This is a genomic window from Pseudoduganella sp. LjRoot289 (assembly GCF_964252925.1).
GTDB lineage: Bacteria > Pseudomonadota > Gammaproteobacteria > Burkholderiales > Burkholderiaceae_D > Rugamonas.
Genome location: NZ_CAXUPN020000001.1, coordinates 4320516 through 4435858 on the forward strand (window position 1 = coordinate 4320516; position 115343 = coordinate 4435858).

At 65.7% G+C, this 115343-nt stretch carries 92 protein-coding genes and 2 pseudogenes (2 of these 94 cut by a window edge); 39 read left to right on the top strand and 55 right to left on the bottom strand.

The annotated features are described in order from the left end of the window. On the bottom strand, positions 1-975 hold the 5' portion of the coding sequence (locus ACSQ8Y_RS18435; RefSeq protein WP_436267885.1) for a methyl-accepting chemotaxis protein. 741 nt of this gene lie to the left of the window's left edge; only the first 975 of its 1716 coding nucleotides appear in the window; the start codon lies at positions 973-975; its stop codon lies beyond the left edge, outside the window. Positions 976-1230: 255 nt separating this feature from the next. Here ACSQ8Y_RS18435 and ACSQ8Y_RS18440 point away from each other — a divergent pair, with 255 nt between their 5' ends. Beyond that, a complete protein-coding gene (locus ACSQ8Y_RS18440; RefSeq protein ID WP_436267886.1) occupies positions 1231-3147 on the top strand; it encodes a PAS domain S-box protein in 1917 nt (638 codons plus the stop codon). 16 nt (positions 3148-3163) lie between these two features. Here ACSQ8Y_RS18440 and ACSQ8Y_RS18445 read toward each other — a convergent pair whose 3' ends face one another. From ACSQ8Y_RS18445 to ACSQ8Y_RS18480, 8 genes are all read right to left on the bottom strand, one after another. Further along, positions 3164-4762, bottom strand: coding sequence for a putative bifunctional diguanylate cyclase/phosphodiesterase (locus ACSQ8Y_RS18445; protein ID WP_436267887.1), 1599 nt, complete (start codon positions 4760-4762; stop codon positions 3164-3166). Positions 4763-5044: 282 nt separating this feature from the next. Next, positions 5045-7660, bottom strand: a complete 2616-nt coding sequence (locus ACSQ8Y_RS18450; RefSeq protein WP_436267888.1) for a TonB-dependent receptor — start codon at positions 7658-7660, stop codon at positions 5045-5047. Further along, the gene (locus ACSQ8Y_RS18455) at positions 7657-9255 is read right to left on the bottom strand and encodes a response regulator (RefSeq protein ID WP_436267889.1); all 1599 of its coding nucleotides are present in this window, start codon (positions 9253-9255) and stop codon (positions 7657-7659) included. Before ACSQ8Y_RS18455 ends, ACSQ8Y_RS18450 begins: the two co-directional genes overlap by 4 nt. Further along, positions 9239-12475 (bottom strand): ATP-binding protein, encoded by a 3237-nt coding sequence (locus tag ACSQ8Y_RS18460; protein WP_436267890.1) that lies wholly within the window; start codon positions 12473-12475, stop codon positions 9239-9241. The genes ACSQ8Y_RS18455 and ACSQ8Y_RS18460 overlap by 17 nt, the downstream gene beginning before the upstream one ends. A gap of 185 nt (positions 12476-12660) precedes the next feature. Continuing rightward, a complete protein-coding gene (locus ACSQ8Y_RS18465) occupies positions 12661-13827 on the bottom strand; it encodes an ATP-binding response regulator (RefSeq protein ID WP_436267891.1) in 1167 nt (388 codons plus the stop codon). 146 nt (positions 13828-13973) lie between these two features. After that, positions 13974-14606 (bottom strand): response regulator transcription factor, encoded by a 633-nt coding sequence (locus ACSQ8Y_RS18470; RefSeq protein WP_436267892.1) that lies wholly within the window; start codon positions 14604-14606, stop codon positions 13974-13976. Positions 14607-14729: 123 nt separating this feature from the next. Continuing rightward, the gene (locus tag ACSQ8Y_RS18475) at positions 14730-14945 is read right to left on the bottom strand and encodes a hypothetical protein (RefSeq protein ID WP_436267893.1); all 216 of its coding nucleotides are present in this window, start codon (positions 14943-14945) and stop codon (positions 14730-14732) included. Positions 14946-15056: 111 nt separating this feature from the next. Beyond that, the gene (locus ACSQ8Y_RS18480; RefSeq protein WP_436267894.1) at positions 15057-17447 is read right to left on the bottom strand and encodes a DNA polymerase II; all 2391 of its coding nucleotides are present in this window, start codon (positions 17445-17447) and stop codon (positions 15057-15059) included. 145 nt (positions 17448-17592) lie between these two features. Between ACSQ8Y_RS18480 and ACSQ8Y_RS18485 the strand changes: the two genes are divergently transcribed. Next, on the top strand, positions 17593-19623 hold the full coding sequence (locus ACSQ8Y_RS18485) for a DUF4214 domain-containing protein (RefSeq protein ID WP_436267895.1): 2031 nt from the start codon (positions 17593-17595) through the stop codon (positions 19621-19623). Between the two features lie 17 nt (positions 19624-19640). Here the strand turns inward: ACSQ8Y_RS18485 and ACSQ8Y_RS18490 are convergent, their stop codons facing one another. From ACSQ8Y_RS18490 to ACSQ8Y_RS18500, 3 genes are read right to left on the bottom strand one after another with little or no spacing between them, the layout of a single operon-like run. Beyond that, complete coding sequence (locus tag ACSQ8Y_RS18490) at positions 19641-20831, bottom strand: ATP-binding protein (protein WP_436267896.1); 1191 nt, start codon at positions 20829-20831, stop codon at positions 19641-19643. Between the two features lies 1 nt (position 20832). Further along, positions 20833-23361, bottom strand: coding sequence for an ATP-binding protein (locus tag ACSQ8Y_RS18495; RefSeq protein ID WP_436267897.1), 2529 nt, complete (start codon positions 23359-23361; stop codon positions 20833-20835). Positions 23362-23370: 9 nt separating this feature from the next. Continuing rightward, positions 23371-24390: an ABC transporter substrate-binding protein gene (locus ACSQ8Y_RS18500; RefSeq protein ID WP_436267898.1), complete on the bottom strand. Its 1020-nt coding sequence runs from the start codon at positions 24388-24390 to the stop codon at positions 23371-23373. A 368-nt stretch (positions 24391-24758) separates the two neighbouring features. Here ACSQ8Y_RS18500 and ACSQ8Y_RS18505 point away from each other — a divergent pair, with 368 nt between their 5' ends. The 8 genes and pseudogenes from ACSQ8Y_RS18505 to ACSQ8Y_RS18540 all read left to right on the top strand — a co-directional run bounded on the left by ACSQ8Y_RS18505 (position 24759) and on the right by ACSQ8Y_RS18540 (position 34353). Beyond that, entirely contained in the window at positions 24759-27161 is a 2403-nt protein-coding gene (locus tag ACSQ8Y_RS18505; RefSeq protein WP_436267899.1) for a prolyl oligopeptidase family serine peptidase, read from the top strand. 372 nt (positions 27162-27533) lie between these two features. Then, a complete protein-coding gene (locus ACSQ8Y_RS18510; RefSeq protein ID WP_436267900.1) occupies positions 27534-29252 on the top strand; it encodes a methyl-accepting chemotaxis protein in 1719 nt (572 codons plus the stop codon). Between the two features lie 109 nt (positions 29253-29361). Then, a complete protein-coding gene (locus tag ACSQ8Y_RS18515; RefSeq protein WP_436267901.1) occupies positions 29362-30117 on the top strand; it encodes a carbonic anhydrase in 756 nt (251 codons plus the stop codon). 117 nt (positions 30118-30234) lie between these two features. After that, positions 30235-30534, top strand: a pseudogene (locus ACSQ8Y_RS18520) (alpha/beta hydrolase family protein); the annotation flags it as partial. A gap of 141 nt (positions 30535-30675) precedes the next feature. Then, complete coding sequence (locus tag ACSQ8Y_RS18525; protein ID WP_436267902.1) at positions 30676-31380, top strand: haloacid dehalogenase type II; 705 nt, start codon at positions 30676-30678, stop codon at positions 31378-31380. After that, positions 31341-32468, top strand: a complete 1128-nt coding sequence (locus ACSQ8Y_RS18530) for a phosphotransferase (RefSeq protein ID WP_436267903.1) — start codon at positions 31341-31343, stop codon at positions 32466-32468. The genes ACSQ8Y_RS18525 and ACSQ8Y_RS18530 overlap by 40 nt, the downstream gene beginning before the upstream one ends. Further along, positions 32452-33804, top strand: a complete 1353-nt coding sequence (locus ACSQ8Y_RS18535) for an aspartate aminotransferase family protein (RefSeq protein ID WP_436267904.1) — start codon at positions 32452-32454, stop codon at positions 33802-33804. Before ACSQ8Y_RS18530 ends, ACSQ8Y_RS18535 begins: the two co-directional genes overlap by 17 nt. Positions 33805-33846: 42 nt before the next feature. Beyond that, entirely contained in the window at positions 33847-34353 is a 507-nt protein-coding gene (locus tag ACSQ8Y_RS18540; protein ID WP_436267905.1) for an Lrp/AsnC family transcriptional regulator, read from the top strand. A 79-nt stretch (positions 34354-34432) separates the two neighbouring features. On the opposite strand, the gene ACSQ8Y_RS18545 is transcribed toward ACSQ8Y_RS18540, so the two are convergent. The 3 genes from ACSQ8Y_RS18545 to ACSQ8Y_RS18555 are packed head-to-tail and all read right to left on the bottom strand — an operon-like array spanning position 34433 to position 37347. Further along, on the bottom strand, positions 34433-34879 hold the full coding sequence (locus ACSQ8Y_RS18545; RefSeq protein ID WP_436267906.1) for a thioesterase family protein: 447 nt from the start codon (positions 34877-34879) through the stop codon (positions 34433-34435). A gap of 13 nt (positions 34880-34892) precedes the next feature. Further along, positions 34893-36119 carry a M20/M25/M40 family metallo-hydrolase gene (locus tag ACSQ8Y_RS18550; protein ID WP_436267907.1) on the bottom strand — a complete coding sequence of 409 codons (1227 nt, stop codon included), beginning with the start codon at positions 36117-36119 and terminating at the stop codon, positions 34893-34895. Between the two features lie 10 nt (positions 36120-36129). Further along, a complete protein-coding gene (locus ACSQ8Y_RS18555) occupies positions 36130-37347 on the bottom strand; it encodes a urate hydroxylase PuuD (RefSeq protein ID WP_436267908.1) in 1218 nt (405 codons plus the stop codon). A gap of 112 nt (positions 37348-37459) precedes the next feature. On the opposite strand from ACSQ8Y_RS18555, the gene ACSQ8Y_RS18560 reads away from it, so the two are divergent. Together ACSQ8Y_RS18560 and ACSQ8Y_RS18565 are read left to right on the top strand one after the other, a co-directional pair. After that, complete coding sequence (locus ACSQ8Y_RS18560; RefSeq protein ID WP_436267909.1) at positions 37460-38395, top strand: LysR substrate-binding domain-containing protein; 936 nt, start codon at positions 37460-37462, stop codon at positions 38393-38395. A gap of 77 nt (positions 38396-38472) precedes the next feature. Then, on the top strand, positions 38473-40230 hold the full coding sequence (locus tag ACSQ8Y_RS18565) for an allantoate amidohydrolase (RefSeq protein WP_436267910.1): 1758 nt from the start codon (positions 38473-38475) through the stop codon (positions 40228-40230). 36 nt (positions 40231-40266) lie between these two features. Here ACSQ8Y_RS18565 and ACSQ8Y_RS18570 read toward each other — a convergent pair whose 3' ends face one another. From ACSQ8Y_RS18570 to ACSQ8Y_RS18610, 9 genes are all read right to left on the bottom strand, one after another. After that, positions 40267-40692, bottom strand: a complete 426-nt coding sequence (locus ACSQ8Y_RS18570; RefSeq protein WP_436267911.1) for a DUF2442 domain-containing protein — start codon at positions 40690-40692, stop codon at positions 40267-40269. Next, positions 40679-40927 (bottom strand): DUF4160 domain-containing protein, encoded by a 249-nt coding sequence (locus tag ACSQ8Y_RS18575; protein ID WP_436267912.1) that lies wholly within the window; start codon positions 40925-40927, stop codon positions 40679-40681. The genes ACSQ8Y_RS18570 and ACSQ8Y_RS18575 overlap by 14 nt, the downstream gene beginning before the upstream one ends. Before the next feature lie 165 nt (positions 40928-41092). Continuing rightward, on the bottom strand, positions 41093-41854 hold the full coding sequence (locus tag ACSQ8Y_RS18580) for an ABC transporter ATP-binding protein (protein WP_436267913.1): 762 nt from the start codon (positions 41852-41854) through the stop codon (positions 41093-41095). 11 nt (positions 41855-41865) lie between these two features. Further along, complete coding sequence (locus tag ACSQ8Y_RS18585) at positions 41866-42738, bottom strand: ABC transporter ATP-binding protein (protein WP_436267914.1); 873 nt, start codon at positions 42736-42738, stop codon at positions 41866-41868. Between the two features lie 6 nt (positions 42739-42744). Beyond that, positions 42745-43797, bottom strand: a complete 1053-nt coding sequence (locus ACSQ8Y_RS18590) for an ABC transporter permease (RefSeq protein WP_436267915.1) — start codon at positions 43795-43797, stop codon at positions 42745-42747. Beyond that, positions 43797-44819, bottom strand: a complete 1023-nt coding sequence (locus ACSQ8Y_RS18595) for an ABC transporter permease (protein WP_436267916.1) — start codon at positions 44817-44819, stop codon at positions 43797-43799. The genes ACSQ8Y_RS18590 and ACSQ8Y_RS18595 overlap by 1 nt, the downstream gene beginning before the upstream one ends. 31 nt (positions 44820-44850) lie before the next feature. After that, positions 44851-46503 (bottom strand): ABC transporter substrate-binding protein, encoded by a 1653-nt coding sequence (locus ACSQ8Y_RS18600; RefSeq protein WP_436267917.1) that lies wholly within the window; start codon positions 46501-46503, stop codon positions 44851-44853. A 78-nt stretch (positions 46504-46581) separates the two neighbouring features. Then, positions 46582-47736: a mandelate racemase family protein gene (locus tag ACSQ8Y_RS18605; protein WP_436267918.1), complete on the bottom strand. Its 1155-nt coding sequence runs from the start codon at positions 47734-47736 to the stop codon at positions 46582-46584. Between the two features lie 116 nt (positions 47737-47852). Continuing rightward, positions 47853-50549, bottom strand: a complete 2697-nt coding sequence (locus ACSQ8Y_RS18610) for a TonB-dependent receptor domain-containing protein (protein WP_436267919.1) — start codon at positions 50547-50549, stop codon at positions 47853-47855. 195 nt (positions 50550-50744) lie between these two features. Between ACSQ8Y_RS18610 and ACSQ8Y_RS18615 the strand changes: the two genes are divergently transcribed. Further along, positions 50745-51491 (top strand): FadR/GntR family transcriptional regulator, encoded by a 747-nt coding sequence (locus tag ACSQ8Y_RS18615; protein WP_436267920.1) that lies wholly within the window; start codon positions 50745-50747, stop codon positions 51489-51491. Between the two features lie 111 nt (positions 51492-51602). Here ACSQ8Y_RS18615 and ACSQ8Y_RS18620 read toward each other — a convergent pair whose 3' ends face one another. Then, positions 51603-52310 carry a histidine phosphatase family protein gene (locus ACSQ8Y_RS18620; protein WP_436267921.1) on the bottom strand — a complete coding sequence of 236 codons (708 nt, stop codon included), beginning with the start codon at positions 52308-52310 and terminating at the stop codon, positions 51603-51605. 95 nt (positions 52311-52405) lie between these two features. Between ACSQ8Y_RS18620 and ACSQ8Y_RS18625 the strand changes: the two genes are divergently transcribed. Then, positions 52406-53314 (top strand): LysR family transcriptional regulator, encoded by a 909-nt coding sequence (locus ACSQ8Y_RS18625; RefSeq protein ID WP_436267922.1) that lies wholly within the window; start codon positions 52406-52408, stop codon positions 53312-53314. A 31-nt stretch (positions 53315-53345) separates the two neighbouring features. Here the strand turns inward: ACSQ8Y_RS18625 and ACSQ8Y_RS18630 are convergent, their stop codons facing one another. Next, positions 53346-54089: a sulfite exporter TauE/SafE family protein gene (locus ACSQ8Y_RS18630; protein ID WP_436267923.1), complete on the bottom strand. Its 744-nt coding sequence runs from the start codon at positions 54087-54089 to the stop codon at positions 53346-53348. A 97-nt stretch (positions 54090-54186) separates the two neighbouring features. Between ACSQ8Y_RS18630 and ACSQ8Y_RS18635 the strand changes: the two genes are divergently transcribed. After that, on the top strand, positions 54187-55092 hold the full coding sequence (locus tag ACSQ8Y_RS18635; protein WP_436267924.1) for a LysR substrate-binding domain-containing protein: 906 nt from the start codon (positions 54187-54189) through the stop codon (positions 55090-55092). Position 55093: 1 nt separating this feature from the next. Here ACSQ8Y_RS18635 and ACSQ8Y_RS18640 read toward each other — a convergent pair whose 3' ends face one another. From ACSQ8Y_RS18640 to ACSQ8Y_RS18695, 12 genes are all read right to left on the bottom strand, one after another. Next, positions 55094-55846, bottom strand: a complete 753-nt coding sequence (locus ACSQ8Y_RS18640; protein WP_436267925.1) for a PqiC family protein — start codon at positions 55844-55846, stop codon at positions 55094-55096. After that, positions 55843-57444, bottom strand: coding sequence for an intermembrane transport protein PqiB (locus ACSQ8Y_RS18645; protein WP_436267926.1), 1602 nt, complete (start codon positions 57442-57444; stop codon positions 55843-55845). Before ACSQ8Y_RS18645 ends, ACSQ8Y_RS18640 begins: the two co-directional genes overlap by 4 nt. Beyond that, positions 57437-58708 carry a paraquat-inducible protein A gene (locus tag ACSQ8Y_RS18650; protein WP_436267927.1) on the bottom strand — a complete coding sequence of 424 codons (1272 nt, stop codon included), beginning with the start codon at positions 58706-58708 and terminating at the stop codon, positions 57437-57439. Before ACSQ8Y_RS18650 ends, ACSQ8Y_RS18645 begins: the two co-directional genes overlap by 8 nt. 61 nt (positions 58709-58769) lie before the next feature. After that, complete coding sequence (locus ACSQ8Y_RS18655; RefSeq protein ID WP_436267928.1) at positions 58770-60476, bottom strand: putative bifunctional diguanylate cyclase/phosphodiesterase; 1707 nt, start codon at positions 60474-60476, stop codon at positions 58770-58772. Further along, positions 60473-61723: a Zn-dependent hydrolase gene (locus ACSQ8Y_RS18660; protein WP_436267929.1), complete on the bottom strand. Its 1251-nt coding sequence runs from the start codon at positions 61721-61723 to the stop codon at positions 60473-60475. Before ACSQ8Y_RS18660 ends, ACSQ8Y_RS18655 begins: the two co-directional genes overlap by 4 nt. 116 nt (positions 61724-61839) lie before the next feature. After that, complete coding sequence (gene hydA / locus ACSQ8Y_RS18665) at positions 61840-63234, bottom strand: dihydropyrimidinase (RefSeq protein WP_436267930.1); 1395 nt, start codon at positions 63232-63234, stop codon at positions 61840-61842. 32 nt (positions 63235-63266) lie between these two features. Continuing rightward, complete coding sequence (locus ACSQ8Y_RS18670) at positions 63267-64751, bottom strand: NCS1 family nucleobase:cation symporter-1 (protein WP_436267931.1); 1485 nt, start codon at positions 64749-64751, stop codon at positions 63267-63269. Between the two features lie 127 nt (positions 64752-64878). Beyond that, on the bottom strand, positions 64879-66159 hold the full coding sequence (preA, locus tag ACSQ8Y_RS18675) for an NAD-dependent dihydropyrimidine dehydrogenase subunit PreA (RefSeq protein WP_436267932.1): 1281 nt from the start codon (positions 66157-66159) through the stop codon (positions 64879-64881). Continuing rightward, on the bottom strand, positions 66159-67526 hold the full coding sequence (locus ACSQ8Y_RS18680) for an NAD(P)-dependent oxidoreductase (RefSeq protein ID WP_436267933.1): 1368 nt from the start codon (positions 67524-67526) through the stop codon (positions 66159-66161). The genes preA and ACSQ8Y_RS18680 overlap by 1 nt, the downstream gene beginning before the upstream one ends. A 123-nt stretch (positions 67527-67649) precedes the next feature. Beyond that, on the bottom strand, positions 67650-69152 hold the full coding sequence (locus ACSQ8Y_RS18685; RefSeq protein ID WP_436267934.1) for a CoA-acylating methylmalonate-semialdehyde dehydrogenase: 1503 nt from the start codon (positions 69150-69152) through the stop codon (positions 67650-67652). A 28-nt stretch (positions 69153-69180) separates the two neighbouring features. Beyond that, positions 69181-70296, bottom strand: a complete 1116-nt coding sequence (gene ald / locus ACSQ8Y_RS18690) for an alanine dehydrogenase (protein WP_436267935.1) — start codon at positions 70294-70296, stop codon at positions 69181-69183. 18 nt (positions 70297-70314) lie between these two features. Next, positions 70315-71631 carry an aspartate aminotransferase family protein gene (locus tag ACSQ8Y_RS18695; RefSeq protein ID WP_436267936.1) on the bottom strand — a complete coding sequence of 439 codons (1317 nt, stop codon included), beginning with the start codon at positions 71629-71631 and terminating at the stop codon, positions 70315-70317. A gap of 175 nt (positions 71632-71806) precedes the next feature. On the opposite strand from ACSQ8Y_RS18695, the gene ACSQ8Y_RS18700 reads away from it, so the two are divergent. The 5 genes from ACSQ8Y_RS18700 to ACSQ8Y_RS18720 all read left to right on the top strand — a co-directional run bounded on the left by ACSQ8Y_RS18700 (position 71807) and on the right by ACSQ8Y_RS18720 (position 77113). Further along, positions 71807-73276: a PLP-dependent aminotransferase family protein gene (locus ACSQ8Y_RS18700; RefSeq protein ID WP_436267937.1), complete on the top strand. Its 1470-nt coding sequence runs from the start codon at positions 71807-71809 to the stop codon at positions 73274-73276. Positions 73277-73298: 22 nt separating this feature from the next. Then, the gene (locus ACSQ8Y_RS18705; RefSeq protein WP_436267938.1) at positions 73299-73973 is read left to right on the top strand and encodes a TetR/AcrR family transcriptional regulator; all 675 of its coding nucleotides are present in this window, start codon (positions 73299-73301) and stop codon (positions 73971-73973) included. Positions 73974-73993: 20 nt separating this feature from the next. Next, the gene (locus tag ACSQ8Y_RS18710; RefSeq protein WP_436267939.1) at positions 73994-74572 is read left to right on the top strand and encodes a GNAT family N-acetyltransferase; all 579 of its coding nucleotides are present in this window, start codon (positions 73994-73996) and stop codon (positions 74570-74572) included. A gap of 255 nt (positions 74573-74827) precedes the next feature. Next, positions 74828-76111, top strand: a complete 1284-nt coding sequence (locus tag ACSQ8Y_RS18715; RefSeq protein ID WP_436267940.1) for a dicarboxylate/amino acid:cation symporter — start codon at positions 74828-74830, stop codon at positions 76109-76111. Between the two features lie 120 nt (positions 76112-76231). Continuing rightward, complete coding sequence (locus tag ACSQ8Y_RS18720; RefSeq protein ID WP_436267941.1) at positions 76232-77113, top strand: amino acid ABC transporter substrate-binding protein; 882 nt, start codon at positions 76232-76234, stop codon at positions 77111-77113. Between the two features lie 101 nt (positions 77114-77214). Here ACSQ8Y_RS18720 and ACSQ8Y_RS18725 read toward each other — a convergent pair whose 3' ends face one another. From ACSQ8Y_RS18725 to ACSQ8Y_RS18735, 3 genes are all read right to left on the bottom strand, one after another. Beyond that, positions 77215-78207 carry a porin gene (locus ACSQ8Y_RS18725; protein ID WP_436267942.1) on the bottom strand — a complete coding sequence of 331 codons (993 nt, stop codon included), beginning with the start codon at positions 78205-78207 and terminating at the stop codon, positions 77215-77217. A 68-nt stretch (positions 78208-78275) separates the two neighbouring features. Further along, positions 78276-79691, bottom strand: a complete 1416-nt coding sequence (locus ACSQ8Y_RS18730; RefSeq protein ID WP_436267943.1) for an aspartate ammonia-lyase — start codon at positions 79689-79691, stop codon at positions 78276-78278. 118 nt (positions 79692-79809) lie between these two features. Next, positions 79810-80700 (bottom strand): LysR substrate-binding domain-containing protein, encoded by an 891-nt coding sequence (locus ACSQ8Y_RS18735; protein WP_436267944.1) that lies wholly within the window; start codon positions 80698-80700, stop codon positions 79810-79812. A 147-nt stretch (positions 80701-80847) separates the two neighbouring features. Here ACSQ8Y_RS18735 and ACSQ8Y_RS18740 point away from each other — a divergent pair, with 147 nt between their 5' ends. The 4 genes from ACSQ8Y_RS18740 to ACSQ8Y_RS18755 all read left to right on the top strand — a co-directional run bounded on the left by ACSQ8Y_RS18740 (position 80848) and on the right by ACSQ8Y_RS18755 (position 84393). Beyond that, positions 80848-82305, top strand: a complete 1458-nt coding sequence (locus tag ACSQ8Y_RS18740; protein WP_436267945.1) for an aspartate/glutamate racemase family protein — start codon at positions 80848-80850, stop codon at positions 82303-82305. A gap of 126 nt (positions 82306-82431) precedes the next feature. Further along, positions 82432-82707, top strand: a complete 276-nt coding sequence (locus tag ACSQ8Y_RS18745) for a hypothetical protein (protein WP_436267946.1) — start codon at positions 82432-82434, stop codon at positions 82705-82707. Position 82708: 1 nt separating this feature from the next. Next, positions 82709-83635 (top strand): sensor histidine kinase, encoded by a 927-nt coding sequence (locus tag ACSQ8Y_RS18750; protein WP_436267947.1) that lies wholly within the window; start codon positions 82709-82711, stop codon positions 83633-83635. Then, positions 83635-84393 carry a LytR/AlgR family response regulator transcription factor gene (locus ACSQ8Y_RS18755; protein WP_436267948.1) on the top strand — a complete coding sequence of 253 codons (759 nt, stop codon included), beginning with the start codon at positions 83635-83637 and terminating at the stop codon, positions 84391-84393. Before ACSQ8Y_RS18750 ends, ACSQ8Y_RS18755 begins: the two co-directional genes overlap by 1 nt. Positions 84394-84438: 45 nt before the next feature. Here ACSQ8Y_RS18755 and ACSQ8Y_RS18760 read toward each other — a convergent pair whose 3' ends face one another. Both ACSQ8Y_RS18760 and ACSQ8Y_RS18765 read right to left on the bottom strand, forming a co-directional pair. Beyond that, entirely contained in the window at positions 84439-85446 is a 1008-nt protein-coding gene (locus ACSQ8Y_RS18760; protein ID WP_436267949.1) for a DUF6396 domain-containing protein, read from the bottom strand. A 14-nt stretch (positions 85447-85460) separates the two neighbouring features. Beyond that, positions 85461-87413, bottom strand: coding sequence for a phospholipase D-like domain-containing protein (locus ACSQ8Y_RS18765; RefSeq protein ID WP_436267950.1), 1953 nt, complete (start codon positions 87411-87413; stop codon positions 85461-85463). 347 nt (positions 87414-87760) lie between these two features. On the opposite strand from ACSQ8Y_RS18765, the gene ACSQ8Y_RS18770 reads away from it, so the two are divergent. Beyond that, a complete protein-coding gene (locus ACSQ8Y_RS18770) occupies positions 87761-88192 on the top strand; it encodes a VOC family protein (RefSeq protein WP_436267951.1) in 432 nt (143 codons plus the stop codon). Continuing rightward, the gene (locus ACSQ8Y_RS18775) at positions 88189-88581 is read left to right on the top strand and encodes a YybH family protein (protein ID WP_436267952.1); all 393 of its coding nucleotides are present in this window, start codon (positions 88189-88191) and stop codon (positions 88579-88581) included. The genes ACSQ8Y_RS18770 and ACSQ8Y_RS18775 overlap by 4 nt, the downstream gene beginning before the upstream one ends. Before the next feature lie 76 nt (positions 88582-88657). Here the strand turns inward: ACSQ8Y_RS18775 and ACSQ8Y_RS18780 are convergent, their stop codons facing one another. From ACSQ8Y_RS18780 to xapA, 7 genes are all read right to left on the bottom strand, one after another. Continuing rightward, positions 88658-89872 carry a nucleoside deaminase gene (locus ACSQ8Y_RS18780; protein ID WP_436267953.1) on the bottom strand — a complete coding sequence of 405 codons (1215 nt, stop codon included), beginning with the start codon at positions 89870-89872 and terminating at the stop codon, positions 88658-88660. Between the two features lie 5 nt (positions 89873-89877). Further along, complete coding sequence (locus tag ACSQ8Y_RS18785; RefSeq protein WP_436267954.1) at positions 89878-90285, bottom strand: cytidine deaminase; 408 nt, start codon at positions 90283-90285, stop codon at positions 89878-89880. A gap of 119 nt (positions 90286-90404) precedes the next feature. Continuing rightward, positions 90405-91727, bottom strand: coding sequence for a thymidine phosphorylase (gene deoA, locus ACSQ8Y_RS18790; protein ID WP_436267955.1), 1323 nt, complete (start codon positions 91725-91727; stop codon positions 90405-90407). 152 nt (positions 91728-91879) lie between these two features. Beyond that, positions 91880-94273: an aldehyde dehydrogenase family protein gene (locus tag ACSQ8Y_RS18795; protein ID WP_436267956.1), complete on the bottom strand. Its 2394-nt coding sequence runs from the start codon at positions 94271-94273 to the stop codon at positions 91880-91882. Between the two features lie 25 nt (positions 94274-94298). Further along, positions 94299-95261, bottom strand: a complete 963-nt coding sequence (gene deoC / locus ACSQ8Y_RS18800; protein WP_436267957.1) for a deoxyribose-phosphate aldolase — start codon at positions 95259-95261, stop codon at positions 94299-94301. Continuing rightward, positions 95258-96451, bottom strand: coding sequence for a phosphopentomutase (locus ACSQ8Y_RS18805; protein ID WP_436267958.1), 1194 nt, complete (start codon positions 96449-96451; stop codon positions 95258-95260). The genes deoC and ACSQ8Y_RS18805 overlap by 4 nt, the downstream gene beginning before the upstream one ends. Before the next feature lie 86 nt (positions 96452-96537). Beyond that, positions 96538-97377: a xanthosine phosphorylase gene (xapA, locus tag ACSQ8Y_RS18810; RefSeq protein ID WP_436267959.1), complete on the bottom strand. Its 840-nt coding sequence runs from the start codon at positions 97375-97377 to the stop codon at positions 96538-96540. A gap of 286 nt (positions 97378-97663) precedes the next feature. Between xapA and ACSQ8Y_RS18815 the strand changes: the two genes are divergently transcribed. The 3 genes from ACSQ8Y_RS18815 to ACSQ8Y_RS18825 all read left to right on the top strand — a co-directional run bounded on the left by ACSQ8Y_RS18815 (position 97664) and on the right by ACSQ8Y_RS18825 (position 100730). Further along, positions 97664-98800 (top strand): carbohydrate kinase, encoded by a 1137-nt coding sequence (locus tag ACSQ8Y_RS18815; protein ID WP_436267960.1) that lies wholly within the window; start codon positions 97664-97666, stop codon positions 98798-98800. Between the two features lie 26 nt (positions 98801-98826). Further along, positions 98827-99747, top strand: a complete 921-nt coding sequence (locus ACSQ8Y_RS18820; RefSeq protein WP_436267961.1) for a pseudouridine-5'-phosphate glycosidase — start codon at positions 98827-98829, stop codon at positions 99745-99747. An 83-nt stretch (positions 99748-99830) separates the two neighbouring features. Next, the gene (locus tag ACSQ8Y_RS18825; protein ID WP_436267962.1) at positions 99831-100730 is read left to right on the top strand and encodes a LysR family transcriptional regulator; all 900 of its coding nucleotides are present in this window, start codon (positions 99831-99833) and stop codon (positions 100728-100730) included. 78 nt (positions 100731-100808) lie between these two features. On the opposite strand, the gene pcp is transcribed toward ACSQ8Y_RS18825, so the two are convergent. The 4 genes and pseudogenes from pcp to ACSQ8Y_RS18845 form a co-directional block, all read right to left on the bottom strand. After that, positions 100809-101477 carry a pyroglutamyl-peptidase I gene (gene pcp, locus ACSQ8Y_RS18830; RefSeq protein ID WP_436267963.1) on the bottom strand — a complete coding sequence of 223 codons (669 nt, stop codon included), beginning with the start codon at positions 101475-101477 and terminating at the stop codon, positions 100809-100811. Between the two features lie 9 nt (positions 101478-101486). Then, the gene (locus ACSQ8Y_RS18835) at positions 101487-102443 is read right to left on the bottom strand and encodes a DUF979 domain-containing protein (RefSeq protein ID WP_436267964.1); all 957 of its coding nucleotides are present in this window, start codon (positions 102441-102443) and stop codon (positions 101487-101489) included. 164 nt (positions 102444-102607) lie between these two features. Continuing rightward, positions 102608-103318: pseudogene (locus ACSQ8Y_RS18840) on the bottom strand (DUF969 domain-containing protein); the annotation flags it as partial. A 79-nt stretch (positions 103319-103397) separates the two neighbouring features. After that, the gene (locus ACSQ8Y_RS18845) at positions 103398-105671 is read right to left on the bottom strand and encodes a TonB-dependent receptor (protein WP_436269858.1); all 2274 of its coding nucleotides are present in this window, start codon (positions 105669-105671) and stop codon (positions 103398-103400) included. Positions 105672-106210: 539 nt separating this feature from the next. Here ACSQ8Y_RS18845 and ACSQ8Y_RS18850 point away from each other — a divergent pair. The 7 genes from ACSQ8Y_RS18850 (at position 106211) to ACSQ8Y_RS18880 (ending at position 112885) form a co-directional block, all read left to right on the top strand. Next, entirely contained in the window at positions 106211-107206 is a 996-nt protein-coding gene (locus ACSQ8Y_RS18850) for a BMP family lipoprotein (RefSeq protein WP_436267965.1), read from the top strand. Positions 107207-107291: 85 nt separating this feature from the next. Continuing rightward, positions 107292-108821 (top strand): ABC transporter ATP-binding protein, encoded by a 1530-nt coding sequence (locus ACSQ8Y_RS18855; RefSeq protein WP_436267966.1) that lies wholly within the window; start codon positions 107292-107294, stop codon positions 108819-108821. Then, positions 108818-109897, top strand: coding sequence for an ABC transporter permease (locus tag ACSQ8Y_RS18860; RefSeq protein ID WP_436267967.1), 1080 nt, complete (start codon positions 108818-108820; stop codon positions 109895-109897). The genes ACSQ8Y_RS18855 and ACSQ8Y_RS18860 overlap by 4 nt, the downstream gene beginning before the upstream one ends. Before the next feature lie 4 nt (positions 109898-109901). Continuing rightward, complete coding sequence (locus tag ACSQ8Y_RS18865; protein WP_436267968.1) at positions 109902-110873, top strand: ABC transporter permease; 972 nt, start codon at positions 109902-109904, stop codon at positions 110871-110873. Between the two features lie 6 nt (positions 110874-110879). Further along, positions 110880-111446: a DUF1569 domain-containing protein gene (locus ACSQ8Y_RS18870; RefSeq protein WP_436267969.1), complete on the top strand. Its 567-nt coding sequence runs from the start codon at positions 110880-110882 to the stop codon at positions 111444-111446. Between the two features lie 196 nt (positions 111447-111642). After that, entirely contained in the window at positions 111643-112368 is a 726-nt protein-coding gene (locus tag ACSQ8Y_RS18875; protein WP_436267970.1) for a glycine-rich domain-containing protein, read from the top strand. 109 nt (positions 112369-112477) lie between these two features. Beyond that, positions 112478-112885 (top strand): VOC family protein, encoded by a 408-nt coding sequence (locus ACSQ8Y_RS18880; protein WP_436267971.1) that lies wholly within the window; start codon positions 112478-112480, stop codon positions 112883-112885. A gap of 67 nt (positions 112886-112952) precedes the next feature. Here ACSQ8Y_RS18880 and ACSQ8Y_RS18885 read toward each other — a convergent pair whose 3' ends face one another. Then, the gene (locus tag ACSQ8Y_RS18885; RefSeq protein ID WP_436267972.1) at positions 112953-113546 is read right to left on the bottom strand and encodes an NUDIX domain-containing protein; all 594 of its coding nucleotides are present in this window, start codon (positions 113544-113546) and stop codon (positions 112953-112955) included. A gap of 79 nt (positions 113547-113625) precedes the next feature. On the opposite strand from ACSQ8Y_RS18885, the gene ACSQ8Y_RS18890 reads away from it, so the two are divergent. The 3 genes in view from ACSQ8Y_RS18890 to ACSQ8Y_RS18900 are tightly spaced (at most 50 nt apart) and all read left to right on the top strand, a layout consistent with a single transcriptional unit that may run on beyond the window. Next, entirely contained in the window at positions 113626-114384 is a 759-nt protein-coding gene (locus ACSQ8Y_RS18890) for a DeoR/GlpR family DNA-binding transcription regulator (RefSeq protein ID WP_436267973.1), read from the top strand. A gap of 50 nt (positions 114385-114434) precedes the next feature. Then, positions 114435-115247: an isocitrate lyase/PEP mutase family protein gene (locus ACSQ8Y_RS18895; protein WP_436267974.1), complete on the top strand. Its 813-nt coding sequence runs from the start codon at positions 114435-114437 to the stop codon at positions 115245-115247. 27 nt (positions 115248-115274) lie between these two features. Continuing rightward, on the top strand, positions 115275-115343 hold the start of the coding sequence (locus ACSQ8Y_RS18900) for an isocitrate lyase/PEP mutase family protein (RefSeq protein WP_436267975.1). It continues 738 nt past the right edge of the window; the window shows 69 of its 807 coding nt (coding positions 1-69); its start codon is at positions 115275-115277; its stop codon lies off the right edge, out of view.

The window sequence follows — 115343 nt, forward strand, 5'->3', positions numbered from 1 at the left end:
ATTCTGCTTGACGGTGCTGGTGAGCTGCTCCATCGCCGACGCGGTTTCTTCCAGCGAACCGGCTTGCTGTTCGGTGCGCGACGACAGGTCCAGATTGCCGCTCGCGATCTGGTCCGAGGCGGTGGCGATCATGTGGGAACTGAGGTCGATCTTGCCGACTATCCCGGCCAGGCCGTCGCGCATGGTCTGCATCGCATACAGCAGGCTGGAGCGATCGTTGCGCCGGGTCCGGATGTCAATGCCCAGCTCGCCCGCGGCGATGCGCTCGACGATGGCGCGGGCGTAGGCCGGCTCGCCGCCAAGCTCGTTGACCACGCTGCGCGTGATCAGCACCGCCGCACCGGCGCTGCACAACAGCGCCAGCGCGCCGAAGAACAGCATCAGCGTGCGCGCACTGTGGTAGTCCAACTCCGCCTCGGCCGTCGCCTGCTCGTTCTGCTTCGCCTCGAGCTCGCTCAGCCGGCCCAGCTGCTCCCACCATTTCTTTTGCGTGGGCCGGAATTCAAACCGCAACAGCTGGTACGCCTCCTCCCGGCTGCCCGCCAGCGCCAGTTCCGCGCCCCTGGCAATGAACGGGGCCGCCGCTGCGGCGGTTTTCCCTATCTCGTCGAGCAGCGCTTTTTCTTCCGGCGAGGCGTTGGCGGTTGGCGAGTTCAGCATGCGGCGCAGCACCGCCTCCGCCGCCGCGTATTTTTCCGTCTGCACCTTGATCCGCTTGATTTCGATCTGCGATTCGACCGGGTTCTCGCCCAGTAGTATCAGATTGCGCAGCGCCAGCGCACGTTCGGTAATGGTGAGGTACATGACCGAGGCCTGGGCCGCCTGTACGTTGTTCACCTTGGTGATCTCATCCATACGGCTCTTGAGTTCGCTCATGCGGCTCAGGCCCAACAGGGTGACCACGGCCAGCAACAGCGACACCAGCGCGAAGCCTATGCCCAAGCGGGTGGCAACTTTTAAATTCGATATGCTCATTTATTTGTCTTTGATTGGGTGGCCGATGGCAGCTCAGCCACTGTGTCCATGGCAGTCTTTCAATACCGCAGAGTGCGATAACTTTCTTTATGGTAATAATTATTTATAAAACTGTAAATCGGAAATGCCCTAGGCCAGCCTAGGGAAATCCCTACACCGCGCGCACGGCGGCAGTGGCGCGCGTCCTGGCAGCCCCTGCGCGTAGAATCGTGTGAAGCAGAGTTATCTCAATTCAGCACCAGCCCAGGCACGCATATGAGCAATCCGGATAAACAGCAGCGCAAGATAATACAGGCGGAACGGATACAGCTGTTCATCGCCAGCGTCACCGATTACGCGATCTATATGTTGTCGCCGGACGGCATCGTGAACAGCTGGAACGCCGGCGCCGAACGCTTCAAGGGTTACACGGCTGACGAGATCATCGGCAAGCACTTCGGCCGCTTCTACACCATCCAGGACCGCGCGGCCGAGCGGCCCGGACGCGCCCTGGCCCGCGCGGCCGAGCACGGCCGCTTCGAAGACGAGGGCTGGCGCGTGCGCAAGGACGGCACCACGTTCTGGGCCAGCGTGGTGATCGACGCGATCCGCGACCACGACGGCGTCCTGCTGGGCTTTACGAAAATCACCCGCGACATTACCGAGAAGCGCCGCACCGAGGAAGCCCTGCACGCCAGCGAGGAACGCTTCCGCCTGCTGGTGCAGGGCGTCACGGACTATGCGATCTACATGCTCTCGCCCGAGGGCCGCGTCACCAACTGGAACGAGGGCGCTCGGCGGATCAAGGGCTACACCGCGGACGAGGTGGTCGGCACGCACTTCTCGCGCTTCTATGCCGAGGAGGACCAGCGCGCCGGCCTGCCCATGCAAGCCCTGGCGACCGTGCGCCGCGAGGGCCGCTTCGAAAAGGAAGGCTGGCGCGTGCGCAAGGACGGCAGCAAGTTCTGGGCGCACGTGGTGATCGATCCTATCTTCGACGCCGGCGGTGCGCTGGTCGGCTACGCCAAGGTGACGCGCGACGTGACGGAGCGGCGCAACGCGGCCGAGGTGCTAGAACGCACCAAGGCGGCGCTGTTCCAGTCGCAGAAGCTGGAAGCCATCGGCAAATTGACGGGCGGCATCGCGCACGATTTCAACAACTTGCTGAACGTCATCATCAACGGCATCGATTTGCTGCGCCTGACGCCGGATCACGGCGCGCGGCTGAAGGTCGTCGACAGCATGGAGCGCGCGGCCCAGCGCGGCGCCTCGCTCACGCAGCAGTTGCTGACCTTCGCCCGCCAGCAACCCGTCAAGACGGAAAAGCTCGACCTCAACCTGGTGATCGGCTCCTTCGAGGCGGTGCTGCGGCGGGCGGTTCCCGGTTCCGTCCAGCTGCATCTGCAGTTGGCGCCGCAGCTGCCGGAGGCGGAGATGGACCTGGCGCAGTTCGAATCGGCCCTGCTCAACCTGGTGGTCAATGCGCGCGACGCGGTCGGATCGGGCGGCGCCATCGACATCACGACCGCCGCCGTCGACTTGCGCGCGGGCGACGTGGGCGGCCTGGGCGCCGGCCGCTACGTGCGCGTCGGCGTCAAGGACGACGGCGCGGGCATGCCGCCGGACGTGATGGAGCGCGCGCTCGAACCCTTCTTCACCACCAAGGAGGTCGGCAAGGGCACCGGCCTGGGACTCAGCCAGGTCTACGGCATGGTGCAGCAGGCCGGCGGCGACCTGAGCATGGCGTCGGCGCCGGGCGCCGGCACCGACATCGCGCTGTACTTCCCGGCTATCGCTGGCGCCGCCGACGACGCCAGCGCCGCTGCGCCGGCCAGGCAGAAAATCCTGGTGGTCGACGACCAGCCGGAAGTGCTGGCAATCGCCATCAATCTGTTCCAGGGCCTGGGCTACGACGTGCTGGCGGCGAACAACGCCGGCGAAGCGCTGAACGCCATAGGCCGCCATCCGGACATCGGCGTCCTGTTCACCGACGTCGTGATGCCGGGCATGAACGGCATCGAACTGGCGAAGGAGGCCAAACGCCGCCTGCCGGAGCTGAAGGTGCTGCTGGCCTCCGGCTACGGCGCCACGCCGCTGCTGAGCCGTGAAAGCGGCGCCGACGCGCTGCCCTTGCTGAACAAGCCGTACCGGCTGCACGACCTGCTCAGGCACTTGAAGGCGATATACGGCTAGGCAGGGATCGGCCGGCTCACGCAGGGCTGTCAGCCAGCATGGCGTCGAACTCGCTCAAGGGCATCGGCTTGCCGAAAAAATAACCCTGCGCCAGACGGCAGCCGTGCGCTTGCAGATAGGCCGCCTGCTCCGCCGTCTCGACCCCTTCGGCCACCGATTCCAGGCCCAGCGCGACGGCGATCGACAGCATCGCCTTCACCAGCTCGCATTTGCCGCGCTGCTCCGGGATGCCGCTGACGAAAGAGCGGTCCAGCTTGATCTGTTCGACCGGAAAACGGTTCAGATAGCTCAGCGCCGAATAGCCGGTGCCGAAGTCGTCGAGGGAAATCGACAAGCCCATCGCGTGCAGCGCGCCCAGCATGGCAATCACCTCCACGCTGTCTTCCAGCAGCAGGCTTTCCGTGATTTCCAGTTCCAGCCACTCCGGCCGGCAGCCGCTGTCGGCCAGGATGGCGCGCACGCTGCCCACCAGATCGTTGCGCAGGAACTGGCGCGCCGACAGGTTGACCGACAGCTTGACCGCCTGCGCACGGGCGCCGTTCCAACGGGCCGCCGTCGCGCAGGCGCTGCGCAGCACCCACTCGCCTATGCTCACCATCAATTCGGACTCTTCGGCAACGGGAATGAAGCGGTCCGGCGCCACCATGCCGTGCCCGGGGCGGTTCCAGCGCAGCAAGGCTTCGGCGCCGGTCACGCGGCCGCTGCGCAAATCGACCTGCGGCTGGTAATGCAGCACCAGTTCGCCGCGCTTGCCCGCGGCGCGCAAGGCCGACGCGATTTCGACGCGTTCCAGCGAGCGCCTGGACAACTCCTGGCTGTAGTGCTGGTAATTGTTGCGCCCCATTTTTTTGGCGTGGTACATGGCCGAATCGGCATACCGGTACAGCGCATCGACGTCGGCGCTGTCGTCCGGATAGACCGCAATGCCGATGCTGCCGGTCACGAACAGCTCACGCCCGTCGATGACGAACGGTTCGGCCAATTGCGACAGGAGCTTGCCGGCGACGAGGCCCAGGTCGCCGCGCTGGCGCACTTCGGGCAACAAGATGGCGAATTCGTCGCCCCCCAGGCGCGCCACCGTGTCGCGCTCCCACACGCAGGCGAGCATGCGGCGCGCCGCCTCGCACAGCAGCTGGTCGCCCACGGCGTGGCCCCGCGTGTCGTTGACATCCTTGAAGCGGTCGAGATCGAGGAACATCAGGCCGAACTGGCGCCCGTGGGCGCCGGCGTCGGCGATGGCCAGGGCGATGCGCTCGGACAGGCGCAGGCGGTTCGGCAGCCCGGTCAAGCTGTCGAAGAAAGCCTGCTGGTGCACCTGCCTGCGGTATTGATCGATTTCGGCAACGTCGCCGCCCCGCGCCCATGCATGCGGGGCGGCTCCGGCGTGGCCGGATTCCGGATCCGGGCGCGGCGTCCTGCCCGGCGAGCCGTGCGCCACGTCGGTGGCAGCCACGCGCAACTGCGCCAGCTCGCGCTGGCAGACGCCGATTTCATCGCGCAAGCGCTGATTGGCCTCCAGTAAGCCGGCGGTGCGCTCCGCCACCAGCCGCTCCAGCTCGCCCGCCCGCGCCTCCGCCGCCGGACAATGCGATACCCCTTCCGTCATCAGCAGCATATCCATTCCTCATGCAGGGCCTGTAGCCCTGCGCCCGAAGAACCGGTACGGAAATTTTCAATCTTCATGGATAGCTTTCTCACATTGCTGCCTTCTACTGCGCCGGGCCGTAACCGCAGTCCGGCCGAGCCCGCCGGAGGGCGAAAAATATCCATATAGTAATTATTCTTAGGGCATCCGCAAATCGGGATCGCCTGAAGCGCTGCTAGGGAAATTCCTACCAACGCGGCGGGCGGCGCGCCGCACCGCGCCGGCAGCGCCCCGCCCCTGCCGGCGCCATGCTCAAAGACGGAACTGCGCCGTCACGCTCAGTTGGCGGTCGTTGGTCCACAAGCTCTGCGGCCGCGTGGCGCTGCTGAAGTTGGCGCGCCGCACGGTGCGCAGCAAATTGCCGCCTTCGATCGACAACGTCAGCCCGGAACTGAGCTTGTAGCCGACAGAAGCGTCCAGCCAGCCATAGCCGTCGGTGTAGACCGGCAGCACGCCCAGGCCGATGGTGCTGTTGATGCTGCTGAGGAATTTGTCGCGCCAGTTGTAGGCCAGCCTGGCCGACCACGGACCGCGCTCGTACATGCCGACCAGATTGGCGCTGTGGCGCGACAGGTTGGGCAGCGGCGTGTCGGCGCCCAGCAGGCTGCTGGGCGTGGCGCTGTCGACGAAGGTGTAGTTGGCCTGCGCGCCGAGCCCGCCCAGCCAGCCGGGCAGGAAATCGTACATTTGCTGGTAGCCCAGTTCCGCCCCCTTGATGACGGCGCGCGTGCTGTTGTACGGCCGGGTGACCTGGTAGACCGCGCCGTCATGGCTTTCCGGCTGGCTGGCGGCGCCGATAAAGCCGTCCACCCGCTTGTGGAACACGGTGAGCGTGGCCGAGGCGGCCGGCCCGAGATAGCGTTCCAGCGCGAAGTCGACATTGTTGGCGCGTATCGCTTGCAGTGCGGGATTGCCGGCGGTGCCGGTGTTGGCGCTCGGCGTATTGCTGTTGGGCACCAGCGTGAGCGACGGCGACAGCTGGTCGAAATTGGGCCGGGTCACCGACTTCGCGGCGGCGCCGCGCAGAATCAAGTCCGGCGCCAGCCGGTAGCGCAGGTTCAGGCTGGGCAGGTAGTCGTGGTAGGCATGGTCGACGCCGATCGGCGCGATGGCGCCGCTCGACGGCAACGATTGCATGCCCTGCACCGCTTCGCGCGTGCGCACCAGGCGCACGCCCGCGTTGCCTTCCAGCGGCAGCGTGCCGCCGTTGAAGCGGGCCTGGACGTAGGCCGCGTCGGTCTGTTCGCGGATGCGCCACACGCCCAGCGCGCCGCCGGCCGCCGGCAGCGGCGCGGTCAGCCCCGCCAGGCGGCGCAAGGCGGCCGCGTCGCGGGCCTGGGCCAGGTCGCCGACCAGGTAGTTGCTGGGCCCCTGCCCGCCGTCCGGGAAGAAGCTGGAAAACGGATACGCGGCCGCCAGCGACGGCGCCGCCGCCAGCGCCAGGCCGGCCGGCACCGGCGTGTCGCCGAATACCAGGCCGGGCGCGTTGCCGGCGTCGCGCCGGCCCAGGCGCACGCCGGCCGACAGGCTTTCCAGCCAGCCGTCCAGACCGTAGCTGGCGTCGAACTGCAGCGCGTTCAGCTTGCCGTCGTAGGGACGCGTGCGATAGGCGATGCCGGCGACCTGCAACTGGCCGGGATCGAGCAGTTCATTGCCCGGCAGCGTGACCGACGGTTGCGCTCCCGTCAGGTCGGTGCGCAGCGTGGCCGTCCTGCCGGTCAGCGTGGGGCCGGCGAAATACAGCGCATTGTGGCCGGCGCTGTGGCTGAGATCGGCCTTCAGGCGCAGCGCGCCGCTTTGCCAGCTGCCGCCCACGGCCAGCGCGCGGTTGCGGTCCACCGTGTCGCGCGCAAAACTGAGGATGCTGGCCGGCGCCCCAAGCCAGCTGACACGGCTGACGTCGCTACTACCGTCGAACAGCGACACGCTGCCGGGCACGAAGGCCGGCGCGATGCCCAGGGTGATCTGATAGGTGTCTTGCCGCGTGAAAAATTGCTCGTAGCGGCCCTCGGCATACAGCTCCGCGCCGGGCGCGGGGCGCCACTGCAGCATGGCGGAGGCGGCGTCGCGCTCGCGCCGGCCGGTGCTGGCCGACTCGCCCGTGTTGCTGGGGACCGCCACCTGGCGGCCCGGCACCAGGTCGCCGCGCAGCACCGGCGCGCCGAAGCTGTTCTGGTCTTCGCGCCAGGCGCGCCGCTGGTGCACCAGGTTGAGCAGCGCGCCGAATTCGCCGCCGGCGCCGCGCCAGCGCTCGCTGGCCAGCACGGACCATTGCGGCTGCGTGTGGCCGGCCAGCGCGCCGTGCACCAGGCGCGCGGTGCCGGCCAGCTGACGGCCGGCGAAATCGAAGGGACGGCGGGTGCGCAAGTCGATGGTGCCGCCCAGGCCGCCCTCGATCTGCTCGGCCGAGGCGCTCTTGTAGACGTCGATGCCGGCCACCATCTCGGCCGGCACGTCGGCGAAATCGAGGTTGCGGCCGGTGCCGGCGGTAAACACTTCGCGGCCGTTGAGCGTCGTCTCCGTCTGCGTCAGGCCGCGGATGGCGACGTTGGCGCCCTCGCCCCGGTCGCGCGCGATCTGCACTCCGGTCACCCGTTGCAGGGCGTCGGTCACGCTGAAGTCGGGCAGTGCCTGGATGGCGTCGGCCACCACCGAGTCCACGATGGCGAGCTGATCGCGCTTGATCTGCTGCGCCGTCATCAGGCTGGCGCGCTTGCCTTCGACCACCACCGGCGGCGCCGTGGCCGGGCCCGGGGCAGCTTCCTGCGCGGTGGCGGCGGTGGCGGTGGCACACGCCAACGCCGCCCAGCCGAGGCAATAGCGCTGGTAAGGTCGTTTATAGGATTGCATGTTGCGAACTGATTTCATAAGGTCTCTTCTTTGGTTCGTGTTTGTGATGCCGGCGGCAATGGCAGGTGCACGCTGATGCGGGTGCTGCCGCCCGGCCGGCTGCTGACGGTCACCTGCCCGCCCAGGTTCAGCACGCGCTCGCGGATGCCGAGCAGGCCGAAGGTATGCGGCCGCACCCGCGCCGGGTCGAAGCCGCCGCCGTCGTCGTCCACCGCCAGCTCGCACTGCTCGCCGCTGCAGCGCAGCGTGACGGCGGTCTCGCTGGCGTCGGCATGGCGGGCGATATTGGTCAGCGATTCCTGCACGATGCGGAACACGGTGATGGCTTGCTTCTCGTCCAGTTGCCCGTCCTCCAGCGCCAGCGTCAGGCTGCAGTCGATGCCGCTGTGCTTGCGGAACTCGTCGACCAGCCACTCCAGCGCCGAGCCTATGCCCAGGTCCAGCGCGGCCGGCCGCAGCGTGGTGGCGACGTTGCGCACCACGCCGATGGCCCGGTCGACCAGCTCGGTCATGCCGCGCACCTGCTCGTTCAGGCCGGGCACGTCGGCGCCGAAGCGCACCCGCAACAGCGCCGTCTGCATGCGCAGCGCGGTCAGCGACTGGCCCAGCTCGTCGTGCAGCTCGCGCGCGATGTGCTTGCGTTCGTCCTCGCGCGCGCATTCCTGGTGCGCCCCCAGTTCGCGCAACTGGGCGTGGGACGCGGCCAATTGCCGTTCCGCCTGCTTTTGGACCGTGACGTCGCGGCCTATGGCCAGCACGCCGATGATGTCGCCGCCGGCGCCGCGCTCGGCGCTCATGCGGATCGCCACATCCCGCAGGCGGTTGCCCGTGGCCGGGAAGGACAGGCCGACCTCGGTCTGCTCGCCGCTGTCTATCACCGATTGCAAGATGGCCTCGAAGCGCGCCAGCGGCAGGTCGGCGCGCCACTCCTGCGGCCGGATGCGCCCCAGCGCCTGGCCCGGGCGCAAACGCATGGCCCGCTCGTACGCGGGATTGGCGTAGGTGCGGCGCAGCGCCCAGTCGTAGCGCACGATGGGATCGGGCAGGTTTTCGCTGAGGGAGCGGAACTTGGCCTCGCTGTCGCGCAGTTCGGCCGTGCGCGCCGCCACCTGCTGCTCGAGGTTGTCGCGGTATTGCCGCAGCGCTTGTTCGGCCGCGCAACGCTCCCGGTTTTCAGCCAGCAGCAAGGCGTTCTGGCCGGCCAGCCTGGCCTGCATCGCGGCCAGGCGCAAATGGGTCGTCACCCGCGCCAGCACTTCCTCGGCCTGCAGCGGCTTGGTCACGTAGTCGACCGCGCCGGCGCGGAAGCCGGCCACCTTGTCGACCGTGCCGCTGAGCGCGGTCATGAAGATGACCGGCACGGCGGCGGCCGGCGCGGGGCCGGCCTTCAGGCGCCGGCACACCTCGAAACCGTCGATGCCGGGCAACATCACATCGAGCAGGATCAGGTCGGGCGGCGCGAAAGCGACCCGCCGCAGCGCCTCGTCGCCGCTCTGCGCCACCGCCAGGTTCAGGCCCTGCCGTTCCAGCATGGCGACCGCCACCGCCAGGTTGGCCGGGGTGTCGTCGACGATCAGGATGGTGCGGTCGCGCAGCTCAGGCGACATGGTCATGGTTCACTCCTTCTTGCAGGCCCAGGTGGCGCTCGACCAGCTGGAGCAAGGCCTGCGATTGATAACGTTTGGCCAGCTGCCGCAGCTGCGCGGCGAAGGGCCGGTAGCGGCGGTCCAGCTGGCCCAGATAATCGGCCCGTTCCACGATCTTGCGCATATTGCCCACTTGGACCAGGTGGTGCAGGATCGCCATTTCGGCCGGCGGCGGCAGCACCAGCGGCGCGCCGTCCCCGTCATCGCCGTCCGGCGCGCTGCGCGGCGCCGGCTGCCGCTGCCACTCCAGCTCCAGCCAGTGGCCCAGCCGGGCCAGCAGGGCGTCCAGGTCGAGCGGCTTGGGCAAGCTGTCGTCAAAGCCGGCGTCGAACTGCCGCTGGCGGTCGTCGGCGCCGGCGCTGGCCGACACGGCGATCACCGGCACGTCGTGCATGGCGCTGTCGCGGCGCAGCCGGCGCACCGCCTCCAGGCCGTCCATGCCAGGCATGACGACGTCCATCAGGATCAGGTCGGGCCGCTGCCGCGCGGCCAGCTCCAGCACCGCCTGGCCGTGCGCCGCCTGCGCCACCTCGAAGCCCAGCGGCTCGAGCATGTCGGCCAGCAGGCGGCGGTTCTCCGGCAGGTCGTCGGCGACCAGCAAGCGCCGCCGCCGGCCGAGATAGCCGACGATCATCTGCGGTTCGGCGCTGTCCGGCGCCGGCGCCGCCAGCACCGGCAGCGTCAGCTCGAACCAGAAGCGGCAGCCCTGCCCGGGCTGGCTTTCGACTGCGATCTCGCCGCCCAGCAGGCGCACGAACTGGCGGCTGATCGCCAGTCCCAGGCCGGTGCCGCCGTGGCGCCGCCGCGTCTCGCCGGCCTGCTCGAACGGCAGGAAGATGCGCTCCAGCTGGCCGGCCTCGATGCCGACCCCGGTGTCGGCCACCTCGAAGCGCAGGCGGCCGCCGTCCAGCGCCTGCACCCGCAGGCTGACGCCGCCCCGGTCGGTGAACTTGACGGCGTTGGCCAGCAGGTTGAGCAGGGCCTGGCGCAGGCGCTGCTCGTCGGTCAGCACCAGGGCCGGCACGTCGGCCCCGATGTCGCAATCGAAGGCCAGTCCCTTTTGCTCGGCCCGCACCCGCAGCATGTCGGCCAAGGTCTGCAGGCACAGGCGCAGCGGCACCGCGCCCAGTTGCGCTTCCAGCTTGTTGGCCTCGATCTTGGCCGAATCGAGCAGGTCGTTGATCAGGGTCAGCAAGTGGTCGCCGCTGTCGTGGATCACGGCCACGCCGGCGCGCTGGCGCTCGCTCAGGCCGGGGTCGCGCCGCAGCAGCTGGGCATAGCCGAGGATGCCGTTGAGCGGGGTGCGCAGCTCGTGGCTCATTTGCGCCAGGAATTCGCTGCGCAGGCTGGCCAGCCGCTGCGCTTCCTGCAGCGCCGCTTCGCGCGCGGCCTCGGCCTGCTTGCGCTCGCTGACGTCGCGCGCGTAGCCCACCGTGCCCAGCACGCTGCCGTCCTCGTCGAGCACCGGCGCCTTGAAGGTCTCGACCCAGACCAGGCCGCGCTCGGTGGCCCGCTGCGCCTCCACCGTGCGCGCCTCGCGCGTGGCCATCACTTCCTGGTCCTCCAGCCGGACATGCGCGGCCGTATCCGGCGCGATGTCCTCGTCGGTCAGCCCCACCATCGAGTCGATGTCGCGCGACCAGACCGACGCGACGGCGCGGTTGACCGCCAGGTAGCGGCTGTCGGTGTCCTTGAACCAGACCCACCACGGCAGCGTGTCGATCAAGACCCGCAGGTAGCGGGTTTGCTGGCGCAGCGCGGCGGTGCGCTGCTGCACCTTGACCTCCAGTTCGGTGTTCAACTGCCCCACCAGGCGGTGCGAACGGCGCAGCCGGGCCATGAAGACGGCGATGCAAAGCAGCAGGGCCAGGCTGCCGCCCAGCACGGTCCACATCCAGCCCTGCTGCAGGGCGCGCCGCTCCAGTTCGGCTTGCTGGCTGGCGTTGCTGAGGGTCAACTTTTCAATATGGCGCTGCTTGCTCTCCGACTCGTAGCGCTCGGTCAGCTCGATCACGCGCGCGCTGGTCTTGTCGCGCGTCGCCTTGGCGCCCAGTTCGGCCGCCTCCAGCGAATACGCGTAGGCCAGCTGGTGGTTGCCGCGCCGCGCCGCCAGCGCCGCCAGCTGGCGCGCGCTGTTGCTGACATAGCCTTCCAGGCCGACTTCCTTGGCCAGCCGGTAGGACGCTTCGACATCGCTCCAGGCCGCAGCCAGATTGCCCAGTTGGGCATGCTCGGCGCCGCGCGCCGTCAGCGACCACCACAGGCCGATGCGGTTCGCATAGCGCTGGTAGGTGACCGCCACCTGGTCGAACAGGCGCAGCGCTTCGGCATGCCGGCCCTGCTTGGACAGATTGGTCGCCAGGCCATGCAGGCAACTGTTCAGGTAATACGGCCCGCCCACCTCGCGGAACAGTTGCACCGCCTGCCGTATCAGCGTTTCGCCGCCGTGCAGGTCGCCTGCGGCCGCCTGCTGGGCCGCCAGGCCGGACAGGGCCAGGGCCAGCAGTATTTTCGAGCCGTCGGCGCGCGCGGCGTCGGCCATGGCAGTGTAGTGGCGCATCGCCTCGGCACGGTTGTCGCTTTGGGCAAAGGAAATCGCCATGCACTGGTGGCCGAAGGCCAGCGCACGCGGCAGGGCGCTGACGCGGGCGATCTCCATCGCCTGCACGCAGATCGCCACCGAGTCCTCGAGCTTGCCCAGCCGGCTGTATGTCATGGCGGCGCGCAGCATGGCCTCGGACAGCAGCACCGGCCTGGGCACGCCGTCGAGGATTTTGACCGCGTGGCTGGTGGCGCTGACCAGGCGGTCGATGCGGCCCTGGCTCACCGTGCTCAAGGCCAGCACCATGTCGGCCTCGGCCTGGCCGATGCGGTCGCCTTGCTGGCGCGCCTGCTCCAGCGCGCGCTCGGCCAGCGCGCCGGCGGTGTCGCTGTGCGCCAGTATCAGTTCGGCGCGGGCCAGCAGGTTCAGCGCGCTGGTGAGCTCGGCGCCGGTGGCGCCGGCCGGCGCCGCCTGCAGCCGCTGCGCCTGCTCAAGGGCGGATACGGCGTCGCGCTCGACCAGGGCCGACACGCGCGGCAGCTCGGCGCGCCATTGCGGCAGCGACAGCGCCTGGGCACCGGCGGCCGGCGCCAGCCAATAGCAACAGGCGGCCAGCAGCCAGACGCCGCCGCGCGCCCCCGCCATCCCCCCCGGCAACCGCCTGTCCCCCATGCCCAGCCCCGCATTCACTCACGATGGCGCCCGATCCCCACGGACACGCCGACGCACTCGGATAACTGGTTAGTTTGCCATAAGGCATGTTTTTTTACCATCAGGTAATCTTGATAAGGCGGTAGGGAAATCCCTACAGCGCTGCGCGGCGCGTGCGCTCACGCCGGCGGCAGCGGCAGCGTGGCGGCGATGCGGGTGCTGCCGCCAGGCCGGCTGTCGACCGTGACCAGGCCGCCCAGGCTCAGCGCGCGCTCGCGCATGCCGAGCAGGCCGAACGAGTGCGGCGGCACCCGGGCCGGGTCGAAGCCGCAGCCGTTGTCGTCCACCTGCACCGCGCACTGCTGCGGGCCGCAGCGCAGCGTGACGGCGCTCTCGCTGGCGCCGGCATGGCGCGCGATATTGGTCAGCGATTCCTGCACGATGCGGAACACGGCGATGGCATGCTCTTCGTTCAGCTGTTCCCCCTCAAGCATCAGCGTCAGGCTGCAGTCTATGCCGCTGTGCTTGCGGAACTCGTCGACCAGCCATTCCAGCGCCGAGCCTATGCCCAGGTCCAGCACGGTCGGCCGCAGCGTGGTGGCGACGCTGCGCACCACGCCGATGGCGCGGTCGACCAGTTCGGTCAAGCCGCGCACCTGCTCGTTCAAGCCGGGCACGTCGGCGCCGAAGCGCACCCGCAGCAGCGCAGCCTTCATGCGCAGCGCGGTCAGCGATTGCCCCAGTTCGTCGTGCAATTCGCGCGCGATGCGCCTGCGTTCGGCCTCCCGCGCGCATTCCCGGTGCGCCCCCAGTTCGCGCAATTCGGCCGTGCGCGCCGCCACCTGCAACTCCAGACTGTCGCGGTACTGCAGCAGCGCCTGCTCGGCTGCGCAACGTTCCCGGTTTTCGGCCAACAGCAAGGCATACTGGCTGGCCAGCCTGGCCTGCATCGCGGCCAGCCGCAAATGCGTGGCCACCCGCGCCAGCACCTCTTCGAACTGCAGCGGCTTGGTCACGTAGTCGACCGCCCCGGCGGAGAAGCCGGCCACCTTGTCGGCCAGGCCGCTGAGCGCGGTCATGAAGATGACCGGCACGGCCGCGGCCGGCGCGGGGCCGGCCTTCAGGCGGCGGCACACCTCGAAGCCGTCGATGCCGGGCAACATCACGTCCAGCAGGATCAGGTCGGGCGGCGCGCAGGCGACCCGCAGCAAGGCCTCGTCGCCGCTGTGCGCGACCGACAGCAGCAGGCCCTGCTGCTCCAGCATCGCCAGCGCCAGCGCCAGGTTGGCCGGATTGTCGTCGACGATCAGGATGCTGCGGCCGCGCAGCTCAGGCGACATGCTCATGGTTCACTCCAGCTTGCAAGCCCGGGCGGCGGCCCGGTTGCAAGCAGTATGCCGTGGCGTGCAACTGATTCCTATCAGGCATTCTTGATATGCTTGTAGGCCCATCCCATCACGCGGCACAGGAAATCCTTACACCACCCTTACATTCAGTTGCCCAGTGCATGATCGATCCCATAGCGCACCATGTCCGCATTGCTCTGGAAACCCATCTTTTGCATCAGCCGCGCCTTGTGGGTGCTGACGGTCTTGTTGCTGATCGCCAGCTCGTCGGCGATCTGGTTGACGGTCTTGCCGCCGACAAAGAGCCGGAAAATGCCCAGTTCGCGGTTCGACAGCTGCTCATGGGGCGGCGCGCCCTGCCCCGCGTCGTTGTCGAACACCAGCAGTTCGGCCAGGCCGGGGTCCAGGTAGCGCCCCCCCGAGGCCACCTTGCGCACTGCCAGCAACAGCGTCTCGGGATCGCCGTCCTTGCTCATATAGCCGTTGGCGCCCGCCTTCAATGCGCGCCGCACCACCAGCGCCTCGTTGTGCATACTCAACACCAGGATGGGCAGCGCAGGCGCGTGCGCCCGCAGGCGGGCGATCAGCTCGACGCCGCTGGCGCCGGGCATGGACAAGTCGAGCAGCACCAGGTCGCACGGCGTGGCGCGCAAGCTCTCCATCACCTGCCCGCCATTGGTGGCCTGGGCCACCACCGTCACGTCACCGGCCAGCGCAAACAACTGCAGCAGGCCGGCGCGCACGATGGCATGGTCATCGGCAATCAAAATTCGTATCATGATAGAGGCGGCCTTCCGGAAAGAATCCAATCAACAGTAGCGATCATGCTACCAGACAACTGGTCTGACCTCTGAGGCTGTGCCATTACTGCAACAGAAGGCTGGCGCCCGATGCCGGGCTTGCTACGCCGCGGCCGCCGGGCCGGCATTGCCGGAAGGGGGCGTGAGCGCAAACCTGTCCAGCATGGTGTCGATGGTATCCTCGGCCTGCTTCCGGCCTTCCTGGTCTATCTGGAACTGCAGGTCACGCAAGGTTTGCGACGTCCCAACCAGCGCATCGCGCAGGGCGATCAGCTTCGCCACCAGGTCCTGCCCCTCGGGCATTTCAACAGCATTCATCACATTTCCTCGATATCGGTCAACCAGGGGCAACGCTATCACGTCGAAAAAATTCAAGGAATCAGCACATCCCGATCTTGTCATAAGGAAATCCTTATCCAGGGCCGCGATTCAGAACAGATTGCCCTGCGACGTGGTCAGGCCGGCGAAGCTGTCGTGCAGCGGCAGCAGGATGGCGTCGGCGATCGGTTGCAGCTGCTTGCTCACGTAATGCTGGTAGTCGATGCTGGACTTGACAACCTCCAGCGGTTCCGGCCCGCCGGTGGTCATCACATAGCTGATCCAGCCGCCGTTCTGGTAGCGCAGCGGCCGCTGCAGGGACTGGTTGTAGGCGTCGGCCAGGCGCGCGGCGCGCACTTGCGGCGGCACGTTGACCTGGTACTCGTCCAGCCGGTGCCGCAGCCGCTTGCGGTACACCAGCAAGTCGTCGTACTCGCCCGAGACGGTTTTGCGCGCGTAGTCGCGCACATAGTCCTGGTAGGGCTCGTTACGGAAGATGCGGTTGAACAGGCCTTTCTGGAACTGGTGGGCCAGCGGCGTCCAGTCGCTGCGCGCCACCTCCAGGCCGCGGTAGATCACTTCCTCCTCGCCTTGCGCATTCGCGCTCAGGCCCGCGTAGCGCTTCTTGCTGCCCAGCTCGGAGCCGCGTATGGTGGGCATGAAAAATTTGCGGAAGTGCGTGTCGAACTCGATTTCGAGCTGGCTCTCGAGTCCCAGCTCGCGCTGCAGCGTGTCCTTCCACCACAGGTTGATCTTGTCGGCCAGGCCCTGCCCGATGGCCAGCGCCTCGCCGTTGCCGTACTCCTTCTTGAGCCAGATGAAGATAGAGTCCGTGTCGCCGTAGATGACGTCGTAGCCCTCCCGCTCCACCAGCTCGCGCGTGAGCTTCATCATCTCGTGCCCGCGCAAGGTCACCGAGGACACCAGCTTGGGATTGAAGAAGCGGCAGTCGGGCGAGCCGAGCACGCCGCAGAAGGAATTCATCAGCAGCTTGAGCGCCTGCGACAGCGCCTCGTTCTTGTGCCGCTTGGCCTCGTCCCGCCCCTGCCACAGCGTGTCGACGATGGCCGGCAGGCAGTGCTTGTCGCGCGAGAAGACGGCGCCCCGGAAGCCGGGCACGCCCCGCCCCGGCCCGCCCGCCGCGCCTTCTATCATGCCCACCGGGTCGACCAGGAAGGTGCGGATGATGGACGGGTACAAGCTCTTGTAGTCGAGCACCACCACCGAATCGTACAGGCCGGGCTTGGAGTCCATCACGAAGCCGCCCGGCGACGGGCCGACCTCGATGTCGCCCACGCTGGGCGCGACATAGCCTTCGCGGTGCATGCGCGGCAGGTAATGGTGGCTGAAGGCGGCGATGGAGCCGCCGAAGTGGTCGGCCTGCAGCCCGGTCACGTGCGCGCGCTCGAGGATGAAGGCCATCAGCCGCGCCTTGTCGAAGATGCGGGTGACCAGCTCGCAGTCCTTCAGGTTGTAGTGCGCCAGCGCCGGCTTGTCGTGCCGGAAGCGGCGCTCGATCTCCGCCATCTTGTCGTAGGCGTCGCCGATGTCCTTGCCTTCGCCCAGCATGGCCTGGGACACGTTTTCCAGGCTGAAGGAGGGAAAGCTCCACGACGCCGCGCGCAGCGCTTCGATGCCGTCGATGGCGATGCGCCCGGCCAGCGCGGCGAACACGTATTCCTGCTTGGCGTGGTGCTTGCGCCAGTCGATCTGCCTGCCCTCGCGTCCCAGCAGCAGCGGCACCTTGTGCTTGTCGGCGTTTTTCTGCAGCACGCGCAGGTCGAACTGCACCAGGCTCCAGCCTATGATCGCGTCCGGGTCGTGCAGCTGGAACCAGGCGTTGAGCTTTTCGATCAGCTGGCGCGGCGTGGCGCAGTATTCCAGCGCGAAGTCCGGCGCGCAGTCCGCATCCGTCCGGCCCTGTCCGGGGGCGTCGCCCAGCATGTAGACCTGGCGCTGGCCGCAGCCCTCCAGCGCGATCGAATACAGATCCTCGTAGGCGCTGGTCTCGATGTCGAGCGACACCATCTTCAGCACGGGCCGGTAGTCCGGCGCGGGCCTGAGCTTGCAGTCGGTGACGGTGTGGCCGCTCTGCTGGCCGCCCTCGATCTGCACCGAGGCGGTGATGAAGCGCTCCATCAGGTAGCGCTCCGGCGGCCGGATATCGGCTTCGTACAGTTTGATGCCGCGCTCGCGCAAGGTGCGCTCGAGCGCCGTGAGCTGCTTGTAATGGCTGCAGTAGATGCCCACCACCGGTTGCTGTTCGAACGTTTTCAGCGGCAGCTCGCGCACGTCGGCTTGCTGGCCGCCGCCGGCCAGGGCCAGTTGCGCTTCGATGGCCGCGCGCTGGCCGGCCTCGGCAAAGGCGACCGAGGCCTGCCCGTTCAGGCGTATCTTCCGCGGGCCGCCGTCGGTGGCCAGCCAGAATTCGATTTCGGTGCCATGCCGCGTGTCGCGCCAGTGGCGGGTCAGGATGAAACCTTGCTGGGATGTCGGAGCCACGGTGCGGTATCAAAGCGTTCAGTGGCCGAATTATACTGTATATAAATACAGCCTGAAAACGCTGGAACCATCCGCCCAGTGGCGACAATCTTGAGGGTGCTAAAATTGCAGCCCGGCCAGACGGCCTGCCTGCTCCGCGCCATCGATGACTACACCGAATACCGACGACTTCAGCGGCGACACCGCCACCAATGGCAGCCTCGATCCGGGAGGAGAAGTGATCGGCACGCTGGAAACGGCAGGCGATGCGGATTGGCAGGCCATCAACGTACAGGCCGGCAAGCGCTACCTGTACACGCTGGACGGCGTGCCGAACATGGAAAAGCTGCTCATGCAGCTATACAACGCCGACGGCCGCCTGCTGTACTCCGCCAGCCCCAGCGGCGCAAACACCAACATGCTAGTGCTGCCGCTGAGCGACCTCGATGCCGGCCGCTACTATGTCGGCGTGGAGAGCTACACGGGCGTGGCCGGCGGCTACACCGGCAGCTACCGCCTGCGTGCCGCGGAGGCCGCGCCGGACGACTATGGCTACGGCGCTGATGCCGGCCTGCTGTCCGACGGGCAGACCGTGCCTGGCGCCCTGGAATATCCGGGCGATTCGGACAGTTTCACCGCCACACTGAGCGGCGGCATGACCTATCTGCTTGAGTTGCTGGACGGCGGCGACCCTGCCAGCTTCGTGAACCAGTGGCCCCTGTACTCCATGCTCGGGGCCTCCAGTTTGAGCGGCGACGACCCGGAAGGCACAGTCACCGGCTGGCCCGGCTCCAAGCTGGTGCTGCGCCCCGGCGCGAGCTCCGAGTACCAGTTCACCGTATCCGCCAATGGCAGTTACGCCATCGGCGGCTATGCCGTGCGCCTGACCGGCTACGCCAGTGACGACCATGGCGACCGCCTGGCCGCCGCCACCTTGCTGCAACTGGGCGCCAAACAGGAAGCGTCCTTCGAGCTGTACGGCGACCAGGACTGGTACGCCATTGTGTTGGCGGCCGGCCAGTCCTATGACATCGGCTTCCAGACCGGCGCCGGCGGCCACACCGCGGGCGGATCGACGGCGGTATGGCTATACGGCCCTGCGGGACAACAACTGCTTTACAACGGCTGGGGCGACGATACGCACCTTTCCTACAAACCTTCCGCCGACGGCACCTACTACATCAAGGCGGACAGCTTCAGCAACACCACCGGCAGCTATGCGCTCACGGTGAGCAAAGTGGTGGACCGCACCGCTCCGGCGCTGCAGCAATTCAGCATGGACAGGGAACTGGGACTCGCCACTGTCGATGCCGTGTTCACCGCGCGCTACAGCGAGGACATCGCGCGGGGCTTCGGCGCCATCAACCTGCGCGACGCCGGCGGTGCCCTGGTCGCGCGTTACGACAGCACCAGCACGAATGTGCTCATAGCCGGCGACACGCTCACCGTTATGCCCCAGCAAGCGCTGAAGTACGGCACGGCCTATATCCTCGAACTGGCCACCGGCACGGTCAAGGACAGCAGCGGCAACCTGTCCGCCTCGCGCTTCGAGAAGTTCACGACCATGGCCGGCAACCGCGTCGTCGCCGGCACCGATGGCAACGACAAATTCGCCGGCCAGAACCACAGCGACACCTTCAACGGCGGCGCCGGCATCGACACGGTCAGCTACCCCGGCGCGCTGGGCGACTACCGCATCGCGCGCGCGGGCGCCGGCTTCAGCGTGGAAAGCGTGGCCCATCCGATGACCGATGATCTGCTGAACGGCGTCGAGCGCCTGCAGTTCGGCGACACCGCCGTGGCGCTGGACGTGGATGGAACGGGCATGGGCGGCGCAGTCTACCGCCTGTACCAGGCAGCATTCGACCGTACGCCGGACGCCGCGGGCCTGGGCTTCTGGCTGGCCATGATGGAGCGCGGCCTGCCGCTGAAGGCAGTGGCCGCCGAATTCCTCGCCAGCGGCGAATTCACGAAGCTGTACGCCGGCGCCGGCACGGACTCCGCTTTCATCGACGTGCTGTACGCGAACGTGCTGCACCGCGCGCCCGACGCGGGCGGCCGTGCCTACTGGCTGCAGGCTATGCAGCACGGCGAAGACCGCGACGCGCTGCTCCTGTCCTTCAGCGAGAGTCCGGAAAATGTGGCCGCCGCAGCAACCGTCATCGGCTCCGGCTTCAGCTACACGCCCTACCACTAGGAGCCGGGACCGGTGCGCTAAGCCAGGAAGACCGGTAGCGCTACCCAGAAGGTGCTGCCCATGCCGGGCGTGCTGACCACGCCCAGTTCTCCGCCCATCTTTTCCACCAGGTGGCGCGTCATCACCAGGCCCAGGCCGGTGCCTTCCTGCGTGCCGCCCTCCTGGCCCAGGCGGTTGAAGGGCTGGAACATGGCCTCCAGCTGCTTCTCGTCCAGCCCGGCCCCGGTGTCCTGCACCGACAGGCGCAGGCGCTCGCCGCCGGCCGCCTCCGCGCAGTGCACGCTGACCGTGCCGTATTCGCGGTTGTACTTGATGGCGTTGGAGAGCAGGTTGATCAGCACCTGCTTGAGCCGCACGCGGTCTGCCATCACGCTGACGCCGTCGGCCACCGACACCCGCAATTCCACGCCGCGCATGCGCGCCAGCGGATCGACCAGGGTGCGGCACTCCTGCAGCACTTGCGACAGCCCCACCTGCTCGGTCTCCAGGGTCAGCGCGCCGGACTCCACCTTGGCCAGGTCGAGGATGTCGTTGATCAGGCGCAGCAGGTGGCGCGACGCCTGCAGGATGTTGCCGGCGAACTGCTTCTTCTGCGCCGGCGTGGAGGGCAGCTGCTCGGAGGCCAGGATCTGCGCGAAGCCGAGGATGGCGTTGAGCGGCGTGCGCAGCTCATGGCTCATATTGGACAGGAAGGCCGACTTGGCCTGGTTGGCGCGGTCGGCCTGCAGGCGCGCCACTTGCAATTCCTCGTTGATGCGCACCAGCTGCACCGCGTGCTCGCGCAGCCGCAGCTCCAGGCTGGCGTTCATGATGCGCAGGTTGCGCGTCTCCAGCGCGCGCGCGATGATGGGCAGGATCACCGAGACCCGGAACGGCTTGAGGATGTAGTCCAGTGCACCCACCTGCATGGCTTGCACCGCCGAACCGATGGTGCCCTCGCCCGTCATGATGATGCAGGCCAGGTCGGGGTCGATGGCGCGCGCCGCCTGCACCAGCGCGATACCGTCGAGGCCGGGCATCATCAGGTCCGCCAGCAGCACCTGGAACGGCGCCTCGGCGCCGCCGTCCCCGGCCTGGCCGTTCAGGACGGCCAGCGCCGCCTCGCCCGAACTGCAGCCCACGGTCTGGTAGCCGCGCTGGCCCAAGGTGTCGCACAGGGCGCGCATCTGCGCCGCCTCGTCGTCCACGATCAGGATGCGCATCACCATGTCAGACCTCCGTGGTGCAGCAGGCGGCCATCGCTTCGCGCAGCTCGCGCAGCTTGGGCGGCTTGCCCAGCACACGGTCCACGTGCACCGGCAAGTCGCCCTCGGTGACGATGCGCTGGCCCCAGCCTGTCAGCAGGATCACCGGCGTGGACGGCGACATCTCCTTGATGGACTGCGCCACCTTGCGCCCGTCCACATAGGGCATGCCCAGGTCGGTGATCACCAGCGCGTAGGGCTCGCCGCGCGCCTGCGCGGCGCGGAAGGAATCGATGCCGGCCTGCCCGCCGTCGGCCGCCGTCACCAGGTGGCCGTCGCGCTCCAGGATGTCGCGCATCGACTTGAGCACCAGCGGATCGTCGTCCACCGCCAGCACGCGCACGCGCTGCGGCAGCGCCGGCGCGCTCTGGGCCGGCGCGGGCCCGGCCGGCTCGGTCGGCAGCGCGAAGCTGAGGCGCACCGTGCTGCCCTCGCCGGGCGCGGTCAGGATGTCGATCTGCGCGCTGTGCCGCTCCACCATGCCATACACCATGGCCAGTCCCAGGCCGGTGCCGCGCTCGCCCTTGGTGGTGAAGAACGGTTCCAGGCAGCGCCGCCGCGTGTCCTCGTCCATGCCCACGCCGCTGTCGCCCACTTCGATGCACACCCTGCGCGCGCCCTGCAAGCCCTGCTCGCCCTGCTCCATCAGCCGCGTGCGCAAGGTCAGCACGCCGCCCTCGGGCATGGCGTCGACCGCGTTGAACACCAGGTTGGTCAGCGCCTCGCGCAGTTCGCCCTCGACGCCCATGATGGCCGGCAAGCCGGGCAGCGCCTCCATTGCCAGCCGTATCGTGATGCCGCGCTGCTGCGGCATGTCGTTCCAGCGCGCGCGAGTCAGGTCGGCCACCTGCTGCAGCAGCTGGTTGGCGTCCAGCGGCGCCAGCGTCAGCTGCGGCTCGCGCACGCGGTAGAACTCGCGCATGCGCGCCACCGTGGCGGCCACGTCGTCGATGGCGCGCTTGATCACCTCCAGGCAGGAGCGCGCGTGTTCGCTCAGGCCGGCCTCGGTCTCGAGCAGAGATTCGGTATACAGCACCACCGGCGAGATGGCGTTGTTGATGTCGTGCGCGATGCCGCTGGCCATCTGCCCCAGCGCGCGCAGGCGCTCCTGCTGCAGCGACGCCTGCTGCGTCTGGCGCATCTCGTCGTAGGCGCGCTGCAGCGCGGCGTACAGCTCGCTCTGGTTGGCGGCCAGCGCCACGTGCTCGCTGAGCTGGCGCAGGAATTCGCATTCGCCGCTGGAAAAACTGTGCGCCTGGCGCCGCGCGGCCACCAGCACGCCGAACACATGGCTCTCCACCAGCAGCGGCGCCAGCACCATGGAGCGCAGGCCGCCCTGCGCCAGCCGGCGCGGGAAGGGGAAGTTGACCTCGGCGATGTCGGCCTCGTAGACCAGCTCGCCGCGCACGCAGCGCGCCAGGCCGTTGGCATCCACGGCGATGTGGGTGCGCTCGATGATGGGCAGCTCCATCGCCAGCGCCGAGCCTTGCAGGCCGACGCAGCTCACCAGCAGCTGCTCGCCGGCGTGGTCGTACAGGCAGATGCAGCCGAAGTCGATCGGCATCTGGTCCTCCAGGCTGCGGATCACCACTTGGAAGATGCTGCGCAAGTCCTGCCGCTCGCCGATCGAGCGCGTGATCTGGTGCAGCAGGTTGAGGCGCTGCAGCTGCGCCGTGGTGCGCGCCTCGGCCAGCTGGCGCACTTCCATTTCGGCCTGCAGCGCGGTGTTCAGCCCCGCCAGGTCGTCGCGCGAGACGGTGGTCTGTTTCAGCTTGTCGGTCATGCCGTCGAAGGCGCGCGCCAGCTCGCCGATCTCGTCGCGCGTGTGCACGCCGAGCTTGAAATCGAGATCGCCGCCGCCCACTTTCAACGTGCCTTCGCGCAGCCGCGCCAGCGGCCGCGCCACGCTGCGGTAGCCCACCAGCGTGGTGCCCGCCACGGCCAGCAGGGCCAGGCCGCCGAACACCGCCACCGCCAGGCTCTCGCGCCGCTGCGCGGCCAGCAACTCGCTGCGGCTCAGCTCCGACAGGCGCAGCACGTCCGAAATCATGCTCTGCATCTTGTTGGCGATCTGGCCCGACAGGCGCGATTCGAACTCGTCGGCCACGGCGCGCTGCGGCGTGTCGGGCGGCGGCTTGCGCGGCTGGGATGCCAGGGTGGTAAACAAGCGGTCCAGACTGGTGTGCGTGCGCCGCAGGCCGGCCAGCAGCTGCGCCTCCTCCTGGTCCTGGAACTCGTCGGCCTGTACGATCAGGTGTTCCAGCGAATCGCTGCGCAGCTGCCACTGGGCCTCGGCGCGCTCCTCGTGGCGCAGCACGTATTCCAGGGTCAGGTAGCGCAGCGCTGTGACCGCGTGCAGCATCTCGCCGGCCGCCTCGTTCTTGCTCAGTTCGCGCTGCACGCGCTGCGCCGTGCCCAGCAACACCACCACGATCATGGCGACGATGGCGGCCGAGAACAATCCCATCAGCTGGAAGCGGGTGGCGAGTTTCACTGGGCCTCCTTAATGGATCACCGTGACGGCGGCCGGCGCCACCGCCTCCAGCGGCCGGTAGTCGATCGCCGGCAGGAAGTTGGGCACCGCCGCCCCGCTGGCCAGCTGGTTGCTGATGGCCCAGCGCGACTCGTCCTCCAGCGCCAGCAGCAAGGCCTGGTCCAGGCTGACGCGGAAGCGGTAGGTCGGCCACAGTTCGCGCCACTTGTCGCCGCTGGTCTTCAGCGCCGCGCCCGTCATTTCCTGCGCCGCCTTGGGTTGCTCGGTGCAGTAGCGCGCGCCGGCTATCAGCGCGCGCAGCAGCTTCTTGATGGTATCGGGGTGGCTCAGCACATACTCCTTGGTGCCGGCCAGGCTGTAGGGGATCTCGTACAGGTCCTCGGCGTCGAACTTGGTGCCGTTACCGTCCAGCTGCGTCATCATCGTGTCCATATAGGGCTCCCAGTTCGACACGGCGTCCACCTCGCCGCGCATCAGCGCGGCGGGCATGTCCTCCGGTTTCAGGTTGACCATGGTGACTGCGCTGGACGCCAGGTGCTGGCGGTTGAGGAAGGCATTCAGCACGAAATGGTTGGAGGTGCCCAGCGTGACGCCGACGCGCTTGCCCGCCAGGCTGGCCGGCGCTGTCACGCCGCGGTCCTTGCGGCCGACGATGCCGTGGTCGCGCTCGGCGCGGAAGAAGGTGGCCACGACCGACACCGGCACCTTGTCCATCACCGCGAACATGATGGGGATGTCGGCCACGGTGCCCAGATGGGCGCGGCCCTGCAGCGCAGCCTCCAGCGACGCCTTGCCGCTGGTGTGCGGCTGCACCTGGGCCGCCAGCCCCTCGCGCTCGAAATAGCCCAGGTCGCGCGCGGCCAGGATGGGGCACATCGCGACATAACTGGTGTTGGTGGCCAGGATGATGGGTTCCAGCGCGGCTCCGCCTGCCCCGCCTCCGGTCCGGCCATTCCAGACGAAGGCCGCTGCCAGGGCGACGAGCACGACCAGGACTGTCGCTGTGCGCTGCACCGTCTTGTTCATCATGGTGTGTCTCCCTGGGACGAAGCTATCGCGACCAGCTTACACAATAGCTGCGCGGACGCAACAAATTTCGCATTACCCTTTAGATAAGCCCTCCCCCGGCTAGCATGGCGATAGCGTCGCCCTTGCCGTGTAACAGTTGTCGACGCGCAAATAGGTGCGGTGGCATGCGCCTAGAATGATGCAACGGACGGGAAATGTTAATTGTCGCGTTGGCGCGGCGGCGGCAAGCCGCCCGGGGCGGCCAGCTGACACTTGGCTGATATATAGCTGATACTTGGCCGATCCTTAGCTGATACAAGCTTATACATTTGGCCCGTAATGCATGCGCTAGAATGCCCGCTCGACTTTGTCCCTACCCCCACAAAACGATGCGAACACTAGCTTATTCCGCGCTCTGCGCGGCGCTGTGCGCGGCGCCGGCGATCCCGGCAGCGGCACAAACCCCGATCACGCTGGACCAGGCCATGTCCAACCCGGACTGGCTCGGTACCCCGGTGGAAACCGCCTGGTGGAGCTGGGACGGCAAGCAGGTATATTACAAGCAGAAACGCGCCGGCTCGCCGCTGCGCGACACCTTCCAGGCCGGCGCCGGTGCCGGCATCCCTGCACGCAAGGTGGCCGACGCCGAACTGGCCAGCTTGGACAGCGCCAGCGTGCAATACAACCGCGAGCGCACCCGCGCGCTGATGGTGCGCAGCGGCGACCTGTTCGAGCGTGACCTGAAGAGCGGCGCCCTGACCCAGATCAGCAAAGGCGCCACGCCGGGACCGCTGGACGCGCGCTACTCGGCCGACGGCCGCGCCGTGCTTTACCGCGTGGGCCACGACTGGTACAGCTGGAACCGCGCCGAGCGCCTGGCCTCGCCGGTGGCGCTGCCGCGCACCGCGAAGGATCCGGCCGCCGCGCCGGACGCGAGCGCGTCGGAAACCGCCCTGCGCGACATGCAGCTGCGCCTGATCGCCACCCTGAAGCGCCAGAAGGACGACAAGGACACGCTGCGCGAGCGCGCCGATGCCGAACGCCTGGCCGACGCCACGCGCGCCCCGCTGCCGGTCTACCTGGGCGACAAGGTGACCATCGACGCCAGCGCGCTGTCGCCGGACGGCCGCTACCTGGTGCTGGCCACCTCGCCCAAGGGCGACAAGGGCCGCGTCGGCAAGATGCCGCGCTACGTGACCGAATCCGGCTACGAGGAAACGGACGACGAGCGCACCCGCGTCGGACGCGACCTGCCGAAAGGCCAGACCCTCAAGCTGGTCGACCTGAAAACGCGCACCGTGCAGGACATTCCGCTCGATGCGCTGCCCGGCATCGCCACCGATCCGCTGGCGGCCATGCGCGAGGAGCGGAAACTGGCCGCGCTGAAAGGCAACCGCGCCGTGCGCCTGGACGACGACGAATCCGGCGGCGGCATCGCCTGGACCGGCAACGGCGCCCAAGTGGCCGTGATGCTGCGCGCCGTCGACAACAAGGACCGCTGGATCGCCGCCATCGACCTGGCCTCGGCCATCCCTGCCCTGAAACCGCTGCACCGCATCAGCGACAGCGCCTGGGTCAACGGCAGCTACAACGAATTCGGCTGGCTGCCGGACCACGCCACGCTGTGGTTCCTGTCCGAGGAAAGCGGCTACGCGCACCTGTACACGCTGGGCGCGGACGGCAAGCAGCGCGCCCTCACGCAGGGCAACTGGGAAGCGACGCGCGTGCACTGGTCGGCCGACGGCGCCACCGCCTTCGTGCTGTGCAACCGCAAGACGCCGGGCGCCTACGAGGTGTGCGCCGTCAACGCCAGGGACGCCTCGGTGCGCGAAGCGACGGCGCTCGACGGCGGCGTCGAGCAGTACAGCGTGTCCCCGGACGAGCGCAAGCTGCTGGTGCACTACTCGTCGGCCTATGTGCCGGCGCAGATCGCCACCGTGGCAGTCGCCGGCGGCGCCACCGCCAGGCTGACCGACACCCGCACGCCGGACTACAAGGCGCGCAGCTGGATCCAGCCGGAACTGGTGGCCGTGCCGTCGGCCCATGGCGGCGGCCCGATCTGGTCCAAACTGTACCGCCCGGCCAATCTGGAGCCGGGCAGGAAATACCCGGTGGTGATGTTCGTGCACGGCGCCGGCTACCTGCAAAACGCCACCAGGCGCTTCCCTGTCTACTTCCGCGAGCAGATGTTCCACAACCTGCTGGTACAACAGGGCTACATCGTGCTGGACATGGACTACCGCGCCTCCAAGGGCTATGGCCGCGACTGGCGCACGGCAATCTACCGCCAGATGGGCCACCCTGAGCTCGACGACTACATCGACGGCGTGAACTGGATGGTGGCCAACCACCAGGGCGATGCTGGCAAGGTCGGCATCTACGGCGGCAGCTACGGCGGCTTCATGACCTTCATGGCGCTGCTGCGCGCGCCGGACATGTTCAAGGCCGGCGCGGCGCTGCGTCCCGTCACCGACTGGACCACCTACAACCACGAATACACCGCCAACATCCTGAACACGCCGGAGCTGGACCCGGAAGCGTACAGGAAGTCATCGCCGATCGAATACGCCGACAAGCTGCGGGGCCATTTGCTGATCGCGCACGGCATGGTGGACGATAACGTCTTCTACCAGGACTCGGTGCGCATGGCGCAGCGCCTGATAGAGCTGAAAAAGGACAACTGGGAACTGGCCAGCTACCCGCTGGAGCGGCACGCCTACCTGCAGCCGGAAAGCTGGTACGACCAGTACCGCCGCATCTACCAGCTGTTTGAGCGTTCTCTGAAAAGATAGACGCAAGCCAGCCGAAGCCGGAGCATCCCGGCTTTTTTCATATGCACCATCAGGGCATTCAAAAAATCCCTCCCGGTTGGCCCACGCCGCCCAGCACAATCTTGACCGCCCGCCGTCAGCCTGACCTCGCAAATACAGCCTGTACGGGCCACCGATTTTTCACGCCTGCTTCCGCCAACATTGCCCATTGGAAATGTATATTCCTTCCGCATATCGGGATTCCCCTAGGGAAATTTCAGGATCGGTTGATATCTTTTTGAAAGCCATTGGTCTAAGCTGCATTTAAGCGCCTGGTCCGTTTCCAGCATGCGGTGGCGAAGTGCCTGCCCCCGCTGATGGCGTTTGACTATAAGAAAATTCAAGGGGATGAAAATGCAAATTGCAAATTTGAAGATTGGCACGCGCCTGGCGCTTGGCTTTGGACTGGTGTTGGCGCTCCTCGCCGGCGAGGTAACGCTGGGCATCAGCGGCATGGTCCGTGCCAACGAGCAGTTGCATCATATTGTCGACGTCAACGTCTACAAGATTAGTCTGCTGGAAGACATGTCGAAGTCGGTGCACATCGTGGCCCGCGTGATCCGCAGCATCGCCCTGCTGTCGGATGATGCCGCAGCCAACGCGGAACACAAGAAAATCGATGCTGCCCGAGAAAAATACAATGCGGCGTACGCGGCCCTGGAAAAGATGCCGCTGGACGATGCCGGCAAGGCCGCCATCGCCAGCATCAGGGAGCACCAGGTCGCGGCGCGCGCGCTCAACGACAAATTCGGCGAACTGTCCAAGACCGACAAGCAGGCATCCGTCGCGTTTCTGCTGAAGGAAGCCGGACCGGCGACAAGCAAGTGGCAGGACGACATGGAGGCATACATTGAAATCCAAAAAACGAAAAACACCAAAGAGGAAGAGATCGTCGAGCAAACCTACAAAGACGCGCGCACGCTCATGCTGGCACTGAGCGGTGTGGCGATCCTGTTCGGCGTCCTCACCGCCGTGCTGGTCACGCGTTCGATCACCCGTCCGATCAGCGCGGCGGTCCGAGTCGCGCAGACAGTCGCTTCGGGCGACCTGTCGAGCCAGATCGAGGTCAATTCGACCGACGAAGCCGGGCAACTTTTGCAGGCATTGAAGGACATGAACGACAAGCTGAACAGTATTGTTGGCCAGGTACGCACCGGGACCGATACGATCGCCACCGCGTCGAGCCAGATCGCCAGCGGCAATCTCGACTTGTCGTCACGCACCGAACAGCAGGCCAGTTCGCTGGAAGAAACCGCCTCGTCGATGGAGGAGTTGACCGCGACAGTGAAACAGAATGCGGACAATGCGCGCCAGGCGAATCAATTGGCGAAATCGGCATCCGAAGTCGCGGTCACGGGCGGCGTGGTGGTGTCGCAGGTGGTTGAAACGATGGGGGAAATCAACTTATCGTCGAACAAGATTGTCGACATCATCGGTGTGATTGACGGCATCGCCTTCCAGACCAATATCCTGGCGCTGAATGCCGCCGTCGAGGCGGCCCGCGCCGGCGAGCAAGGCCGGGGCTTCGCGGTCGTTGCCAGCGAGGTCCGCAACCTGGCGCAACGTTCGGCCGCCGCCGCAAAAGAGATCAAGACCCTGATCAGCAATTCCGTGGAAAAGGTGGAGCTTGGCGCCAAGCTCGTTGACCAGGCCGGCTCGACCATGAAAGCCATCGTTGACAGCATCAAGAGCGTGACCGACATCATGGGCGAGATCACGGCCGCCAGCCAGGAGCAGACTGCCGGCATCGAACAAATCAATCAAGCTGTCGCTCAAATGGACCAAGTCACCCAGCAAAACGCGGCGCTGGTGGAGGAGGCCGCCGCCGCCGCCCAGTCATTGCAGGACCAGGCCGGCAACTTGGCGCACGTGGTCAGCGTGTTCAAGTTCAGCGGCTCGACGAGCGCGGCGCCGTTGCGGGCGGCGGCAGCGAGCGGTACGCGGCGTGTTTCCGCTGCGACGGTACCCGTGTCGGCAAATGCCGGCCCCGCCCTGCGGCTGGCGGCAAAACCACGGCAGCTCCAGCGGACCGGGCCGGCCGTCGATGCGGCTGCCGAGTGGGAGACTTTCTAGGCCCGCACACTCCCCGCGCGACAATTTTTCACGCACGCACGGCCGTAACCGGCCTGCTTCAACGCAGTTCACGGCAGTCACTCTTTACAACTCAAAGATAGGAAACGTTATGAATCGAACGAATATTCTAGTCATGGGCGCGATGTTGGCCTGCTCGATCGGTGCCGCATTCGCCGGGGAACAAGCCGCGCATCCACACTGGAGTTACCAGGGAAAAACCGACCCGGCGAACTGGGCCGAGCTGGACCAGGCGAACTCCGCCTGCAAACTGAGCAAGGAACAGTCGCCGATCAATATCGAAGAACGCCATGCGAGGAAGGCGCCCTTGGCCGCGCTGGATTTCAATTACGTGGGCGGGACCGCCGAGGTGATCAACAACGGCCACACTGTGCAAGTGAATCTGCCCTCCGGCAACGCACTGAAGGCCGGCGACGAGGTGGCCAACCTGCTGCAGTTCCACTTCCACACGCCGAGTGAAGAAAAAATCAACGGCGTCAACTACCCGATGGTGGCCCACTTCGTCCACAAGAGCGCTGACGGCAAGCTGTCGGTCGTTGCCGTCCTGTTCAAGCAAGGCCGCGAGAACAAGACCCTGGCGCCGGTATTTAACGCCTTGCCGGCCGAAGGCAAGCCGAATCAGCTCACCAGTTTCAACCCTGCCGATGTGTTGCCTGTTGACCGCGCTTATTTCAAATTCATGGGTTCGTTGACGACGCCGCCGTGCAGCGACGGTGTGCGCTGGCAGGTGTTGAAATCCCCGGTCGAGCTGTCGAAAAAGCAAATAGCGGCTTTCCGGAAACTCTACAAGATGAATGCGCGTCCCGTACAGCCATTGAACGGCAGGCTGGTCGAGGCCAGCGAATAATGGCTGGTTGACGGGGAGGAGCCGTGCTGGCTGGAGCGGCCGGCTTTCTCATCGCGCCGAAAACAAGGGCAGGAAGTATCTGGTGGTGATGTTCGTGCACGGCGCGGGCCATTTGCACAACACACCGCCAACATCCTGAACACGCCGGAGCTGGACCCGGAAGCGTACAGGAAGTCATCGCCGATCGAATACGCCGACAAGCTGCAGGGCCATTTGCTGATCGCGCGCGGCATGGTGGACGACAACGTCTTCTACCAGGACTCGGTGCGCATGGCGCAGCGCCTGGTAGAGCTGAAAAAGGACAACTGGGAACTGGCCAGCTACCCGCTGGAACGGCACGCCTACCTGCAGCCGGAAAGCTGGTACGACCAGTACCGCCGCATCTACCAGCTGTTTGAACGGTCGCTGAAGAAATAGGAGAGCAAGGGGTGCCGCAGAATATTCCAGGCACGCCCCGGATTCAAAAGGAAACTGCTCGAGCCCCGGGACAATAAGGCATTTTCGTAGCACACAGGCGCATAAACTTGTTGGTACTCATCCACCAACAGGAGACTGGCAGTGATCTACCAACCTAAATTTATCAGCTTCGATTGTTACGGGACGCTCATCAACTTTGAAATGGGTCCGATTGCAAAGCATCTTTTCGAAGACCGTGTCCCGGCAAGCCGGATGCCGGCTTTTCTGGACAGTTTCCGGGCCTACCGCCTCGATGAGGTATTGGGCGAATGGAAACCGTTCTTTGACGTCGTTGAAAATTCCATACAACGGGCGTGCAAGGCGCACGGCATCGAATATCGCTCATCGGACGCGCTCGCGTTGTACGACGCCATCCCGGCATGGCAGCCCCATCCGAACGTGGTCGAGGCGCTGCAGGCCATCGCTCCGCACATCCCGCTGGTGATCCTGTCGAACTCCATGGTCGATCTGATTCCGCACAGCGTGGCCCACCTCAAGGCCCCCTTCCACGCCGTGTACACCGCCGAGGAAGCTCGCGCCTACAAGCCGCGGGCCCGGATATTCGAATACATGTTCGATCAACTCGGCTGCGGGCCCGAGCAGATGATGCACTGCTCGTCGAGCTTCCGTTACGACCTCATGACAGCGTCCGATCTGGGCTTCATGGCCAAGGCTTTCATCGACCGCGGCCACGAGCCCGCGCTCGACGGCTATGGCGTGAACCGCTTGACCGACGTCCGCCAGCTTCCCGGTCTGCTTGGCCTGGAATGCCTGCCCCAGGCCGCGACGACGAAGCGAGGCGCGTGATGCCGGAGCATCGTCCCGTCGCGGCAGCGGCCTTGAGCACGGCGGCGCCCAGCCTGCCCCTGGCCGAAGTGGCGGCCCTGGTCAGCCGTCTCTACGGTATCGACGGCAGCGTCAAATCACTGGCGAGCGAGCGCGATCAGAATTGCTGCATAGAGACCGCGGACGGCACGCGCTACGTGGTCAAGATCAGCAATCCATCCGAGCCGGTTGCCGTGGTCGATTTCCAGATCGCCGCGCTCGACCATATCGCCCGCGTGTCGCCCGGCCAGCCCGTGCCCCGCGTCGTCAGGACGCTGGCCGGACGTACGCGCGACACGCTGGCCCTGCCCGGCGGGCTGCAAACCACGGTGCGGATGCTGAGCTATCTCGACGGCATCCAGATCCGGGAGACTGTTCGTAGCGCCAGGCAGCGGCACGCAATGGGGACCGGCTTGGCCGAATTGAACCTCGCCTTGCGCGGCTTCACGCATCCTGCCGCCGCGCACAATCTGCTCTGGAACGTTTCGGCGGCGCACCGCCTGGCAGCCAAGCTCGATGGCATCCTCGATGCACCGCGCCGCGCGCTGGCCGAGGCGTTCATGACGCGCTTCACCGACCACGTCCTGCCGCGTCTGGCCTCGGTGAGGGCGCAGGTGATCCACAACGACTACCATCTCTACAACGTGCTGGTCGAACCCGACGACCATGCACGCATATCGGGGATTATCGACTTCGGCGACATGCTGCATGCGCCGCTGGTCGGCGAGGTCGCCACGGCGGCGGCCTTCCACATGACAGGCAGCGCCGATCCCTTCGAAGGGCCGGCGCAGTTCGTCGGCGCCTACCACGCGACGCTGCCGCTGACCGGCATCGAGCAGGAAATCGTTGCCGACCTCATGGCCACACGCCACCTCATCACGGCGCTCATTTCGGAATGGCGCGCCGCGCGCTACCCCGAGAACCGCGCCTACATCATGCGCCACAATCCCGCCGCGTGGGAAGCGCTGTCCCAGATGGCCGATCTCTCCCGCGCAACGGCGCGCGACCGCTTGCTAACCGAAGTACAAAATAACGTGCAAAAAGGAAAAGCCCATGAAAAGCACCACTGACCTCAATATGGTCAATGCCTATATCCCCGGCCGCGCCAACGTGGGAGCAGCCACCGAAGCCATGATCGCGCGGCGCGATGCCCTGCTCGGCCCGGCATATCGGCTGATGTACGAGCATCCCCTGCATATCGTGCGCGGCGAAGGCGTGTGGCTGATCGATCCGGCCGGCCGCCGCTACCTCGACGTCTACAACAACGTCACTTCGCTCGGGCATTGCCACCCGGCGGTCACCGAGGCGATATCGACGCAAGTGCGCACCCTGGCGACCAACACGCGCTATCTGCACGACACGATACTCGAACTGGCCGAAGGCCTGCTCGCGAGCGTGCCTGAAACCGAACTTGCCCATCTCATGCTGACCTGCACGGGCAGCGAGGCAAACGACCTCGCTTATCGCATCGCCAAGGTCCGCACCGGGGGCACGGGCGTGATCGTGACCGAAACCGCCTATCACGGTTTCACAGACGCCGTGTCGCAATTCTCGCCATCGCTCGGTGCGGGTGTCGATCTCGGCGCGCACGTGCGCCTGGTTCCGGCACCGCGCCTCTATCATGCCGAGGGTACCGACCTCTCCGAACGCTTCACGCGCGATGTCGAGGTGGCGATCGCCGACCTTCAGCGCCACGGCATCAAGCCGGCGGCACTGATAGTCGATTCCTTGTTCACCAGCGACGGCATCCTCCCTGGGCCGGCGGGTTTTTTGAAAGGCGCGGCCGATGCGATCAAGCGCGCCGGCGGCCTGTTCATCGCCGACGAGGTCCAGCCCGGTTTCGGCCGGACGGGCGAGCATATGTGGGGCTTCCAGCGTCACGGCGTCATCCCCGACATCGTCACCCTGGGCAAGCCGATGGGCAATGGACAACCGATCGCGGGACTGCTGGCCACCGCCGACGCGCTGGCGGAGTTCGGCAAAAACTCGAGGTACTTCAACACCTTCGCCGGCAATACCGTGTCATGCGCGGCCGCGCTGGCGGTGTGGAAGACAATCGAACAGGAAGGCCTGGTCCGGCATGCCGCCAAGGTCGGCAATACCCTGCGCGAAGGCATCGCAGCGCTGGCCGTGCGGCACGAGGCCATAGGCGATGTCCGTGGCGCGGGCCTGTTCGTCGGCGTGGAACTGGTCTCGGACCGCGCGTCGCGTACACCCGACCGCTGGCTCACCACCCAGGTAGTCAATCGCATGCGCGACCAGGGCGTCCTGCTCAGCGCCTGCGCGATGGGACACAACGTGCTCAAGATCCGGCCGCCGCTGGTGCTGTCGGAGGAACAGGCGGGCATGGTGATCCATGCGCTCGACGAAGCGCTCAGCGGAGCGCAATCGGCAAGGCCGGGGTAAGCGGCCCCCGGCTTTAGTGATAGTTAATGATAGTATCAGCCTATGAAATCCGCAGCGTCCCTCGATCCCTTCGACATCAAGATTCTTGCGCACCTTCAGCGCGAGGGACGCTGTTCGAATGTCGCCCTGGCCAAGGCCGTTGGCCTCAGCGAGAGCCCATGCCTGCTCCGTACCAAACGGCTGCAGGACATCGGCGTTATCCGGGGCTACGGCGCGGATGTCGTGCTGGAGAAGCTGGGCAGCCACGTCATCGTGTTTTCCGAGGTGACCATCGGCAGCCATCGCTTGCACGACTTCCGCAAATTCGAAGCGGGGGCTGGCAAGTACCACGAAATCGTCGAATGCTACAACGTCACCGGCGGTTGCGACTACCTGCTGAAAATCGTCGCGCCCAGCATGGCCTATTTTCAGGCGCTCATGGAGCGGCTGCTGGACGACGATATCGGCATCGCGAAGTTTGCCAGCCGCATCGTATTGAGCCAGCCGATCGAGCAGCGCGCTTATCCGCTGAATACACTCATCACCGGCAAGCCAAGCTGGGAACGATGAAACAAGGCGGTGCGCGTCGAGGCGCTGCAGGCGGCGCCGGCACACGCCAAACGCGCCGCAGTCCGAGTTCCTGGCCTGGTCAGCGCGCAACGCTGCTTGGCAGCTCCGTGAAATCGTCGGTCTTCTCGAGCAGCTGCCAGGTCGCCAGCAAGGCCGGCGGCGGCACGATCAATTTGCGCGCCACCAGGTCCAGCCAGCCGCCTGCGCTGGTGATGCGCGCCGCCAGTTTGCCGTCGCCGCGATAGACATCGCTGCGCAGCAGCCAGCGGCTGCCGTCCTCCGACATGCCGGCCAGGCCCAGCGTCACGGTGATCGCTTCCAGCAGCATCACTTCCTTGAAGTAGGCGATGTCGTCCTTCATCACCACCGGACCGATGTTCTGGCGTTTGAACTCGCTCATGCCGAAGCCGTGCTCCGACAGGAACAGCATGCGCACATCGCCCGCCTTGTCCAGGAAGGCCGTGTTGCGCATATGGCTGTTGAAGTCCATGTCGCCCCAGCCCGCCATCATCTTCTTTTCAAACATCGCAGCTCCTTGTTCAGGCCAGGAAGTCGGCCAGCGTTAAAGCGACGATTTTAGTCGCTTTGCGCAAATCGTCCAGCGCAAGGCGCTCGTCGGCCTTCTTGGCGTTCGATTCGGGCACGGTGCGCGGACCGGCGCCGTACAGCACGGCCGGAATGCCCTGCTCGCCGTACAGGCGCGCGTCGGCGTACAGCGGCGTGCCCACGGCGGGTATGTCCTCGCCCAGGATGGCCTTGGCGTTCTTCTGCAGATTCGCCACCAGCTGCTCGGAACCCGGCTGCGGACGCAGGGCGTGCGACAGCAGCAGGCGCTTGATCTCGATGCGGATGCCGGGCTCGCCGCGCACGGCGTCTTCTATCAGCGCGCGCACCTGCGCTTCCACCGCCACCGTATCCTCCTCCGGGATCATGCGGCGGTCCATCTTCATCACCACCTTGCCGGGCACCACGTTGGTGTTGGTGCCGCCGTCGATGCGGCCCACCAGCATGGTCGGGCTGTCGATGCCGGGCACCTTCGATTTGACTTTCCTCAGCTCCGCCACCTGCCCGTACAGCGCGTTCAGGATTTTGGTGGCCGCCTGCAGCGCGTCGTGGCCGGTTTCCGGCATGGCGCCGTGGCCGGACTTGCCGTGCACGGTGATCTCGAACTGCAGGCAGGCGTTGTGCGCGGTGACGATGTTGTAGCTGAAGCCCGCCGCGATGACGAAGTCCGGCCTGGTCAGCTTCTGCTCGAGCAGCCAGCCCGGCCCCAGCAGGCCGCCGAATTCCTCGTCGTAGGTGAAGTGCAGTTCCAGCTTGCCCTTCAGCGGCACGCCCAGCGCTTCCAGCGCGCGCGCCGCGAAGATGTAGGTGGCGAAGTCGCACTTCGACACCGCTGCGGCGCGGCCGTAGATATAGCCCTTGTCGACCACGCCGCCGTAGGGCGGATAGGTCCAGCCCTCGCCCGGCGGCACCACGTCGCCGTGCGCGTTCAGCGCCACCGTCGGGCCGCTGCCGGAATACGGCCGGCGCACGATCAGGTTGGTGATGGTCTCCATGCCGTAGTCGCGCACTACCTGCTCGGGCACGGCGTGCTTCTCGGCCTGCCAGCCGTAGGCCTGCACCGCATCGGCGATCATGTCCGCGTGCGGCGCGTTGTTGCCGGGCGGGGTGTCGGTCGGCACGCGCAGCACCTGCTGCAGGAAAGCGACTTGCTCGTCGAAGTGGGCGTCGATCCAGGCTACCAGTTGTTCTTGCTTGCTCATATTGGTCCTTTTATTTTGCGCCGGACTCGAACCATGCGCCCAGCTGGGCGCGTTCGGCGTCGGTCATATTGGTCAGGTTCGCGAGCGGCATGGCTTTCAGCTGCACCGCCTGTTTGTAGATCTTTTCCGCGTTCTGGCGGATCTGCGCTGCGTTCTCCAGAATGATGCCGGCCGGCGCGGCGGCAAAGCCGGGCTGCGTCGGCGCGGCCGCGTGGCAGGACACGCAGCGCTGCGCCACAATGGCTTGCACCTTGCCGAACTGCGCGGCCGTATCCGGCATTGCGGGCGCGGCCACCGGGCGCGCCGGTGCGATCGCCACCGCCACAGCGACCAGCAGCGCCACCCCGATGGCGGGATAGCGCCACTCGGTGCAGCCCTTGTGCCGCAGGTTGAAGAAGTGGCGGATGAACACGCCCGCCGCCATAATGAAGGCCAGCACCAGCCAGGCGCGGTCGTGGCGGTAGGTCATCGCGTAGTGGTTGCTGATCATGATGAACAGCACCGGCAAGGTAAAGTAGTTGTTATGCACGCTGCGCTGCTTGGCGCGCTGGCCGTGCACCGGGTCCGGCAGGCCGCCGGCCGCCATGGCCGACACCATCTTGCGCTGGCCGGGGATGATCAGCATCAGCACATTGGCCACCATGATGGTGCCTATCATCGCGCCGACGTGGATATAGGCCGCGCGGCCACTGAGGAAGTGGGTCAGCACATAGGCCGAGACCACCAGCAGCGCGAACACCACCACGCCGAAGGCCAGGTCGTGCTTGCCCAGCGGTGAGCGGCACAGCAGGTCGTACACGGTCCAGCCGGCCACCAGCGAGCCGATGCCGACGCCGATGGCCTGCAGGCTGCTCAGGTCCGCGACGGATTTGTCGACCATCATCGCTTGCGCGTTGAAATAGTAGGCGATGGTCAGCAAGGCGAAGCCGGACAGCCAGGTGGTGTAAGCTTCCCATTTGAACCAGTGCAGTTCCTTGGGCAGTTCAGCCGGCGCCACCAGGTATTTTTGCGGGTTGTAGAATCCGCCGCCGTGCACCGCCCACAGTTCGCCCGACACGCCCTTCTTCGCGAGCTCCGAGCCGGCGGCGGGCGGACGGATCGAATTGTCCAGCCAGACGAAGTAGAACGAGGCGCCTATCCAGGCGATGCCGGTGATGACGTGCAGCCAGCGCACGATCAGGTTGAGCCATTCAAGGCCGTACGGGATCAGATAGGCGAAAACTTCCATGTATTCCTCAAGAATGAAGTGGCGGCAACTTACCGAAGATAAACGGTTTTCGTCCCGGTGCCATGAAATATATCGTATATTTCTCATATCCGATCTGATATAAAGCCTGCCTATGTCCAGCCTGCCCAAAAATCTCGATCTGCACCTGATCCGCATCCTCTACCTGCTGCTGGTGGAGAAGAATGTCTCGCGCGTGGCGCTCAAGCTCAATCAGCCGCAGCCCTCGATCTCCGCCTCCCTGCGCAAGCTGCGCGAACTGACCGGCGACCCGCTGCTGGTGCGCGGCGCGCGCGGCATGGTGCCGACCCAGCACGGCGAAAGCCTGCTCAAGCCGGCCAAGCGCATCCTCGACGAAACCGAGAACCTGTTCGTCAAGAAGACGCCCTTCGTGCCGCAGGAGGAAGCGCGCGTCTTCCACATCGCCGCGCCGGACTACCTGGACACGCAGTTCCTGCCCAACGTGGTGGCGCTGCTGCGGCGAGGCTCGCCGCTGAGCCGCATCGTCATCCATGGCCTGGGGCCGGGAGTGGACTATGTGCGCCTGCTGTCGGACGGCGACCTGGACCTGGTGATCGCCAACTGGGACGAGCCGCCCGAGCACCTGCACATGTCCAAGCTGTTCGAGGACCCCATCGTCTGCGCCATGCACGCCGGCGCGCCGTACGCCAAACGCACCGCCAGCGACGCCATGACGGTGGAGGACTACCTGTCCCTGCCCCACGTGGCGCCGTCGCAGCTGCTGCCCGGCTACCACGGCGTGATCGACGCCTTCCTGGAACGCCAGCACCAGCGCCGCAACGTGATGGTGGAGTCGGCCTATTTCGGCCTGATCCCCTATATGCTGACGCAGACCGACCTGGTGCTGACCACCGGCCGCCAGTTCATCCGCTTCCACGAGAAAACGCTGCCGTTGAAGACCTACACGGTGCCGATCAAGTTCCCGCCGATGCGTTTCTACCAGCTGTGGCACGAGCGGGTGCACTCCGCGCCCGAGCACAAATGGCTGCGCGACCAGGTCAGCGAGGCCGCCAAAGCACTGCTGAAGTGATAAGGATCATAGGCGGCCGCGTATAGACCGCCTATACCGGCGGCTATATCATCGAAGCTCCAAGGATGGAAATAACGATGACTACACTCTCCGAACTGAACAGCTGCGACGTCCCCACTTTCGCCGAGCGCCTGCACGGCATTTACGAGCACTCGCCATGGATACCGCAACGCGCCGCCGCGCTGCGTCCCTTCAGCAGCGTGACGGCGCTGAAGCAGGCCTTGCAGGCGAAGGTCACGAACGCCACCAACGAAGAACAACTGGGCCTGATCCGCGCCCACCCTGAGCTGGCGGGCAAGGCCGCCATCGCCGGCGAACTGACGGCCGAATCGACCAACGAGCAGACCAGGTCCGGCCTGAACCTGTGCAGCGCGGAGGAATTCGCCACGCTGCAGACGCTCAACGCCGACTACAACGCCAAGTTCGGCTTCCCCTTCATCCTGGCCGTGAAAGGCCCGACCGGCAACGGCCTGACGCGCCAGCAGATCATCGCCACGTTCACGCGCCGCTTCCGCAACCAGAAAAGCGACGAGCAGCAGGAATGCCTGCGCCAGATCCACCGCATCGCCGAAATGCGCATCAACGACCTGCTGGGCGTGAAGATGGACTTCGGCCCCGCCATCATGCAATGGTCCGAGGAATTGGCGCAATGGAGCGACGACGCCGAAGGCCTGACCTGCGCCTACATGACTGACGCGCACCTGAAGTCCGCCGCCCAGCTGGCGGCCTGGATGCGGGAAGCCGGCATGGAAGTGCATATCGACGATGTCGGCAACGTGGTGGGCCGCTACCTGTCCGGCGCCGCCAACGCGAAAACGCTGATGACCGGTTCGCACTACGACACCGTGCGCAACGGCGGCAAGTACGACGGCCGCCTCGGCATCCTGCTGCCGACCGCCATCGTCAAACACCTGCACGCAACCGGCGAAAAACTGCCGTTCGACTTCGAGATCGTCGGCTTCGCCGAAGAGGAAGGCGTGCGCTTCCGCTCCACTTTCCTGGGCAGCAACGCCATCACCGGCCGCTTCGACCTGGGCCTGCTGGAACAGCTGGACGCGGACGGCGTGAGCATGCGCAGCGCGCTGACCGGCGCCGGCCACAACGTGGCCAACATTCCCGCCATCGCGCGCGATCCGGCCCAGCTGCTGGGCTTCGTGGAAGTGCACATCGAGCAGGGCCCGGTATTGGTCGGCAAAGGCCTGCCGCTGGGCGTGGTCACCGCGATCGCGGGCAGCTCGCGCTACCTGGTCGAACTGCGCGGCCTGGCCAGCCACGCCGGCACCACGCCGATGACCATGCGCAAAGACGCAGCGGCAGCGGCAGCCGAAATCGTGCTGCTGGTGGAGCAGCGCTGCGGCACCGCCGACGCGCTGGTCGGCACCGTTGGCCAGCTGCAGGTGCCGAACGGTTCGGTCAATGTGATACCGGGCGCGTGCAAGCTGTCGCTCGACATCCGCGCGGCGGACGACGCGGTGCGCCAGGCGGCGGTGAAGGACGTCCTCGACGGCATCGCCGCGATCTGCGAGCGGCGCTTCATCGAGTTCAAGCTGGAGAAGGTGGTGGAGGCTGCGGCCGCGCCTTGCGCACCGTGGCTGATGGACCAGCTGGGCGCGGCGGTCGAGCGCACCGGCCTGCCCCGTTTCGACCTGCTGTCCGGCGCCGGGCACGACGCGATGGCGCTGGCGGCCGTGACCGACGTGGCGATGCTGTTTACGCGCTGCGGCAACGGCGGCATCAGCCACAACCCGCTGGAGACGATGACGGCCGACGACGCCGACATCGCCGCGCTAGCGCTGCTGGACTTCCTGCGCAACTTCAAGCCGAAGGCGGCTTGAACATGGTGGGTTACGCTGCTGCGCAGCTAACCCACCCTACGAACTGGCCGGCTCCGTAACCTTTTTGGGGCGGCCACCAAGTTTTCCATTCTTGCGCGCGGCGGCCGTTTTCGCGTCAGTGGATGCCCTGCCGCCCACTTTTCCCATCTGCGAAGCCATCCAGCTTTTCGATCCGAGAAAGCCTTCCAGCAGCGCTGGAATGTAGAGATCCGCATCCAGCTTGGGGAAGCGTATCCCTAATCCAGAAGGGCTGATTTCAGCATCGATCAAGTCTGCGGGACGAGCGCCCTCCAAGCCTTGCACGTCGCGCGGGATGAACGCGATTTGCAATCCCGAAGCCAGGGAAATCACAACGCGCCCAATGCGCCGGTCATAGCGTACCGCCGACGCAACTGGAAAAGCAGCCCGCTTTGCCGCCCCTCGGCGGTTAGCCGCATCAAACTCGGCATCAGTAATTTCCATGTAAGCCCCTCCACTTTGCGCACAGCCGCGTTAATTCATCTGCGAGCGCGGCAACAATCTTTCCCAACTCTTTCTGCGAGAACCCATAGTTTTCCCGCAACTCGGGAGGCCCTGCCGGACAGTGCAAATTGAACGCCGCTTCACATCCTTTTCCCTGAACGTGAACGTGGGCAGGCCGGTGATCATTGGAATAAATTAACACGCGTAAGCCGAAAACCATCAACACAGTAGGCATTTTATCTCAAACCTAATCAGCTTGGGTTTACCTCGGGGCAGTACCCGCCCTGCAACAGTCAGCCGTTGCAGGGCTCGATGTAGTATCCCATGGGAAATTAGGCATGCGGCAAAGAAGATCCACCCGATGTTGACAGAACGCAAGAAGCACAACATCGTAGTTCTTTCACGCCACCGCCATCTCCCGGCTGTAGCTACGCGTCGCCTCAACCAGCGTGCGCGTGTAGGGATGGGTGGCGCCGCCGCTGCTCAGCAGCGCGCTGTCCAGCGTGTCGACGATGCGGCCCTGCTGCATCACCGCCACCCGGTCGCACAGGTGCACCACCACGCCCAAATCGTGCGTCACCAGGATGTAGGTCAGGCCGTCGCGCGCGCGCAGTTCGGCCAGCAGGTTCAGGATCTCGGCCTGCACCGACACGTCCAGCGCCGATGTCGGCTCGTCCAGCAGCAGGATGCGCGGCTCCAGTATCAATGCGCGCGCTATCGCCACGCGCTGCCGCTGCCCGCCCGACATCTGATGCGGATAGCGGTAGCGGAACGATTCGTTCAGCCCCACTTTCAGCAGCATCTGCCGCACGCGGTCGTCGATGTTGTCCATCTTGTGGATCTTCAGCGGCTCGGACAGCGCCGTGTCCACGGTGTGGCGCGGATGCAGCGAGCCGTAGGGGTCCTGGAACACCATCTGCATCATGCGGCAGCGCGCGCGGTCTATCTTGCGGCCCAGCGCTTGCCCGCTTATTGTCATCCCGCCTTCCCAATGCGAGTACAAGCCGGCCAGGCAGCGCAGCACCGTGCTCTTGCCGGAGCCCGATTCCCCCACCAGCCCGAATACTTCCCCTTCCGCGACCGAGAAGCTCACTTCATTCAACACCTTGCTGCGCTGGCTGCCACTGCCAAAGGAGAGCGCCAGTTCGTTTACCGTGATCATGGGTCGATCTCCTATTGTGTAAGCCAGAGCGGGTCGCGCTGCAAGACCGGCAGCACCGGGCGCCGCACGTCTATGCTGGGCAGCGCGGCCAGCAGGCCACGGGTGTAGGGATGCTGCGCCTTGTCGAGGTCCGCCGCCGCGATCGATTCGACCACACGGCCTGCGTACATCACCAGCACGCGGTCGCAGAAGCTGCGCACCAGGTTCAAATCGTGGCTGATGAAGATCAGGCCCAGATCGCGCTGCCCCACCAGGTCGTCCAGCACCGACAGCACCTGCGAGCGCACCGATACGTCCAGTGCGGACGTCGGCTCGTCGGCGATCACCACTTCCGGATCCGGTATCAGCATCATCGCGATCATGATGCGCTGTCCCATGCCGCCCGAGATCTCGTGCGGGTAGCGCTCGTAGACGCGCTGCGGCTCGCGGATGCGCACCTGCTCCAGCATGGCGATGACGCGCTCGCGCACGTGCGCGCGCGGCAGCCGCCGTCCGCTTTCGTGGGCCAGTACCGCCTCGGCGATCTGGTCGCCCACTTTCATCACAGGGTTCAGCGAATACTTCGGATCCTGCATGATCATCGACATGCGCTGGCCGCGTATGGCGCGCATCTCCTTCTCGCCGGCACGCAGCAGGTCGGTCTCGCCGAAGCGCAGCACGCGCGCGTCGATGCGGGCGCTGGCCGGGTGCAGCTTGAGCAGCGTGCGGCCCACCGTCGATTTGCCCGAGCCGGACTCGCCGACGATGGCCAGCTTCTCTCGCCCCAGCTTGAACGACACCCCGCGCACCGCATCCACCAGCCCGTCGCGGGTGGCGAAGCGCACGCTCAGGTCTTCCACTTCCAGCTTGGTTTCCGTTGTTGTCAAAATCGTTGTCATCTTCATTCCTTGTCAGCTGCGCGGATCGAACACGTCGCGCAGACCGTCGCCCAGCAGGTTGAATGCGAGGCTGACCACCATGATGGCGGCGCCCGGCATGGCCACGAGCCACCAGCATTCCATCATGTAGCGGCGTCCGGCCGAGATCATCGCGCCCCACTCGGCCGACGGCGGCTGCGCGCCAAGGCCCAGGAAGCCAAGTCCGGCGGCGGTGAGGATGATGCCGGCCATGTTCATGGTCAGCCGCACCAGTACCGAGGACAAGCACAGCGGCGCGATGTGCCGCACCAGGATGCGCAGCGGCGAGGCGCCCTGCAGCTGCACAGCAGCCACGAAGTCGGCCTTGCGCAGCGTACGCGTTTCAGCGCGCGCCAAGCGGGCTATCGGCGGCCAGGCGGTGAGCGCGATGGCGATCACCGCGTGCTCCAGGCCCGGCCCGAGCGCAGCCACGAAGGCCAGCGCCAGCACCAGGCTGGGGAAGGAGATGAAGATGTCGGTAATGCGCATGAACAGCGCATCGACCCAGCCGCCGAAGTAGCCGGACGCGGCGCCCACCGCCAGCCCGACCGGGCCGACCACGATGGTGACCAGGCCGACGATGTACAGCGTAGTGCGGGCGCCGTATATCAGCCGGCTGAAAGTGTCGCGGCCGTATTCATCGGTGCCGAACCAGTGCGCGGCGCCCGGCGCTTGCAAGGTCGCGGCCAGGTCCTGGCGCAGCGGGTCGTGCGTGGCGATCCATGGCGCGCAGCAGGCCGCCGCGATCAGCAGCACGATCACGATCAGGCCGGCAAGCGTCATGGGATTGAGCAGCAGGTGCTGCAGCGCGCGGCGCAGCGATTCGCGCATAGCAGTGCCGGCGGTAGCGGCGCCTCCCGCATGCGGGGGCACCGGGGTCGACGGAATCTGCGAGACGCCTTGCGATGAACGCGGCGGCGGCGACGGCGGCGGCGCCTGGTGTGGCGCAGGCTGCAGATGCGGCGGCGACGTCTCGGGGGCGTCCGGCATGGACGGCGCCGCAGCGCCGCCTTGGCCGGTAGGGGCAGGCTTGATAGGAGTCAGCATCAGTGCATCCGTGGGTCGAAAACTTGGTACAGGGCGTCCGAGACGAGGTTGAGCGTGACGAAGATGACGCCGACCAGCAGCACGCATCCCATCACCGAGTTCATGTCGCCCAGCAGCAGGCTGTTGGTCAGGTACTGGCCGAAGCCGGGCCAGGCGAACACGGTCTCGATCAGCACCGCCCCCTCCAGCAAGCCGCCGTAGGCCAGCGCGACGATGGTGAGCAGCTGCACCAGGATGTTGCGGAAGGCGTGGCGCCAGATTACTGCTGCTTCCGACAACCCTTTCACGCGCGCCGTCAGGATGTATTCCTGCGACAGCTGCGCCAGCATGAAGCTGCGCGTCATGCGGCTGATGTAGGCCATCGAGTGCAGGCCGAGGATGCAGGCCGGCAGCAGGATGTGCTTGACGCTGTTGCAGAACGCGTCCCAGTGCCCGGACAGCAGCGTGTCGATCAGCAGCAGTCCGGTGACGGAGGGGATGACGCCGTCGTAGGCGAGCGCGATGCGCCCCGAGCCGCCGGCCCAGCCCAGCCATGCGTAGAACACCAGCAGGCCCATCATGGCAAACCAGAATACCGGCGTCGAATGGCCCGCCAGGCTGATGACGCGCACCACATGGTCGACCAGACGGCCGCGCCGGCTGGCCGCCCACACGCCCAGCGGCACACCGGCCAGCACGCCCAGCAAGATGGCCAGCGTCGCCAGTTCCACGGTGGCGGGAAATACCCGCGCGATGTCGGCGCTGACGGCGTTCCCGGTCAACAGCGAGGTGCCCAGGTTGCCCTGCGCCAGTTCGCCCAGGTAGCGCCCGAACTGCACCCACAGCGGCTGGTCCAGCCCCAGGCGCGCTGCCGCCTCGCGGTAGGTCGAGGCGTCCGCGTCGGGGCCGACAATGGACAGCACCGGATCGATCGGCATCACGCGGCCGACAAAAAAGGTCAGCACCAGCAGGCCTAGCAGCGTGACCAGGGTACTCAGCAGGCGCGAGCGCATGGCGCCCGCGCGTGCCCAAAAAGCTTTCATGAGTGTCTCCGTAGTTGTCATGTCAGTGCGCCTAATCTTTGTAGACGTCACGCAGGTGGGTAGTGGCGGACGGATGTCCGACGTAGCCGTGCACCCGTTTGCTCAGCACCACCGTTTCCAGCATCTGCGAAATGGGCTGGATCGCGCCCACTTCGCTGTCGTACAGCTGCTGCACCTCGCGGTACATCGCCGTCTGCGTTTGCGGGTCGCGTTCGCGCACCGCCTGCTCGATCAGCCGGTTGATCGCGGGGCTGTGGAACGACGTGCGCCAGCCCTGGAAGTTGGTCAGCTTGGCGGCGTCGCGATTGTCCGGGTTGTAGACCAGCGCGCGCAGGTTGGCATGCGGATGCGGTTCCACCCCGCCGCCGCCCCGCCCCACCACGATTTCGAACTTGCGGTCGCGCATGGCGCCGTACACCTGGTTGCCGGTGCCCGACTGGATGCTGGCCTGGATGCCGGCCTGCGCCAGCGTTCCCTGCAAGGCAGTCGCGATGTTGATCATGGGCGGGTCGGACAGCACCTTGATGGTGGTGCGGAAACCGTTCGGATAGCCGGCGGCGGCCAGCAGCTGTTTCGCGGCCGCGACATCGAGCTTGTAGCCGGGATCGGGCAGAGTGGCCGCCAGCCCTATCATCACGGGACGCTGATGCGCCACGCCGTAGTGCGGCATGATGGCTTTGTTGATGCCGTCGTAGTCGATCAGATTTCGCAGCGCCAGGCGCACGCGCTTGTCGGCAAACTTGGGGTCCTTCATGCTGAGGGCCACATAGTAGGAGGTGCCGCGCAGCACGGGCTGCACCACCGCGCTGGCGTCATGCCGCAGCGCTTCGATGTCCGGACCGGCCATGCCGGCCGCCAGGTCGACGTCGCCGCGCGAGATCATGAAGCGCAGCGACAGCGATTCCGGCACGTGGCGCATCACCACCCGGCGCAGCTTGGCCGGGCCGCGCCAATAGCTGTCGTAACGGTCCAGCAGCATGGCGTCCTTGGCGCGCCACTCGGTCAGCGCGTAGGGTCCCGAACCGGCGGCGTGCGTCAGCAGCCAGGCCGCGCCCAGGTCGCCGTTCTTCTGGTGCGCCAGCACCGCGTCGCGGTCGAGGATGGCCGCGCTGACCGAGGTGCCCAGCGTGTACAGCACCATCTTCGGGTCGGTCGGCTCCGGCAGCGTGATGCGCAGCGTGCGCGCGTCGACCGCCTGGATCAGGCGCTCGGCGTTGCCGGCGCTGAAGCCATAGCTCTTCCATGGCGAGGCCATGGCCAGGTTCAGCTTGAGCACGCGCTGCAGCGACCAGGCCGCGTCGGCCGCCGTCAGCGCGCGGCCCGACTGGAAGCGCACGCCTTCGCGCAGCGTCAAGGTCAGGCTGCCGTTGTCGGGCGCGATTTCCCACTGCTCCGCCAGCCCGGGATGCACCACGCTCAGGTCGTGCGGATCGAGTTCGACCAGGTAGTCGTACAAATTGGCCACCACGCCCAGCACGTCGTTGCCGGTGGCACCGGCCGGATCGATCGACAGCAGGTTGTTCATATTCATGCCGATCACCAGCTGGTCGCGGGGTGTGGCTGCCAGCGCCGGCGCGCCCGGTAGCGCCAGCGCAGCGGCCAGCACCAGGGACAGCACAGAAGCCGGCACGCGAGGCAGCGCCCGGGTCAGCATGGCGCGCGAGGCACTCCGCGCTTCGGTCATCGTTCCAGCCGCGGACGCACCTTTCTTGCCATCGCCACCGCCGCCTGCAGGTTTGCTTGCACGTGTCATGGCCGGACCTTAGTAGGATTCCACGGTGCTCGCCGCGATGTAATCGAAGTCGATGTCCTCGCCCAGGCCCGGCTGCTGCGACAGGTGGACGTAGCCGTCGGCGTCCATCGTGTCCGGCAGGCTGCGCAGGTAGGCCGGCGGCACGTCGTAATCGAGGAAGGGATGCAGCAAGCCGCGTTCGTACCATTCGCAATTCTTGATCGCGGCGGTGACGGCCAGGTTGGCCGCGCCGTTGCCATGCACCTCGCAGTTCATGCCGAAGGCGTCCGCCAGCGCCGCCACCTTCATGGTCGGCGTGATGCCGCCCACGCCAGGAACGCCTGCGCGCAGGATGTCGCAGGCGCCCGCCTGCACCCAGTCGGCGCGGCTGTGGTGCTTGCCCGAGATCGATTCCGGCCCGACGATGGGGATGTCGAGCTGGTTCGCCAGCCAGGCGTAGGACGCGATGCTTTGCTCGTTCATCATCTCCTCGAACCATGCGAAGTTGAGCCGTTCCAGCGCGCGGCCTATGGTGAGCGCATCGCTGCGGCTGTACCAATGATACCCGTCCAGCATCAACGCCACGTCCGGGCCGACCGCCTCGCGTACCGCCGCGCAAGCCTTGATGTCCATCGCCACGCTGGGCGCGAACGACACCGGCGGCATCCAGGTGTGCAGCTTGATGGCCTTGTAGCCGCGTTCGACCAGCTTGACGGCGAAGGCCGCGTATTCGTCCGGCGTGGACAGGCCGCCTTTCAGCTCGTCGCCGCACATGGTGCTGCCGTAGGCCGGCACCTTGTCGCGGTAGGCGCCGAGCAGCTTGTAGACCGGCGTGTCCAGCGCGCGCCCCGCCAGGTCCCACAGCGCCTGCTCGATGACGGCCAGCGCGCGGTCGGTGAGCTGGCCGGCGCTGCCGCGCTGCCAGTGCACCAGGTCCTGCCACAGGCGTTCGCGGTCGAACGGGTCCTGCCCGATCAGCACCTTGCGCGCAAACGCCTCCAGCACATGGGGGCGCACCACTTCGGGCGGGCCGAAGGCGTAGCCCTTGCTGTCGTCGTCGGCGGTGATGATGACCATGGCCATGGTGGCGCGCTTCTCAGGGCCGGGATGCGAATGTCCCGCGCTGTCGACGCTGCGGCTGGTCAGGTAGTGGAACACGGTTCCTTGTACTCGTTCGATTTTCATATGCTGTCTCGGATGGATTCAAAAAAAGGGGGCGCGCCGCGCTACTGCGCTGCTGGCGACGCGCCCGCCAAATGGCCGGGGCCGGCCTTAAAACTGGTCGCTCGGAACGTGGCGCGTCAGAACTCGTAACTCATGCGCGCGTTGAAGGCACGCCCGATCGGGCTGGCGATATTGTTGGCATACGCGGTCGCGTTCGAGTTGGTGACGGGGGGTTCGGTGTCGAACAGATTGCTCACGCCCGCCGTCAGGGTGATGTGTTTGAAACCCTTGTAGGACCCGGTCAGGTTCCACACCGAGTAAGGCTTGATGTCGCGGAAGTACTGCGGCAGCACGTTGTTCAAATCGTGGTAGCCGGTGTTGTAGTTCTGCGTCAGCTGCGAGAACCAGTCGCCCCTGGCCCAGGACATGCGCAGCGTGTGCTTCCAGCGGAAGGTGTAGGTCGGGCTGGCGCTGACGTTGCCCGAGCCGACCGAACCGAAGCGGCCCAGGTTGGAAATCCACGCGCCGCCCTTCTCGTTCTGGTTCTCGAACTGGTTCACATAGGTGCCGTCCAGGCCTATCTTGAAGTCGCCGGCCGGCTGCCTTGGAAAGCCATAGCTGAAGCCCACGTCGACGCCGTTGGTGCGCAGGTCGCCCAGGTTCATCACCGTGTTCTTCACATACGCCAGCGAGCCGTCGGCGTTACGCACGAACAGGTCGGCGTACTTGGCGGTGTTGGTGAAAATGGCGTTCTGCGGCAACTGGCCGATGCTGTTGCGGAAGCGGATGTCGTAGTAGTCCAGCGACAGCATCATGTTGCGCATCGGTTCGATCACCACGCCCAGCGTCAGGCTGCGCGACTTTTCCGGCAGCACGTCCGGGTTGCTGCCCTGCTGCACCGGCAGCTGCGCGTTGCAGACAATGAGGGGATTGGCGCCTGCCACCGCCTTGCCGCTGCCGGCCAGGCCCACGGTTCCGGGGCACAGCAGCGGGTCGTCCCAGCGGCTGGTGGTCAGCGCGGTGGCGCCGGGCAGCCGGTAGCCGTAGCGGTCGAACAGGGTCGGCGCGCGGAAGCCGGTGCTGGCCGAGCCGCGCAACATCAGGTTTTTGGCCGGCTGGTAGCGGAAGCTCGCTTTCGGATTGACGGTGTTGCCGAAATCGGAATAACTGTCGGCGCGCGCGGCCACGTTAAAGCTCAGCTCAGACGTCACGGGCAGTTCGGTCTCGACGAACAGCGCGCTGATGTTGCGGCTGCCGGAGGCGTAGCTGGGCAGGCGGTTCTGGTAAGGCACGTCGATCACGCCGGGCAGCGCGCGGTCCTTGTTGCCGTCGTGGTGGAACTCGGCGCCGGTGGCCAGCGTGAGCGCGCCGCCGCTCAATTGCATCAATTCGCGCGTGACGGTCAGGTCGACACCGCTGTACAGATTGGTGGTGTGGCGGATCTGGCCGCCGTCGGCGGAAATCTCTTTCAGGTAGGCCAGGCCGGCGGCGTCCTGCGTGCCGAAGGGATTGAGGATGCCGTTGCGCACGCCGGCCTGCAGCTTCAGGCCGTTCAGATAGCCCTGGCGGAACCAGGAATCGCGCTCGCCGGCGCCGTAGATGAAGCCCAGGCGGTAGTCCCATTTTCCCAGGCGGCCCTCGTCGGCCACCACCAGGCGCGTGGCTTGCTGCTGGTCGCGCGCGATGGCAGGCCCCAGTTCGGCCACGCTCCAGGAGACATTCAGCGTCGAGCCGTTCAGGCCCGCGATAGCGGGTACGCCGCCGCTGCCGCCCGGGTAGTAGCGGCTGGCCGGCGTGATCTGCGCCACCGCGCCGTTGAAGCCGACCGTGCTGGTGGACGGGCGCTGCGTGGTGATGTGCTCTTTCGCGTACAGCAGTTCGGCGGTCAGCAGATGTTCCTCGGACAGCTTCAGGCTGCCCTTGGTGAAGAAAGTGGTTTGCGAATTGCCCGGCAACGCCAGCACGTAGTAGTTGGCGTTCTGGATGCAGGTGTTGCGCAGGGCCGGCGTGGAATACGGCGGCGTGCAGCCGGTGGCGTAGTACGGATTGCCGGTGATGCCGGTGCTGGGCGAGAACACATTGGCCGGCTGCGCGTAGCTGCCGGTGGTGGCGCGCGGCGCGATGCCCAGGGCGGCCAGCCGTTCGGGGCTGGTCAGCTCCGGCCGGTCGTTCGCTGCCAGCGCGCTGCGTTTGTGGGTGTCCACGGTGGCGTAGATGTTCCAGCCGTCCGTTTCGAGATCGCCGATGCCGCCCAGGATGCTCAGGCGGTGCTCGCGGCCGCCGCCGGAAGCCTCCGGAACCACGCCCTGCGCAGTCACGTTCAGGCCCTTATAGGTGCGCTTGGTGATGAAGTTGACCACGCCGCCGATCGCGTCGGTGCCGTAGGTCGAAGAGGCGCCGTCGCGCAGCACTTCGACCCGGCTCAGGGCACTCATCGGTATCATGTCGACGTTGACGAAACCATTGCTGAGCGGCTCGTTGACCATGCGGCGGCCGTTGAGCAGCACCAGCGTGCGGTTGATGCCGATGCCGCGCATATTCATATTGGTGCCGGCGCCGGCGGCCGACGGCACGTTGGTCGATGCCACCGGCATGGCGGTGACGACGTCGGCCACCGTGGTCAGCGCGGCGTTGGCGAATTCGTCAGCCTTGACCGTGGTCACCGGCAAGGCCATTTCGCTGGCGACGCGCTTGATGGTGGAACCGGTGACTTCGACTTTCTGTATGGCCGGTTCGGCCTGCTGCGCGGCGGCCTGGCCGGCCAGCGTCAAGACGGCAAGGGCGATCGAGGTGCGGGCCAGCCGCTGCGGGGACGTGCGGGTGCGGTGCTGCATGGTTATCTCCTCCATGGTGTAAGAATTTTCTTCTTCACGTCGGCGGAGGATCCGGCGCGTTGCCGCGTTGTCCTTTTTGTCTCGCCATGACGCTGGTCGTGCCGGCCCCAAGTCATCGGTCGTCTGACAACTTGGAAACAAGTATAATCATCACTTTTAGAAAACGCAACTTGTGTTTTGCGACCCAGCCCATCCATGGATTCTTTCCGCCCCACCCCCGCCCCAGGCAAATCGCGCTCGCTGGCGCACGGCGTCGTCGACTATGTCGCGGACCTGATCAAGGAAGGCCGCGTCGCGCCCGGCGAGAAGGTGCCGTCGGAGGCCGAGATCATCCGCGCGCTGGGGGTCAGCCGCTCGGTGGTGCGGGAAGCGATATCGCACATGCAGGCGGCCGGCATGGTCGAGACGCGCCAAGGCGTGGGCACCTTCGTGCTGGGGCGCGCGCCGCAACACATGGGCCTGGCGGCACAGGGCGGCATGACGAAGGACGAGGTGCTGTCCCTGTTGGAATTGCGCATCAGCCTGGAGACCGAGGCCGCCGGACTGGCGGCAGCCCGCCGCAGCGAGCCCCAGCTGGCGCGCATCCGCGCAGCGCTGGACGCCTTCCTGGCGCGCTGCGCCGGCGGCGGCGAGACGGCGACGGCGGATACCCAGTATCACCTGGCCATCGCACAGGCCGCCAGCAATCCCTATCTGCACGACGTGCTAAGCCACATCAACAAGGAATTGCTGCCGCGCGCACGGCAAACATCCGCCCACATCCCGCGCGACGCGCCGGAGGTTTATCTGGAGCGGGTGAGGCGCGAGCATGAAGACATCTACGGCGCCATCGCACGCCAAGACCCCGAATCGGCCCGCGCCGCCATGCGCACGCACCTCAGCAACAGCCGCGAACGCCTGCGGCGCGCGCACGAGCTATTCGAGACCGCAAAAAACAGCTGAAGCTTATTGCCCGATAGCGCTTGCATCGGGAGTCTTTTTGAATCAACCTGTCAGACGTCTGATAAGTAAAGGTGAAAAAAGACGGCGAAATCGCCGTCATGCCGCCGAAAATTACCGGTAAGTAACGCTATTCGCCTCGCCCAGCCACTCCAGGTGGGCGAAATTATTCAGATAGTTCAGGCTGATCTTGCCCGGACGGTGCTGCAGTTTGGTGATCGAGCAGTTGGCGATATTCCAGTTCATTTCCAGCGCCTTGTGGTCCGGCAGAGCCAGCAGGTGCTGGCAGATCGCCGAGATCGTGCCGCCGGAGGTGAACACCACCGTCGACTCGGACGCCGCCGACTGCGTCGCCAGGCGCTCCAGCGCGCCCACGCAACGCGCCTGGAACTGCTGCCACGTCTCCGTGTAGTCCGCATCCTTCTCCCCGCCCATCCAGCGCAGCATGGCCGCGACGAAGATGTTCTCGAAAGCGCGCTTCGGGTCCGGCTGGCGCGCGGCGTAGGCTTTGAAATCGTCAGGCGACGCGAACTCGGGACAGTGCTTGACCAGCACCTCCACGTGGTCGAACTCCGCGAAGCCCGGGTCAGTCAGCCATTCGGTATCGGCCAGCAGCGCCTTGGGCAGCTCGGACAGGCAGCTGTCCGCCGTCTGGCGGTGGCGCACCATGCCGCCGCACACCACGCGCTGGAAGGTCTGGCGGCTGTTGGCGAACCACTGCCCCAGCAGGCGCGCCTGCTCGAACCCCAGCGGGGAAAGCTGATCGTAGTTGGCGGCGCCGAATGACGCCTGACCATGCCGCACCAGATATATTTGTCCCATCGCGCGCACTCCATGTAGCAAAAGAATAAGGGACAGCTTATCGCGCAGTGTAGAATTCATCAAATGAATAGTTTTAATGCGCCCGCATAAGTATTATGCATATATCCAAAGTCGATCTGAACCTGTTCGTGGTGTTCGAGGCCATCTACACGGAAGGCAGCCTGACGCGCGCCAGCCTGAAAATGAACCTCACGCAGCCCGCCATCAGCCATGCCTTGTCACGCCTGCGGACCTTGCTCAACGACGTGCTGTTCGAGCGCCAGGGCCATGTGATGGTGCCGACGCCGCTGGCGCGCAGCATCATCGAACCCGTGCGGCAGGCGCTGCGCGGATTCGAAGTGACCTTGAGCGGCACCGAGCGCTTCGACCCGGCCACCAGCGAACGCACCTTCACCCTCGCCATGCGCGACGTGGTGGAGCCGACCATCCTGCCGCCGCTGATGGCGCGCATCGCCCAGGCCGCGCCCTCGGTCGGCGTCAACGCGCTGCGGGTGGCGCGCGGCGAACTGGAAGGCGAACTGGCCGCCGGCAGCATCGACGCGGCGATCGACTTGATGCTGCCGCTGTCGAAGGACATCCGCCAGCTTCGGCTGCCGTCCGACCAGACCGTGGTGCTGGTGCGCGCCGGGCATCCGCAAGTGCGCGGTGCGCTGGATCTGGAGCTGTATCTGAAGCAGGAGCACATCCAGGTCAGTTCGCGCCGCAGCGGGCCCAGTCTGGAGGATGTGGAACTGAGCCGGCGCGGGCTGCAGCGCCGCATCCGCATGCGCTGCCAGCACTACTACACGGCCTGCACGGTCGTCAGCCAGACCGATTTGCTGCTGACCATGCCGCAACGCTACGGCGACGTGCTGAACGAGCAGTTCGGCCACCAGTTGCTGGAGCTGCCGCTGGAACTGGCGCACATCGACAACCAGCTGTACTGGCACGCCAACGTCGACAACGACCCCGCCAACCGCTGGCTGCGCGAACTGATCGCCGAGGTGATCGGGGCCCTTCCGTAGGCGGGTTGGCACGACGTGCGTAAGCCGCCCTTCAATGCCAGGCCGCATCCAGCCCCAAGTGCATGCCCAGCAACAGCAACGCAAACAGCAAACAGCGGCGGAAGATCAACGGCGGCATCCGGCCGCGCAGCCGCTGCCCCAGCAGCATGCCCGCAAGCGCCGGCAGCTGCGCCACGAACGACATCCCGGCCGCCGCCGGCTGCCACGCGCCCCGCGCTGCCAGCGATGCCGCCAACGCCAGCGTGGACACCGTGAACGCCAGCCCCATCGCCTGCACCAGTTCATCCTTCTCCAGTTCCAGCGCCTGCAGATAAGGCACGGCCGGTATCACGAACACGCCGGTCGCCGCCGAGATGGCGCCGGTGATGGCGCCCACCGCAGGCGACAGCGCGCCCTCGCTGCCGTTACGCAGCTTCCAGCGCACCGACAGCAGACCCATGGCCGCGTACGCCACCAAGGCCACGCCCAGCGCCCCGCTGGCCAGTTTGGCGTCCGCCGCGAGCGCGCCGGCCAGCAGCGTGCCGGCCCCCGTGCCGACGCAGATTCCCGCCATCATCGGCCACAGGCGCTGCCACAAGGGATACAAGGAGGCGCCGGACATCAGCTGCCAGACATTCGTCAAAAGCGAAGGCACAACCAGCAAGGCTGCCGCCTCCAGCGGCGGCATCACGATGCTGAGCATGGCCACCGCCACGGTCGGCAAGCCCATACCCGTCACGCCTTTGACCATTCCCGCAAGCAGGAACACCACGGTGATGTAAATGATATTTTCCATGCTTCGCAGTCTGGCACGGCGCGACGACAGCGGGAATGTGGAATATACTCAGTCTGCCTTCGGCCTGGACGAAGGCACAGCACAACAAGGGATCATCATGCGATTCGACCTGACCGACCTGCGCCTGTTTCTGCACGTCGCCGAAAGCGGCAGCATCACCTCCGGGGCGGAGCAGTCGCACCTTGCGCTGGCGTCGGCCAGCGCGCGCATACGCGGCATGGAGGAGATGCTGGGCGTGCCGCTGCTGGAACGCGGCCGGCGCGGCGTCGAGACCACCGAGGCAGGACGCACGCTGCTGCACCACGCGCGCATGATCACGCAGCAGATGGAAAAGATGCGTGCCGACCTGGGTGAATATGCGTCCGGCCTGAAAGGTCATATACGCGTGCTGTGCAACACCTCCGCGCTGGCCGAGTTCCTGCCCGACGCCCTGGCCGGCTTCATGGCCGCGCATCCGCAAGTGAACATCGACCTGGAGGAGCGGCTCAGCTACGAGATCGTGCAGGGCATCAAGGACGGCCTGGCCGACATCGGCGTCATTGCCGACTCGGTGGACAGCACGGGGCTGGAGACTTTCCCCTTCCGCGACGACCGCCTCGTACTGGCGATGGCGCCCGGCCACCCGCTGGCGGCGCAGCTGAAGCGCAAGCGCAGCATGGCTTTCACCGATGCACTGGGCTACGATTTCATCGGTCTGGCCGGCGACAGCGCGCTGCACAAATACATCGCCGGGCACGCGGCGCGCCTGGGCAAACGGCTGGTCTACAGGGTGCGGCTGCGCAGCCTGGACGCCGTCTGCCGCATGGCCGCCAGCGGCGCGGGACTGGCGGTGCTGCCCGAATCGGCCGTGCTGCGCTCACGCGACGTGATGGCGATCCGCCACGTCCAGCTGACCGACCCGTGGGCCGTCCGCAAACTGCTGATCTGCGTCCGCCATTACGCCGACCTGCCCGGCTACGCGCGCGAGCTGGTGGACGCGCTGCGGCCGGCGGTACCGGACTGAATCAGCAGGCCGCGCTGCCGCCGTTATTGATGGTACGGATGGCTTTGGCGATGCCGGCGGCTATGCGCGCGACGGCGCGGCGGTGGCCGGCCACCAGGGCGTCATAGCCCGGCGCGACCTTTTCGTCGGCGGTGCTGCGGCAGGTCAGCACCTTGTTGCTGCCGACGCGGCGCACGCTCCAGACGGCGTCCACCAGCGCATATTGGCCGGGCGCGGATTCGAAGCGCTGCACGCTGGTGCTGACGCGGTAGACCGTGGCCTGCTCCGGCGCCGCCGTGCGGTAAACGTCGATGGCGCCCAGCTCGCCCGTGATGCCGAGCGACAGCGCCTGGCCGATCTCGGACGCCAGCGGCGCGGCCCAGCGCTCCTGCTCCAGCAACTCCACCCTGCCCGCGCCGCTCGTGACCACCAGCTGGTTGCGGCTGACCTGCTGCGGCACGCTGACCGCCTGCAGTTCGATGTAGACCGGCGCCGTCATCTGCTGCTGCCCGCCGGCGCCAGGCGCCCCGGCGGCGGAACCGGTGCTCCCCGCCGATCCCGCGGCCGTAAGGGGAGCCCCCGCTGTCAGGCTGTAAAAGTGCTCCACGGGCGCCGTGCCGCAGGCCGCCAGCAGCAAGGCCGACGCCAGCGCGCCTGCCCGCATGGCGACGGTGCCCGCCAGGCCGGTGCATGTTGCCGCGGCACGGCGGCCAGCCCCTACATCGCCGGTGCGCATCCCCGCGGCCTGCGGACGCTTCATCATGGGCTGTGTCATTTCTTCTCTCCTTGCTTGCCCCTGATGAGCGACTCGGGGTGGCGTTCCAGGTAGTCGGACAGCGTGTTCAGCGATTGCAGCGTCTGCGTCAACTGCTGCAACGCCTCGCGCAGGTCGGACTGCACCGGTGAATCCTTGTGCAGCAGCTGTTCGGCGGTGCCGAAAGTTTGCTTGGCCGCGCCCAGCGTGTCCTTCATCTCCGGCAGCACCTGTCCGTCGAGCTGCTTGAACAAGGCATTGGCGTTCTTCAGCGTGGCGTTCAGGTTGTTGCCGATGTCGGCGAAGGGCACCTGGTCCAGCTTGCGCGCAATGCTGGCGATCTGCGTCTGCAACTCCTCCAGGCTGTTCGGTATCGTCGGCAGTTCCAGCGGATACGCGTCCACGTCGAGCTTGACCTGCGGCGAATTGGGGAAGAAGTCGAGCGCGATGTACAACTGGCCGGTCAGCAGGTTCCCGGTGCGCAGCTGCGCGCGCAGGCCGCGGCTCACCATGCGCTCGAGCACCGCCGGTCCAGCCTTGTTGTCAGGGTCGGCCGCCAGCGCCTGCTGGAACCGTTTGCCCAGCCGCGCCGGGTACAGGTCCACCGTCACAGGCATGCGGAAGCTCTTCTTGTTCGGGTCGTACTCCACGCCCACCGAGCGCACCTCGCCCAGCACGATGCCGCGGAAGTCCACCGTGGCGCCGGGTTGCAGGCCGCGCAGCGACTGGTCGAAATAGAACACGCTGGAAATGGGCCGGCCGTCCGGTTCGCGCAAGGCGCTGGCCTGGTCGGCAGCGAGCAGGAATTCCGATCCGTTCGGCGCCACCGTGTCCGGCTTCTGCCCCGTCATCGACTCAAACGCGATGCCGCCCACCAATAGCGCCGCCAGCGACTGCGTGTTGATCTTGAAGCCGCCCGAGTCCAGCCGCAGGTCGACGCCGCTGGCGTGCCACCAGCGCGTGTTCTTGCCTACATACTGGTCGTACGGCGCGTTGACGAACACGCGCATGCTCACGCCCGCACCCTGCGGCTCGAGCGCGAAGTCGATCACCTGCCCCACCTGGATGCGGCGGAAAAAAATCGGCGAGCCGATGTCGATCGACCCCAGGCTGTCCGCATGCAGCGTGAACTGGCTGCCCTTCTGGTCCACCGTCACCGGCGGCGCGCTCTCCAGGCCGGTGAACTGCTCGGCGCCCAGTGCCCCCTTGCCCGCGTCCACGCCGATATACGCGCCCGACAGCAGCGTACCCAGGCCTGACACGCCGCTCGCGCCGACGCGCGGCTTGACCACCCAGAAGCGCGTATCGGCCGCCGTAAAGCGCTTGGCGTCCTTGCTCATATCGATCGTCACCTGCACCTTGGACAGGTCCGGCGCCAGCGCGATGGTGCGCACCACGCCGATGTCGACGTCCTTGTACTTCACGCGCGTCTTGCCGGCCTCCAGGCCGTCGCCGGTGCGGAAGGTGACCGTCACGGTCGGCCCTTTGTCGGCCACCGACTTGGCCACCAGGCCGAGGCCGATCAGCGCCGCCAGCAACGGCACCAGCCACACCAGCGAGGGCAGCCAGCGGCTGGCCCGCTCTACTTTCGGCTCGGGCAAGCGCTCTTCATCAGACATGTTGCTCTCCACTTCTTTCTTCCTCATGATCCCAGATCAGGCGCGGATCGAACTCCAGCGCCGCCAGGATGGTCAGCACAACCACCGCGCAGAACGCCAGCGCACCCGGGCCGGGCGTCATCACCGCCATCGAATTGAAACGCACCAGCGCCACCGTCAGCGTGATGACGAAAATGTCCAGCATCGACCAGCGGCCGATGAACTCCACCATCCGGTACAGCACCGTGCGCTGGTGCGGACGCCAGCGCGAGCCGCGCTGCGCGGTGTAGGCCAGCAGCGACAGCGCCACCAGCTTCAGCACCGGCACCACGATGCTGGCAACAAAGATGATCACCGCCAGCGCCGGCGCGCCGGTGTCCCAGAAATACAGCACGCCGCTCATGATGGTGTCCTGCGTGTCGCCGGACAGCGAGTCGGTGTACATCATCGGCAGCGTGTTGGCGGGAATGTACAGGATGGCCGCCGCCAGCAGCAAGGCCCAGGTGCGTTTGATGCTGTCCGGGTGGCGCCGGTGCAGCGTGCTGCCGCAGCGCGCGCAATGCTGGCGATGCGCGGTAGTGACGGCGGCGGCCACGAGGCCGCAGGCGTGGCATGACAGCAGCGCTGCCGATGGCGCTCCCCCGGCGCCGGCCGGCAGTTCGGGCGCCGGCCGGTGGACGCCGGCCACGGCGTCGCCGATCTCCCATAGCACCTTCGGGTCGAACGAGGCGACCACGGTCAGCAACACGGTCAGCGCGCCGAAGGCGAACAGGCCGGCATGGAACACCAGCGTGGCCACGCTGGTCAGCTTGATCATGGCAATCAGGATGCCCATCATCAGCACCTCCGTCATACCCCACTGGCGCGCCTTGCGCACGGCGCGCAGCAGGCGGTGGAAGCCGGGAGGCCGGTAACCCGCCCGCAGCGCCAGCGACACGTACAGCAGCGCGCACAGCTCGATAATGGGAAAGGCGATGGTAAACAGGAGCACGCAGACCGCGACAGTGCGCATGTCCTCTATCCAGAGAATGCGGATGGCGTCGAACAGGGTCGCGCTGGTGCTGCTGCCGTGCATCTCCATCTCGACGATGGGGAAGAACTGGGCGATCAGGAAGACGATCAGCGTGGCCAGCGTGATGGCGGCAATCCTGTCCAGATTGGGCGGCACGCCACGGTACAGCACCGAGCGGCAGCGCACGCAGCGCGCCTTCTCGCGCGGCGCCAGCGGCAGGCGCTTGTGCAGCACGCCGCACTCATGGCAGCTGATCAGATCATTTCGATGCACGGTTGTCGCTTCGGATGGGCCAGCCAGCATGATACGTGAAAACCACGTGAAACACGGCCCCTCAAGCCAGATTGACCCGCGCGATGAAATCGGCCAGCGCCGCCGGCGCCAGCGGACGGCTGTACAGATAGCCCTGGAACAGCTGGCAGCCGCCTTCGGCAACCAGTTCCAGCTGCGCTTCGGTCTCCACGCCCTCGGCCATGACCTCCATGCGCAGCGCCTTGCCCAGCCCCGCGATGGTGTGCACGATGGCCCTTCCATGGCGGCCCTTCTCGGCATCCCACACGAAGGAACGGTCAATTTTCAGCTGTTCCAGCGGCAGCCGGTGCAAATAAGACAACGAGGAATAGCCGGTGCCGAAATCGTCCAGCGCGAAGCCGACGCCTGCCTCGCGCAGCAGCTCCATGCGCGCGATGGTCGTCTCCACGTCTTTCAGCAACAGGCTCTCCGTCAGCTCCAGTTTGAGCCGGTCCGCGCGCACGCCGGTGTCGGCCAGCACCGCCAGCACTTTCTCGACGAAATCGGGCTGGTGGAATTGCTGCGCGCTGACGTTGACGGCCATGCGCAAATCCGCCGTGCGCGGCTCGGCCGCCCAGCGCGCCAGTTGCGCGCAGGCGGTGCGCAGCACCCAGGCGCCAAGCGGGATGATGATGCCCGTTTCCTCGGTCAGCGAAATGAATTCGACCGGCGCCACCATGCCGCGCACCGGGTGGCGCCAGCGCAGCAGCGCCTCGGCGCCTGTCATGCGCTGGCGCAGGTCGCACTGGGGCTGGTAGTGCAGTTCGAACTGGCCTTCGTTCAGCGCCTGGCGCAAATCCGCCTCCAGGGCGGCGCGCGCGGCCACGCGCTGCTCCATGCCCGCCTCGAACCAGGTGCTGGTGTTGCGCCCCGCCGCCTTGGACTGGTACATGGCCAGGTCCGCCCGCTTGAGCACCTCGTCCACGCTGCCACTGGTACTGTCGATAATCGTGACGCCTATGCTGGGCGAGCTGTAATGCTGCACGCCCGCGATGTCGAACGCCGCGTCGAAGGCCCGCAGCACTTTGGCCGCCACGTCGCGCGCGTGCTGCGCCGCCGTCTCGCCGCTGTCGCCCATGTTGTCGAGCAGGATCACGAACTCGTCGCCGCCGAAACGCGCCACCGTGTCGCTGGCGCGCAGCAATGCCGTCATGCGTTCGCCCACCATCCGCAGCAGGATGTCGCCCTTGTCGTGGCCGCGCGCGTCGTTGACGGCCTTGAAGTTGTCCAGGTCGATGAACAGCACCGCACCGCAATGGTGGCTGCGCTGGTAGCGCTGCAGCGCCTGGCCGATGCGCTCCACTAGCAGTTGCCGGTTGGGCAGCCCGGTCAGGCGGTCGTAGTAGGCCAGTCTGTGGAATTCGGCCTCCTGCGCCTTGCGCTGGCTGATGTCGAGGAAATAGAGCGCCAGGCCGTCGTCGGAGGGATAGGCCCGCACTTCGGTCCACAGGTCGAGCGGCTGGTAGTACTCCTCGAACAGCACCGACTGGTTGGTGGCGACCGCCTGGTGATACGCCTTGTAATAGGGACCGCCGACCGCCTCCGGGAAGCGTTCCCAGATGTTCATGCCGATCACCTCTTCGCGCTTGCATTGCAGCAGGCGCTCGGCCTCGCGGTTGATGAAGGTGAGGCGCCACTCCCGGTCCAGCATGAGGAAGGCGTCGGTGATGTTGTCAAGCGTGCATGCCAGCCGCGCACCCAGCCGCTGGGCTTCAAGGTCCAACTGCGGCGGGTGCGCGTCTTCGGTCATGGAACAGGTCTGGCCCTCTCCAGCATCGCGTGCAGCAACACGTTGCAGCCGGCTTCGAGATGCTCGGCTTTCGCATCCTCGATCTCGTTGTGGCTGATGCCATCCTTGCAGGGCACAAAGATCATGCCGGCCGGCGCCACGCGCGCCGCATAGATGGCGTCGTGGCCCGCGCCCGACACGACATCCATGGTGGAATAGCCCAGTTTGGCCGTGGCATTGCGCACCGCGTCCACGCAGTCCGGGTGGAAGGGACATGGCGGATAGTAGGAAACGCGCTCGATGCTGATGCCGAGTCCGGATTCCTGGCGGGTTTTGTCTATGAAGGCCAACATTTCCTCGTGCATGGTGTTGAGCAGCTCGTCGTTGACATTGCGCAAGTCGATGCTGAATTTTACCTCGCCCGGGATAACATTGCGGCTATTCGGGAAAACCTGCATCATGCCGACGGTGCCGCGTCCGTATGGAGGGTAGCGGTTTGCTATCGACACCACCTCCTGGATGATGCGGGTGGCAACCTGCATGGCGTCCTTGCGCAGGTGCATCGGCGTCGGGCCGGCGTGCGCTTCCATGCCGGTGACCACGCAGTCGTACCAGGACAGCCCCATCACCGCCGGCACCACGCCGATCACCTTATCCTCGTCCTCCAGCACCGGGCCCTGCTCGATGTGGGTTTCGAAATAGGCGCCGATGGGATGCTGGCCCGGCACCTGGTCGCCCTTGTAGCCGATGCGTTCCAGCTCCTCGCCCACGGTCTTGCCCTCGGTGTCCTTGGCCGCGTAGGCATGCTCCAGCGTGAAAGCGCCGCAGAACACGCCGGAGCCCATCATCACGGGCACGAAGCGCGAGCCTTCCTCGTTGGTCCAGAACGCGACTTCGATGGGCGCTTCGGTCTTCACGCCATGGTCGTTCAGCGTGCGCACCACTTCGATCCCTGCCAGCACGCCGTAGTTGCCGTCGAACTTACCGCCGGTGGGCTGGGTGTCGATATGGCTGCCCGTCATGATGGGCGGCAGCGCATTGTTGGTGCCGTCGCGGCGCATGAAGACGTTGCCGATCTGGTCGATGGTGATGCTCATGCCGGCCTCCCGCGCCCAGCCGACCACCAGGTCGCGGCCCTGCTTGTCCAGGTCCGTCAGCGTGAGGCGCTTGACGCCGCCTTTCGGGGTGGCGCCGATCTTGGCCAGCTCCATCAGGGAGGACCAGAGGCGGTCGCCGTTGACGTACAATAATTCGTGCAGTTCGTTCATTTGTGGACTCCGTGAAAAGTGGATTCCCGCATGCGGCTCGGCGCCCCAGCGGGAATGACACACGCATTGTCGTCCCGCATCGGCGGACCGCCGCGTACGCGGGGACCCATATACCGCTAGCCAGCTGATACCGCCTTGAACGCCGGACGGTCGATGTACCGGCCCGCGCCTTCAACCGCGCGCAACTCGCCCTTGTGCCAAACCACTTTCCCGGCCGACAGCGTCGTCGTCGGGATGCCCTTCACGGTGCGCCCCTCGAACACGTTGAAGTCGCCCTTGGCATGCTGAGTCTTGGCCGAAATGGTGCGCGTGCCCTCAGGGTCCCACACCACGATGTCCGCATCCGACCCGGCCGCGATCAAGCCCTTGCGCGGATAAATGTTGAAGATCTGCGCCGCATTGGCCGACGTCACCTTGACGAACTCGGACGGTGTCAACCGCCCCGTGTTCACGCCCGCGTCCCAGATCACGGCCATGCGGTCTTCCACCCCGCCGCAGCCGTTCGGTATCTTGCTGAAATCGTCGCGCCCGGCCGCCTTCTGCGCGGCGCAGAAAGTGCAGTGGTCGGTGGCCGTGGTGTGCAGATTGCCGCCTTGCAGCCCATGCCACAGCGCGGCCTGGTGGTGCTTGCTGCGGAACGGCGGGCTCATCACGTGCGCCGCCGCGAAGGCGAAGTCCTCGTTCTGGTACACGCTGTCGTCGATGATCAGATGGCCCGCCAGCGCTTCGCCGTACACGCGCTGGCCGTTGGCGCGCGCGCGCGTGATCGCATCGAGCGACTCGGCGCAGGACACGTGCACGATGTACACGGGCGTGTGCAGCACGTCCGCGATGGCGATCGCACGGTTGGCCGCCTCGGCTTCCACCGCGGGCGGCCGCGACAAGGGATGCGAGCTGGGGCCGGTCAAGCCCTGCTTGATCAGATCCTGCTGCAGCTGATAGACCAGTTCACCGTTCTCCGCATGCACGGTCGGGATAGCGCCCAGCTCCAGGCAGCGGCGGAAGCTTTTGACCAGCGTCTCGTCGTCGGCCATGATGGCGTTCTTGTAGGCCATGAAGTGCTTGAAGCTGTTCACGCCGTGGTCGCGCACCAAGGTGCCCATGTCGCGGTGCACGGACTCGTCCCACCACGTGATGGCGACGTGGAAGGTGTAGTCGCCCGCCGACTTCTGGGCCCAGCCGCGCCACTGCTGGAAGGCCTCGAGCAGCGGCTGCTGCGGATTCGGTATCACGAAGTCGATGATGGTGGTGGTGCCGCCGGCCAGGCCGGCGGCGGTGCCGGTGTAGAAATCGTCCGCCGTGACCGTGCCCATGAAGGGCAGGTTCATGTGCGTGTGCGGATCTATCCCGCCCGGCATCACATACTGGCCGGCGGCATCGATCACGGTGGCCGACGCGGGCGCGTCCAGCTTCTCGCCGACTGCGACGATCTTGCCGCCGTAGCACAGCACATCGGCGCGGAATGCCCGGTCGGCATTGACGACGGTGCCGCCGCGGATAATGGTGGTCATGTTGCGATTCTCCTGAAGTGAAAGCCCGATGCTTAAGGCTGTGCGGCAGGCCGCAGCGCTTGCGCCGCTTTGCCCTTCATCATGACGCCGTAGGCCAGCGCGGAAATGGCGATGCCGACAAACCATGCATAGGTGTAGATGGTCTTGAAGCCCTCGCCCACTCCGGGGAAAGCGGCCGGAAAGGCCGCGTTCAGGAAGCCGGGGATGTTCGGCGCCACGCCGATGACGAAGGCCGCGACGGCGGCCATGTTCCAGCCGTTGCCATACGAGTACTGGCCGTCTTCGCGGTACAGCTGCTCGACATTCAGCTCCGTCTTGCGGACGAAGTAGTAGTCGATGATCAGGATGCCGGCGATGGGGCCGAGCAGCGCCGAGTAGCCGATCAGCCAGGTGAAGATGTAGCCCTGTGTCGATTCCAGCACTTTCCACGGCATCATTACGAGCGCGATGGAGGCGGTGAGGTAGCCGCCCGCGCGGTAGCTGATGTGCTTGGGCGCGAGCGCCGAGAAGTCGTACGCCGGGCCCACCAGATTGGCGGCCAGGTTGACGCTGACGGTGTCGATCAGCAGTATCACCAGCGCCACCAGCACGGCCACGCCGGTCATGCGGCTGGCCAGGTCGACCGGGTCCCAGATCGCCTTGCCGTACAGGACCACGGTGGCGGAGGTGACGATCACCGCCAGTGCGGCCAGCAGGCCCATGGGCACCGGCAGGCCGACGGTCTGGCCGAGCAGCTGGTCGCGCTGGGTCTTGGCGAAGCGGGTGAAGTCGGGGATGTTGAGCGCCAGCGTGGCCCAGAAGCCGACCATGGCGGTCAGCGAGGGCCAGAAGGCGGACCAGAACTGGCCGGCCTTCTTGCCGCCTTCAACGAATTGCGAGGGCTGCTCCAGCAGCGGGCCGAAGCCGCCGGCCTTCTGGTAGACCCAGCCGAGCAGCACGAAGCAGATCAGGATTTTCAATGGCGCGGTGTAGGTTTCCAGTTTGCGGATGGCGTCCATGCCGTGCACGATGTACCAGAACTGGATCGCCCAGAAGGCCAGGAAGCACAGCAGCTGCATGCCGTTGATGCCCAGGCCGGCGATCTTGCCGCCGCCTATCTCGCCGCCCAGCATGACGCCGATCAGGGTGTAGATCATCTGGCCGCCGAACCAGGTCTGGATGCCGTACCAGCCGCAGGCGACGATGGCGCGCATCAGCGCCGGCAGCCGCGCGCCGCTGGTGCCGAAGGAAGCGCGCGCCAGCACCGCATAAGGGATGCCGTACTTTGTGCCGGCATGGCCGATGGCCAGCATGGGCAGCAGCACGATGGCATTGGCGAGGAAGACGGTGAACACGGCCTGGTAGGCCGACATGCCGCCTTCGATCAGGCTGGCCGACAGGGTGTAGGCGGGGATGCACATCACCATGCCGACCCACAGCGCGGCAAAGTGATACCAGCGCCAGGTGCGCTGCGCGGCACTGGTGGGCGCCAGGTCCTCGTTCCAGAGTTGGGTGCTGCCGGATAAGTCTTTATTCACCGTATTCGCTCCCTTAAATTGAGTTCCCGCCTGCGCGGCGGTCCGGCGATCCGGAACGACAAGCTGCCGTGGTCGTCCCCGCGCAGGCGGCGGTGCGCCGCTGCGCGATCCATACATACTATCCGAGTCAGGCGGCCTTGACTTCGCGCCGCGGATTGCGCGGATCCTCGGTCCAGTTCATATACGGCTTGCCTGTATCCTGCGGCACCATGGTGATGCAGCCCTGCACCGGGCACGTGATCTCGCACAGGTTGCAGCCCACGCACTCCTCCTTGATCACCTCGTAGGTGCGCACGCCGGCCGCATCGATCAGCTGTGCGATCGACTGGTGCGAGGTGTCTTCGCAGGCCACATAGCAACGCCCGCACTTGATGCAGTCGTCCTGGTTGATCTGCGCGATCACCTGGTAATTCATGTCCAGGTATTTCCAGTCGGTGGTGTTCGGCACAGCCTTGCCCATGAACTCGCCGACGTTCTTGTAACCCTTCTCGTCCATCCAGCGCGACAGGCCGTCCTTCATTTCCTCGACGATGCGGAAGCCGTGCAGCATGGCCGCCGTACAGACCTGCACGCAGCCCGCGCCCAGGGCGATGAACTCGGCCGCGTCCTGCCAGTTGCCGATGCCGCCTATGCCCGAAATCGGCAAGCCCCTGGTCTGCGGGTCGCGTGCGATCTCGGCCACCATGTTCAGCGCAATCGGCTTGACGGCGCTGCCGCAATAGCCGCCGTGCGTGCTGGCGTTGCCCACCGCAGGGAAAGCCACCATGCGGTCCAGGTCCAGGTGCGTGATCGAGTTGATGGTGTTAATCAGCGAAACCGCGTCCGCCCCGCCCGCGTTGGCCGCGCGCGCAGGCGCGCGCACGTCGGTGATGTTGGGCGTGAGCTTGACGATCACCGGCAGCCTGGTGTGCTGCTTGCACCAGCGCGTCACCATCTCCACGTATTCCGGAACCTGGCCGACCGCCGCGCCCATGCCCCGCTCCGGCATACCGTGCGGACAGCCGAAATTGAGTTCGATGCCGTCCGCGCCGGTCGCCTCCACCAGCGGCAGGATGTCGGCCCACAATTTTTCTTCGCACGGCAGCATCAGCGAGACGACGATGGCGCGGTCCGGCCAGGCCTTCTTCACTTCCGTGATTTCGCGCAGGTTGATTTCCAGCGAGCGGTCGGTGATCAGCTCGATGTTGTTGAAGCCCAGGACCTCGCGGTTCTTGCCGTAGTGCGCAGAATAGCGCGACGACACGTTGACGGCCGCCGGATCCTCGCCCAGCGTTTTCCACACCACGCCGCCCCAGCCGGCTTCGAATGCGCGCACCACGTTGTACGCCTTGTCGGTCGGCGGCGCGGATGCCAGCCAGAACGGGTTAGGCGATTTGATGCCGCAGAAATTGATGCTCAGATCGGCCATTATGCAGCCTCCACTTTAGAAATGATGTCGTGATGGATGGCGTGCGCCGCCAGCTTCCCGTGCTGCACCGCCTGCACGGTCAAGTCCTGCCCCGGCGCCACGCAGTCGCCGCCCGCGTACACGCCCGGCACCACGGTGCGGTATTGCTCGTCCACATGGATCTTGTCGCCGTCGCGCCTGATGGTGGCCGCCATGGAATCCGACAGGCTGGCGCCGTCCATGCTCTGGCCTATGGCCTTGAACACCGCGTCGGCCTGCAGTTCGAACTTGATGCCTGTGCCGATCAGGCGGCCGTTCTCCAGCACCGTGTTCTCGAAGCGCATGCCGCACACCTTGCCGTCGCCGTCGAGCAGCACCTGCTGCGGCGCGGCCCAGGTGCGCATGCGGACCTGGTTGGCCTTGGCGATGTCCTGCTCGTGGTGCGTCGCGCTCATGTCGTCGAAGCCGCGGCGGTAGACCAGCGTCACCTCCTCCGCGCCCAGGCGCTGGATCTGCACCGCCATGTCGATCGCCGTGTTGCCGGCGCCGATCACGATGGCGCGCCGCGGCACCGGCAGCTTGGACAGGTCGCCGGCCTGGCGCAGCTCGGATATATAGTCCACGGCAGCCAGCAGGCCGGGGGCGTCCTCGCCGGTCAACCCCAGCTGGCGGCTCGCGCCCAGGCCCAGGCCGAGGAACACCGCGTCGTACTGGGCGTGCAGGTCCTTCAACTGCACGTTGCCGCCCAGCGTCTGGCCGTGGCGCACCTCGATGCCGCCTATGCCGAGCAGGAACTCGACTTCCTTCTGCGCGAAGTCCTCGGTCAGCTTGTACTTGGCGATACCGTATTCATTCAGGCCGCCGGACTTCTCCTTCGCCTCGTAGATCACCACGTCATTGCCCAGCATGGCCAGGCGGTGTGCGCAGGACAGGCCGGCAGGACCAGCGCCCACCACCGCCACCGTCTTGCCGGTGGACGGGGCGCGCTGGAAAGGATGCTCAGCGATGGTCATGTTATCGAGCGCATAGCGCTGCAGCAGGCCGATTTTCACCGGCTGGCCTTCGGCGTCGTGGTTGCGCACGCAGGCGTCCTCGCACAGGATCTCGGTCGGGCAGACGCGCGAGCAGCTGCCACCCAGGATGTTCTGCTTCAGGATGCCGACCGCCGCGCCATTGACGTTGTGGTCGTGGATATTGCGGATGAAACTGGCCACGTCGATTTCGGACGGGCAGATGCGGGTGCACGGCGCGTCGTAGCAATACAGGCAGCGTGCGCTTTCTATCGCCGCCTGGCGCGCGTTGAGCGGCGGCGCCAGATCGGTGAAATGCTCGCCCAACTCGGCGTTCGTGGCTTTTGGCTGCGGTAGGTGTGTGAGTGTCGCGATCATATTCATTCCTGTTATCTGACCCTTGTCATTCCCGCGTACGCGGGAAGCCATGCTGAGCATACTGCGGACGCGACGTATGGGTTCCCGTGCGGGCGGCGAGCCCTTCGCGGGAACGACAACGTTCTACTTCATCTGCGGAAATGCAAATTCCGCGCCAGCGCTTGCGGTGTTCGGCCAGCGCTGCATGACCGCCTTGTGGCGCGTGTAGAAACGCACGCCTTCGGGGCCATAGGCGTGATGGTCGCCGAACAGGCTGCGCTTCCATCCGCCGAAACTGTTGAAGGCCATGGGCACCGGCAGCGGCACGTTCACCCCCACCATGCCGACCTGGATCTGGCGCACGAATTCGCGCGCCACGCCGCCGTCGCGCGTGAAGATCGCCACGCCGTTGCCGTATTCGTTGTTGTTGATCAGTTCCACCGCGTGGACCACGTCCGGACAGCGCATCACGCACAGCACCGGGCCGAAGATTTCCTCCTTGTAGATCGTCATGTCGGAGGTCACGTGATCGAACAAAGTGCCGCCGACGAAGAAGCCGTTCTCGCGTCCCGCGACCTTGAAATCGCGGCCGTCCACCACCAGCGTGGCGCCCTGCTCCACGCCCTCGCCGATCAGGCGCTCGATACGCTGCTTGGCCATGGACGTCACCACCGGCCCCATTTCGGCACCCGCCTCCATGCCGTCGCCTACTTTCAGTGCGGCGGTGCGCTGTTTCAGTGCGCCTATCAGCTTGTCGCCCGCGTCGCCCACCGCCACGACGACCGAGATCGCCATGCAGCGTTCTCCCGCCGAGCCATAGGCCGCGCCCATCAGGGCGTCGACCGCCATGTCCATGTCGGCATCCGGCATCACCACCATGTGGTTCTTGGCACCGCCCAGGGCCTGCACGCGCTTGCCAGTGGCGCTGCCGCGCGAGTAGATGTATTCGGCGATGGGCGTGGAGCCGACGAAGCTCACCGCCTGCACCACCGGGTGCTCCAGCAGCGCGTCGACCGTGACCTTGTCGCCCTGCACGACGTTGAACACGCCGTCCGGCAAGCCCGCCTCCTTCAGCAGTTTCGCGTGCAGCAGCGAAGGCGATGGATCGCGCTCGGAAGGTTTCAGCACGAAGGTGTTGCCGCAAGCGATGGCGACCGGGAACATCCACATCGGCACCATCACCGGGAAGTTGAACGGCGTGATACCGGCCACCACGCCCAGCGGCTGTCGCATCGACCATGCGTCGATGCCGCGCGAAATCTGGTCGGTGAATTCGCCCTTCAGCAGTTGCGGAATGCCGACTGCGAACTCCACCATCTCGATTCCCCGCGCCACTTCGCCCTGCGCGTCGCTGAAGGTCTTGCCGTGTTCGCGCGTCAGCATGGCCGCGAACTCGTCAACGTGCTGCTGGCACAGCTGCAGATACTTGAACAGCACGCGTGCGCGCGTCAGCGGCGGCGTGGCGGACCAGGACGGGAAGGCGGCAGCGGCGGCCTGCACCGCCGCATCCACTTCCTCCGTGGTGCCCAGCGCCACGCGGGCCACCGGCTCGCCCAACGCCGGATTGAACACGTCACCATAACGGCCGCTTTGGGTGTCGACCTTGGCGCCGTTGATGAAGTGGGTGATGGTATCGAGATCGCTCATGCTTCTTGCTCCGTTAAAACTTGCTCCGTTAGGCCAACAAAGAGTCGGCCGAAATATAGGGGTAACCCAGGCCATGCGCCACCGCTTCATAGGTGACATGGCCCTGGCATACGTTCAATCCGTTTTTCAAATGCGGGTTCGCCTGCAGCGCCCGTTTCCAGCCCTTGTCGGCCAGCGCCACGGCGTGCGCGATGGTGGCGTTGTTCAGCGCGAAAGTGGACGTGCGCGCCACCGCGCCCGGCATGTTGGCCACGCAGTAGTGCACCACGCCGTCCACGATGTAGGTGGGCTGTTCGTGCGTGGTCGCGTGCGACGTCTCGAAGCAGCCGCCCTGGTCGATCGCCACGTCCACCACCACCGCGCCCTTCTTCATGCGCGAGATCATGTCCTTGGTCACCAGCTTGGGCGCTGCCGCGCCGGGCACCAGCACGCCGCCTATCACCAGGTCCGCGTCCAGCACCGCTTCCTCGATGGTGTGCGCGTTGGAGTACATGGTGGAGACCTGGTTGCCGAACACCAGGTCGAGCTGGCGCAAACGGTCCACGCTCTTGTCCAGTATGGTGACGCGCGCGCCCATGCCGATCGCCATCTGCAGCGCGTTGCTGCCCACCACGCCGGCGCCGATGATGGCCACGTGGCCCGGCGCCACGCCCGGCACGCCGCCCAGCAGCAAGCCCATGCCGCCCTTGGATTTCTCCAGGTGCGCCGCGCCGGCCTGGATCGCCATGCGGCCGGCCACTTCGCTCATCGGCGCCAGCAGCGGCAAGCCGCCGTTGGGACCGGTGATGGTTTCATAGGCCAGGCATACCGCGCCGGACTTGATCAGCGCGCGGGTCTGGTCCGGATCCGGCGCCAGGTGCAGATAGGTGTAGAGGATCTGGTTCTCGCGCAGCATCGCGCACTCCTCCGGCTGCGGCTCCTTCACTTTCACGATCATCTCCGCGCGGGCGAAGATTTCAGCCGCCGTATCGATAATGGAAGCGCCCGAGCCCACGTACATCGCGTCGGTCAGACCGATGGCCGCGCCCGCGTTTTTCTGCACCAGGACCTGGTGCCCGCGCAGGACTAGCTCTTTCACGCTGGCCGGGGTAAGGCCCACGCGCGATTCCTGATTTTTGATCTCTTTCGGTACGCCTACCAACATGGTGATCTCCCGTTAGTGTCATTCCAGGTTCTTCAATACCTTCGCCAGCTTGCCGAACAACTCGTCGATGTGCTTCTTCTCGAACACCAGCGGCGGCGACAGGGCGATGATGTCGCCCGTGGTACGTATCAGCACGCCGTCCGCAAACGCTTTTTTGAAGGCGCTGAACGCGCGCGCGCCCGGCTTGCCTTCGATCGGCGCCAGCTCGATACCCGCGATCAGGCCGATGCTGCGGATGTCGATCACGTGCGGCAGGCCTTTCAGCGAGTGCACCGCGTCGGCCCAGTATTCCTGGATGCCCTGCGCGTGCTCCAGGATGTTCTGTTCCTTGAACACTTCCAGCGTCGCCAGCGAGGCCGCGCACGCCACCGGGTGGCCCGAATAGGTGTAGCCGTGGAACAGTTCGATGCCTGCCGGCGCTTCCATGAAAGCGTCGTGGATGAACTTCTTGGAGAACACCGCGCCCATCGGTATCACGCCGTTGGTCAGGCCCTTGGCGGCGGTCATCATGTCCGGCTCGACGCCGAAGTAGTCGGTGGCGAACGGCGTGGTGAGGCGGCCGAAACCGGTGATCACCTCGTCGAAGATCAGCAGGATGCCGTGCTTGGTGCACAGTTCGCGCAGCCGCTTCAGATAGCCCTTGGGCGGAATCAGCACGCCGGTGGAACCGGCCACCGGCTCGACGATCACCGCCGCGATGGTGGACGCGTCGTGCAGCGCGACGATGCGTTCCAGTTCATCGGCCAGGTTGGCGCCGTGTTCCGGCTCGCCGCGCGTGTAGGCGTTCTTCTCCAGGTTGTGCGTGTGCGGCAGGTGGTCCACGCCCGGCAGCATCACGCCGTAGGGCTTGCGGTTGCCGGCGATGCCGCCCACCGAGATGCCGCCGAAGCCCACCCCGTGGTAGCCGCGCTCGCGGCCGATCAAACGGGTGCGGCTGGCCTCGCCGCGCGCCTTGTGGTACGCCAGCGCGATCTTGAGCGCGGTGTCCACCGCCTCGGAGCCGGAGTTCGTGTAGAACACGTGGCCGAAGCGGTGGTTGGTGTACTCCATCAGCTGTTCGGCGAGGTCGAAGGCGGCCGGGTGGCCCATCTGGAAGGTCGGCGCGAAATCGAGCTGGCCTATCATCTCGCGCACGGCTGCGACGATCTTCGGCTGCGCGTGGCCGCAGGGCACGCACCACAGGCCGGCCGTGCCGTCCAGGATGGCGTTGCCGTCCACGTCCTTGTAGTACACGCCCTCGGCCGACACCAGCAGGCGCGGATTGGACTTGAAATCGCGGTTGTTCGTAAACGGCATCCAAAATGAGGACATGGATGCTGGTCTGGACTCGTTCATGCACTTCTCCTTATTTTTTGACAAACCGTAAAAATCTTTACCAGTTGGCAAAATCATGATGCAATAATAGTCAGCCGCTTCACTATGGCACAGATACACAATCAGCAAAACCAGCCAACCGTACAGGTGACAAAAACGATACAGTTGCGGGTGTGGGGACTTGGAGAGCGTGGCAATGGACGAAATAGCAAGCACAAGCGAACGGGACTGCGGCCGCAGCGATGGCGGCGGCTGGCCCGTGCTGTCCATAGAGCGCACGCGCAAAGGCAGCCTGGTCGACCAGATCGTGTCCGCCATCACCGCCATGGTGGCGCGGCGGGAACTGCGCATCGGCACAAAAATGCCCTCGGTCAGGCAATTCGCCAAGTGTAATGGCGTGTCCACCTTTACAGTTGTGGAGTCCTACGACAGGCTGGTGACGCTGGGACTGCTGTCCTCGCGGCGCGGATCGGGCTATTTCGTGGCCCGCCAGGACGTTCCCGCCACACTGCTGCCGATGCAGCACCACCCCGCCCCCGTCCACATCGACGCGCTCACGCCGGAGCTGTATTCGGGCGTCTCGGAGGCGCTGCCGGTGGGCGCGGGCTGGCTGCCGCCCGAGTGGTACGGCGAGGACACCATCCTCGACGCGGTGCGCCAGGCCATGCGCATCCCGGCCAACCGGCTGCGCGGCTACGGCCACCCGCTGGGCTTCCCCACGCTGCGCCAGCACATGGCGGCGGTGCTGAGCGACGAACTGTATCCGGTCGAGCCGGAGCAGATCCTGCTGACGCACGGCGCCACCCACGCCTTCGACCTGGTGCTGCGCACCCTGACCAAGCCGGGCGACACCGTGCTGGTGGAGGACCCCGGCTACAGCAATCTGCTGTCGCTGATACGCCACCACGGCTGCATCCCGGTCGGCATCCCGCGCGACGCCAACGGCCTGGACATGGCGGCGCTGGCCGAGCAGGCCAAGGCCGCCGGACCGAAGCTGATGTTCGTCAACACCGTGCTGCAAAACCCGCTCGGCACCTCGCTCACGCACGCGCAGGCGCACCGATTGCTGGCACTGGCCGAGCAATTCGACTTCTGGCTGGTGGAGGACGACATCTACCGCGAGCTGACGCCGCGCGGCGAGGCATCGCTGGCAGCCATGGACGGCTTGCGCCGCGTGATCCGCGTCGGCAGCTTCTCCAAGACCTTGTCGCCGGTGCTGCGGGTCGGTTCCATCTCGGCCTCCAATTCGCTGCTGCCGGAACTGCTGCGCGTGAAGATGCTGGCCGGGCTCACCACTTCCGAGATCAACGAGCGCGCCGTATTCCACGCCATCACCGCGCGGCCCTACAAGCGCATGGTGGAGAAGCTGGCCAGCCAGCTGGAGGAAGGCCGCAACCGCAGCATCGAACACCTGGCGGCGGCCGGCATGCGGCCCCTGGCGCAGCCGCGCGGCGGCATGTTCGTCAGCGCCGGCTGGGAGCACGTGCCCACCCCCGAATTCAACGGCAAAAGCGTGGCCGACCTTGCCCTGAAGTCCGGCATCTTGCTCTCGCCGGGCGAGTTCTTTATGCTGCGGCCCAGTGCCAGCATCTGGTTCCGCTTCAACGCCGCCTATAGCGACAGCCCGCAGTTGCGGCAATTCCTGCAATCCGTACGACCCGGCTGAACCAGCAAAGAAAGACCATACCATGCCAGCAGTAAAACCGAACGCCATACCCGGCCTCGCCGCCGCCCCAAAAGTGAAGCGGCGCGTCATCAACCGCGACAAGCTCGAGACCGACATCGCCGCCGTGGCGGTGCGCGTGTTCGCCGAATGCGGCTATGAAGGCACGTCGATCGCCGCCATCGCCGACGCGGCAGGGCTGTCGAAACAAAACCTGATGTACTACTATCCGACCAAGCAGGCGCTCTACCAGCGCGTGCTGGACGACGTGCTGGACGACTGGCTTGCCCGCATGGAAAGCCTGGCCGACGAGGAGCACGATCCGCACGACGTGCTGCGCACCTATATCCAGGCCAAGCTGCGCTTCTCGCGCGAGCAGCCGTGGGCGTCCAAGGTGTATGCGATGGAAATCATCAGCGGCGCGCAGCTGTACGGCGAGCAGATCAAGAACCGCGTGGTGCCGCTGCTGCGCAAGGACATCGACGTGTTCGAGAGGTGGATCGCGGCCGGCCGCATCGCGCCGCTGAACGCGACCCATCTGCTGTTCATGATCTGGGCCATGACGCAGTCCTACGCCGACTTTTCAGCGCAAATGGCGCTGGTGCTCGAGCGCAAGCAGCTGACGCGGCAGGACTACGACGACGGCGAGGAAACCATCGTGCGCATGGTGATGGCGGCCATCAGCCTGCCTGCGCCGTAAAAATCTTGTAAAATTATAAAATGACAAGTTTTCCCGACACCAAGCTCCGGACCGAGCGCCTGGCGCTGCGTTTCCTCACCGAGGACGACGCCGCCGCCCTGTACACCATCTATTCCGATCCCGAGGCCATGCGCTACTGGAGTTCGCCACCCTGGAGCGACATGGTCCAGGCCCACGCCCACATCGGCATGACGCAGGCCGGCTACGAGGACGGCAGCATCTTCACGCTGGGCATCACCCTGGCCGGCGATGACAAGCAGTCCGGCGAGCTGATCGGCGTATGCCGGCTGCACCATTTCGACCGCCAGAACCGCCGCTGCGAGATGGGCTACATGCTGTCGCGCGCGCATTGGGGCAAGGGCTATATGCGCGAAGCGATGGCCGCCACCATCGCCCATGCGATGCAAGCGTTCGACCTGCACCGCATCGAAGCCGACGTCGACCCGCGCAACACCGCCTCGGCCACGCTGCTCAAGCGCCTGCATTTCGTGCAGGAAGGCCACCTGCGCCAGCGCTGGATCGTCGACGGCGAGATCTGCGACACCGACTTCTTCGGCCTGCTGCGCGCCGACTGGGATGCCGCCGGTCCCCAGCTATAGCCGGACAGCTCGCCTGCACTCCTCCGGCCCGTCCTCCTTCCCTTCCTTCCCCTTTCCTTCCTGCCCCCTCCCGCGCGTGCGCGCGCGGGCCATGCGCTTTCGGAATAGCTGTATGCCGAAGCCGCATGGATGCCCGGCCTCGCCCGCCTACACTCCAAGCTTCCCCGAAGACATGCCGTAGAGCCATTCTGCGCACCGCGTCCCGGGGGATAGAGCAGCTAAAAACAATCAAGTCGTTCATTGGAGGAGTTCAGCATGAGAAACATCAAACTAACCACCTGGATCATGGCCGGCATGGCCCTGGGGATCGCGGTGGGCGCCGTCTGCCACGGACAGGCGGCCTCCCCCGCCGCCGCCAAGGAGATCGCCGGCTATTTCAACCTGGTCACCGATATCTTCCTGCGCCTGATCAAAATGATCATCGCGCCGCTGGTGTTCGCAACACTGGTGTCGGGCATTGCCGGCATGAGCGACGGCAAGGCGCTGGGACGCATAGGCTTGAAGGCCTTCGCCTGGTTTCTCACGGCCTCCTTCATTTCGCTGTCGCTCGGGCTGCTGTTCTCCAACCTGCTGCAGCCGGGCCAGTCGCTCGGGCTGCCGCTGCCGGAACTGGGCGCGGCGACCAAGCTGAGCACGGCCAACTTCAGCCTCAAGGACTTCATCACCCACCTGGTGCCGAAAAGCTTCTTCGAGGCGATGGCCACCAATGCGATACTGCAGATCCTGGTGTTTTCCCTGTTCTTCGGCTGCGCCGTGGCAGCGGCGCGGCCGGGCGCCGCCGCCACCGTGATCAAACTCACCGACGAGGTGGCCCACATCATGCTCACGCTGACGGGCTATGTGATGCGCTTCGCGCCGCTCGGCGTGTTCGCCGCCGTGGCGTCGGCCATCACGGTGCAGGGTTTCGACGCGCTGGCCACTTACGGCAAGTTGCTCGGCAGCTTTTTCCTGGCCATCGCCGCGCTGTGGGTAGTGCTCATCGGCGCCGGCTTCGCCTTCCTGGGGCCGCGCGCCTTCACGCTGGTGAAGCTGCTGCGCGAACCCATCATGCTCGGTTTCTCCACTGCCAGCAGCGAATCGGCCTATCCCAAGCTGATGGAACAGCTGGAAAAATTCGGCGTCAGCGGCAAGATCACCGGCTTCGTGCTGCCGCTGGGCTACTCGTTCAACCTGGATGGCTCCATGATGTACCAGGCCTTCGCGGCACTGTTCATCGCCCAGGCCTACAACATCGACATGTCGCTGGGCCAGCAGATGACCATGCTGCTGGTGCTGATGGTCAGCAGCAAAGGCATGGCCGGCGTGCCGCGCGGCTCGCTGGTGGTCGTGGCGGCTGTGCTGCCCATGTTCGGCCTGCCCGAGGCCGGCCTGCTGCTGATCATGGGCATAGACCAGATCCTCGACATGGCGCGCACCGGCACCAACGTGCTCGGCAATGGGATAGCCACTGCCGTTGTGGCACAATGGGAAGACCTGGACGGCCAGCCCGGGGCCACCAGCCCGCGGCCGATGGCCGCCACGCCGCTCGCTTCCAGTTGAGCGCGCTGCGCGCGCCGGCAACCGCCGGCGCGTCGCATCCAATGCCGGCAACCCGCCGGCGTCGTACCCGATTCCGGCGAGCCCAGGCCGCCGGCGCCTTCCCACCTCCGGAGTTACATCATGCTCATACTAAAAAAAATATCGCTGGCCACCGCCATGTGCCTCGTGGCGGCCCTGCCCTGCCACGCCGAGGACTTGACAGGCACCCTGCAGAAAATCAAGACCAGCGGCGCGATCACGGTCGGCTACCGGTCGGCGTCCGTGCCGTTTTCCACGCGCGAAGGCGCGGCCGCCCCGGCCGGCTACACGCAGGACCTGTGTGCGCGCATCATCGACAACGTCCGCAAGGAACTGGCGCTGCCCGACATCAAGGTCAGCTATGTGGAAGTGAAGTCCAGCGACCGCATCCAGAAGCTGCTGGACGGCGAGGTCGACCTCGAGTGCGGCTCCACCACCAACACGCGCGACCGCTCGGCGCAGGTGACCTTTTCCAATACCATCTTCGTCACCTCCAGCCGCATCCTGACGCTCGCCGCCTCCCCCATCAAGGGCGTCGAAGGCCTGAAGGGCCAGCGCGTGGCCATCGCCCAGGGCGCCAGCGTGGCGCCGCTGCTCAGCAAGATCGACCTGGCCCAGGGCCTCAATATCCAGTATGTGCGGGTAAAGGACTTTACGGAAGGCTTCAAGGCGCTGGAGGGCGGCCGGGTGGCGGCCTTTGTCAGCGACGACATCCAGTTTGCGCAGTACATCGCCAGGTCCAGCCGGCCGCAGGACTATGCGGTGGTGGGCGAGCCGATCTCGGTCGACCCGCTGGGCATCATGATGAGAAAGCAGGATACGCGGCTGCACGCCATCGCCAACAAGACCCTGGCGGACCTGGTCTCGAGCGGCGAGTTCGAGCGTAACTACACCAAGTGGTTTGTGACGCCCACGCTGAAGTTCCCGATGGGCGAAGCGCTGAAGAAGCTGTTGAAGGCGCCGAACAACCAGGCCAATTACTGAGCCTGATACTGAGGCTGATACTGATACTGATACTGAGGCTGGCACTGGGCCCGGCTCCATGACAGCGGCCCGCATGCGGGCCGCTGTTTTTTTTTCGCCCTTTAGAACGTGTGGCGCACGCCCAGGTTGAAGGCGGTGTCGCCCGACCCGGCATCCGTGCCGTTGCCGACACGGAAGGCGGCGCCGTTGCGGTTGTCGATATGGCCGCGGGCGGCGTACAGGTCGCTGCGTCTGGACAGGCCGTACAGATAGGCCAGCGCCCATTGGCGCGCATCGCGCCCGGCGGGCGTGCCGTCGCGGTGCACGATCACGGAAGCGAGCACCTTGTGGGCGCCCAGCGGCACAGTCAGCCCGAGCAGGGTGTCGCGGCTGTCGCTGCCGGCCAGACCCTGGTTGCGGGCGTGCGCCAGGCTGGCCAGCGCGACGCCGAGATCGTACTTCACCGCCAGCAGCGTGTTGCCGGCGTGGTCGCTGGCGGCGGCGTTCTCGCGCCTATGGTGCACCAGGTGGGCGCCGAAGCGGCCGCTGGTATAGGCCAGGCCCGCCCCCACGCTGCGGTTGCGCGCGCTGCCGCCCGGCGTTTCACCCGCCCCGTAGGCAATGTCGGCCGACCAGCCCAGGTAGCGCGGGCTCTGGTATTCCACCATATTGTCGACCCGCGTGTTGCCGGCCATGATGTTGAGCGAATTGCCCGCCAGCCCGATGCCGAAGGGGTCGGCCGCATCGCGCATCACCTTGTAGTACGGCGAATACTGCCGCCCCATGGACACAGCGCCGGCCGCGCCGGACAAGCCCGCAAAAGCCTGGCGTCCAAACAGCAGCCCGCCCTGGCCGGCCGTGCCGGTGTCGATGTTGTAGCCGTTCTCCAGCTGGAAGAAGGCGGCCATGCCGCCGCCCAGGTCCTCTTTCCCCTTGAAACCGATACGGTTGCCCGAGGCGACGCCGCTGCTGAGCGCCTTGACGCGGCCGGCGCTGCCGCCGCTTTCGTAGACCAGGCCGGCATCGGCGACGCCGTACAGCACGACGCTGGACTGCGCATGGGCGTACGGGATGGCGCCGGCCAGCAGGGCTGCGGCGATGATGGGGGACTTCATGTTTTCTCTCCTGGTTGTTGTGTGTACGCGGCGCTCGATGACCGGCGGTGGCGCCGCGCGGGCGGAACTCAAGCGGCGGCGACGGGCCGCGGCCGGGTCAGGCTGGCCGGCTGCAGCACCCGCTCGAGCTCGCTGGGGCTGAGCAGGTCGAGTTCGAGCACCAGCTGGCGCACGCCGCGTCCGCTGGCCAGCGCGTCCTGCGCCAGCCTGGTGGCGGCCTCGTAGCCGATGAAGGGGTTGAGCGCGGTGGCCAGGCCGATCGAGTTGTCCACCTGCGCCTGCAGGTGCCCGGCGTTGGCGCTGATGCCGTCGACGCAGCGGCTGGCCAGCACGCGGCAGCCGGCGTCCAGGTGGGCGATGCTGTTGAACAGCGCATAGGCGATGATGGGTTCGAAGGCGTTCAGCTGCAGCTGCCCGCCCTCGGCCGCGAAGCTGATGGTGACGTCGTTGCCCAGCACTTCGAAGGCGATCTGGTTGACCACTTCCGGAATCACGGGATTGACCTTGCCGGGCATGATGCTGGAGCCGGCCTGCATCGGCGGCAGCCTGATTTCGCCCAGGCCCGCGCGCGGACCGCTCGACAGCAGGCGCAGGTCGTTGCAGATCTTGGACAGCTTGAGCGCCGCCCGCTTGAGCACGCCGGACAGCTGGACGAAGGCGCCCACGTCCTGCGTGGCCGCGATCAGGTCGGGCGCCGTGGTCAGCGTCACGCCGCTCAGTCCGGACAAGGCGCGGCGCACCAGCGAGGCGTACTCCGGATGGCAGTTGATGCCGGTGCCGATGGCGGTCGCCCCCAGGTTGATCTCGCCCAGCAGCGCGGCGGCCTCGGCCAGCCTGGCCTGGTCGTCCGCCAGCATCACGGCGTAGCTGCGGAACTCCTGGCCCAGCGTCATCGGCACCGCGTCCTGCAGCTGGGTGCGGCCCATCTTCATCACGCCGGCGAATTCGTCCGCCTTGGCGCTGAACGAGCACCGCAACTGCTCCATGGCTGCCAGAAGGCGCTGCGCCCCGGCGTGGGCCGCCAGCCGCAGCGCAGTCGGGTAGACGTCGTTGGTGCTCTGGCCCAGGTTGACGTGCTCGTTGGGATGCAAGGCGTGGTAGGCGCCGCGCGGCTGCCCCAGCAACTCGAGCGCCCGGTTGGCGATGACCTCGTTGGCGTTCATATTGGTCGACGTGCCGGCTCCGCCCTGTATCATGTCGACCACGAACTCGCCGTGCAGCCGGCCGTCGCGTATCTCCTGGCAGGCGGCGACGATGGCGGCGGCCAAGTCCCCGTCCAGCAAGCCCAGCTGCCGATTGGCGACCGCCGCCGCCTGCTTGACGGTGGCGAGCGCCACGATCAGATCCGGGTGGCGGCCGATGGGGGTGCCGCTGATGGGGAAGTTTTCAACGGCGCGCAGGGTGTGGATGCCGTAGTAGGCATGCTGCGGTATGGCGCGCTCGCCGAGCAGGTCGTGCTCGGTCCGGTGTTCAGTGGATGGCATGCTGGGTCCTTGTAGAATGAGGCGTCGGAAGATCGACGGCTTCATTCTAGGGACCGGCCTGGACCTGCCTATTCGGATCCCGCATAGATTGATGCGTCGCAGGAATCCGGCCGCGGCCTCATCGCAGCCTGTCCCACAGCTCGTCGAGCATGGGTTTGCGGCGGCCGATGGCGCGGAACAGGCGGATCTCCAGCCGCATGGTCCATTGCTCCCCGCCGGCGCGCACCAGCTTGCCCTCGGCCAGCTCGCGCGCGATGCAGCTCTCCGGCAGCCAGGCCAGCCCGTGCCCGGACAACGCCATGGTCTTCAGCAATTCGGCCAGGTCGCTCTCGTAGCAATTGCGCAGGCAAGCCGGCGCGGCGGCGCGGCTCTGGATGCGCTGCACCACGCGGCCGAAATACGAGGTCGCCGTGTAGGCCAGGTAGGGCAAGGGCGCCGCCTTGCCGCCGGGCAGGGAGAAAGCGGGCGAGCCGGCCCGGTTCGGGACCGACACGGGCATCACCGTTTCGTCGCCAAGGTGCAGGCAGTCGAAGCGCTGCGCGTCCAGCTCGATGGGCAGTTCGGCGTGGTGGTAGCACAGCAGCAAATCGCAGTTGCCCTCCACCAGCGACAGCACCGAATCATGGATATTGGCCGGCAGGATGCGCGCGCGCAGCGGCCCGTGCCGGGATTGCACCGAATGCAGCCAGCTCGGAAAGAAGTTCAGCGCCAGCGCGTGGCCGGCGGCCACCCGCAGCACCTGGTCGCTGGTCTCCTGCACGCGCAGCACGGCGCGTGTGTCGTTCAGCAGGCGCATCGCCTCGGCGGCGGCCACGCCGAACATTTTGCCGGCCGGCGTGAGCACCAGGGGATAGGTGCTGCGGTCGACCAGGTCGGCGCCCACCCATGCCTCCAGCGACTGGATGCGCCTGCTCAGCGCGGACTGGGTCACGCTGCGTTCGTCCGCCGAGCGCGAAAAATTGCGCGTCTGCGCCAGGCTTAAAAAATCTTCCAGCCATTTGATGTCCATCCGTCTGCCTCCCTGTTGCTGACGCTAGTGTATGGCCCCGCCTCCCGGGCCATATGCCGTAAATGCATAAAGCCATGGCGAACTTGCATAAGGTCCGCGGCCGAAATCCGATATCGTCGTACCCACCCCAGCCTCAAGGAATCCGCCATGACACCCCACACCGCCCCGCGCCACCTTGCCATCATCGGCGGACTCGGGCAGCTCGCCGGCGCCGACCTGTACGGCAAGCTGGTCAAGACCCTGGCCGAGCGCGGCGCCACGGAGCGCTATCGCCTGACCTTCGAACAGCGCCGCTACGACCGCGGCGCCGGCACCGGCGCCGAACCGGCCCGGATAGGCGGGCGCAAGCTGTATCTCTACGATAGCATGGCGCGGCTCGAGCAATGCCAGGCCGATGGGGTGCTGCTGCCGTGTTTCATCAGCCACACCTTCCTGGACGAGTTGCAGGCCGAGCTGCAGGTGCCCATGCTGAACATGATGACCGCGCTGGCGCGCCACCTCGGCGACGGCGGCGGGCCGCGCAAGCTGGGCGTGCTGTGCACCGGCTACGTGCAGAAGAGAAAATTGTTCGAGCAGCATTTTCCCGCCGACACCCTGCTGTATCCCTCGGAGGAAATCCACGCCCGATGCATCTCGCCGGCGATGTACGGCGGCGACGGCGTGCTGGCCGGCCATGCCGGCGGTGCCGCGCTGGACCGGCTGCACCGGGCCTGCGCAGACCTGCTGGCGCAAGGGGCGCAGCTCATCGTTCCCGGCGCCAGCGAAATCGCGGTGCTGGCCGGGGCGCTGCGCCAGCGCGGCCTGCCCGTCGTCGACAGCCACCAGGTGTACGTGGACTACGCCCTGGCGCACCGGGAAACCCAGCGCGCCCCGGCGTTCAAACTGGGCATTGTCGGCGGCATCGGACCGGCCGCCACCGTCGACTTCATGCACAAGATCGTCCGCAACACCAGCGCCGAGCGCGACCAGGACCACATCCGCCTGATCGTCGACCACAATCCGCAGATACCGGACCGCACCGCCAACCTGGTCGGCGCCGGGAGCGACCCCACCCTCGCGCTCTACTCGGCCTGCAAGCGGCTGGAGGCGAACGGCGCGGCCCTCATCGCCATGCCCTGCAATACGGCGCACGCCTATGTGGCGCGCCTGCAGTCCGGCCTGTCCGTGCCCATCGTGAACATGCTGTCCGAGACCGTGCGCCACATCGGCGAACATTGCGCCGGCCATGCCACGGTCGGCCTGCTGGCCACCACGGGCACCGTCGACAGCCGGGTCTACCACGAGGCCGCGCGCGGCGGCGCCTTCGAGTTGATCGTGCCGGATCCGGCGCACCAGGCGCTGGTGATGGAGGCCATCTATGGCAAACAAGGCATCAAGGCCGGCTACGTCGACGGCGCATGCAGGGAAGCGCTGCTGCAAGCGCTGTCCCATCTGGCGGCGCGCGGCGCCACGGTGGCCATCCTCGGCTGCACCGAACTGCCCCTGCTGCTGCCCGAGCACCGGGCCTACGCCGTAGGCGGCCGCACGGTCGTGCTGCTCGACCCCACCGCCATCCTGGCGCGCCGGTGCGTCGCCCTGTCGGCCGAGGCGGGCCGGCCGGCATAGGAAAGCTGCGCAGTTCGCCTCCCGCTGCGCGCAGCTTATCCCGCCGAATTGCCGCTTCGTCGGAAACCGGGTGCGCCGCCGGGCACGGATCGCTACAGTGGGATCATCGACACAACGGAGGACCCCATGAAAACCATCAACCGCTCTATCGGCGACGTATTCCGCGAAGTAGGCCGCGCAACCCAGCAGGTTACCCGCTCCTTCATGCGCGCGCTGTCCCGCATGTCCTGGCCGGCGCTGCTGGCCAGCTGTATCATGATGGCGCTGCTGCTGACCATCTTGCCGCTGGCGCTGACCCTGTTCGCCGTGTTCCTGCTGCTCAAGGTCGCCATCGCCATCATCGCCGGCTACAACGTCAGCAAGCGCACCCACGAACACGCACCAGAGCACAAGGAACACTGAAATGGCATTCAGCCGCACCAGGAAAGGCACCCGCAACCTGTTCGCCTTCATCGGCGAAGTGGGCGAAACGGCCCGCACGCTGTGGTGGAACTTCTTTGACTGGCTGGCCCGGATTGAATGGCGACAGCTGGCCATCATCGCCGTGCTGGCGCTGACGCTGAGCGCGCCCTTCCGCCTCGGCGAATCGGTCTCGATGTTCATCGTCTTCTCGGTCGGCCTGAAAGTACTGGCGGGCGGCAAGCGCCGCGCCGAAAGCGAAGCGCGCATGGCCGAGCAGCAGGCCGGCACGGAAACGCTGGAACGCCGCCTGGTGGAGGCGCAGATGGCCGCGCTGCAGGCGCAAGTGGAACCGCACTTCCTGTTCAACACGCTGGCCCTGATCGGCCAGCTGATCGAAACCGACCCGCCGCAAGCGGCCAAGATCCATGCCCACCTGATCGATTACCTGCGCGCCACCCTGCCGCAGATGCGCGCCAAGGGCAACGGCACGCTGGGGCGGCAGATCGAACTGTCGCGCGCCTACCTCGCCATCATGCAGGCCCGCATGCGCGAACGCCTGGCTGTCTCGATCGACGTGGCGCCCGACCTGCTGAGTGCGTCGTTCCCGCCGATGATGCTGCAAACGCTGATCGAGAACGCCATCAAGCACGGCCTGGAGCCCAAGGTGGCTGGCGGGCGCATCGACATCCGCGCCAGCGCCAGCAGCACCGCCGCCGGCAACGTGCTGCAGCTCGAAGTGCAGGACGACGGCGTCGGCTTCGACGTGCACGCAGGAGACGGGCTCGGCCTGACCAATATCCGCGAACGCCTGCGCCTGTTGTATGGCAGCCGCGCCCAGCTCATCATTGAAGCGCCGCTGGACGGCGGCGCCCGCGCCATCGTCCGCATGCCCTTCGCCCCCGACATCTTTGCTGGAAGCAAACTGTAATGAAGACTCCCACCGCCCTCATCGCCGACGACGAAGAACCGATGCGCCAGCTGCTGCGCGCGCGCCTGCAGGAAGCGTGGCCGCAGTTGCAGATCGTGGCCGAGGCCGCCAACGGCGTGGAGGCCATCGCGCTGACCGGCCTGCACCAGCCCGACATCGTCTTCCTCGACATCCGCATGCCCGGCCTGTCCGGCATCGAAGCGGCGCGCATGCTGTTCAACCGCTGCCACATCGTGTTCGTCACGGCCTACGACCAGTACGCGATCGAGGCCTTCGAGCAGGGCGCGCTGGACTACCTGCTGAAGCCGGCCGGCGGCGAGCGCCTGAAGACCACCTGCGAGCGCCTGCAAGCGCGCCTGGGCACATCGCCCGACAACATCGAGCGCCAGCTGACGCAGCTGCTGCAGCACACGACCCGGCACAAGCCGCAGGAACACCTGAAATGGATACAGGCCCAGGTCGGCAACAGCCTGCGCATGATCAGCACGCGCGAAGTGCTGTTCTTCCAGGCCGACGAGAAATACACGCGGGTGCAGACGCTGGAAGGCGAAGTGCTGATCCGCAAAACGCTGAAGGAACTCGAGGACGAGCTGGACCCGAAAGAGTTCTGGCGCATCCACCGCTCCACTTTGGTGCGGGTGGACGCGATCGCCGAAGTCAAGCGCGACCTGCGCGGACGGCAGATGGTCCGCGTGCGCAATTCCGATGAAGAATTAGAGGTTAGCCGCGGCAACACCCATCTGTTCCAGCAGATGTAGGCTGGCCGGCCGGACGCCGCGATCTGCATAGACGCCCTTGGATCGTCAATACGTGGGCGGCCCCGATAGCTCCGGATCCATCGTATGCTCAACACCATGCCACTCTGGCAATTCGGCTGGCGGCAAGGGTAAAACCGAATCAAGTCCGCCAAATTTGAGATCCGGGTTAAGATTCAGCGCTTCGTCGATTTCCCTGTAACGGCGATACCGCTCAAGGTCTTCTCCAAGCCCGAGCGGCGTAAGAACTCTCTTTTGGATGCTCGATTCAGCCCCCGCTCCAAATGCCAATAAAAGAAACGCCGCACTCTCCTTGCTGCCAAATTTCACGCCATCCTGATGGAGGCGTAGTGTATCCATATACCTTTCCTCAATAAGCGCATTCCTGCCAAGCAGAGTCGCAGCGGGGCCATGTCCTTGCTCGTAGGCGCATCGCACCATCTGTTCCTGTGCGTCCCTTCGTCCCGCCTCGCCATAGGCTTCGGCCAGAGCCATTTGGGCGTCGGGGCTTCCCAACTGGGCTGCTCTCAAGTAATACGCCCAAGACATGTCCAAGTCGTAGTACGCGCCACCATACCCGTACTGATGCGCGACTCCCAAGTCGTAGTATCCCCAGGGTTGCCCAGCTTCGACCGCCATGCGCGCGATGGCAACCGCCTTGTCCCCGTCCTTATCGAGAACCTTGTTCTTTGGCATGGGTCCCAGCCCGCGCAGATAGAAATGCGCCAGCAAGGCACGCGCTCCCCAATCTCCTTTGTCAGCCCCAGTTCTCACGTCAGCCAGTATTTGCAGCAGTTCGGCCTTGGTAAACTGCCATTCAATTTTGCTGCGCCACCGTTTTCGGGCCTCGATATAGACGCGATATGCTTCGGGGTCTCGCACCTTGGGCATATGGGCCGTCCAACGGCCGCACGCAGGAACGGGGCCGGTTACGTCAAATCGTGACAGTCCTAGAGGAATTGCGTGCATGGCTTTGTACCTTAAATGGTCAATATAAGAGTAAGTACTTACCGAGATTGCAAAGATCATTAGGGCTAGCGCGCCCCAGCGCTTCAATCTCTTCTCCATCGCTACACAACCGGTTTGCCGGGTTTACGATCAACGTGGAATCTCAGCACCTGTCCCTCCAACACCTTACCCTGCGACTTTCTGCTGGAATTTTCCTGCATGGTGTCCTGCCAAGACTTGAAAGTTAAGGCCATATTTGAGAATTGCTCGGGGCCAGTCTGGCCAGTACATTGACGAAACAGATCGCAGCGCAACTTGTATGCGACATCCATGGCCTCGCTCAGCACATTGAGTTCGCTGTCCAGCGCCATGCTGCGAAGATTGAGGTTCGCCGAACCCATAGTGAAGGCTGCGTCGTCGACGATGGCCACTTTGGCGTGGATGTATATTTCTTCGTACTCGTCAGCCCCGAGCCCCCCGACCTTAGGTGGTCGGGCACAGGTCCAAAGGGACCCCATGACAACATTGATGCCCGATTTGGCTAATTCCTCCGGCGCGGCTGGCCTCGCCGCTTTGCCCTTCTTCGCACGCTCCAAGGCTTCGTTGTGTTCGACCACCATCGTCTCGCTCTGCCCCACTTTGCTGGCCACGTCATAAGTCGGCTGGTCCATACCGTCGCTCTCGGGCGTCGAGGTCAGGATGAAGACGTATATCGGCTTCAAATACCCGGCGTCGCGCAGCCGCTGCACGCATTCCTTCAGGTGCTCCGCCCAAGGTTCGTACTGGATGTATTGGTTCTGGATGAAGATGTAGTGCTGCATCTGCCGCGTCAGGTTGGCGTAGCATTCCTTGATCGTCTTTTCGCCATGCAATGGCTGTGTGCGCAGCAGTTGAACGCTGTGCTGCCCACGCGCCAGCTTGAACAAGGACGCTGGCATCGTACTGCGCCCCTGGAAAAAATCCGGTTCCGGCCTGGCAGCGATCCGCTGCACGACTGCCTGGGAAATCGTCTGCGCCAACGTCACTCCCGGTGCGACCAATGGCGCCAGTTCAGCCAGCAACGACTCGGGCCGCTCCGACTCCGTCCACGCCTGGCAGAAATTGTGATTCAGATCCCACAGCACCGGCCCGCGCAACCGGCACGACACATCCTGATAAGGCTTCGCAACCCAACTGTCCCTGTCCAGGTAAGCCTGCACTGCGCGCTGCTTTCGATCGATCTCGTCGCCTGTCGGCTGGTAGCCGGGAACGTAGGCGCCCGTGCTGGATGCGATGTTCGGCCCCTGCCTCCATGCTTTCGACGGATCTGCTTTATGGAAGCGCTCGCGGCGCGGATCGCGGAACAAGTGCGCCTCGGTGTCCCAGAAATCGGTGACGAAGTTGTGCCCCATCACATAGCCAACGGCTTTCGGAGGGTCCACGTAATCGATCAGTATCATCTTTTGGTGGTGGGTGGCGTAGACCTTGCCAGCGAAAGCGGCCGCACTACCCGGGGAAGCTTCGCCGGACAGCGATTGCCTGAGAAAACTCACCGGCACTTTTCGGACCCGGAACTCGATATTGGTCAAGCCGTTGGAGCACGCCTTGTCAAACCATTCAGCGTTGTAGTACTGATGGTCTTCGCTGTAGTAGCCGGTCCGACAACATCCAATCGCCGGAAACTGCAAACCGTAATAACCAGGTACGTTCTTCATCAATAGCTGTGCCACGACATCGTCATGCCAAACCACAATACGAACCTTCACCGGATGATGCTCGCGGCTTGCAATCTCCTGCAATAAGTCTCCCACGCGCTGTCCGGCCTGGGCGGCGGCGCCGCGTACCAGCACCATGCCAGGATCGAAACCCCAACTGATGATGTCGATGCAGCGTCTGGCGTCGCGAATGTCCTGTTCAAGCCGGCGAAACACATGCTCGCCGCAGATCAACGGTTCCAGTTCGCAGCCGTGGCGCGGGCCATAAACCTCCTGCGGCGTACGCACCCACCACGGCAAAGACAGCGATTGGTAGGGGCCCATATTCCGGTTGTAGCCCAGTTTTTGCTGATAGAGCTTAGCGTGGTCATTCATGCTCATGGCTGCAACTCCGGTCTTTGATAGTGTGTTTCCGCGCAAGAACACCTATTATTCACGGCCAGCCAGACGCCGATTTGCGCTGGCACAAGCTCTGATCAAGACGGCAAAACCAAGTCCATCCGAAAGTGGCAAAGGCAGAATGGATGCCCATTGCCGGCGTTGACAGGCCGACCTATGCCAAAGAACCGGACGACGATATTTTCAGCTTTGTACGGGCCGGCTCCGCCGCATGAACACTGGCCTCCCGCACTGCAACAGCTTGCTCCGCCCTCCCCGCTGGACTATATTGTTTGAACTCGACGCATAAACAGAGATCGAACGCTACCACACCACAAAGGGGGAGCAGCATGTCCAGCATACCGAAGAACACCCGCGCCACCATCACGCCCTGCCTGCGCTACCGCGACGCGCCCGCTGCAATCGACTGGCTTTGCCGCACTTTAGGTTTCGAGAGATCACTGGTTGTTCCCAACGAGGATGGCAGCATCGCGCACGCCCAGCTCTCGTACGGCAACGGCATGATCATGCTCAGTTCGATCTTCGACACCGAGTTCGGCAAGCTGATGACGCAGCCGTCCGACACCGGCATGAAGGTCACGCAAAGCTGCTACCTGATCGTCAACGATGCGGACCAGGTGCATGCGCGCGCGGTCGATGCCGGTGCGCCCATTATCATGCCGCTGCAGGACGAGGAGTATGGCGGACGCGGCTTCACCTGCCGCGACCCCGAGGGGCAGTTGTGGAGCGTGGGCACTTACGACCCCTGGAACACGCGATGAACGATGAGACGGCAATCCGGCGCCTGATCGCCACCTGGCTGGAAGCGACGCGTGAAGGCGACGTCGACAGGTTGCTGACCTTGATGACGCCGGACGTGGTGTTCCTGGTGGCCGGCCAGCCGCCCATGCACGGCCGCGACGGTTTCGCCGCCGGCCTGCGCGCCATCCTGGCCACGCACCGCATCGAGTCCGACAGCACGGTGGACGAAGTGGAAGTGCGCGGCGACATGGCTTGGTGCCGCACCACGCTGGAAGTGCGCGTCGTGCCGCTGGCCGACGGCGGCCAGGGCATGCGCCGCGCTGGGCACACGCTGTCCATCCTGCGCAGGAACGACAGCGGCGTTTGGCAGCTCGCGCGCGACGCGAACATGCTGGCGCCTGTCGCCTAGCTGCCGCCGCAGGAACCCATAGGCCGCCAACAAGTACACAGCGCATGGGTCCCCGCATTCGCGAGGACGACAGCGGCTACGACAGCGCCGCGATCAATGCCGCGTCGGCCACCTGCACCGGCCGTATGCGTATCAAATGCCGGTACAACGGCGGCATCGATGCGCAGATGTGCTCCAGCTCCCGCTGCGGCAGCGCCGGCAGCACATACTGGAACTGCGCCGGATTCGACGCCGGCAGTTCGCCTTCCATCGTCGAACCGTAGGCGCCCAGCTCCATGAAACTGAGCGCGCCGTCGTCCGGCCCGTTGGCGAACACAAAGGTGCCGTCTTTCGGATGCCCCAGGTACTGGCGGATTTCCTCGCGCTGTTCCGGCGTGGCGTGCTCCATCAGCTTGTAGCGCAGTTGCGCATACGCGCGCGTGCACTCCATGAAAGCCGTGCGGATGTCGGACTTGTTGCGCCGTCCCGGCATGCACAGCAGCAGGTTGCCGAACGAGTCCAGCAGCGCCACCGCGTCGCCCTTCCCTCCCATCACCTTGTCGCGCGCCATCGCCGTCTGCAGCGCGGGCACCAGTTGCACGTCCGGCTTCTGAGGCTGGCAGCGCACCGTCAGGGCCTCCGGGTACACCTTCTTCAGCGCACACACAATGGCGTGCTTGACCGACAGCGTGGCCGGATCCTTCAAGCGCGAGCGCGGCGGATCGGAATCGAACAGCGCCATTGCGCCCTTGGCGGTGGCTTCGAACACGAGCGAGCACAAGGCCTGCGTCGGCTCGCCGATGGTCTTGCCGATGAAGAAAGACTTGGGCGCCATGCCGTGCGCGGCGCGCGCATACTGCGAATCGCCCAGCACGGCCGGATAGGCGAAACTGGCTTGGGCCTGCGGGCGCAGGCCTTCCGGCAGCGCGTCGAAGCTGGCGCTGCTGTCGTAGTTGATGCCCGCGTTGGCGTCGGTGGCCGCCACCATGACGCTGAAGCCGCCGGCCAGGATGGCGCCGGTGCACATGCAGCACGGGTCGAGCGAGGTGACGATGGTGATGTCCTGCGGCTCGGGCAGCGGCGTCCCCTTGGCGCGCTCGGCGTAGTACCAGTCGATCAACTGGCGCTCGCCGTGCGCGGTAGGGTCGAACACCAGGCCCTGGCGGATGACGTTGTTGTGCAGCGACTTCAGCACCGTGCCGAATTGATCCAGCATGGCGCCGCCGACACCGAAAGTGCCCTGCGTTTTTGCCACGATGGCCTCGGCCGCCGCGACGGCGACCGCTGCCTGTACGTCGATAACCTTCTTCAAGATGTTTACTTCTTCTTCAGGTCCGCGCCGCCGAAGGCGTTCGGCAGTTGCGCCGCCGCGGTGGTTTCGCAGATGTCGCCCTTCAGGTTGGCCAGCACGACAGGCAGCGCGTTTCCGCCCAGTTCCAGGATCACCTGGCGGCAGGCGCCGCAAGGGGCGATGGGACCGTCGGTCTCGCCGATCACGGCCAGCTTGTCGAAGTCGCCCGGCATGTAGCCGTGCGCGAAGGCGCTGAAGAAGGCGGTGCGCTCGGCGCAGTTGCACAGGCCGTAGGAAGCGTTCTCCACGTTACAGCCGTGGAAGATGGTGCCGTCGTTGCACAGCAGCGCCGCGCCGACCTTGAAGTTCGAGTACGGCGTGTAGGCCTTCAGGCGCGCTTGCGCGGCTTCGGCGATGAGTTCTAAGTTAGTCATATGCGGTCCTCGGAGATGTCTGTCGTCCCCGCGCAAGCGGGGAACCATGCTGCTTGGGCGGCGCCGCGAAATGGGATTCCCGCGTGCGCGGGAATGACAATTCCGCGGCGCTAGCCCCTTCATGGCCTGATGGTACGGTAGATGACAGGGTTGACGGGGGGCGCGGTGTCGGCGATCGTGTAGGCGGCCTGGATCTGCGCCACGGCCGCTTGCGCCGCCGCTACACTGCGCGCGTGCACCTTGGCCAGCGGCTGGCCGGCTTGCACCGGCTGCCCCAGTTCGATCAGGTCGGTCAGGCCGACGGCGAAGTCGATCTTGTCGGTTGGCAGGCGGCGGCCGCCGCCCAGCGCCACCACGGCCAGGCCGATGTCGCGGCACACGGTCTTCGAGGCGAAGCCGGACGACAGCGCCGGCACGTCGACGATCACCGGCGCCTGCTCCAGGTGCTTGTCCATATTGTCCATCAGGTCGGACGGGCCGCCCAGCGCGGTCACCATGCGCGCGAAGCGCTCGGCGGCTTCGCCGGAATCCAGGGCGTGCTGCAGCTTGGCGCGCGCTTCGGTTTCGGTGGCGGCCAGCTTGCCCAGCACCAGCATCTCGGCGCACAGCGCCATCGTCACTTCGTGCAGGCGCGCCGGACGGCGCTTGCCGGTCAGGTAGTCGATCGCGCCGCGCACTTCGACCGCGTTGCCGGCCCATGGCGACAGCGACTCGTTCATGTCGGTCAGCAGCGCGGAGGTCAGCGTGCCGGCGCCGTTGCCGACGGTGACGATGCTCTCGGCCAGGTCGACCGATTTTTCGTAGCTCGGCATGAAGGCGCCGGAGCCCACTTTCACGTCCATCGCCAGCACGTCCAGGCCCGCCGACAGTTTTTTCGACAGGATGGAGCCGGTGATCATGGCCACCGATTCCACGGTCGCGGTGACGTCGCGGATCGAGTAGAAGCGCTTGTCGGAAGGCGCCAGCGAGGCGGTCTGGCCAATGATGGCCACGCCCACGTCACGCACCACCTGGCGGAACTTGTCGTTGTCCGGCACGGTGGAGTAGCCGGGGATGGAATCGAACTTGTCCAGGGTGCCGCCGGTGTGGCCCAGGCCGCGGCCGGAAATCATCGGCACATAACCGCCGCAGGCAGCGATCATCGGTCCGAGCATCAGCGAGACCACGTCGCCCACGCCGCCGGTGGAGTGCTTGTCCATCACCGGACCCGGCAGGTTCAGCGATTTCCATTCCAGCACCTGGCCGGAGTCGCGCATGGCCAGGGTGAAGGCCACGCGTTCGTCCATATTCATATCGTTGAAGAAGACGGCCATGGCCAGCGCGGCGATCTGCCCTTCGCTGACGCTGCCGTCGGTAATGCCGCGCACGAAGAACTGGATTTCTTCGGCGCTCAGCGCGCCCTTGTCGCGTTTTTTACGGATGATCTCTTGGGTGAGGAACATGGTTTTTTCTCTTGTCTTGTAAGGTATTTGGGCCGCAGGCCAAGGTATTGGTCTGCGGCCCCTTTGGCGGGTTACGCTGTGCTAACCCGCCCTACGACGGCGTGGAATTGCGCAGGGCGGGTTAGACGCAACGCGTTGTAATCCGCCAGCTCTTAGACGCCGTAAGGAATCCAGATGTTCTTCACCTGCGATGCGTGCGCCAATACCGCGCGGCCGCCCGCTTGCGCGGTGCTGTACCAGTCGCGGCCCTTGGCGCCACCGGTCCAGGTGCGCTTCAGCGACGCGGCCGACAGGCGCTCCACTTCGGCGCAGCCTTCGGCCGAACCGTCATGGCGCCACACGGCGTCGACGTCGGAGTGCGACGCCAGCGTGCGCGCCAGTTCATCGGCCGAACCGGTGACGATGTTGACCACGCCGCCCGGCAGGTCGGACGTGTCGAACACCTGGTACAGATCGGTGGCCGACAGCGGATGCGCTTCCGAGGGCACCGCCACCACGCGGTTGCCGACGGCAATGGCGGGCGCCACCAGCGAGACAAAGCCCAGCAGCGGCGACTCGTTCGGCGCCACGATGCCGATCACGCCGACCGCTTCGTTCAGCGCCACGGTGATGCCGTGCATGGGCGGCTGGTGCGCCAGGCCGTCGTACTTGTCGGCCCACGCCGCCCAGTAGAACAGGCGCTCGATGGCCGCCTGCACTTCCTTCTCGGGATTCTTGGCGCCGGTCATCGCGCCGATGCGGGCGGCGAATTCCTCGCCGCGCGCGGCCAGGTTTTCAGCGATGTAGAACAGCACTTGCGCGCGGTTATGCGCGGTGGCCTTGGTCCAGCCGGTGGCCTTGTGCGCGGCTTCCACCGCATTGCGGATGTCCTTGCGGTTGCCTTCGCCGACTTCGCCGATCAACTTGCCGTCGGCGCCGTGGATGGCGCGGCTGTAGGCGCCGTCGGGGCGGGCCTGCTTGCCGCCGATGTACAGCTTGGCGGTGCGGTCGATGGCGAAGGCGTCGGCGGTGGCGGCCGCTGCCTTGGCTTTCGCGGACGCTGCCAGCACGGGCGCCGCCGGGCGCGCGTCTTCCGACACGGGCACCAGGTATTCGTACATGCCTTCGCGGCCGCCCTCACGGCCGTAGCCGGATTCACGGTAGCCGCCGAAGCCGCAAGCGGCGTCGAACTGGTTGGCGGTGTTGATCCAGACCACGCCGGCCTTGATCTGCGGCGCCACGTCCAGCGCCAGCGAGATGTTCTCAGTCCAGACGCAGGAGGCCAGGCCGTACACGGTGTTGTTGGCCAGCTGGACCGCTTCAGGGGGGGTGCGGAAGCTCATCGCCACCAGCACGGGGCCGAAGATCTCGGCCTGCGCCACGGCGGCCGACGTCGATGCGCCGGTGATCAGGGTCGGCGGGAACCACGAGCCGTCGGCAGGCAGTGCGCAGCCGGCCGGCTGGTACACGGTGCAGCCTTCGGCGCGGGCCGATTCCACCAGGCCTGCGATGCGCTGCCGCTGCACCGGATCGACCAGGGCGCCGATGTCCATCGACTTGTCGAGCGGCGAACCGAGGCGCAGATTGTCCATGCGCACGCGCAGCTTGGCCAGGAAACGCTCTTCGACCGATTCCTGCACCAGCAGGCGCGAACCGGCGCAGCAGACCTGGCCCTGGTTGAACCAGATCGAATCGACCAGGCCTTCGACAGCGGCGTCCAGGTCCGCGTCTTCGAAGACGATGAAGGGCGACTTGCCGCCCAGCTCCAGCGACAGCTTCTTGCCGCTGCCGGCGGTGGCCTGGCGTATCAAGCGGCCCACTTCGGTCGAGCCGGTGAAGGCCAGCTTGTCGATGCCCGCGTGGTTGACGATGGCTTCGCCGACGCGGCCGTCGCCAGTCACGATGTTGACCACGCCGGCAGGCACGCCGGCCTGCACGCAGATGTCGGCGAACAGCATCGCGGTCAGCGAGGTGAATTCGGCGGGCTTGAACACGACGGTATTGCCGGCCGCCAGCGCGGGGGCGATTTTCCACGCCAGCATCAGCAGCGGGAAATTCCATGGCACGATCTGGCCGACCACGCCCACCGGGCGGTGGTTGGCGAATTCCTCGTCCTGCAGCTGGGCCCAGCCTGCGTGATAGTAGAAGTGGCGCGCCACCAGCGGCAGGTCGGCGTCGCGGGTTTCGCGTATGGTCTTGCCGTTGTCCAGCGTCTCCAGCACGGCGAACAGGCGCGCGTGCTTTTGCATCAGGCGCGCGATCGAGTACAGGATCTTGGCGCGGCCATGGCCGCCCAGGCCTTGCCAGCCCGGCTGCGCGCGGCGCGCCGCGTCCACGGCGCGGTCGACGTCGGCGCCGCTCGCTTGCGTCAGCTTGGCCAGCTCTTTGCCATCGGCGGGATTGTTGGACGCGAACAGCGCCTCACCCGTTGCGGCGTCGCTCCAGGCGTTATCGATGAACAGGCCGAACTGGCGGCCCTTCTGGTCCAGCCACGCTAGCGCTTCCTTCTGGCTTTCTGGTGCCGGGCCGTATTCCATGGTATTGAGGATCTCGTTGATAGTTGGCATATCGGTGTCTTCTTAAGGTTGCGCGTCAGGGTTGGGCATGACGATGGGCAGCGGAGTAGTTGCCGGTGACGTAGTGCTCGAGCTGGCGCTCGATGTCGGTCAGCAGGCTCGATGCGCCGATGCGGAACAGGTGCGGCTCCAGCCAGTCGTTGCCCAGCTCTTCTTTCATCACGGTCATGTACTGCAAGGCGCCCTTCGCGGTGCCCACGCCGCCGGCCGGCTTGTAGCCGATCTTGAAGCCGGTCTGCTCGTAGAACTCGCGGATCGCGCGCACCATCACCAGCGATACCGGGATGGTGGCGTTGACGCCTTCCTTGCCGGTCGAGGTCTTGATGAAGTCCGCGCCCGCCATCATGCATACCCACGATGCCTTGGCCACGTTTTCCAGCGTCACCAGGTCGCCGGTGGCGAGGATGGCTTTCACGTGCGCTTCGCCGCAGGCTTTGCGGTAAGCCAGCATTTCGTCGTACAGCGCCTGCCAGTTGCCCGTCAGGACGTGCTGGCGGGTGATGACGATGTCGATCTCCGTGGCGCCGGCGGCCACGCTCAGTTCAATCTCGCGCACCTTGGTTTCCATGCTGGTCAATCCGGCCGGGAAGCCGGTCGATACGGCGGCGATGGGCAGGCGGCCCTTCAGCACGCCGGCAGCGGGCTTGATCATCTCGTGGTACACGCACACGGCGCCGGTCATCACGTTCAGCTCCTGTATCCCCAGCGCTTCCACCAGATCGGTACGCAGCGGACGCATGGCCTTCATGCACAGGCGCTCGACGCGGCCCGGCGTGTCGTCGCCGGACAGCGTGGTCAGGTCGATCAGGCCGATGGCCTTGACCAGCCAGGCGGCCTGGTATTCCTTCTTCACCGAGCGGCGGTTCGCCAGCGAGGCGGCGCGGCGGTCGGCCGCAGCCTTGTTCACGTGGATGTGGTTCAGCCAGCTCAGGTCGAGGGCCATGGCCTCGGTGCGCTTGAAGTCGTGCGGGATGGTCATAAGAGGTTGCTTCCGTTGGAAAGTGGTTTCACGCCCAGGTGGTGGGCCAGCGTCTGGCCGATGTCGGAGAAGGTTTCCGAGATGCCGAGCGAACGCCCTTGCACGCCCGGGCCGAAGAAGATCATCGGGATATGTTCGCGGGTGTGGTCCGAGCCGGGCGAAGTGGGATCGCAGCCATGGTCGGCGGTGATTACGCACAGGTCGCCGTCTTTCAGCCTGGCCAGGAACTCGGGCAGGCGCTCGTCCATTTCGTGCAGCGCGTTCGAGTAGCCCGCCACGTCGCGGCGGTGGCCGAAGGCCTGGTCGAAGTCGACGAAGTTCACGAAGGTCAGCGACTTGTCGCCCGCCTCGTCCTGCACTTTCAGCAGCGCGTCGAACAGGGCCATGTTGTCGACGCCCTTGACCACGCGGCTCACGCCCTTGGCGGCGTAGATGTCGCTGATCTTGCCGAGGGCGATCACTTCGCCGCCCTCGTCGTGCACATGGTCCAGCAGGGTCGGCGCGTGCGGCGGAATGGCGTAGTCGTGGCGGTTCGAGGTGCGCTTGTAATCGCCATCGGCGCCGGTGAACGGGCGCGCGATGATGCGGCCGATGTTGTACGGCTTGACCAGCTCATAGGCCTTCTCGCACATGTCGTACAGGCGCTCCAGGCCGAAGTGCTCTTCGTGGCAGGCGATCTGCAGCACCGAGTCGGCCGAGGTGTAGAGGATAGGCTTGCCGCTGGCGACATGTTCGTCGCCCAGCTCGTTGATGATGGTGGTGCCGGACGCGTGGCAGTTGCCCAGGAAGCCGGGCACGCCGGTCAGTTGCTGCAGCTTGTCGGTCAGCTCCTGCGGGAACGAGGGCACGGTTTTCGGGAAGTAGCCCCAGTCGAACAGCACCGGCACGCCGGCGATTTCCCAGTGGCCGCTCTGCGTATCCTTGCCGGTCGACTGCTCGCGGGCCGCGCCGTAGGCGGCGGTGAAGCCGTCGCGCAGCGCGAAGCCTTCGGCCCACTGGCCGCAGGCCTTGTGCGCGGCGGCGGCCAGGCCCAGTTTTTCCATGTTCGGCAGCGACATCGGCTTGCCTTCCCGGGCCGCCCATTCAGCGATGTGGCCGAAGGTGTTGGCGGCGCTGTCGCCGTATTTGCCGGCATCCGGAGTGGCACCCAGGCCGAAGGAATCCAGCAGGAGGATGAATGCGCGTGACATGATCTGTCTCTCTCTCGCTCAAAAAAGATAGTGTAGGCCGATTAATGATCAAGGGCGGTCGAGCCGCCCTTTAATTTACAACCGCTTTACGCCTTTGGCGTTTTCGCCACGTTTTCCAGGAAGCCCAGTATCAGCTTGATCAGGCTTTCCGCGCCGATGGCGGCGTATTTCAGGGTCTGCTCGTGCGACAGCGGGAACGGCGACAGGCCTTCGGCCAGATTGGTGATGACGGACACGCCCACCACCTTCAGGCCGCAATGGCGCGCAGGCACCACTTCCGGCACCACCGACATGCCCACCACGTCCGCGCCCAGCGTCTTGAAGGCGCGGATCTCGGCCGGGGTCTCGAAGTTCGGGCCGGAGTAAGCGATGTAGACGCCGTCGTGCAAGGTGATGCCCTTGTCGGCCGCGGTGCTCTTCAGCAGATTGCGCAGTTCAGCGTCGTAGGCGTTGGCCATGCTGAAGAAGCGCGGGCCGAAGCGCTCGTCGTTCGGTCCTATCATCGGCGTGCCGGGCAGGAAGTTGATATGGTCGGTCAGGGCCACCAGGGCACCCGCGTCGACTTCAGGACGCAGCGAACCGGCCGCGTTGGTGACAAACAGGAAGTCCACGCCCAGCAGCTTCAGCGTGCGCACGGCGGACGTCATCACGCCCAGGCCATAGCCCTCGTAAAAATGGCCGCGGCCCTTCAGGCACACCACCTGCACGCCCGCCAGCGTGCCCAGCACCATCGCGCCGGCGTGGCCGTGCACGGTGGAGATGGGGAAGCCCGGCAATTCGTCGAAGCCTATCGTGACCGCATCCGTCATCTGCTCCGCCAGCACGCCCAGGCCCGAGCCCAGGATCATGGCGAGGCGCGGCTGGAAGTTCGCCGGCATGCGGGAACGGACGATGGCGGCGGCCTGGAACGGAGAATTGCTAGACATGGTTATCCTCGATTTTAAAATAATTCACTATGAGATTCGGGCTGCGGGACGGGGCGATGCGGTCGGCTTGCGACTGGAACTACATGCTTTGATGACGTGCGAATAGCCAACGAATAGCCAGACAACATGATGCCTGAGCGTCTATATGTATGGCAAATACCATTTTTCTTCGCCATTTATATGAAAGTCGTATAAATTACGGGGTGTGCTCAATTTAAAAGCAGGGTTTGACAGTGTTCGGACAAATGTTTACGATAAGGGACAAATGTTTACAGGACTACCGCCCGTGACGGACACTTCCAAAAAAGAGCAGTTATACGAACTGATCCGCGCCAACCCCTTCGTCTCGCAGCAAGACCTGGCAGTCGAGCTGCGGCTGTCGCGCTCGGCCGTGGCCGGCCACATCGCCAGCCTGATCCGCGAGCGCCGCCTGCTGGGCCGCGCCTACGTGCTGCCGGACAAGCGCCCTGTACTCTGTATAGGCGCTGCCAACCTGGACCGCAAGCTGCGCACGCTGGAAACGCTGCAAATGGGCACCTCCAACCCCGCCTACGCCGAGGAGGTGCACGGCGGCGTGGCGCGCAACATTGCCGAAAACCTGGCCCGCCTGGGGCTGCCCGCCGCGCTGCTGACGGCAGTCGGCGACGACCCGGCCGGCAGCGCGCTGCAATCGCGCGCCGAAAGCGCCGGCATCGACACGCGCGGCAGCCTGCGCCTGAACGACACCTACAGCGGCACCTACACCGCCGTGCTGGACGAGCGCGGCGAGATGGTGCTGGCCCTGGCTGACATGGCCCTGTACGACAAGATGACACCCGAATTCCTGGCCAGCCGCGCGCCGCAGCGCAGTTCCGCCGCCATGGTGGTGGCCGACCTGAACCTGCCGCAGGACACCGTGGCCACGCTGCTGCAGGACGCGCGGCGCGACGCGGTGGCCCTGGTCATCGTCGCCGTGTCGCAGCCCAAGATGGCGCGCCTGCCGCAGGACCTGCACGGCCTGCGCCTGCTGGTGCTGAACCGCGGCGAACTGGAGACCCGCGTCGGCCGCAAGCTCGCCGGGGACGCCGAACTGGCGGCCGGCTGCCGCGAAGTGCAGGCGCAAGGCGCGCAAGACATCATCATCACCTGCGGCGGCGAAGGCGTCTACCACACCAGCTACACGCTGGCCGGCGAAGCGGGCCTGACCTGGCTGCCGGCGCCGAAAGTGGACGTGGTCGATGTCACCGGCGCCGGCGACGCCTTCGCGGCCGGGGTATGCTGGTCCATCTACCAGGGCAACAACGACCTGACGCTAGCCTGCCGGCGCGGCCTGAAGGTCGCTGCCATGACCTTGGAAAGCCCGGACACCGTTTCCCCGCTGCTGGCCGCCGACATCCTCGAAGAGATCAGCGAATTCCACCCCCTGCACCTGCCGCAGGACTGAACCGGAACCAAGAACAGGACACAAGCATGCACCAATTCCTCTCCTACTCGGCCGAAGTGGCCAACGCGCGCGCCGCCGGCAAACCCATCGTCGCGCTGGAATCGACCATCATCTCGCACGGCATGCCCTACCCGCAGAATGTGCAGACTGCCAGGGATGTCGAACAGATCATCCGCGACGCCGGCGCCGTGCCGGCCACCATCGCCATCATGGGTGGCAAGATCTGCATCGGCCTGTCGCCGGAACAGCTCGAATTGCTGGGCAATTCGCCGGACGCCATGAAGGTCAGCCGGCGCGACCTGCCCTATGTGCTGTCGCAAGGGAAGCTGGGCGCGACCACCGTGGCGGCGACCATGATCTGCGCAGAACTGGCGGGCATCCACGTGTTCGTCACCGGCGGCATCGGCGGCGTGCACCGCGGCGCGGAGACCAGCTTCGACATCTCGGCCGACCTGCAGGAGCTGGCACAGACCCCGGTGGCCGTGGTGTGCGCGGGCGTGAAATCCATCCTCGACATCGGCCTCACGCTCGAATACCTGGAGACGCACGGCGTGCCGGTGGTGAGCGTGGGCCAGGCAGGCTTCCCCGCCTTCTTCACGCGCGAGAGCGGCTTCAACGCCGACTTCCAGCTCGACACGCCGGCCGAGCAGGCGTCCTTCATCAACACCAAATGGAAGCTCGGGCTCAAAGGCGGCGTGGTGATCAGCGCGCCGGTGCCCGAAGCCGAGGCGATGCCGAAGGCCGAGATCGACGCCATCACCGCGCAGGCGCTGGACGAAGCGGCGCGCGGCGGCGTGGCGGGCAAGCAGGTCACGCCCTTCCTGCTGGCGCGCATCAAGCAGCTTACCGAAGGGCGCAGCCTGGCGACCAATATCGCGCTGGTGAAGAACAACGCGCGGGTGGGCGCCGAGCTCGCGCGCGCCCTGATCGAACACCCGGTAACCTAGGAGGTCATTCCCGCGCAGGCGGGAATCCACGCTGCCTCTGGATCCCCGTTTGCACGGGGACGACGCAACTAACGAGTCTCGCCATGTCCATCGACCTGAAACAACTAAAGTACTTCCTCGCCGTCGCAGAAGAAAAGAGTTTCAGCCGCGCCGCCGAGCGGCTGCACATCTCGCAGCCGCCGCTGAGCCAGCAGATCATGAAGCTCGAAAGCGAATTGGGCGTGCGCCTGTTCGCGCGCACCACGCGCACCTTCGAGCTGACGGTGGCGGGCAAGGCGCTGATGTCCGAAGCGTCCGATCTGCTGGCCAAGATGCGCATGACCATCGACACCATCCGCCAGATCGACCGCGGCGAAGTGGGGCGGCTGCGAGTGGGCATCGTCGGCTCGGCGATGTGGGGGCCGATCCCGTCGCTGCTGGAAGAATTCCAGAGCAAGTTCCCGCGCGTGACGTGGACCATCCACGAGTTCGGCCCGACGGTGCAATACGACGCGCTGCGCGCCAAGCAGATCGACGTCGGCTTCTGGCGCGAGCCCAGGCTCAACGACGACGACCTGAAGAACGACAACCTGCGGCAGGAGCTGTGCTTCCGCGAGAACGTGTGCGTGGCCCTGAACGAGCACCACCCGCTGGCCAAGCAGGACGCGATCGAGCTGACCGACATCGCCAGCGAGCCGATGCTGACCCTGGCGCTCGACAAGTCCGCCTTCCCGCGCTACCTGATCCAGTGCTGCGTGAGGGCCGGCTTCCAGCCGACGATATTCCAGGAAGCGTCCGAGCCGCAAACCCTGCTGGCCATGGTGGGCGCGGGCCTGGGCGTCGCGCTGCTGCCGGAAACGACGAGCCGCATCGGCTGGCCCGGCGTCGTCTTCGTGCCGATCCGCACCAATCCGCCGTCGGCGAATTTATACATCACCTACACCACGCTGGACGACGCCCCCGTCGTGCGCGCCTTCCTCAACATCATCAAACCCGCCACCTGACGCGCTACGCGCACTGTAGGGCGGCTTAGCGGGCTTCGCCCGCGTAACCCGCCAAGCATGCTTTACGGCGGCGCAAAGCTAATGAGTCGCGCCGCCGAGCTCGCGCAGGTCGATGTCGACCGCGAGCGCGGTGCGGACTGCGATGCGCAGGCCTTCGGTCATGTCGGCCAGGGACATGCTGGCGGCGCCGGGGTGGGCGGCCGCTTGCTGCGGCAAATAGGGGATGTGGATGAAGCCGGCCCGCAGCGGGGCGTGGCCGCCTTCGGCCAGCCGTGCGGCGGCCAGGTGCATCAGGCCGTAGAACACGTGGTTGCACACGAAGGTGCCCGCCGTCTGCGACACTGACGCGGGCAACCCTGCGTCGCGCAGCTCGCGCACAATGGCCTTGATCGGCAGCGTCGAAAAATAGGCGGCCGGGCCGTCCGCCGCGATCGGCTGGTCCACCAGCTGCCGCTGGCGATTGTCCTTGATAGGCGCATCGTCGATGTTGATGGCGATGCGCTCCACCGACAGGTCACATCTGCCGCCAGCCTGCCCCACCGCGATGACGATGCTGGGGTTGAGCGCTTCGACGGCGATTGTCAGCATGTCGTTCGCCTCGCCGAACACGCACGGCAACTGCCGCACTTCGACCTCGAAACCGTCCCCGCTCCAGCCTTCGAGCGCGCGCACCGCCTCCCAGGCGGGATTGATGCTCTCCTCGTTGAACGGTTCAAAGCCGGTAAGCAGCACAATCTTTTTGCTCATCTTGCCTCCTCAATAATCCATCAGGAAGTACAGCAGCAGTATATTCGCTCCCAGCAGCGGCAGCGCGGTCGGGATCTGGGCTTTGATGACCGCGTGCTTGTCGGGCAGGTCGAGCAGCGCGGCGGGAACGATGTTGAAGTTGGCGGCCATCGGCGTCATCAAGGTGCCGCAGTAGCCGCTGAACATGCCGATGGCGGCCATCAGCGCCGGGTTGGCGTGGTAGACGCCGACCAGCACCGGAATGCCGATTCCGCCCGCCATCACAGGGAAGGCGGCGAAGCCGTTGCCCATGACGATGGTGAACAGCGCCATGCCGCCGCAGTACACCGCCACCGCGGCCAGCTTCCAGTCCATATTGATATAGGAGGTGCTGACGTGCGCCACCGCCTTGCCGACGCCCGCTTCCGTGAACAGCAATCCCAGCACGGCCAGCATATGCGGCAGCACGATGGCCCAACCCATGGCGTCGACCAGGCGGCGCTGCTCGCGCGCGGCCTGCAGCGGCGTAGCGCGCAGCATGATGCAGGCGACGGCCACCGCGATCACCGAGGCGCAACCCAGCGCGGCCAGCGTCAGGTGCTTCTGGTCGAACAGGAACAGCCCGTTGAACTTGACGTCCTTGAGCAGGGTGGCGCAGGTCATGGTGACGGCGGGGATCACCAGCGCCGGCACGAACAGCTTGTGGCCGAGGCGCTGTGCACTGCTGCGGCGTTCGGACTCGGGCAGGCTTTTCGGCGCGCCCATGCGCACGCCGCCAAAACCTGCCAGCAGCGCCATGGCGATCATCATGGCGCCCGCCGCCGCTTCCGGCAGCGCTTCGCCTCCCAGGTAGACGGTGGCGTACAAGGCCCAGAACAGCGCGGTCGTGTGGCGGCGCGGATTGCTGCGGTCGGCCAGCGTGAGCAAGGCGATCAACGCCAGCACCGCGCCCAGCAGCAGGTAAAAATAGTCGAGCTTGAGGATCATGGCTGGCCTCCCGGCGGCAGCGGCGCAGGACCCGGCGGCGGCCCGCCACTGCCTGTGCCATCGCCGACCGGCAAGGACGGCGTGTCGCGCGGCCCTGCCCCGGCTTCTGCCTCTGGGTCTGGGTCTGGGTCTGAGTCTGGGTCTGGCGCGGACGGGCCGGCGGTCCGTTGTGCCGCAGCCTGCGCAGCAGCCAACAGCTCGCGCTCGATCTCGTGGTCCAGGCGGCGCAAACGCCAGGCGTGGATCACATAGGCAGTGATGGCGGTCGGGATACCCCACATCGCCATGTGCAGCGGATTGGTTTCTATCCCCTCCCCGCGCAGTATGGTCTGCATCAAGACGATGGCGCCGAAAGCGACGAAGATGTCCTCGCCGAAGAACAGGCCGACGTTGTCGGTGGCGGCGGCCATGGCGCGCACGCGGTGACGCAGGCGCTCGCTCAGGCCGGGATGGCGCAGCTCGGCGGCCGCCTCGGCCATCGGCGACACCAGCGGCCGCACCATGTTGGGATGGCCGCCGAGACTGGTCAGCCCGCCCGCCGCCGACAGCTCGCGCACCGTCAGGTAGACGATCAGGATACGTCCCGCCGTGGCCGACTTCACGCGCGCGATCGCTGCCTGCGCATGCTCGCGCAAGCCGTAGCGCTCCAGCAGGCCGATGGCGGCCAGCGGCAGCAGATAGATCAGCGGCAGGTTGCGCGTCTTCACGAACGCCCTGCCGAGGGACGCCAGCAGCGCCTCGACCGGCATCGCCGCCGCGAAGCCGGTGGTGAAGCATGCGGCCACCACCACCAGCACCGGGTGCGCGCGCATCAGGAAGCCCACCACGATCACCGCCACGCCCAGCAAGGGCCACAAACTCACCGCCGTCTGCATACGCCAATCTCCATACGAGCCGAAAAAGAAAAGCCCGCACATCTTACGATGCGCGGGCTTCTTCAGGTCAAACTACGAATCAGAACGTCGCTTTGAGCTGCACGCCGTAGGTGCGCGGCTCGTTGGTGATGCCGGTCAGGTTGTCGAAGTCGATCGCCGCCACGGACTGGATGCGGTTGGTGATGTTGCGGCCATACGCTGCCACTTCATAACGGTCCCACTTGTAGCCCACGCGCAGGCCGCCTTCGGTCAGCGGCTTGGCGGTGTATTCCTTGGCGGCGTACAGGAACATATTGTACTTGGTGCGGTAGGTCCAGTCGGTGAAGGCGTAGAACTCGCCGTTGGCCACCGGCACCGAGTATTTCAGCGTGAAGTTGTGCTGCCACTTCGGCGCACGCGGCAGGTCATTGCCGTTGACCAGGGCGACGGTCGAACCGTTCTGCTCCTTGGTCGGATTGGTCACACTGCAAGGCGCGCCGCATGTTTTGACGAACAGGCCTGCGTCCTTGATCTCGGTGTCGTTGTAGCTCGAACCGATGGTGGCGCTGAAGCCCGAACCCAGGTTCGCTTGCGCATCGAATTCGATACCCTGGCCGATGGCCTTGTCCGCGTTCACCAGCACGTTCTGGTTGACGGTGCCGGAACCGGCGGTCAGCTGCTTGTCTTTCACGCGGTAGTGGAACACGGTCGCGCTCAGACGGGCACGGCGGTTGAACAGGTCTTCCTTGATGCCGGCTTCAACCGACAGCACCTTTTCGGCGCCGGCGACGGTCGGCAGGCTGTCCAGGCCGAACAAACGGCCCTGCATGGACGGCGCGCGGTAACCGGTGGCGACGCGGCCGAAGACGTTGGTGTCCTTGTCCAGCGTATAGGTACCGCTCAGGTCCCAGCTCACGTTCGACGTATCGGCGTCCAGGCGACGGCTGGCGACGGTGTTTTCCACGCGCTGGGCCAGGAAGTCCTTCTTGTCCTTGGTGTAGCGCACGCCGCCGCGCACTTTGAACTTGTCCGACACGGTGTAGTTCAGGGTGCCGAACAGCGCGTAGGACTCCGCGTTCTGGAACTGGGTCGCGTAGAACGGGTTCTTCGGATTGCCTTTGGCGAAGGAGTCGAAACTGATCGAATCGATCTGGATGTCTTCGTTGAAGTAGAACATGCCCGCGATCCACTGCAGCGGGCCGGCGTTGGTCGACTCGGCGCGGAACTCTTGCGAGAACTGGCGGTGGTTCGGCATCAGGTCGGCGGTTTCAACCGGGAACGGGATGAAGCCGGGACCCATGGGCGGGTGGAAGGAGGCGCCGTAGCCGCCGTCCACGTCGGCGCGGCTGTACAGGTTCAGGGTTTCATAGCCGGTGATCGAGTGCAGCGTCACGCCGGGCAAGTCCCAGCGCAGGCGCGCGCTGCCGCCACGGGTGCGCAGCCACTGCTCGTTGACGCCGTCGGTCGGGTAGTTGCCGTAGTCGAAGTTGTCGACCAGCTCGTTGGTGCCCGGCTTCAGGATGTTGGCGCGGAACAGGGTCGCGGTGCCGTTCATGGTGCGCGCGTGCACGTTGAACAGGGCGCTGAAGTCCTTGGTCGGTTTGACCAGCAGCTGGATGCGGGCGGCGTGGTCGTCGTAGCCTTCGAAGTCGGAGGTGCCGCTGTTGGTCGGACGCGGGTTGTGCACGCGGTCGCCGCGGTGCTGGGTCTGGCCCGAGAAGCGCACCGCCACGGTGTCGCTCAGCGGCACGTTGAAGGCGCCGTCGAAGTTGCGCACGCTGTCTTTGCCGAAACCGGCGTTGATGTAGCCCTCGTTCCTGAAGACCGGCTTGGCGGAGTCGAACTTGATCACGCCGGCCGGCGAGTTGCGGCCGAACAGCGTGCCTTGCGGCCCGCGCAGCACTTCAACCTGGTCCACGTCGAATACCGGGAAGCCTTTCAGCATCGGGTTTTCCTGCACCACGTCGTCCATCACCAGGCCCACCGGCTGGGAGGCGTTCAAGTCGAAATCGGTGTTGCCCAGGCCGCGGATGTAGAAGCGCGGGAAGGTGCGGCCGTAGTCGGATTCAACGCTCAGCGACGGCGAACGGCCGGACAGGAAACGGATGTCCTGGCCGCCGGAGGTCAGCACGTCCAGCTTGTCGCCCTTCACGGTGGCGATCGACATCGGCACATCCTTGATGTTCTCGGCGCGGCGCTGCGCCGTCACGATCACTTGCTCCAGCTGCCCGGCTTCGGTCTTGACGGTGGACTGCTCGGTGGTGCTGGCCTGGCCTTCGGCGGCCGCTTCAGGCGCAGCCATGGCGTGCAGCGGGAAGGCGGCGGCGATCGACAGGGCGATCAGCGTACGGCGCGCGTAGGTACTTTTAGTCATCATGTAGTAACTCCGAATAGGGGTGAAACCCGTTATTAAGTATTGTTCAGCAGGTCTTGCAAATCACGCCAAGCTTTGCAATTTACAAATAAAAAGCGACGCAAGCGCGAATCCTAGCATGAAAACTTTTGACTGGAAATTACGACACAATGTAATTCATTTATATCTTCACCATATAAATAAGCAACAAAAAACGTATTTGCCATACATATCGCGGCTCATGCATAGTAAGGAAATATCCGACCGCTGCGCCGCCACGGCCCCGCACACTAATATGTATACGGTGGCGTTCCCATAGGGGCGAAGGGCCTGGAACAGTGATATGGCAGGCATGCCGATTTAGCAACGGCGGTTGGCTGTTTGAATGAAAAAGCAACAATGAAACACGTTTGGCGGATGTAAAGTCATGTTGCATCAGCACGACAAAGCCAGGCACTGGCAAATTGAACAAGATTGGGGCCGCCTCCTCTAAAAACCATGTCAAATTAGATGTTTCGGCCGCAAAAAATATACAATATCGAACTTCCAGGAGCCTACTCATGAAAATCAAACAATTCAGTATGACCATAGCCGCTTTGTTCGTGGCAGCAGGCGCCTGCGCCGCTGACCCGAAGCTGGCTGTGGTCTACGACGCGGGCGGTAAGTTCGACAAATCGTTCAACCAGTCCGCGTTCGAGGGCGCTTCGCGCTTCAAAAAAGACACCAACATCAACTTCATCGAAGTGCAGGCCAGCAGCGACACGCAGGCCGAGCAGGTGCTGCGCGGCCTGGCGCGCAAGAATATGGACATGATTGCGTCGATCGGCTTCGCCCAGACGCAGGCGGTGCAGAAGGTCGCCAAGGAATTCCCGAAAGTGCGCTTCGTGCTGATCGACGGCGTGGCGCAAGGCGCCAACGTGAACTCGGTGACGTTCAAGGAAGAAGAAGGCTCCTACCTGGTGGGCGTGGCTGCGGCCATGGCGTCGAAATCGAAAAAGCTGGGCTTCATCGGCGGCATCGACATTCCGCTGATCCGCACCTTCGCCTGCGGCTACGCGCAAGGCGCCAAGTCGGTCGAGAAGAAGGCGGAAGTGTTCCAGAACATGGTGGGCACCACCTCGGCCGCCTGGAACGACCCGGCCAAGGGCGGCGAACTGGCGCGCTCGCAGTTCGAGCGCGGCGTGGACGTGGTGTTCGCCGTGGCCGGCGGTTCGGGCATGGGCACGCTGCAGACCGCCAAGGAAAAAGGCAAGCTGTCGATCGGCGTTGATTCCAACCAGAACAGCCTGTACCCCGGCAGCGTGCTGACCTCGATGGTCAAGCGCGTCGACAACGCCGTCTACGATGCCTTCACGCAGATGAAGAACGGCAGCTGGAAGGCCGGCGTCACCGCCAAAGGCCTGAAGGAAGGCGGCGTCGACTGGGCGCTGGACGAGCACAACCGCAAGCTGATCACCCCGGAAATCGAAAAGAAAGTCCTGGGCGTGCGCAAGGACATCATCGACGGCAAGGTCAAGGTCATCGACTACCGCACCAGCAACAGCTGCCCGGTCTAAACACGTGATTTAAAAAGAGAACGCGCCGGCGGGGACTCCCGTTCGGCGCGTTTTTCAGTCATAGCAACCATCATCCAGTGATCCTATGCACCCAGCTGTAGAATTTCGCGGCATCTCCAAGCACTTCGGGGCTGTCAAGGCGAACACGGACGTCAGCTTCGCCATCGCCAAGGGCGCCATCCACGGCCTGGTGGGCGAGAACGGCGCCGGCAAATCGACCCTGATGAGCATCCTGTACGGATATTACCGCGCCGACGGCGGGGAGATCCTGCTCGACGGCCAGGCCCGCAACATCCACAGCAGCCACGAGGCGATCCATCTCGGCATCGGCATGGTGCACCAGCACTTCATGCTGGTCGAGAACATGACCGTGCTGGACAATGTAATGCTGGGCGCCGAGGGCGGCTTCAAGCTGGCCGGCCAGCGCGCGGGCGTGGAGGCCAAGCTGCGCGAGATCTGCGCGCGCTACCGCCTGGACGTCGATCCGCTGGCCACCATCCACGACCTGTCGGTGGGCGCGCAGCAGCGCGTGGAGATCCTCAAGCAAATCTACCGCAGCGCCAACATCCTGATCCTGGACGAGCCGACCGCCGTGCTGACCGCGCAGGAGACCGAGTCGCTGTTCGAGATCCTGCGCTTGTTCAAGGAACAGGGCAAGACCATCATCCTGATCACGCACAAGCTGCAGGAGATCCTCGACATCACCGACACCGTCACCGTGATGCGCGGCGGCCGCGTGGTCGGCGCCGTGGAGACGGCGCAGACTTCGAAAGAGGAACTGGCCAACATGATGGTAGGCCGCCCGATCGAGAACAACCTGCCGCGCGGCGCCTACAAGCCCGGCGCGCCGGTGCTGGACGTGCGCGAGCTGCAGCTGACCGACAGCAACGGCGTGACCCTGCTGAACAAGTTGAACTTCACGCTGCGCGCCGGCGAGATCGTGGCGATTGCCGGCGTGTCCGGCAACGGCCAGAGCGAGCTGATGGAGATCCTGTCGGGCATGCGCCTGCCGACGTCGGGCCAGGTCGACTTCCAGGGCAAGCCCCTGCCCTACGCCCGGCGTTCCGACCCGGACGGCCTGCCGCGCGAATTCCGCGAGCTGGGCATAGGCCACGTGCCGGAAGACCGCCTGCGCGACGGCGTGGTGAAGAACTTCTCGGTCATGCACAACACCTTCTTCGGCTACCAGGACCGCGTGAAAAACCGCTGGGGCCTGATCGACTTCAAGGGCATCGCCGAGCGCTGCGCCGGCCTGCTGAAGCAGTTCGACGTGCGTCCGGCCAACCCTGACCTGCGTATCGGCCTGCTCTCCGGCGGCAACCAGCAGAAAGTGGTGATCGCGCGCGAAGTGCTGGCGCAGCCCAAGCTGATGCTGGTCGGCCAGCCGACGCGCGGCGTGGACATCGGCACCATCGAATCCATCCACAGCCAGTTGCTGGCCCTGCGCGATGCCGGCGTGGCCATCCTGCTGGTCTCCGTGGAACTGGAGGAAGTGCGCGCGCTGGCGGACCGCATCCTGGTCATGTGCGGCGGCAGCATCACCGGCGAACTGAAAATCGACGAATTCGACACTACCCGCATCGGCTTGCTGATGGGCGGGATGCATAAATCATGAACACTAACGACATGCCACGCTGGGCGACAGCCTTTGTCCTGCCCGTATTGAATTTGCTCTCGGCGCTGCTGGTGGCCGCCCTGGTGATCCACCTGCTCGGTGAAGATCCGCTCGACTCCATGCGCATCCTGATCAACAGCGCCATCGTCAATCCGGAAGGCCTGAGCTACACGCTGTTCTACGCTTCCACCTTCATCTTCACCGGCCTGTCGGTGTCGATCGCCATGCAGGCCGGCCTGTTCAACATCGGCTCCGAAGGCCAGATGTATATGGGCGGCCTGGGCCTGACAGTGGCCATGCTGACCTTCGACGCCTCGCTGCCATGGTGGCTGCTGATCCCCTGCGGCATCGCCGGCGCGGCCCTGTTCGGCGCGCTGTGGGGCTTCCTGCCCGGCTACCTGCAGGCCAAACGCGGCAGCCACATCGTGGTGACCACCATCATGTTCAACTTCATCGCCGCCTCGCTGATGAACTTCTTCATCGTCAAATACCTGATCCCGCCGGGCGAGCAGAACACCGCCAGCCGCGTGTTCTCCGCCGCCGCCGAAATGCCGCGCCTGAACACCTGGTTCCCGGTGCTGGGCGACACGCCGCTCAACGTCAGCTTCCTTCTGGCCATCGCGGCGCTGGCCGTGTACGGCGTGATGGTATGGCGCTCGGCATGGGGCTACAAGCTGCGCGCGACCGGCTTGAACAAGCACGCCGCGCACTACGCTGGCGTGCGCATCAGCAAGATGATCATCGTCGTCATGCTGATCTCGGGCGCGCTGGCGGGCCTCGGTTCGGTCAACTCCATCATGGGCTCGACCCACTACCTGTCGCTCAATTTCGTCGGCGGCGCCGGCTTCGTCGGCATCGCCATCGCGCTGATGGGCCGCCAGCACCCGGTCGGCATCTTCCTGTCGGCCGTGCTGTTCGGCGCGCTGATCCAGGGCGGTTTCGACCTGTCGCTGGAAAAACCGAACATCCCGACCGAGACCTTCATCTTCATCCAAGGCCTGATCATTCTGTTCTGCGGCGCCATGGAAAACTTCTACGCACCGGCCATCATGAAGCTGATGAAGGCCAAGGGGTAACGACATGACTTTTGAAGACCTGCATATCGGCAGCATCCTGGTATCGACCGTGCGCAACGCGCCGGTGCTCATTTTCGCCGCCATGGCCGGCCTGTTCGCGGAACGCTCGGGCGTGATCGACATCGGCCTGGAAGGCAAGATCCTGGCATCCGCCTTCGTCTCGGCGGCGGTGGCCTTCGCCACGCAAAATCCCTGGTACGGCGTGGCCGCCGGCGTGGCCGTGTCGGTGGCGCTGGCCACCTTGCAAGGCTATGTGAGCATCACGCAAAAAGGCAACCAGCTGGTGGCCGGCATCGCCATCAACATCGCCATGAGCGGCCTGACCTTCGTGGTCGCCCAGTTCTTCTTCCAGCAGGGCGGCCGCACGCCGGACCTGGGCCAGGCGCGATTGTTCGACGTGGTGCTGCCCGGCAGCGCCATGATGGCGGACATTCCCTTCATCGGCTGGCTGTACACCAAGCTGATCGGCGGCCACTCGGTGCTGGTCTACCTGGCGTTCGCGCTGGTGCCGCTGGTGCACTGGGTGCTGTACCACACCCGCTTCGGCCTGCGCCTGCGCGCCTGCGGCGAGAATCCGCACGCGGCCGACGCGGCCGGCGTATCGGTCGAATGGACCCGCTACACGGCGATGCTGATCGCCGGCGTGCTGTGCTCCTTCTCGGGCGCCTACCTGGCCATCGTGCAGAGCGGCTTCTTCCTGCGCGACATGTCGGCAGGCGCCGGCTACCTGGCGCTGACCGCCATGGTGTTCGGCAACTGGCGTCCGCTGTACACCTTCCTCGGCTGCCTGATGTTCGGCTTCTTCGGCGCGGTGCAGATCCAGATCGAAGGCGTGGACCTGCCGGTGGTGGGCCGCATCCCAGGCTCGCTGATCCAGATGGTGCCGTATGTGGTCACCGTGGTCGTGCTGGCCGGCCTGATGGCCAAGTCCGTGGCGCCGAAAGCCATCGGCGTCCCATTCGTCAAATCACGCTGATCCAATATGAAAAATAAAATCGATCCACCACGGCGCGCATTCATGATCGCGGCGACGGGCGCCGCCACCGCGCTGGCGGCGGGCGGCATGGCGGGCTGCCAGTCGGCCTCCACGGACGACCGCCAGCTGCGCTTCGCCTCGCTCGCGGCGGCGGAGCAGGAACTGGCGCGTCTGGCCCAGGCCGGGGAGCTGGCATCAAACGCCGCCTGGAGTTGGGCGCAGACGCTGTCGCACTGCGCGCAAAGCATCGAGTTCTCGATGTCCGGCTTCCCGCAAGAGAAATCCGCGCTGTTCCAGCGCACGGTCGGCTCGGCCGCACTGGGCGTGTTCTCGTGGCGCGGCCGCATGACGCACGACCTGGCCGAACCGATACCCGGCGCGCCGTCGCTGGCGGCAGCGAACGAGCCCGCGCCAGCGCTCGAACGCCTGCGCGCGGCGATCGCCGCGTTCCGCGCCTGGTCCGGACCGCTGCGGCCGCACTTCGCCTACGGGACGCTGGACAAAAAAGATTACGAGCTGGCCCATGCCATGCACCTCGCCAACCATTTCTCCGCCTTCCACGAAAAAGTCTAACCCAGCCCCGGAGTATCAATGACTTCGGCGGGTGCAAATAGCTCTGCCGGGAGTCCAAAGAATTGCCCCATGCGCAGGGCAGTCGCGGTATCGATGCCCACATGATTGCCTCTTTCCAATTTCTGCGATTTGGGGGATATTACTCTGCATGGAATCAGACCGCCGCGTTGCCCAACCTATTTGTCGAGGCTAAACCATGTCCGCACTCATCGTCGCCGCGTACGCCTCGTTCGCATTGTTGAGTGGCTTCCTCTGGCGGCGCCAGCTGCGTCAGCGGCGAGAAGCCTATATCCGCAGCTTTGTCCTGCCCAAGGGCCTGTTCGACAAGCTCATGAAGAAGCATCCGCAACTCAGCACCAAGGACTGCCAGCTGGTGGCGCATGGCTTGCGGCAATTCTTCCTGGCCCACCTGAAAAGCGGCCGGCTCTATGTGTCGATGCCGTCTCAGGTGGCGGACGACTTGTGGCACGAGCTGATCCTCTACACCAAGAATTACCAGCAATTCTGCCAAAAGGCCTTCGGCCGCTTTCTGCACCACACGCCCGCCATCGTGCTGACCAAGGGCCAGCAAGGCAACGACGGCATCCGGCGCTGCTGGCGTTACGCATGCATGGAGGAGAACATCAATCCCCATGCGCCGTTGCGCCTGCCCCTGCTGTTCGCGCTGGACGGCAAGTTCGATATCAACGAGGGCTTCCTGTACGTGCCGGACTGCCATGGCGTACGCCGGCAAGACAACGGCAGCGCCGGAGCTTATTGCGGCGCGGACCTGGGCAGCGGGCACTCCCTCAGTGACGGCGGCAGCGGCTGCACCAGCGACACGGGCTCAAGCGGAGGCGACGGCGGTAGCGATGGCGGGGGCAGCGATGGCGGTGGTAGCGATGGCGGCGGATGCGGCGGAGGTGGATGCGGCGGCGACTGAGCGGCCGTTGCCAACCCGGTGGACGCCGCCAAATTTACACCAGTCAAGCTGGCGCGCCTGCCGGCCCCGCACTTCTATACTGGCTCGGTCTGTATTGAAGGAGCGAGCCATGGAATTTCAACGAGGCAGGCTGTTTGACCACGTCCACTTGCGCGTGGCCGATGTGGAAGCAAGCAAGCGCTTCTACCGAGCGGCGTTCAAGGCGCTCGGCCTGACCGGCGCGCTGGTGGAAGAAGAAGGCCACTTCTACCTGGACGATTTCTACGTCGACAAGGCCGACGGTCCGGTGTCGCACGTGCACATCGCCTTCATGGCAAAAGACCAGGAGACGGTGCAGGCATTCCACAAGGCCGTGCTGGCGGCTGGCGGGCGCGACAACGGTCCACCGGGGGAGCGCGACTACCATCCCGGCTACTACGCCGCCTTCGCTTTCGACCCCGACGGCAACAACATCGAAGCCGTCTATCACGGGCCGTTCACACGCTCCGCTGAATCTGTCGTGTTCAAGCCGGCTTAATGGCGGACACAAGGACACGCGGCCGTTCGTCTTGTTAGCACTGTGGGTTGGCTGGGCCGCCGCCGCGTCAGGACGTAGGATGGTCGAACAAATTCAGCTGCGCGTACTGCAGCAGCATGATGGTCTTGGCGTCGCATATCTCGCCGCTGGCCATCATGCCGACCGCGCGCTCGAGCGGGAGTTCCAGCACTTCGATGTCCTCGCCCTCCTCGGCCAGGCCGCCGCCCTCGCCGGGCCGCGAGGCGGGATCGTACTCGGCGACGAAGAAGTGCACGCGCTCGGTAACCGAACCGGGGCTCATGAACGCGTCGAAGATCTTGCGCACGTCGGCCACGCGGTAGCCGGTCTCCTCCTCTACCTCGGCACGGATGCGCTCCTCGGGACTGGCCTGGTCCAGCTGCCCGGCCGGCGCTTCAATCAGGAAACCGTCGTGGCCGTCGTGACTGTAGGCGGGGAAGCGGAACTGGCGCACCAGCACCACGCTGCGCCGCGCGCGGTGGTACAGCAGAATCACCGCACCATGCCCCCTGTCGTAGGTCTCGCGTGACAAGGTCTGCCAATTCCCGTCGCGGCGGCGGTAGTCGAAAGTGGTCTTTCGCAGCAGGAACCAGTCGTCCGACAGAGTCTCCACCGAGCGTATCTTGACGTGATCTTCCGGCATGGCCGCCACTCCCTGAACAGTTTGCATATTTTCACGATATCATGCAGTATCGTGCAATATCAAGAAAATTCGTGCACCCATGCTGACACGCCAACGCAAAGAATTACTGCTGAACATGCTGCGCCAGGATGGCCAGATCGTCGCCAAGACGCTGAGCGAGAAGCTCGGTCTGTCGGAGGACACCATCCGGCGCGACCTGCGCGAGCTGGCCAAGGAAGGCTTGCTCGAGCGCGTGCACGGCGGCGCCCTGCCCGCCTCGCCGGCAATGGGCAATTTCGCCCAGCGCCAGCATATTTCCAGCGACGCCAAGCCCGCCATCGGCCGGGCGGCGGCCGCCATGGTCAAGCCCGGCCAAGTCGTGTTCATCGACGGCGGCACGACGGCCGTGCAAGTGGCGCGCCATCTGCCGCGCGAGTTGCGCGCCGTGGTGGTCACGCACAGCCCCAGCATCGCGGTGGAGCTGGCCGAGCATCCGACGGTGGAAGTGATCATGCTAGGCGGCCGGCTGTTCAAGCATTCCATTGTCGGCGTCGGCGCGGCCACGATGGAGGCGGTCGCCCAAGTCAGGGCCGACATCTTCTTCATGGGTGTATGCAGCCTGCACCCGGAAGCGGGCATCAGCACGGGTGACTACGAAGAAGGCTGCGTCAAGCGCGCCATCAGCGCGGCCTCGCTGCGCACCGTGGTGCTGGCCTCGCCGGAGAAGCTCAACACCGCCGCGCCGTTCCGGATCGCGCCGCTGGCGCAGGTCAACGACATCATCGTCAACGCCGGCGTGGACGAGGCGCTGCTGGCGCCGTACCGCCAGATGGGAATCGCAATTACGCTCGCAGCGTAAAAACCGGAAAGCTTATAAAATAGATCACTTTCCACTTCACGGAGTCCCGCATGAACGAGCGCCTGAAAACCTTCCGACAGCTCCACGATGGCAAGCAATTACTACGTCTGGCCAACGCATGGGATGCGGGCAGCGCCCGGCTGATTGAAAGCCTGGGCGCACCAGCCATCGCCACCACCAGCGCAGGTGTCGCCTGGACGCAGGGCTACCCGGACGGCGGCATGCCGGCCGAATTGACTATCGCGGCGGCCCGCAACATGGCGCGCGTGCTGAGCGTACCGCTCACGGTCGACATCGAGGATGGCTACTCCGCCGACCCGCGGGCCGTCGCCGAATTCGTCCAGCGCCTGGTCGACAGCGGCGTCGCCGGCGTCAATCTCGAAGACCGCGGCGAAGCGCCTGAACTGATGGCCAGGAAAATCGACGCCATCAGGCTGCTGACGGCCCAGTCCGGCACCGGCATTTTCATCAACGCGCGCACCGACATCTTCTGGCTCCGTACGTTGCCGGAGGCGCTGCGCGTCGAAGAAACCCTGGCGCGTGCAGCAGTCTACCGCGCGGCCGGAGCCGACGGCCTATTCGTGCCGGGCATCGTCCAGCCCGACGACATCCGGGCGGTAGCCGGCGCGGCCGGGCTGCCGCTGAACGTCATGGGCTGCCCGGGATTGCCACCGGCAGCGGAGCTTGCGACGCTGGGCGTGCGCCGGCTCAGTGCCGGGGCCGGCTTACCGCGCGCATTGTGGGGCGCCGCGCGCGGCATGGCACAGGGCTTCCTGGACCAGGGAGACACCGGTCCGCTGGCTGCGCAGGGGATGAGCTACGGCGAGCTGCAGCAACTGTTTCTCGCCGAATCGGCGAACTGAACCCGCAAACTGACAAAGGAGATTTGCATGAACGCACTGGTGTCGACATTCCGGCAACTGCACAACGGCCCGCAACTGCTGCGCCTGGCCAACGCC

What these genes read in the sequence shown, in the direction of transcription:
- ACSQ8Y_RS18680 (WP_436267933.1), bottom strand. Translation starts at nt 67,526, where the DNA reads ATGATCGCGACACTCACACACCTACCGCAGCCAAAAGCCACGAACGCC.
- hydA (WP_436267930.1), bottom strand. Translation starts at nt 63,234, where the DNA reads ATGACCACCATTATCCGCGGCGGCACCGTCGTCAATGCCGACCGGGCA.
- ACSQ8Y_RS18795 (WP_436267956.1), bottom strand. Translation starts at nt 94,273, where the DNA reads ATGCCAACTATCAACGAGATCCTCAATACCATGGAATACGGCCCGGCA.
- ACSQ8Y_RS18740 (WP_436267945.1), top strand. Translation starts at nt 80,848, where the DNA reads ATGACACCCCACACCGCCCCGCGCCACCTTGCCATCATCGGCGGACTC.
- ACSQ8Y_RS18855 (WP_436267966.1), top strand. Translation starts at nt 107,292, where the DNA reads ATGCACCCAGCTGTAGAATTTCGCGGCATCTCCAAGCACTTCGGGGCT.
- ACSQ8Y_RS18885 (WP_436267972.1), bottom strand. Translation starts at nt 113,546, where the DNA reads ATGCCGGAAGATCACGTCAAGATACGCTCGGTGGAGACTCTGTCGGAC.
- ACSQ8Y_RS18605 (WP_436267918.1), bottom strand. Translation starts at nt 47,736, where the DNA reads ATGAAAATCGAACGAGTACAAGGAACCGTGTTCCACTACCTGACCAGC.
- ACSQ8Y_RS18860 (WP_436267967.1), top strand. Translation starts at nt 108,818, where the DNA reads ATGAACACTAACGACATGCCACGCTGGGCGACAGCCTTTGTCCTGCCC.
- ACSQ8Y_RS18515 (WP_436267901.1), top strand. Translation starts at nt 29,362, where the DNA reads ATGAATCGAACGAATATTCTAGTCATGGGCGCGATGTTGGCCTGCTCG.
- ACSQ8Y_RS18545 (WP_436267906.1), bottom strand. Translation starts at nt 34,879, where the DNA reads ATGTTTGAAAAGAAGATGATGGCGGGCTGGGGCGACATGGACTTCAAC.
- ACSQ8Y_RS18765 (WP_436267950.1), bottom strand. Translation starts at nt 87,413, where the DNA reads ATGAGCATGAATGACCACGCTAAGCTCTATCAGCAAAAACTGGGCTAC.
- ACSQ8Y_RS18865 (WP_436267968.1), top strand. Translation starts at nt 109,902, where the DNA reads ATGACTTTTGAAGACCTGCATATCGGCAGCATCCTGGTATCGACCGTG.
- ACSQ8Y_RS18785 (WP_436267954.1), bottom strand. Translation starts at nt 90,285, where the DNA reads ATGACTAACTTAGAACTCATCGCCGAAGCCGCGCAAGCGCGCCTGAAG.
- ACSQ8Y_RS18540 (WP_436267905.1), top strand. Translation starts at nt 33,847, where the DNA reads ATGAAATCCGCAGCGTCCCTCGATCCCTTCGACATCAAGATTCTTGCG.
- ACSQ8Y_RS18700 (WP_436267937.1), top strand. Translation starts at nt 71,807, where the DNA reads ATGGACGAAATAGCAAGCACAAGCGAACGGGACTGCGGCCGCAGCGAT.
- ACSQ8Y_RS18500 (WP_436267898.1), bottom strand. Translation starts at nt 24,390, where the DNA reads ATGATGAACAAGACGGTGCAGCGCACAGCGACAGTCCTGGTCGTGCTC.
- ACSQ8Y_RS18825 (WP_436267962.1), top strand. Translation starts at nt 99,831, where the DNA reads ATGTCCATCGACCTGAAACAACTAAAGTACTTCCTCGCCGTCGCAGAA.
- ACSQ8Y_RS18875 (WP_436267970.1), top strand. Translation starts at nt 111,643, where the DNA reads ATGTCCGCACTCATCGTCGCCGCGTACGCCTCGTTCGCATTGTTGAGT.
- ACSQ8Y_RS18720 (WP_436267941.1), top strand. Translation starts at nt 76,232, where the DNA reads ATGCTCATACTAAAAAAAATATCGCTGGCCACCGCCATGTGCCTCGTG.
- ACSQ8Y_RS18575 (WP_436267912.1), bottom strand. Translation starts at nt 40,927, where the DNA reads ATGCCTACTGTGTTGATGGTTTTCGGCTTACGCGTGTTAATTTATTCC.
- ACSQ8Y_RS18615 (WP_436267920.1), top strand. Translation starts at nt 50,745, where the DNA reads ATGGATTCTTTCCGCCCCACCCCCGCCCCAGGCAAATCGCGCTCGCTG.
- ACSQ8Y_RS18440 (WP_436267886.1), top strand. Translation starts at nt 1,231, where the DNA reads ATGAGCAATCCGGATAAACAGCAGCGCAAGATAATACAGGCGGAACGG.
- ACSQ8Y_RS18895 (WP_436267974.1), top strand. Translation starts at nt 114,435, where the DNA reads ATGAACGAGCGCCTGAAAACCTTCCGACAGCTCCACGATGGCAAGCAA.
- deoC (WP_436267957.1), bottom strand. Translation starts at nt 95,261, where the DNA reads ATGACCATCCCGCACGACTTCAAGCGCACCGAGGCCATGGCCCTCGAC.
- ACSQ8Y_RS18735 (WP_436267944.1), bottom strand. Translation starts at nt 80,700, where the DNA reads ATGGACATCAAATGGCTGGAAGATTTTTTAAGCCTGGCGCAGACGCGC.
- ACSQ8Y_RS18455 (WP_436267889.1), bottom strand. Translation starts at nt 9,255, where the DNA reads ATGACCATGTCGCCTGAGCTGCGCGACCGCACCATCCTGATCGTCGAC.
- ACSQ8Y_RS18880 (WP_436267971.1), top strand. Translation starts at nt 112,478, where the DNA reads ATGGAATTTCAACGAGGCAGGCTGTTTGACCACGTCCACTTGCGCGTG.
- ACSQ8Y_RS18820 (WP_436267961.1), top strand. Translation starts at nt 98,827, where the DNA reads ATGCACCAATTCCTCTCCTACTCGGCCGAAGTGGCCAACGCGCGCGCC.
- ACSQ8Y_RS18640 (WP_436267925.1), bottom strand. Translation starts at nt 55,846, where the DNA reads ATGACACAGCCCATGATGAAGCGTCCGCAGGCCGCGGGGATGCGCACC.
- ACSQ8Y_RS18450 (WP_436267888.1), bottom strand. Translation starts at nt 7,660, where the DNA reads ATGAAATCAGTTCGCAACATGCAATCCTATAAACGACCTTACCAGCGC.
- ACSQ8Y_RS18510 (WP_436267900.1), top strand. Translation starts at nt 27,534, where the DNA reads ATGCAAATTGCAAATTTGAAGATTGGCACGCGCCTGGCGCTTGGCTTT.
- ACSQ8Y_RS18850 (WP_436267965.1), top strand. Translation starts at nt 106,211, where the DNA reads ATGAAAATCAAACAATTCAGTATGACCATAGCCGCTTTGTTCGTGGCA.
- ACSQ8Y_RS18695 (WP_436267936.1), bottom strand. Translation starts at nt 71,631, where the DNA reads ATGAACGAGTCCAGACCAGCATCCATGTCCTCATTTTGGATGCCGTTT.
- ACSQ8Y_RS18610 (WP_436267919.1), bottom strand. Translation starts at nt 50,549, where the DNA reads ATGCAGCACCGCACCCGCACGTCCCCGCAGCGGCTGGCCCGCACCTCG.
- ACSQ8Y_RS18535 (WP_436267904.1), top strand. Translation starts at nt 32,452, where the DNA reads ATGAAAAGCACCACTGACCTCAATATGGTCAATGCCTATATCCCCGGC.
- ACSQ8Y_RS18635 (WP_436267924.1), top strand. Translation starts at nt 54,187, where the DNA reads ATGCGATTCGACCTGACCGACCTGCGCCTGTTTCTGCACGTCGCCGAA.
- ACSQ8Y_RS18505 (WP_436267899.1), top strand. Translation starts at nt 24,759, where the DNA reads ATGCGAACACTAGCTTATTCCGCGCTCTGCGCGGCGCTGTGCGCGGCG.
- ACSQ8Y_RS18465 (WP_436267891.1), bottom strand. Translation starts at nt 13,827, where the DNA reads ATGAGCATGTCGCCTGAGCTGCGCGGCCGCAGCATCCTGATCGTCGAC.
- ACSQ8Y_RS18725 (WP_436267942.1), bottom strand. Translation starts at nt 78,207, where the DNA reads ATGAAGTCCCCCATCATCGCCGCAGCCCTGCTGGCCGGCGCCATCCCG.
- ACSQ8Y_RS18870 (WP_436267969.1), top strand. Translation starts at nt 110,880, where the DNA reads ATGAAAAATAAAATCGATCCACCACGGCGCGCATTCATGATCGCGGCG.
- ACSQ8Y_RS18550 (WP_436267907.1), bottom strand. Translation starts at nt 36,119, where the DNA reads ATGAGCAAGCAAGAACAACTGGTAGCCTGGATCGACGCCCACTTCGAC.
- ACSQ8Y_RS18835 (WP_436267964.1), bottom strand. Translation starts at nt 102,443, where the DNA reads ATGATCCTCAAGCTCGACTATTTTTACCTGCTGCTGGGCGCGGTGCTG.
- ACSQ8Y_RS18890 (WP_436267973.1), top strand. Translation starts at nt 113,626, where the DNA reads ATGCTGACACGCCAACGCAAAGAATTACTGCTGAACATGCTGCGCCAG.
- ACSQ8Y_RS18485 (WP_436267895.1), top strand. Translation starts at nt 17,593, where the DNA reads ATGACTACACCGAATACCGACGACTTCAGCGGCGACACCGCCACCAAT.
- ACSQ8Y_RS18750 (WP_436267947.1), top strand. Translation starts at nt 82,709, where the DNA reads ATGGCATTCAGCCGCACCAGGAAAGGCACCCGCAACCTGTTCGCCTTC.
- preA (WP_436267932.1), bottom strand. Translation starts at nt 66,159, where the DNA reads ATGGCCGATCTGAGCATCAATTTCTGCGGCATCAAATCGCCTAACCCG.
- ACSQ8Y_RS18475 (WP_436267893.1), bottom strand. Translation starts at nt 14,945, where the DNA reads ATGAATGCTGTTGAAATGCCCGAGGGGCAGGACCTGGTGGCGAAGCTG.
- xapA (WP_436267959.1), bottom strand. Translation starts at nt 97,377, where the DNA reads ATGTCTAGCAATTCTCCGTTCCAGGCCGCCGCCATCGTCCGTTCCCGC.
- ACSQ8Y_RS18600 (WP_436267917.1), bottom strand. Translation starts at nt 46,503, where the DNA reads ATGACCGAAGCGCGGAGTGCCTCGCGCGCCATGCTGACCCGGGCGCTG.
- ACSQ8Y_RS18805 (WP_436267958.1), bottom strand. Translation starts at nt 96,451, where the DNA reads ATGTCACGCGCATTCATCCTCCTGCTGGATTCCTTCGGCCTGGGTGCC.
- ACSQ8Y_RS18715 (WP_436267940.1), top strand. Translation starts at nt 74,828, where the DNA reads ATGAGAAACATCAAACTAACCACCTGGATCATGGCCGGCATGGCCCTG.
- ACSQ8Y_RS18770 (WP_436267951.1), top strand. Translation starts at nt 87,761, where the DNA reads ATGTCCAGCATACCGAAGAACACCCGCGCCACCATCACGCCCTGCCTG.
- ACSQ8Y_RS18710 (WP_436267939.1), top strand. Translation starts at nt 73,994, where the DNA reads ATGACAAGTTTTCCCGACACCAAGCTCCGGACCGAGCGCCTGGCGCTG.
- ACSQ8Y_RS18775 (WP_436267952.1), top strand. Translation starts at nt 88,189, where the DNA reads ATGAACGATGAGACGGCAATCCGGCGCCTGATCGCCACCTGGCTGGAA.
- ACSQ8Y_RS18595 (WP_436267916.1), bottom strand. Translation starts at nt 44,819, where the DNA reads ATGAAAGCTTTTTGGGCACGCGCGGGCGCCATGCGCTCGCGCCTGCTG.
- ACSQ8Y_RS18660 (WP_436267929.1), bottom strand. Translation starts at nt 61,723, where the DNA reads ATGAACGAACTGCACGAATTATTGTACGTCAACGGCGACCGCCTCTGG.
- ACSQ8Y_RS18470 (WP_436267892.1), bottom strand. Translation starts at nt 14,606, where the DNA reads ATGATACGAATTTTGATTGCCGATGACCATGCCATCGTGCGCGCCGGC.
- ACSQ8Y_RS18630 (WP_436267923.1), bottom strand. Translation starts at nt 54,089, where the DNA reads ATGGAAAATATCATTTACATCACCGTGGTGTTCCTGCTTGCGGGAATG.
- ACSQ8Y_RS18560 (WP_436267909.1), top strand. Translation starts at nt 37,460, where the DNA reads ATGTCCAGCCTGCCCAAAAATCTCGATCTGCACCTGATCCGCATCCTC.
- ACSQ8Y_RS18685 (WP_436267934.1), bottom strand. Translation starts at nt 69,152, where the DNA reads ATGAGCGATCTCGATACCATCACCCACTTCATCAACGGCGCCAAGGTC.
- deoA (WP_436267955.1), bottom strand. Translation starts at nt 91,727, where the DNA reads ATGTTCCTCACCCAAGAGATCATCCGTAAAAAACGCGACAAGGGCGCG.
- ACSQ8Y_RS18565 (WP_436267910.1), top strand. Translation starts at nt 38,473, where the DNA reads ATGACTACACTCTCCGAACTGAACAGCTGCGACGTCCCCACTTTCGCC.
- ACSQ8Y_RS18645 (WP_436267926.1), bottom strand. Translation starts at nt 57,444, where the DNA reads ATGTCTGATGAAGAGCGCTTGCCCGAGCCGAAAGTAGAGCGGGCCAGC.
- ACSQ8Y_RS18585 (WP_436267914.1), bottom strand. Translation starts at nt 42,738, where the DNA reads ATGAAGATGACAACGATTTTGACAACAACGGAAACCAAGCTGGAAGTG.
- ald (WP_436267935.1), bottom strand. Translation starts at nt 70,296, where the DNA reads ATGTTGGTAGGCGTACCGAAAGAGATCAAAAATCAGGAATCGCGCGTG.
- ACSQ8Y_RS18580 (WP_436267913.1), bottom strand. Translation starts at nt 41,854, where the DNA reads ATGATCACGGTAAACGAACTGGCGCTCTCCTTTGGCAGTGGCAGCCAG.
- ACSQ8Y_RS18745 (WP_436267946.1), top strand. Translation starts at nt 82,432, where the DNA reads ATGAAAACCATCAACCGCTCTATCGGCGACGTATTCCGCGAAGTAGGC.
- ACSQ8Y_RS18620 (WP_436267921.1), bottom strand. Translation starts at nt 52,310, where the DNA reads ATGGGACAAATATATCTGGTGCGGCATGGTCAGGCGTCATTCGGCGCC.
- ACSQ8Y_RS18625 (WP_436267922.1), top strand. Translation starts at nt 52,406, where the DNA reads ATGCATATATCCAAAGTCGATCTGAACCTGTTCGTGGTGTTCGAGGCC.
- ACSQ8Y_RS18530 (WP_436267903.1), top strand. Translation starts at nt 31,341, where the DNA reads ATGCCTGCCCCAGGCCGCGACGACGAAGCGAGGCGCGTGATGCCGGAG.
- ACSQ8Y_RS18570 (WP_436267911.1), bottom strand. Translation starts at nt 40,692, where the DNA reads ATGGAAATTACTGATGCCGAGTTTGATGCGGCTAACCGCCGAGGGGCG.
- ACSQ8Y_RS18845 (WP_436269858.1), bottom strand. Translation starts at nt 105,671, where the DNA reads ATGACTAAAAGTACCTACGCGCGCCGTACGCTGATCGCCCTGTCGATC.
- ACSQ8Y_RS18705 (WP_436267938.1), top strand. Translation starts at nt 73,299, where the DNA reads ATGCCAGCAGTAAAACCGAACGCCATACCCGGCCTCGCCGCCGCCCCA.
- ACSQ8Y_RS18730 (WP_436267943.1), bottom strand. Translation starts at nt 79,691, where the DNA reads ATGCCATCCACTGAACACCGGACCGAGCACGACCTGCTCGGCGAGCGC.
- pcp (WP_436267963.1), bottom strand. Translation starts at nt 101,477, where the DNA reads ATGAGCAAAAAGATTGTGCTGCTTACCGGCTTTGAACCGTTCAACGAG.
- ACSQ8Y_RS18755 (WP_436267948.1), top strand. Translation starts at nt 83,635, where the DNA reads ATGAAGACTCCCACCGCCCTCATCGCCGACGACGAAGAACCGATGCGC.
- ACSQ8Y_RS18445 (WP_436267887.1), bottom strand. Translation starts at nt 4,762, where the DNA reads ATGCTGCTGATGACGGAAGGGGTATCGCATTGTCCGGCGGCGGAGGCG.
- ACSQ8Y_RS18655 (WP_436267928.1), bottom strand. Translation starts at nt 60,476, where the DNA reads ATGACCGAAGACGCGCACCCGCCGCAGTTGGACCTTGAAGCCCAGCGG.
- ACSQ8Y_RS18460 (WP_436267890.1), bottom strand. Translation starts at nt 12,475, where the DNA reads ATGGCGGGGGCGCGCGGCGGCGTCTGGCTGCTGGCCGCCTGTTGCTAT.
- ACSQ8Y_RS18490 (WP_436267896.1), bottom strand. Translation starts at nt 20,831, where the DNA reads ATGGTGATGCGCATCCTGATCGTGGACGACGAGGCGGCGCAGATGCGC.
- ACSQ8Y_RS18555 (WP_436267908.1), bottom strand. Translation starts at nt 37,347, where the DNA reads ATGGAAGTTTTCGCCTATCTGATCCCGTACGGCCTTGAATGGCTCAAC.
- ACSQ8Y_RS18590 (WP_436267915.1), bottom strand. Translation starts at nt 43,797, where the DNA reads ATGCTGACTCCTATCAAGCCTGCCCCTACCGGCCAAGGCGGCGCTGCG.